Source organism: Psychrobacter fjordensis, from assembly GCF_904845995.1.
GTDB lineage: Bacteria > Pseudomonadota > Gammaproteobacteria > Pseudomonadales > Moraxellaceae > Psychrobacter > Psychrobacter fjordensis.
In genome coordinates, this window is sequence record NZ_CAJGYP010000001.1 from 115,343 (window position 1) to 230,685 (window position 115,343).

Sequence of the window (115,343 nt, forward strand, 5' to 3'; positions counted from 1 at the left end):
ATCTGGTGGGTCAGTTTGGTCATACGTACTTCGGTATAACGCATGGCTGCCGGAGGATCATCATCGATCGAGCCAAAGTTACCTTGACCATCAACCATCGGATAACGCAAGCTGAAATCCTGCGCCATACGGACGATCGCATCATATACAGCGCTGTCACCATGCGGATGGTACTTACCGATGACATCACCGACCACACGTGCTGACTTCTTGTATGGCTTATTGTAGTCATTAGATAGCACATGCATGGCATACATTACGCGGCGATGGACAGGTTTGAACCCATCACGTACATCAGGTAGCGCACGCGAGACAATCACGCTCATCGCATAATCCAGATAGGACTGCTTCAGTTCATCTACGATGCCAATAGGACTGACCGACTCGCTCATATACACTCCTTCACTCATATCCACGCTATTAATTTTGCAGGCTTTATAGATAGATTATTAGCGCCCATAAATATTGATAAAAACCAATAAATACAACGGGCACAGCAACACTATAAAGCGTGAAAAATACTGGGAAAATGATGATATTTTTGATAGTAAAATAAAGAAACTATTTTAGCACAAATTTGCCGATTTAGGGGGTTCCGAGTACTATTAAAATCAAGCAAAACAGCCTATTAACTGCAATATTTGAAGCAATTAACACCCTCTGAAAATATATTACTAACAGGCACGTTTTGATTGGCTGATTTTGCCATTTCTAGCCCATGTAAAGGCTATCCAGTAAATTGAAAACATGCCCTAGACAAAAAAAAATTAAACGCTACACTAACTTATCTTTTACAACACTTAAATAACGACTTAACAGGCTACTCTTATTATGGATATCATTCTTGCGATTGTTTGGATTTTAGCAATGGTGCTATATAGCTTTTCGAGCGATTATGTTTCTAAATTTCCTAACCATAACAATCGTGCTGTACCTTATGTCCGTTGGGGCGCACTTTTAGTCGCAATGGCTTTATCAGCATACTTGGCAAAAGCTTATCAAGAAAACCTACAAGGTAATGGTATGTGGGTGTTTGTTATCGTCGTATTTGTCATTATTATTTTATCGAAAATTATCTTCAAATGGGTCATTAACAGACGTTTGAAACGCTAGGGCGTGTCCTCATTTTAAAAATGGTGATAAAAATGAGATAAATTGCAGTCAAACAAGGAAAATAGCGCAGATAATATCGAGATATTAGTCAGCTATTTGACGCTGTTTGGCAAGATTTAGCCATTTTTAACCCATTTAGATAACTATCGATTGAATTGAGGACATGCCCTAAGTTGAACTGAATACTTTTCTTATAGTCAAAGAAATCTAAAACAGCTACAAGGCAGCCGACCGCAGATTGTACATATAGTACCTCTAGGGAGGGTAACACCGTAGCGGTTTGGTAGTTCGCTGACTACACTCTAAACCTCTTAATTATTGATCTGAATGCCTTATGCCAACTAAACCTCAAGACAACCAACCTGAATCAAACCGTTCCATATCACCAGAAGTTGAACAAGCAGAGGTCGATCAAGCAGACACACGTACTGACCGCAGCTTTGATGCCATTGCTGATCATTTTGAAAAGAAGGTCTACGGCGGTTTAAAAGGTGACATTCGATTGGCAGTGCTACGCCGTGACATCTTTGAATATTGCACACAAATGAGCAAAGATCTGAATCGACCGCTACGTATCTTAGATGTGGGTGCAGGATTGGCTCAGATTTCGATAGAACTTGCTGCTCAAGGTCACACGCTGATTATCAATGATATCTCTGAGAATATGCTAGAAAAAGCAAAAGCAAGCGCGGAAAAGAGTGATCAAGTGTTAGATATCACATGGCATGTTTGCCCGTATCAAGATCTTGCAGGAAAGTTGGCTCAGGCAGGAACAGAAAAATTTGATTTGATACTCTGTCATGCGCTACTTGAATGGTTGGCAGAGCCATCTGCTGTCATGAGCTTTTTTGATCAGCATCTAACAGATAATGGTGCGCTATCACTGTGCTTTTATAACCCAGCAAGCTTCGATTATCGCAACCTGATAATGGGCAATTTTAACTTACTGGATAATACTGGCTACAAAGCTGATAACCAAAAAAGCCTGACACCTAATTATCCTGTCGCTAAAGAAGAAGTCGAGTCTTGGCTCATTGCCCATCAGTACCGAACCTTACGCACTAGCGGTCTGCGCGTCTTTCATGATTATACACCACTCAAGCGCGGTGGTAATAACGACCCAGAAGCAGTCATTCGGATGGAACTGCGCTACTCACAACTAGAGCCGTACAAGTGGTTGGGACGCTATTTACACATACTGGCCACTCGTTAAATTGATACGCAACTGCTAGCTACTAGTTAGCGTCTGCTGACCTATCATACTCTGACCACGTGGTCGCATTGATATTCTTCTCATCAAACACGACCACATGCTCAAGCATGGGTAAAATACCGATACGCGTGCCTATGCCATGGTTGTGATGGCTGGCAACTAGAGACAGTACGGTCTGCCCATCGTCGAGCTGTAAGCGATACAAATAGTTCGCACCGCGAAACACACGTCCAACAACCAATGCCGTCTGCTTACTATCATCATCATGAATGATATCGTCAGGGCGCACTAGCACCTTAATCAAAGTGCCATTTGGATAGTCATACTCGCAGTATTGTGGCTCACCTAAACTATCATAGACTTCCATACGACGATAAATATCACCCAGTGCCGTCTCAACATGGCCTTCTTTGATGATACCATCTATCATCGCGCCCTCGCCGACGAACTCGGCAACGAAAGGACTGATTGGCTCATGATAAAGCTCGCTCGGCGTCGCCCACTGCACCAACTTACCTGCTTGCATGACCCCAACTTTATCCGCTAATGCAAATGCTTCGTTTTGATCATGCGTTACCAAAATAGCCGTGGTATTGGTGCGTTTTAGGATATCACGGACATTCATTGCCAATGATTCTCGTAACACCACATCTAAATTCGAAAACGGCTCATCAAGTAGCAATAGTTTAGGCTTCGGCGCTAATGCACGGGCTAAGGCCACTCGTTGCTGCTGGCCACCTGAAAGCTCATTCGGACGTTTGTCCGCGTGCTCGGTCAACTCAACAAGGCTTAACATTTCAGCGACACGTGCTTTTTTATCAGCGGCAGACCATTTATTGAGACCAAAAGCGATGTTCTTTGCCACGCTGAGATGACCAAATAATGCATAGTCCTGAAACACCATCCCCATGCCACGCTTGGCTGGGGCTACTGCATAGGACTTACGATTGGTGATATCTGTTAAGCACTGATTATTCAGATGAATATTGCCGCCACGACTTTGCTCTAGCCCTGCAATGGCGCGTAATGCGGTGGTCTTTCCGCAACCGCTGTAACCCAAAAAGCAGCCAATCTCGCCTTGCTGTAGCACTAGCGACAGACCATTAACGATGATCGTATCATCATAACCCACTATTAAATCTTGCACACTAAAATAAGGATTGATACTAGTACTTGCTTCAGTATCTATTGATTGAGAGCCTGATGAGCCTTTGATTGAATCAGTGTGCATAGACGGTACCAGTTAGCGATTAGTAAATAAAATCCATAGATAAAGCAGTAGAACGATAGAGAAATTGCGCCGAAAGACTATAATATTTGAGGTGAATTTCAACACCACTTTTAGCTTTGTTTGTCGCTTTGACGCAATAGTATCCAGACAGGCAATAGACCAACCAGCACAATCAATAAGCTTGGCAACGCGGCGCGTCCCCACATGCCTTCACTTGTCATCTCAAACACCCGTACTGCCAATGTATCCCAGCCTTGGCGTCTGGTCATTAACGTAATCGGCATCTCTTTCATCACTTCGACAAAACCCATCAATAATGCGGTCAGTACACCAGGACTGAGCACTGGCAACATCACATGTCGCCATCGTTGATAAGCGCTATCACTCAGTAATTTAGCAGCTGCCTCTTGATTAACGGTTAGCCGTTGCAATTGACGGTCGACGGGTTGGAAACTAACGGTCATAAAGCGTGTTGATAGTGCCAATAGCATAACAATAACACTGCCTGATAGCACTTGCTGTGACGTAATACCAAAGGCAATCATTTGATTGTCTAACCATGCGATTGGAATGAAGATTCCGACAGCCAATACCGTACCTGGCACTACATAACCCAAGTTGGCTAAAGTGGTCATTAGCTTAGTTGACCTGTCAGGATATTGACGTTTTATCCACGCAATAACAATGGCCAAAAAGCCAATGAAAATCGTGGTCATACTCGCAATCATAAGGCTATTGGTCACAAAACCAATATAACGCGCATCGAAATCTTGCCTGAAGTTTAATGCAGTCCAATAGATAAGCTGGAGAAACGGTATGAAAAAAGCCACTGAAAACACTAGCGTACAGAGTAATGTCATGGCCCATTTAGCTGATTTACTAACTTCAAAACGCTGGCTACTGCCTTGAGTGATAGACTGACCGCGCTTTGCCTGCCAATACTGCTCAAACAATACGACGATAAATATCATGCCGATTAATAACGCTGCCAGTTGTGCCGCAGTCGTTAGACTGAAGAAGCCAAACCATGCTTTGTAAATAGCCGTCGTAAACGTATCGACATTGAAAACAGATACTGCGCCAAAGTCTGCAAGTGTCTCCATGCTGGCTAATAATAGACCACCAATAATCCACGGAAGTGCTTGCGGTAATGCCAAACGAAAGAACACGCGACTACGGCTTAAGCCTAGCATCTGCCCCGCCTCTATCGCCCGCCTGCCCTGCGATAAAAACGCTTGGCGTGCCAATAGATAAACGTAGGGGTAAAATGCTAGGGATAATACCAAACCTGCACCCCAGACATTACGTACCGAAGGAATTGCAGTGCCGATACCCATATCACGTAGACCTGTCTGCAATGGTCCGCTGAAATCTACAATACCGAGAGTAACAAACGCCAATACATAAGCAGGTATTGCGAGTGGCAACATCAGCGCCCACGAAAAAAACCGCTGCCCAGGGAAGCGGTACATGCTGGTCACCCAAGCAAGCGCGGTACCAACTGTTCCAGAAATAGCCACTACCATTAACAACAAAATCGCGGTGTTTTTTAGGACTTGCGGTAGTACATACTCCGCCATGTGACCCCAAATATCCGCGACAGGCTGGGTCCACGATAGCAGTACGATTACAATTGGCACCAGCATAAACAACGAAATCAGTCCTAAGACTGATTTTGAGATAATACGTTTACGGAGAGTATGGTCTTGGCTGACAATCTGATGCTTATCAATAATAGTATTATTAATTACCGTGTCATTGACTGTATCATTCTGACGTACAGACGCGTCTGGCATTGTGCTCATAAATTATTACCGTGTCATACGCATAAAGACCTTACATCATACCAACCTCAAAAATGCTATGAGCCGTATCAAACTTAGCTAGCTAGCTTATTCTCGTTTTTAAAATTGGTATTATTGGTAGTGACGCCTATTTATAACCTGCTTTGTCCATCAACTGAATGGCTTGAGTTTGCAATTCGCCAAACTTCTGCACGTTGATGTCATCTTTGTTGAATGGGCCCCATGATCTGAGTAGGTCTGACTCATCAATCCCTTCTTTAACTGGGAACTCTTTATCTGAGCTGGCATACAGGCCTTGCGCCTCATCAGATGACAACCACTCTATGAGTTTAAGCGTACCGTCTGGATTATCAGATCCAGCTACCACACCAGCGCCTGAGACGTTCACATGCGTACCAGTCGTGTCTTGGTTTGCCCAAAATATACTGACAGGGAAGTCTGGTTTTTCATCTAGCAGACGACCGTAATAGTAACTATTGGCAACACCCACTTCACACTGACCAGCGGCGATGGCTTCTAGCATAGCAACGTCATCACTGAATACATCAGTGGCTAAGTTATCAACCCAACCACGAACGATTTCTTCTGTTTTTTCTTCGCCCAAATGTTCCATCATACTAGCCACAAGCGATTGGTTGTATACCTTTTTAGAGGTACGCAAGCATAATTTGCCTTTCCATTTTGGATCGGCTAAATCTGCATAAGTAGATAACTGGTCGGCACTGACTTTGCTTGGGTCATAAAAGATAGTACGGGCGCGTAATGACAGACCCGTCCACTGACCTTTTGGATCGCGATATTTTGCAGGAACGTTGGCTTCTAATACAGTAGACGATACTGGCTGTAACAGGCCTTGCTCTGCCGCTTGCCATAAGTTACCAGCATCCACTGTCAACAGCATATCGGCTGGCGTGTTCTGACCTTCCGCTTTTAAACGTGCCATCAGCGGGCCTGTACTGTCCGTCACCAACTCAACCTTCACACCTGTTTGTTCGGTATAACGATCTAGCAATGGCTTAATTAACTGCTCATTACGTGAAGAATAAATAGTAATCGTTTGCTCATCTGTACCGGTAGCACCATCGTTAGCAGTTTGTTCTTCAGTACCCGCTTCTCCAGTTTCTTCTGTCGTAGATGAATTACTACAGCCTGCCAATCCCAACATCATGCCAAATACGGCAACAGGCAAGATAAGCTTAGTAGAAGTTAGGTTAGCGCTAATGGCACTTAATGACATGGTTTTCCCCATAATAATGCTAAAAAAGATAAGACAGCAATGGTACAGAATGGCAATAAAACCCTGACTATCAAAAGGGGCAATACTGCGACAGATGAACACGATATACTAATCGAAATGAGAGTAATTATCAATCCATTTGTTTGATTCAGAAAGATGCTAACTTTATGAATCAGCAATTATTATTGAGATAACTATTCATCAAATTTAATGCCCAAATAACTCACAGAGCTTTTGCGTATTTTCAGGTATTTTTGATATAGCGAAAAAGGTCTAAAATAGGTACAAGGCAGCCGACTGAATATTGTACAAGCGGTACATCTAAACAAGGTAACTTGTATATCTAAGTAAGGTAACACCGTAGCCATTTAGTAGTTCTCTGACTATTAGCAATTCTCTGACCATACTTTACTGTAGCAACCACTGTCCTAAGATAGCATTCACGGCAGCTTCGGTACGTAAGATGCGTGGGCCTATATTTACGGCTGTGCAATCTTGTGCGGCAAGTAGCTCTATCTCGTAATCTATCCAGCCACCTTCAGCACCGATACAGACCAAGCTTGGAAGCCTTAGTGTTTGCTGTGGTGATTGCTGTAGTAAATACTGTGCAAATGACAGCTCACTATATGGATGCGCGACGATAGCACGATTGGTAATTAGACTTGCCAGCTCATCCTCGACAAATGGCTTAAAGCGCTTTTCTAACCTGATACGAGGTGCAATCGTATCAACACCTTGTTGCAATCCTTCTAATACAAACTCATCGAGCCGCTCAAGCATTGGACTTTGCCAATAGCTTTTTTGGGTGCGATAGCTGTTGATAAGGACAATATCGCGTACACCCAATGCGGTCATGTCCATGATCAAGCGTCGTAATACTTTGGGGCGTGGGAGCGCTAATACGACTGTAAGGTCTAACTTAAGCGGCGGAGTAACATTAAGTTGAATATCGCACAACTGGATACTATCAGCGCTGATACTTTTTATGATAGCAGTACCTAAATGACCCTCTAACTGGCCAATTTTGAGCGTGTCACCGACTGTTGCACCCAGTACTTTATTGACATGGCTGATTTGCGATAGCTCATTGATTACTGCTGAGTCGTTCGAGAAGTTCGTAGCGGGCAATAATATACAGTTCATAGCAGCTCTTGATTTGAGTATTGCTCAATCACGTCTTCAATCATGGTGAATTGACGCACCAATACGGCCTGCTTTTGCACAGTCAATTGCGCGCCTGCTTGTCCCGCCTGCTTTGCAACATCCAGATGACTCAACCAAGATAATAACTGCTGATAAATAAGTGGCACATCGTCATTTTTACCTGCCTTAGGTAAAGTGGTTGTACTCGCCATATCTAGGGAAACTGGACGATAAAACGTATTACTTGGTTGATATAACGCGCCAACTTCTGACAATCTATCAACCACCGTTTGGCAAGACTGAGTATTGCGCCCCATCAGCACAGGCGTTGCGATACTCGCTGGCTCAACGGGGTTATGCCCGCCTACATCAACCAAAGAACCACCAACTAATGCCACATCTGCCAACTGATACCACGTCATTAGCTCACCCATACTATCAGCCAGATAAACGCGTGTATCTGCGCTAATAGATTCCTCTGCACTACGCCGTGCCATCGTTAATTCTGTACTTTGAATGAGTGCTGCGACTTCGTCAAAACGCTCAGGATGCCTAGGTACTATAATAAGTAGCGCATCAGCAAGTGCAGGATTGGATAGTAGCTGCTTGTGCAATGATAATGCGATTTCTTCTTCACCACCATGCGTGCTTGCCGCCACCCAAATCGGTCGACCTACGACACCAAACTCTGTTGCCAGCTCAATTTTTTGGTGTTGTATATGCTGATATTCGTCCTTTATACCGACTGTCTTCGCATCAATAACAGCCCCATTACTATGAGCAGTATTGTTTTTTGGTGTATTAATCACCCATTTCAACGAGCCTGCCACACGAATTTTTGCACTATCAGCACCCAATTGTCGAAATCGTTTGGCTGACTCATTGTCTTGAGCAATAATTAACGCAAGGTTTTTCATCATGCTACGGCTGACAGCACCAATCTTTTGATAACGTGTAAAAGATGACGCAGATAGCCGACCATTGACTAAGATGCTAGGAATACGATGCTCGGACAGCTTGGTTAAGATATTTGCCCACAGCTCTGTTTCTACAAACAACGCGACATCAGGCTTTACATGAGCTAAAAATCGTTCGATTACGGCAGGACTATCGACAGGTACGTAACTGTGGCTCACTCGACCTTGAGCAATCTCATCGGCGAAACGACTTGCACCACGAGCAAAGCCAGTTTGAGTAGTGTTGGTTAACCATATCTGATACCCACTAGCCAATAACATATCGAGTAACGGTGCGACCGTATTAGTCTCACCCAATGAGACCGCATGGCACCAAACGATACCTTTATCAGTGCTAAGCATATCTACTGGTGCGAGGCTCGCATCCTCTGCATTTGCTACTGGAACTGATGGATAGTTTTTACCAAAACGCTGCTCAACCTCTTGCCGATAGTTGTCACGCTTATGTGAGCGTCGCCATACTTGCAGTCGATACGCGGGCTTAAGTAAGCTGATGGCAAACTGGTAATAAGATGGTGGCTGACAGACAGTTTGGCTAGTCAACGATTCAGAATCAATCGCGGATGAAGGACAATCGGATGAGGTATGAGACGATGGCATGAAGTAGCCCAGATTAGTAATGGATCGAATAGTAGAAAGTAGCGGTAAAAATTGCGCCAATTCTACCTGAATTTAGCGCGTAACAATAAACTTTTATCGCATACATAAGTCAGGAATTAAACACCTAACCTAGTAAAAAGCCTTTAAACAATGATTAATATCAATAACGCGACCACTATAACGGCTGCAAATAATAACTGATAACGCTTGATACTATGCTGCTCTTGCTTTTGGGTCGTTATCAGTGTTTGTGCTTGCTGCCATTGCTCCACGATTTTTGCGGCTTCCAAATGGCCATTCTCTGCTGCTTGCTCTAGCCAATATTTGCCATTATCAATATCTTGCGCCACACCTAGCCCTTGATAAAACATCTTACTTAATAGGCGCTGAGCACGACTGTCATTTTTGCTAGCTGCTTGCTTGACCCAAGCGGTACCCGATTCTGTAGCAGCATTTTTATCAGCCGCTATACCTTCATCGAGCAACTCATACATCGCCAATCGTAACATCGCGGCAGTATTTCCAGCTCTTGCCACCTCTTGTAGCTTTAACAACGCTTGTTTTTTGGCAGCCAAATGATTCTCTGAAAATACAATCTGCGCGCGCGGTTTGTTTTGCTTGGCAATGTGTTGCTCAAACTGCTCTAACACATTACTGGCTTGCTGATATTCAGTCTGACCAGATGTCTGAACCACCTCAATGGTATCTAACTCTATGCGCAGTTGCATAAACATTTCTGGCATCGACAAGTCTTTTGAAGAAGGCACTGGTGATGCTGAAGATGTCAGTGGCTGATTTGATAGCTGTTTTGACAATTGGCTTGGAATAGCATGCTCTGAATCAGTATTTTCTACTAGTTTAACCTCTTCTATTAGCTTCTCTTCTTTGGCTAAGGCAAGCTGACTTTGACTGTTTGGCTGAGCGAGTATATTAGGTTGTGGTATAGCAGCTGGCGTATCATTTACCCATTGTTTTTCCAATGGCGTATGCATATCAACTGCTTTGACCTTCTCTTTGTCAGAGCCTGCATTTATGTCTGTATCTATATCTGCATACTTTAAGTTGCTTTCAGTAATTTGAGCAACTGGAGCTGGCATGCCGGACTTAACCACTTGGCTATCATTTAGTTTTGGCAGTCTTGCACTAACCGCTTGATATAGGCCGCTAGCGACTTGACCACCTTGTACCGCTTCAAACTGTCTATCAATGTGACCAAATAATCGTAACCCAATTGGCTCTAAAGCAAAAAACAATGATGTATCAGCACTAACGCCAGCGTCATCACGATAAATGACCGCCATGTGCTGATAAAAATCATCCGCTGTGAGTGACAGTTCTGGATAACGCTTATGTAGCTCAAATTGTCCGTACCAATGCGAGGTGCTTTGCCATTGCTGTGCTAACACCTGTCCTGCATAAAATGCCACAAACATCATGAAATTACGATAGCGCTCATCGACCAATAGTGATGCTTCATTCCATTGACCGACTTTAATCATTTCACGGCGTATTTGCGACAATAACGTATCTATGCGCTGTAAGCTTGCCAGCGACTCATCTAGCACGCAATCACGAAGCTCCGTTTCGTAGGCTATGCCGCCAGCGATGGCTCGTCCCGCTAAGAAATCTTGCCAATAGCCTGCTGCAATATAGTCAAAAGGCGTTAGGGGTGATGCAGATGATGCATACATAGACAAGCGCGTCCTTTATATGGATAAATTAATAATAGAAAACATGAAATCATCATGGCACCAAAACAAGATCAGCGGTTTACCTTACCCTAAAATTGAAAACGCTACAATAAAGGACTAAATAAACGGACGACGTTGTCAAACAACCGCTCTGATCCGCGACGCTGCTGCCAATCTTCTAAACTCAAAAACCGGCAGCTTTCTAAGTAAGCCGCTTGGCAATCTGCCACTTGGGCGACCATTTCTGGCGTATAAATAGCCAAGCTGACCTCCATGTTTAAGTAAAAGCTGCGCATATCGATATTCACAGTGCCAAACAGACAGTAATCATCATCAATCACCACCGTTTTGGTATGCAACAGCCCGCCTTTAAACAAAGCAATGGTCACACCCGCTTCAAGCAACTCTTGATAATAGGCTTGAGATGCGTGCTGCACAAGAAATGAGTCGACTTTTTCAGGCACAATCAGCGTGACATCCACCCCACGCTTAGCGGCTGTCGTCAATGCACCCGACAGTGCTTCATCAGGCACAAAGTACGGAGTGGTGATACGAATACGTTTATTAGCGCGATGAATCACCGTGACCAACGTGTTATAAATCACGTGTTCCGTCACTTGCGGTGCTGAAGGTATTAGCTGAGCAATCACGTCCTCTACGATAGGCATTTTCGGTATCACAATGGATGTCGAGCCAATATCTGGCTGTTTATGATAGTCGATACTACTTCCTAGCACTTTTACCCGACTGTTTAGATCATTAATAGTTGGGTTCATCACATATAGCTTACGTGTATAGCCATTTACTCGCTTATTAAGTGCGTGTAGATTGTCATTATTTTCGGCACCAATATCCGTAGCCACCACGATTGCCATGGCTGTCGTAATACTAATAGAGTGTTGACTGGTCGTGCGTATTGCCACATCAATCCACTGGCCAACATTTTTATTTTGTTTAAAAAACCTCGGATCGACCAAGTTAAAGCTACCGATATAGCCAATATATTCATCAATAGCAACGAGCTTACGATGATTACGCAAGTCAGAACGCTTAAACAATGTCTTAAACAGCCCCACTGGCAGCGACTGATGGACAAAAACGCCTGCTTTTTCTAATGTCTGGTGTGCATCACTATTAAAGAAGCTAAAACTGCCCACGCTATCCGCCAATATATGACACTCTACCCCGCGCTGCGCTGCCGCTGACAACGCTTCTATTACCTCTATCACCTGACCCTTAGGATAAACAATATAAAACTCCATCAGGATAATGCTCTGTGCGGCATTGATATCTTCGATTAGACTCTGAAAAATAGTATTGGGATCAGTCAATAACTGCATTTTATGATTAGGAAATACTCCAAGCCCTGTCCAGCGCGTGCCTATTTGACTGACACCGCGATAGTTGGCTGGCAATAAGTCTTTTCCTTGATCAAAAACCAAATGCTCACGCTGTGCCATATCATTCATCAATACGCCCGCTTGGTCTACCCGCTCGCGATAGCGCCGCCCAATCATTGGCTCACCTAGCAGTATATAAGCGATAAATCCAAAAACAGGCACTGTATAGAGCACAGCGACCCAAGCAATCGACACACCTATATTTCGCTGCACTGACACAACACGTAGCGTCATGACTATCATGAGAACAATGTGCAATACCAAACCCAATCCTGCAAAATCACCCCAAGACCAGGTCGTAGCAGTTTGTTCAACAATGGAATTATCTATGCCAGCCTCCAACGATTAAAATAAATAAAGCATGAGTCGTAAAACATTATCAATAGTATAGTAGTTTTTAGCCATCAAACAATAGCTAGTCATAATAAGTGCTTTTATGGCCACCTCAGTAAACACGTGGCTTGCGCGCCTATCGATAACGCTATACAGAAATTATTTTAAATTATTTACGTAAATTTTAAAAAACTGTTTGACAGGCAACTATAAATCTATATAATACACATCCACAGCAGCAGAGCTTAGTGACAAACTTAAGAGCTCAGTTGATGTTGAATAAATTGCATAGCAATTGTTCGCGGGTGATTAGCTCAGTTGGTAGAGCGTCTGCCTTACACGCAGAATGTCGGCGGTTCGAATCCGTCATCACCCACCACTACTTTAGCGAGGTGGACCTCTTCATAAAGGTAAAATGCTAAAGAGACCTAAGCAGCGGTAGTTCAGTTGGTTAGAATACCGGCCTGTCACGCCGGGGGTCGCGGGTTCGAGTCCCGTCCGCTGCGCCATATTTAAAACGAATTTAGACTTTCGAGTTTAAGCAAGTTTCGCCTCAAACATTAGATTGTTTGAGGTTTTTTTGTGTCTGTAAATTCTGAAATACTACTTAATTTAAAAATCAGAATCTATTACATTCCACATAAGTCTATGTATTAGATATCATCTACTAAGCCCTTTAAACTTAGCCCTCTATTCTCTTTCCCACCTCTATTTATCACTATCCTTCCTATCAATTACACTTAATCTTATCTCACACGACACCGTTTTTCGCTATTCATAAGAGAGCACAGCTATCTCTGTACTCATTTTTTCTTACAAAATTAATTTTCTTGACCATTTGGTCAGTTATATTAATTAAATCAAAAACTTAGCCAATATCAAAAACTTAGAGTACCCTGCCATGCCTTATTCTTAATGAATCTTAGGTTGTCAGTGCTTATAAAAAATGCTTAACTGTTTCAGAGTGTTAAAAAATGTTGCAATAAAATCACAGTGATTACAGGAATTTTTGCAACATAGAAGACGCTTATATTTGGCGTATTCATCTTCGTTATGGTTCATTTCTACTAAAATTTGACTGAGTTTTCTCCTTAGCAATCCGGATACCTGTTGATAGAAAATCAAAGCTATTTCCTACCTTGATATCTAGCCTGCTAAGACCAACGATTGTATATAAAGGAGTATTATTACTGTGCATCATAAGTTATCTGCAAACCTACCCCTGACGCTTCAAACATCTAAACGTAACTTTAAGAAAAATCTATTCTCTATTAAACCACTGGCCACAGCTTTAGTAACTATTATCGCTTTGGGTGCGATGAGCAACAGCCATGCAGAGATGCTCTTTACCGCTACCAGTCTTTCTGTACTCTATGGTGACGACTATGAGTTGGTAGAAAATGGTGAATTAACTACCATCACACTGGAGCATGCTTCTACCCACACTTGGGGTGGCGTGTTTTTCTTTGTCGATCGCCATCAAGGGGCTAGCGATAGTGAAAATAATAAATATAAAGAAACTTATGGTGAGTTCGCGCCTAAATTTAAGCTGCAAACCTTTGATGACAGTTTTGTCAAGCAAGTGAACCTAGCAGGTCAGTATGAGTTTGGCTCAAACAGTACAGGCTTTAGCCAAGACAACTATCTAGTCGGTATTGGTGCGGATCTAAATGTGCCTATTCCAGGTATGAAATACGCCTCAGCGTCTTTGTATCACGCCTTCAATGACAATACCGATGACGACCAGCAAATCACATTGACGTATGGCTGGGAGAAAAATAACATCGTCGTAGATGGTTATGTCGATTACTCCTTTAATAACGATGATCTAAAAGACCAACTACATATCAATCCGCAAATAAAATATAACTTACAGGATGTATTAGGCATTGATAATCGCTTAGAAGTAGGTATGGAGTACAGCTATTGGAAAAATAAATATGGTAGTGATAAGACCCAAAATGCACCTAGCGCATTGGTTAAACTGCACTTCTAAATAACTGTATGTCTAAAAATTCTCATGCTAACGTTAAATGTTGCATGGGGATTTTTGGTTTATGGTCAGCTTTTTAAACTCATATATTTTAATACAGCCAGCCATGAATATGATTTACACTTATCACTCATCTATTTCATTATAAAATGGACAAAATATGGAATATAGTCACATCGCTAGAGAGTCTTTGGGGTTCTTCCCAACACCTTTAGTAGCGCTTAGCAAGTTGAGCAAAAAGCTTGATGGGCCTACCATTTTTATGAAAAGAGACGACAATACTGGGCTCGCATTGGGTGGTAATAAAACGCGTAAGCTTGAGTTTATTATCGGTGATGCACTGGCTAAAGGTGCTGATACGATTATTACTGCGGGTGCTGCGCAATCGAACCATTGCCGCCAGACTGCCGCGGCCGCTGCAAGTTTGGGATTAGAGTGTCATTTAGTATTAGGTGGCAAAGAGCCTGAACAAGCCAGTGGCAATCTATTGCTAGATAAGATATTTGGTTGTCATATCCACTGGGCAGGCGCCAATCGTAAAGGAGAGGATATTCCTGACATTGTCGAACAGTTAATGACTCAAGGCAAAAAACCTTACGTAGTGCCTTATGGCGGCTCAAACGAGCTAGGTGCTTTAGCATTTGTAGAAGCCTATAAGGAGCTAGAATCGCAACGTAAAAATATGAACCTATCCTTTACTCATATCATTTTTGCTTCGAGCTCTGGAGGAACACAAGCAGGCTTAATGCTTGGTAAAAAAGCGTTCAACTCACCTTGCCAAATAGTAGGCATCAATATTGATAAAGGTGAAACGGACAAAGTACCGTTTGATCAATATACTCTCTCTCTTGCTAACCGTACGGCAAAGTTAATCGGTGCAGATTATGAGTTTTCAGAGTCGGATTTAATACTAAACGCTGACTATGTCGGAGAAGGTTATGGTGTGGTTGGTGCATTAGAAAATGAAGCCATTGCCCTGACGGCCCAAACCGAGGGCATACTGTTAGATCCTGTCTATACAGGCAGAGCGATGGGCGGGCTAATAGATATGATTCGTACAGGTGTAATCAAAAAAACGGACAGCGTTTTGTTTTGGCATACAGGCGGCGCACCCGCTTTATTTGCATATTCAAATGATTTGGACTTTGCTCAGAAATTCTAATGGCAATTGCTAGTATCTTTACTCTGATAAGTGGCCTCAAACTGACCGATGCCTCTACTAGTGAGAAAATAAGGGCTCGCTAGTTCGTTTAAGTTTTATAAACGCTGGCTCATTCGGCTCAGACTAGCAATCAAAACCACCATGACCACACCGATGATGATAAGAAAGCCTGACATCATGTGCGCTGCCTCATAGTTAAGCGCTTCGACTTGTTCATATATCGCAATCGATATCACCTTAGTCTCACCAGAGATGCTACCACCTATCATCAGCACAACACCAAACTCACCAATAGTATGGGCAAAGCTGATCAAGCTACCTAGCACAATACCAATGCGTGCCTGTGGTAACGCAACAGTTATAAAACGCCTGAGACGGCTCGACTCTAATAAGCTTGCGACTTCCGTTACGCTTTGCGGGATACGCAAAAACTGCGCATAAACAGGTTGGATATAAAAAGGTAATGAGTAAATAATAGAACCAATTACCAAGCCTTCGAAGGTAAATATCAATGGGCTGATATTATGCTCACTAAGCCACCGCCCAATACTCATACTGGGACTAAGCAGCAATAATAAATAAAAACCAATCACGGTAGGCGGCAAAACAAGGGGCATAGCGATAATGCCTATAAGCAAGACTTTAAATCGTGCTATATATTTGTTATTGCTAGGCTTTGAAAGCCAATAGGCTACAGGCGTAGCAAACAATAATAAGCATAAGGTTGTGACACCAGCAAGCTTAATACTCACCCACAATGGACTTAGCATATCTGACATAAGCGACTGATCTATCATAATGTCACTGCTCGTCCCTACTGGTAATAAAGATAAAAGTGGTGTTGTATTTGATTACTGTACGGACAAATAGCCAGCTTGTAAGAAATGCTGTTGCCCTGCTGTTGAGCGTAAATAGTCAGTAAAATCTACTGCCATATCTGAGTCACTGATTACGATGCCATCTTGCAATATAGCAGGATAGGTGTCTGGGTTTAGCGTCATAAACTGCTCAGGCTTGGCTTTAATCGCGATAAGCTGTGACTGCGCCACAAAGCCATAATCAACACTAGCGGTATGTGCATACTGAAATGTTTGGCTGATATTTTCTGCCTGTATCAAGCGCTTTTCGGCATTTAATTTATCATATATTTTTTGTGACTGCAGATAGGATTTTGCAGACGCGCCATAAGGAGCCAGCTCAGGATTGGCAATGGTTATTTTAGCAGTTGCGTCATTCGTAAAGGCATCAGCCAGTGACTCTACATTGAGCTCATTGAATGATTTAGTCACACTATATAGTGCCAATTGACCTTGTGCATAAGTAAACGGAGGGTATGCTATCTCGTTTGAATGACTACCCTCTTTCTCTTTTGCAAGCTTTGCAGGAAATGCTTGATTCGCAGATAAGAAGACATCATAAGGCGCACCAGCAATTATTTGGGCATATAGCTTACCTGATGAGCTATATGTCACCTCGATATCAGATTCAGCTAAATTATTATCTTCTTGATACGCATCAATAATACTAGGCAATACATCAGACAAGTTGGCAGCAGCAGCGATACGTAGCGTCTGGGCAGCCTCAGATGAGTTGGCATTAGACTCTATATCATTACTACTCTCTTGCGTACAAGCGTTCAATAATACTAGCAACCCAGTAGATGCTGATAACGCTAACTTACCCATTATTGCTCAGCCATTTAGAAGAGCTATCCTCGTAATACTCTTGTTTCCATACAGGAATATCCGCCTTTACCGTGTCTAGTATCCAGCGGCATGCATCAAAAGCGGGGTAACGATGGGCAGAAACAACGCCCACCCATATGGCCACATCGCCCACTTCTAAAGCACCAATACGATGTATCGCAACGGCATGAGTAATCTCAAAACGCTTTTTGGCTTCTTCTATAATGGTACGGCCTTGATTGATCGCCAAATCCTCATAACCATAATAGGTCAAACGATCAACACTAGTGGCATTATTATGATTGCGTACTCGACCTTCAAAGCATACAAATGCGCCGCAGCTATCATCATCAAGCGTTTTTTTGAGTCTGTCCTCATCAATCGCTACATCTAATAAAGCAAAACCATCACGTTCAGCGACTGCATATACTTCATCCACACTACGCTTGATAGTCATCGAATGGCTATGAACATTATCTGTCATGTATTGTCTCTGTTTATTCTACGGTCTGTTGAATAGTTATGAACGCCTATACACCTATCTATCCATTTATTTAACCACCAGCGACTGGCGTGATAAACACCACACTATCACCATCATAAATGGGATCTGTCCACTTAGCGAAATAATCATTCACCGCCACTCGTAGCTCTGATTGTGGACGACTGAAGCGATGTGTTTGACTCAACTGTGTATATAAATCACTAAGCGACATTGATGAGTCAACACTTACCTTTTCCTCATGACAGCCCGCTTCATCGGCTAGACTGGCGAAGTATAGAATGTTAATAGTCATCAACGATTCACTATTTTTTTCTATATCAGTATTATCTATAACATCAGTAGTATTCATAAAACCTTCCATTTATTACAGGCTGTCGAGCTTCATATTTATGATATTGCTAAGCGTTCAAACGAGATTGGACCATGTTATTTGTGCTGATATTCGGATTTACCGCCTGTCTTTTTGACCAAATGAATGCCATCAATAATAATGTCATGTGACAATGCTTTGGTCATGTCATAAATAGTCAAACAAGCTACACTGACTGCGGTTAGCGCTTCCATCTCAACCCCTGTTTTGTGGGTGACTTTGACAGTCGCGCTCACACTAATACTATGGCTGGCATCATCATACTCAAAGCTCAAGCCGATTTTATCTAACGGTAATGGATGACACAGTGGAATAAGGTCATGCGTACGCTTAGCCGCCATGATACCTGCGATATGTGCCGTCTGGGTGATACTACCCTTTTTGGTCATGCCATCAGCGGCTTTAATTTGGGTATAAATCTCGCTTGGAAAACGCACTTGCCCAACAGCATGAGCCTCACGTGTCGTGGCGGTCTTGCCACTGACATCAACCATAGTGATATCACCGTCACTGTCTAGATGAGATAAGGTAGATTGGTTGTTTTCTTGGCTACTGATATTCATTTACGATTTCTCTCGATAGACTTTTTATAAATTATTTAAAGCCGTACATGCCTGTTCAAAATCTTCAGGCGTATTAAAATTGGTCAAGTGCTGCCAGCTCTTTGCAAAGGGTACAGACTGCACCATAGGCTTAATAAATGGCATCACTCGGCGCTGACCACTATCAATATAGGCTTTTAAATCAGGCTCAATGCCCAATTGATAGAGTCCTAATAGTGGGTACAAGTGACTGTGATCTGTTAAGCAAATTATTCTTTTATCAGCGGCTTGAGCACTCGCCCGTTGCAATTCGTGCCACAAATCAGTCGCCGGTATCAAACTATCGCAACTAATGACCATTAGCCATGATGGCTTGTTCTTATCTATGGTCGCTGAACCAGCCGCTGAATCATTTATATTCGTCAATGTTTGCATAGCAGACTCAATAGCGGCCAATGCACCAGCCGTATCCATCGGCTCATCACTCTCATTAGCAATATAATCAGAAATACGAAAAACTGCTGAGCACGGTCGGCTTCGCGTTAAATCTGCATCAATATCAAACCCGCGACCATTGTCTGCAATCATAATAGGCAGATTGGTATCAGCCACAGTTAGCTCAAGCGCATGACGGACATGATAATCGAGCAGACGTTCCCCTGTCGGCAGAATGAGCTCAGCTTTAGGCGTACCCATACGCTTAGAGGCACCACCCGCTAAAATAACGATGCCTGCCAAGCTGTCTATATGATTTAAGGTAGTAGTCATTGATAATATCAGTCGTGACTTGGGTTTTGTGCCAAGAAGTGTGGCACAAAGTTACAAGGACGTGTACGGCTATCAAACTGGTCTTTTAAGATATTTTCCCAACCAGTACGACACGCACCTGATGAGCCAGGTAAGCAAAATATACCCGTGCCATTGGCCATGCCAGCCACTGCTCGCGACTGTACCGTTGACATGCCAATCTCATCTTTCGAGATCAGACGGAACATTTCACCAAAGCCATCGATAGACTTATCGAACAGTACATTTACCGCTTCTGGCATACTGTCTCTAATAAAAAACCCTGTGCCACCAGTCGTGATAACGGCATGGACTTTTGGATCCGCAATCCAACCACTAATCACGGCTCTAATCTGATAGATATCGTCAGTGATAAGTTGACGGTCTGCCAGATGGTGGCCTGCTTCTTCTAGACTGTCGGCTAAATACTGCCCCGACGTGTCTTGTGCTAGCGTACGACTGTCCGAGACGGTCAATACAGCTATATTAAGTGGGGTAAATTGTGCAGCAGGTTTACTCATAAAAAGTCCTTTATACATATGATTTTATAGTATGTTTAAAAATGTCGTTGGCGCTCTAGCTATTCAATGTCGTGTGTCATGCTTAATGGTTATACACCTTAACCACCGATGATTGATAGATTGTGCATGATGCCACTGTTAGAGTCGTGCAGATGATGGTGCTCAGGCTTGATCGGCATAAAGTCATGTAAGGTATTCACCAGTCCTTGTACATTGTTTTGCTGCAGATGCGGGCGAATATCATAATTGCCTTGATCGAACAAACATAAATGCACTTTACCTTGGCTACTGACTCGCAAGCGGTTACAGGTATCGCAAAAATGCGCGGCATAAGGCGCGATCATACCGATACGGCCTACATATTCAGGATGACTGTACTCTACCGCTGGGCCATCGCTACTCCCACGCTCATGTGGTTGCCAGCCATGATCCAATAGATAGTCAGTGATGATATCAGACTGCGCATGCTGGGCAAAAAACAGATCGCTATTATCACTGGTCTGCATAAACTCGATAAAACGATAGGTGACTTTTCTGTGTTTTACATAGTCGATGGCATCCATGAGGTTTTCAAAGGCCGTCTCTGCCATCAAAACACCGTTTATTTTGAGTTTAATATCTGTCGTTTCTAGTAGCGTATCCATATCGATGAGCAGCTGCGGCAAACTATTAAAGCCCGTCAACTTATGAAAAGTCGCGGCATCAAAGCTATCCATACTGATATTGAGCTGATCCAGTCCTGCGGCTTGCCAACTGGCTAAATGCTTGCCGAGCTTATAACCATTACTGGTCATCGCCACCGTTTCAATACCTTTGGTTTGTTTAATGGTTTTTATAATCTCAACAACATCGCGGCGGATAGAAGGTTCACCACCAGTAATCCTGACTTTTTTAGTCCCTACTTGGGCAAAGCCACGTATTAATGTGGCAATCTCAGGCACACTCAATTCGTCATCAGGGCGCTTGCCTTGATAGCCATTTGGTAAACAGTATTCACAGCTAAAATTACAAAAATCAGTGATAGATAGACGCAGATAAGTCAGACGACGTGAAAATCCATCCGTTAGAGGTTCGTAGTCTTCCAGTGGCGAGTACTGTTGAGCACTGCCTATTTTGACGTTATTATCACTCATATTTTACTACCGTCAGTCTTGCTTACTATCTATAAGCATTACTTTATTATTTGCGTTTAGCATACCATCGTAAAAGTCATTATTGGCTGTTTAATAATTATCTTATAGTAAGTTAACACATGGAGAATTAATTATATAACCAAGGAAAAGGTTGCACCGTGACCGTACTATTTGCAGAGACATTACCGCTGTCTTTATCCAATACAATAAAACAATTGGCACGGCTAAGCTGCTTGATTCTATGAGACTGCTGACTGGTGAAGCTCTCGACTTCATAACTGCCTACTGCATTCTGTGACAACACACCGCGCTGGAAGTCTTTACGACCTGCTGATTTTCTGATGTCATTGGTGAGTGTAGCTTGAATGCTCAGCTGCATAGGTTGCTCTAACGGGTCCGCGCCTGACATCTGCCACAGTGCTGGTATCACAAACTGTAGCGCGCCAACGACTGTGGATAATGGATTACCCGGTAGACCAAAGTACAGCACTGGCTTATCAATGTCTTTGTTTAATTCACCAAACACAAAAGGCTTGCCTGGCTTCATCGCGACTTTATAGTGATTAATTTGACCTAACTGCTCAATCACAGTGGTCAAAAAATCATAATCACCAACAGACACGCCCGCTGTCGAGATAATGACATCACAGTCTTGCATGGCATCATGAACAGCAGCGGTCGTCTGCTCTAAGTTATCAGGAACAATGCCGTAGTCACGAATGGTAACAGGTAAATCGGATAGGAGGCTTTTAAGCGTTGGGGTATTGGAGTTATATATTTGCGCGAGGCTGGTAAGCTCACTGCCAATCGCCACAAGTTCATCACCAGTTGCTAGAACACCTACCGTCAGCGGCTCAAATATACGAACTTGGCTGATACCTAAATTTGCCAGTAAGCTGATATCGGCAGGGTTAATACGCTTGCCTATCTTGAGGACAACTTCACCAGACTCAATCTCTTCGCCTTGCGAGCGGATATTGCTATCAGCTTTGGCCATTTGCGTCAGCGTTATGGGATAAGACCGCGACTTGTCTACAGTAGCCTTGATATCTACAAAATTGGTGTTTTCTTGCATGATAACCGTATTACAACCGTCTGGCACTACCGCACCGGTAAAAATACGGACACCTTGCCCTGCTACCAGTTCACCTGTATAAGCGCAGCCAGCTTGAGACTCTCCAATAATGTCGATAGCGCTGTCTATTGATAGCTCGCTACCTTTAGCAATCGCATAGCCATCCATCGCAGATAGATTCTGCCTGGGCACATCAAATGTCGAGGTGATGTTTTGCGCCAAGATATGGTTGCGACTGCCTAATAAATCACAAGTAAGTAGCGCTCTGTTTTGTAGTGGAAAGTCGGTATCGTTATAGTTATTTATACGCTGCTTTATCGCCGCTTGTAGTTCTTCCATGGTAATCATATCGCACACTCTTTGGGTCATTCTATTTATTTATTATTTAAAAACTGTTATTCGAAAACTATCATCTAAAAACTGCTGTTAAAAAACGTGGTTTAAAAAATCCATTTTCTAGGGCGTGTCCTCATTTTAAAAATGATGATAAAAATGAGATAAATTGCAGTCAAACAAGAAAAATAGCGCAGATAATATCGAGATATTAGTCAGCTATTCGACGCCGTTTGGCAAGATTTAGCCATTTTTAACCCATTTAGATAACTATCGATTGAATTGAGGACACGCCCTAGAGTCTAGCACTCACAGTCGTAATTTTCTTGTACGAACCTTGTCCTGATAAGTTCTGACAAAAGTGCAGTAGATTCAGCTTGAGTGCTCCCTACTCATCGTCTCGATAGATAACAGCAAAACCACCCATAGACTGAGGCAAAAAAAGCACCTTGGCAAGGTGCTTTTTGTAGAACAAAGTAACGTAATCATTGAAACATTAGCGGTCAAAAACAGTGGCACTTATATCACGTATCAACAGCAATAGCTTCTCTCACCATGATGCCAATGAAGACGCGCTACGCTGGGTAATAAAGCCATCTGGAGTCTGACCATTATCTCCCTGCCAGCGTTGGAATGCCATACGAGTATTAGTACCAACAATGCCATCCGCGCCTTTTGTGTCGTAACCTGCACTGGTCAAGCGCTGTTGTAAATTGCGTACCTGAGTAGTCGATAACGGACGCTCATAGCGCGGCCATGACTTTTGCAAGCCGCCTTGTCCCGTAATTGCTTTACCCAATAAGCTCACCCCTAGGGCATAGCTTGATGAATTGTTATAGACCTTGATTACATCAAAGTTTGGGCTTAACAATAGTACTGGGCCATCCTTACCAGCTGGCAGCCATAGCTCCATTTCTGTATTAGCATCTAACGACACATCCGCTATTGTGTCAACGCCCATTGCAGCCCATCTAGCCGCAGACTGCTTACTACCAACGGTTGAATAATCGAACGAGGTAGGAACCGTTGCTTCATAAAACGGCGCCAACCCACGAACCCAACCTGAGTTGCTTAGGTAATTAGCCGTAGAAGCCAAGGCATCACCAGTGGCCCATGGGTTACGATGACCATCACCATCACCATCGACGCCATGTTTAAGCCATGTGGCAGGGATGAATTGAGTTTGACCCATACCACCAGCCCAAGAGCCCTCAAGCTGAGACCATGACACATCACCACGCTGTAATAGCGTCGCTAATGACAGTAATTGAGTTTCTGCAAACTCTTGGCGGCGACCGTCATAAGCCAAACTACCCAATGAGCTTGGCAAACTACTATTACCAGTCACAACACCATATGAAGACTCCATACCCCAGATAGCAGCGACAATTGCTGCACTCACACCATACTGTGATTCTAACTGCGACAGATATGCACGTTGTTCGGCAAACTTACGCTTACCAGTACTTACGCGCCCATCGGATACAGCAGAGTCTACATATTCCCAAGGCATCTTAGAGAACTCTGGCTGTCCTGAGTCTAATGAAATCACTTGTTGATTTAAGTAAGCTGAGTCAAGCAAACGACGAACGGTTGCCGCATCATTACCTGATGCAATCGCACGCATGGAAAAATCCGACTTCCAGTCATAAAAGCTGTTATAGCTTGGCTTTGCCACTGGTGGCGGCGTGACTACTGGCTTTGGTGTTGGTTTCACTTGTATTGTTTGAGTCTGGGTAATCTCAACATTGCCTTGACGCACGGGCTTGTTAGACTCTTGCATGGCCTGTTGGCTCGTACACCCAACCATGACTAGAGCTGGGAAAAAAGCAATGTACTGTTTTTTTAACATCATAAAAATTCTCAGGTATGAATAAGTAAAGTGACTCAAACAACACAACTTTATGCAAATCGCGTTCATAAAGCAATGTCAGTAACGCCACTAAATTCGCCAAGCAATTAAAAACACGGTGTCAAACTTAACGTCCCAATACCGCACGTGGGTCGATAGGATTACCATTTAAACGTACTTGGAACTCCAATCCCACTTGGTTGGTTGTACCACTGTTGCCCATATTTGCAATACGTTGACCCAGCTGTACCGTATCGCCTTCTTTGACAAGTAGCTCACTATTGTGTGCATAGGCAGTGATGTAGTTATCACTATGACGAATCATAATAAGGTTGCCATATTCTGTCAGACCATTACCTGAGTAGAGCACTGTTCCTGCTTGGCTGGCAAGCACTGGATCACCAACATTACCAGCAAACCACATACCCATCGTGCCAGCTGCCACATCGAAATTACGAGTGACTTGATTGCGACTCGGATATTCATAACCTGACGTTGCGTTTGCCGTCACTGCATAGACAGGATTTTGCGAGTTATTCTGAGGCGCACTGGTTACAGGAGGTGTATAGGTTTGCTTAGGCTGTGTATACGTGTTATTCGCTGTCGTCTCTTGGCTGCCTTGCCATAGCTTGAGCCACTGACCACTATAAATCGTATACTTGCTGTCTAAGTTATTAAGTGCGCCGATTTGACGGTAACTGACACGATAGCGCTCGGCGATTTGACTGACTGTATCGCCGCGTTGCACACGATGATAGTTAGGAATGCCTTGTGCATTGGTGACAATCGTAGGACCAGCTTGATTAGCTGATTGGTAAGTAGGTTTGGTGGCACAACCGACTATCGTTAAGGTTGCGACTGTTAGAGTGCCAATCAATGCCGCTGTTGTAAAGCGTGATCCAGCAATAAGCTTCTTCATACAAGGTTTCCTATTTTTTACGTTATTCACAAACGTCTTGTGTGACTCACAAGCATGTTGCTAACTTTTATACTACTTAAATATTTGATAATGACCATTATCCATCATTTGATAATCAACGCATTATTTTGCCTTTCACCACTTACCTAGCACCACTCATCGTTTTATACAGCGCATTTATAAAGCTAACGCAGATAAACTGTCTAGCGCAGCGGCTGGCGTATGATGGAGTCGCACTGGTGATAGGCTAATATAACCTGCTGCCACTGCTTGGTCATCTGTTAATTGTATGGCAGATGACGGCATATCTTCCGTTTTTTCTGGCAACTCATGTTTACATTTACGTAGCGACAGCCAATAGGCATCTCGCCCGCGTGGATCAACTACATGATGCACAGGACGGGCAACCTGACGATGCCCCAACGAGGTTATCTTACGACCTTTGATCTCATCGGCATGATTAACATCCGGAATATTAACGTTTAATACGTGATAGGGCAAATTTTTGCAGGCATCTAATAGTGATGTTTCGGCTAATAGCTTAACTATCTCATTTGCCGCCAGCTGATAATCACTAACTTGCTCTTGCCCACCCCTTTTGGCACCGCCGCCTACTAAAGAGGTTGCGATGGCTGGCACACCAAAAAGCTGCGCGGTTAAGGCTGCTCCAAAGGTGCCAGAGAACATAACATCCTGCCCTAAATTAGCACCTGAATTAATACCTGTAATCACATAGTCAAAGCGCGTATGACGATACAACTCATGTAATGCTAAATAAATACAGTCCGCAGGCGAGCCATTCACAGCGATAAAGCCAGATGGCAGTTCATGAGTATGCAATGGCGTGGTCACACTCAATGCACTCGCGTAACCACTCTGCTCACTATTTGGCGCAACCACCACCACGTCACCAATGGTAGACAATGCCTGATACAGTGCCAACAACCCTGGCGCATAAACCCCATCATCATTACTAATCAAAAATTTCATTGCTACTCAATATATTTATAAATGACCGCCTGTCCACTTATGAACTTTATCGGCATAAAATTGCTATAATTAGAACCGAAAACATCACAGCCATGAAAAAATTTCACGATATTAGTTCAGTATATCAAGGCTATGGTGCAATCATAATGATGAAAGATTATACCCTACATAGTATCCTGACACGAACCCTGTCTTTGCTTAGAATCTAGCTGATTTGTTATCTTACCAACGACTTTATCCGTATAGTCGCTGAATCGGCAGAGGCAAAAACATTGCTCTCCACGTTACAATAGGCAACAACGGACAACAATATAAACTTATATTTTTATGCTGACGTAACTTACAAGTATATGCTGCTGATATGTTGCTAGGAAATGCCTTTGGCTCACAAGACATCTACACATAAGTCAATATTTTATGTGACTTTTGTTTTTTTAGCCATTAACATATGACCATCAAATAAAGATAAGCGAGTGTAATGCTAAATGAAAAATCAATCGATATTATCTATAGCTTCTGTCATAGCGAAAACTGCACCAAAATTTGGTCTTGCAGGACTAATAACGTCTGCTGCTATGCTATCTCAAGCATCTTTTGCGGCGAATAACCCTGATACAACCATACCTTTAGATATGGCTGGCGTAAACATAACCAAGCATGAAATTGCGGTAATGCAAGTGTTGTCAGAGATATGTCCACCGATGCTGAATGGCAACCAAAAACAGCGTTTTTATAAATCCTATGGTGTGCAGCTGCACGAACTGATGCCATCTCTAGAAGATCCAAAAGCGGCTATTCAATATCTATCAACTCAACAAGACTACCGTCAAATCCTACAAGGTATTCGTAGTTGGACAATGGGCTTCTCAAAGCAAGAAAATAAAGCACTATGTGAAGACCTAGCAAATGCTGAATATTAGTCGCTAGACATTAATAACTGGCTTACTAAATAGTCGCTTGATAAAACCCGCTACCATTAACGATAATAAAACAGCGGTATCAACTATATAGAATAGATTATTTCATCTCTATATAGAAATTGACTTAAAAACTGTGTGATTTACTTTGTAAAATAAAAAGCTTGCTGTAGCCCCGCTCAAAATAATAGACGGTGCAGCAGGCTTTTTTGTGGCTATAACCAAACCTTCCCTAAATATTCTTCTTTGTTTTTAGTCGTGCCTTATTTTTTGTATTTATCGATTCCCCATCGGTTGTCATTTTGCTAAGATAAGGCGTTAATTTTATGTCTATTGCGCAGTCATTCATATTTTCGTCGATACATTATTTTAAACACTGCATTTAAGACATGCTGCTTAAAATAATGTATGAAAATTAGTACAGGATACAAGCAATAGATACATTTGGTTCCATGATGCGGTGTAACGATATATGACAGTAAAGCGTGTAAAAAATCAGCTTGTACAGCTGGTAGTTGGTGTAAGTATCTCAATGAGTGCAGTGATGGCCAGTGCTGCCATACAGCCGCCTGAGATGGACAATACCGCCTATGTATTAATGGATTACAATACTGGTGAAATCTTGGCTCAAAAAAATGCCAACGAGTCTTTACCACCAGCATCTCTGACAAAAATGATGACCAGCTATATCATTGAGCAGCGCTTAGCATCAGGTGACCTCAAAGAAGATGATCAAGTGTTGATGAGCCCAAACGCTTGGTGCCGTGGCAGTAGCAGCCAGTCTTGTATGTATGTGCCAGTGAATAAGACAGCTAGTGTCATTGACATGCTACGCGGTATTATCATTCAATCAGGTAACGATGCGTCAAAAGCAATGGCTGAGCACATTGCCGGTAGCGAAGCATCATTTGCTATCTTGATGAATGAGCAAGCAGAAAAAATTGGCATGGAGAACTCTAATTTTGTCAATGCGACTGGTATGCCTGATGAAGGCCACTTAGCATCTGCTTTAGATTTATCTAAACTTGCGCGTGCTATCATTAAAAACAGCGGCGATTACTACGGTATTTATTCAGAAAAAGAGTTTACCTATAACGGCATTACTCAAGGTAACCGTAATGCTTTGCTCATTACTGACCCAACCGTTGACGGCCTAAAAACTGGCCACACTGATGCTGCAGGCTATTGCTTGGTTGCTTCAAGTAATCGCGATGGTATGCGTCTGATTTCTGTCATCATGGGTACCAAGAGCCAACAAGCCCGTGCTGATCAATCACGTGAATTGTTGAACTGGGGCTTTGGCCACTTCACTACTGTTACCAAAGCGCCTGCTGGACAATTCGTCAGCAAAGTCCCTGTCTGGTTTGGTGAAGCGGATGAGGTTGAGCTAGCGACTGCTGACAACTTACAAATTCTAACCAGCAAAACGCAAAAGAATAAAATCACTACTGTGGTTGATATCCCTGAAAGCATAGAAGCACCTATCAAAAAAGGTCAAGAAATTGGCAAAATGATGGCTGTTATTGATGGCAAGGCCGTAGCATCAGTGCCTATCATTGCGACTAGCGATATTGAAGAGTCAGGCTTTATGAGCCGTACTTGGCAACGTCTCGCACGTTGGGTACAGAACCTCTTTTAAGCATAATATTAGATATGAACAACATGCCTGATAAGCATGTTGTCCAATAAAAAAGACGCCTTGATATAGGGCGTCTTTTTTATTGATTGTGATAAGAGATAAAGGATAAGAGATAAGGGACAGCTTAGCTTATTTCCATATCAACCAGCGCTGCAGCAGATCACTCAAAGCCTTACCTTTATAAGTAGCACTACGACAGTAATCGATACCTGCAACCTTCAAACCATGCTCAAAACTGTCTAAGTACTGGGCTCGATGCGGTGAGTACCAATACACTAATAACGCACGGTGCTCGCTTTCAGATCGACGGATGAGATCGGCCAAGGATTCGGCTTTATTTACCAAGATATCCTCTGCAAACATGACCATATTTATTTTTTTGACGCTCATCTCATCCATAACCAATTGTTCATGCTGATGGTAGATGACTGTCGCACCCAAACGCTCCAATTCATTCCCTAAAAAACCCACTTCATGATAGTAATAATAAATGACCGTCAACCCAGCCAATAGCTGTTGCTGCTGAGACTGATGTTGGTTAGGCATTATGACCGTCAGCGTAAACTCTGTACCTAGTCCTAGCGTACTATCCACTTCGATAGTGGCACCCATAAGCTGCGCTATCTGCTTAACGACAGGCAACCCAACACCTGACCCTTCATACTGCCGAGTTTGTGATGAATCTACCTGAAAAAATGGATTAAAGATATCCTCTATATGATTGCGGTCGATACCAATACCGGTATCTTTCACACTGATTTGCCAACGATTACTTTTATCAAAATGGGTCAATTGCGACGTAATAATCACTTGTCCAGCAGGCGTAAACTTGATTGCATTACTGAGTAACATCGATAGAATTTGTTGTATTTTTTCAGCATCGCCCGTAAGACTATAGTCGATATGATGAATACGGCTGGTTAATACTAAGCCTTTTTTCTGAGCAACAGGATCAAACTCTGCTAAAAGATCTGCAATCAATTGTAATGGATTGAATTCGATAGAATTGATAGTTACCTGACCTTTTTGTATTTGATTCAACTGGATGATATGGTCAAGCGACGATACCAATTTATCACTACCACTACTAATGATTTCAATAGCATCTTTTTGCTCTCTATTGAGTAGGTCGTGATCCAATAACTGCAAACCGCCCACGATAGCATTTAGCGAGGTTTTCAACTCATGGGTTATCATACTTTGAAAGTTATGCAGCTGCACATCGAGAGACAAATCTTTGCTATGCAACTGCTTTTCAAAAGTCGCAAGCGATTCATAATCTAGGCTAACTTTTTGTAAACGATTAAACAAGGCTATAAAGGCTTCTTTAATTAGCATCAGCTCTTGAAAATTAAAATGTTGCGGAATAACTGGTAACTGCTCAAGCTCTGTGTTTTTTAACACGATGTCACAGGCTTCGGTCAGAGATTCAATATCTCTGACTGGCCATTTGAGTTTACGTAAAAAATATAAAGCCCAAAGCACTGCCAGTATGGTAGTAAAGAGCCATAGCAGCAAGTTGCTACGATACCAATGCGACCGAAGTTGTTGCACATCTAAAGTGATATTAATATAGCCAACTAGTGCACTGTCTTTATCGACTTTATCAGCTGCTGACGGCTCATTTTTATTGCCTAATAAAGTGGTAGCCGATTGCTGTTTAGGCTTTAATGCATTGACGTCACTATCGATATTAATATAGTTGCTGGTTACCGGATAGTTAAAGCTGACGGTATCTGCAAATAATGCCGTTCTCCAATCGTCCTTTGATTGGCTGACATCATCAACAGGCTGAGGTGTTGAATAGAACAAGATACTTTTGATACTTGGTTCATTCTCTAATAAAAACCTCACTTGCTCAGACACAACATCGGCACTATCAGCCGTCGATGCACTGGTCGTTAGTAAAGTGGCTAGCTGTTGCACATGCCTATATTTTTCTGTGTAGTGATAGACTAAACCATAAATAAAAGACAATAAAAAGCCTACTAACACAGCTAGTATGAGGGCCTGTGCGACAGAACGCCGGATTAGCACAGAGATGGTTTGCGGTGAACGGCTGTTCATATCACTCAACTAAGTCAAGATAACATTGATTTATACTACAGCTACTAGGAAGGTGTGATAGGTGAAACTGATAGATACTCACTCTTCATGACAGCTAAAGCAACCACAGATACAGTAGCGTACAGCTTACTTTATCGTGCTCTATGGCACGATAAAGTAGTAGTGAATGAGTCAACTGTCTTATCTATTTACGAGGTTTTTTATCTTTGGTGGTGAATTTTTGTGCTCGGTTGCGCTCACGTTGACGCAACTGCTGTTCTTTCGCTTTGGTAGGAGTATCGCTCTTGTTCGCATATGGATTGTCATTTTGTTTAAGAATAACATTAAGCGGCGTACCTTCGAGCTTGAATACCTGACGGAACTGGTTTTCAAGATAGCGCTGATAGCTCTTAGGTAATGAGCTGGTCTGGTTACCATGAATAACAATCACTGGTGGGTTGTGACCACCAATATGTGCATAGCGTAATTTAATGCGACGACCAGACACGGTTGGTGGTGGGTTTGCAGTTACGGCATCCTGCAAAATCTGAGTCAAACGGTTGGTTGATACTTCAAACATAGATGATTTATAAGCGCGTAAGATAGACGGATATAAATTACCCACACCAGTACCATGCAGCGCCGATATCAAATGAATTTTCACATAAGGGATAAAGTTGAAACGACGATCCATCTCAATTTTAATATAGTCTCTTTGATCTTGAGTCAGACCATCCCATTTATTAATCGCCACTACCAATGCACGACCCGCATCAAGTGCATAGCCAATCATATGTAAATCTTGGTCGACGATACCTTCATGAGCATCAATTACAATGACGGTGACGTTAGAATCTTCGATTGCTTGCAAGGTTTTGATGACAGAGAATTTTTCTACTTTTTCATCGATTTTACCGCGGCGGCGTACACCAGCGGTATCAATCAATACGTAGTCTTTACCTTCACGCTTATAAGGAATATAAATACTGTCGCGTGTGGTACCAGGCATATCGAAAACCACGACTCGATCTTCACCTAATAGACGGTTCACTAGCGTTGATTTACCAACATTTGGACGACCAATAATAGCAAGCTTCAAGCCTCTTGGCTCTACAATGTTATCTTGCTCAGGCATATCCGCTGTTAATACTTCAAGCAAATTACCAACACCGCGACCATGACTGGCAGCCATTGGGTACGGCTCGCCCAATCCTAATGCATAGAATTCTGCAGGCGCAGCATCATGGACGCCATCGACTTTGTCGGCGACAACATATACTGGCTTGCCAAGTGTGTGCAAAAACTTACCAACCTCAGCGTCGGCACCAATCATACCAGCACGAGCATCAACGACGAATACAATGATATCAGCTTCGTGAATCGCAGTATGCGACTGTTCAGACATATAATCATCGATGTTACCGCTACCATCATCCGCCTCACCGATACCACCAGTGTCTACAACAATGAAAGACTTATCTTCATAAGTAGCATCACCGTATTGACGGTCACGAGTCAGTCCTGATAAATCAGCAACCAATGCCTGCCGACTTTTTGTGAACTGATTAAATAAGGTGGATTTACCGACGTTTGGACGACCAATTAAGGCGACCACAGGCTTGATACTCATGGATTACTCTCAGTGAAAGGCAAAATGACGGACAGTACAGTTATTCTGATAACCAAAACATAACAGCGAACTTACCGCACTTGACCGTAAATTAAAATAAATAATAAAACGATAGCAAAAACAAGAATCAACTATTTTGCAATTAATGCATGCTATATAAGGGGAACTACATGTTGTATAAACAATATATATAGATAACGCCTATGGCGTATCGGTCGCATAGAGTACGCGAAAGCCTGTGTTTAAACAAGTCATTTACACAAGGCACTAAACGCTGACTAAGCAGCGTTTGTATTTTATAATATCAAGATCAATCAAATCGCATAATAGCACTATAATCAATCCTCTATAAAAGAGTGATAGCGTTAACCTCGCTTGAAGTATCAGAGATACATCTGCACTCGGTTGCCTTGACTCTCTTTTAAACTGAACCAACTATATTAAAACATATTATTTAATTTAATGCTTATCAATCAATATCTTAGCGTGCCAACTGCCAGATTGCGACCTGTCCTGAAGTACTTTGAGTCATCAAACGACTGCCTTGTACCTGCAAGCTGCTTAACGCACCTTTGGTTTCTACGCGGCTGACGATTTTACCACTAGCAGGGTTAAATAAATGCACCACACCGTCTAAGTCACCAACTGCAATATAGTTTCCAATCATCACAGGATTGGTCAAATGACGATAAGCCAACTCTTCACTTTCCCACAATACTGCACCAGTGTTGCGATCGTAAGCCACAACCTTACCATCTAAACCAGTCGCAATGACTTGCTGAGTGTTGACGGCAAGCGCTTTTAAGCTGGCTTGTTCATTGACGAACATCACTTGACGCGATGCCAAATCAATACCTAATAATTGACCACTATAACTAATGGCAAACATTTGATTTTTATCAACGATAGGCGCGCCATCAACATCACTCATGCGCTCAACTTCACTGCTGCCAGCACCAACGCCAACGCGTCTTGACCACTGTGGCAAGCCATTATCTGCTGTTACTGCATGCAAACGTCCATCAGCTGTGGCCAATAGTGCCGTCTTGCTATCTAATAATGTCGGTGCCGCACTGCCACGCACGCTGATAGCGGGTACTTGTGTAGCAAACTGCCATACAGACTGTCCAGTTTGTAGTGATAAGCCGTGCAAAAAGCCGTTGTTTGCTGATAAAACGACACGATTATTGGTAATGAGCGCTGGTGTCAAAACTGACCCTGATAGCTGTTGCTGCCAGCGTTTTTCACCAGTGGCACTATCAAACGCCATTATCTTACCACTGCGCGTGCTAATAATTGCGGTTTGGCTCAATGCATCTAAAGCGACACCACCAGTGATTTGTTCGTCAACATTCACTGACCATAGACGCTCACCAGTATTATTAAAACCAGTCAATTCACCACCGCGTGATGCAGTAACGATTTGTTCATTGGTATAACCAACCTGCAAATCTAGTGGATCTTTTTTACTGGCTTTTTTATTACCGACATCCGTACTAAAAACAGGTTGTAGTACACTAATAGGCTGAGCAATCTGTACTAGCTTTACCGGATCATTGACAACGGGTTTGATACCGCGATTACACCCAATCACCGCAGTGCTCATTACTGCCAGTACGGCCACATGCATAACCGTCGTTTTGATGGTTTTAGCTTTTGAGGTTTTGCTAGAGCGAATAGATTGAGTCATTATAAGTTCTCACTACAAATAAATTATTATTAATAAGCAAATTAGCTATCGATAAATAACTAGTCAACGAATAGTATTAGCAAAGCACGTCAAATCAGCGCCCTGTGTCGTAATGTGCTGCTGATTTACTGCGCCATTTAGTATATGGAACTGGTATATGGAACAATGTTAGTTAGTTGGTTAGGTACTAACCATCAGTTAGCTATTATCAAGTGCTAAGTAGAATACAAGTGCCATTATTAGTCAATAATATTTACGACGATACGACTATTGCGTAACCTCAGCAGTAGGAGCTTCTGCAGAGTCAGCCGCCACTGGTAATTGAACAGCAGCATTTGACTCTTGAATAAGACTGGCTTGGTCTTCAATAGGCTCAGGTACCGTACCCAAACTTTCCATCTTTAACGCCAATACTGCACGCGTTTCCTGACGGCTACGTAACAGCTCCCAAGCATTGTTATACGATTTAACTGCTGATTCTTTATTGTCTTGTGCTAAGTAGATATCACCTAGTAGTTCTTGCTGACTGGCTTCAAAAGAGCTTGGCATGTCCTTTTTAGCTTCTGCCAATGCAGCATCTGTATCACCTGTCGCCAACAACGTCTTCGCATAACGCAAACGAGTAATAGCCTCTAAGCCTGCATCACCCAAGTCGATTGCCAATGCTTTTTTAAAAGTCTCTGTAGCAGCAGCGAAATCGTCGTTATCAACTTCATGACGAGCTTTAATCATCAATGCTTGCCATGCGTAGACTGACTCACCATGCGTACTCACCAACGTATCAATATCGCTACTTAGTTGTGTACGGCTCTGTTCGAGCGCTGCTTGTGCCTCTGCTTCTAAATCAGGGTTTTGTGAGGACAGACTGACTTCTTCATTCAACCGCTGAATATCGGCATAACTATCAGCAGCTACAGTATCTACCCGTGCATGATTATCCTGCCAGTACGTCCAACCAAAATAGGCTGCCAATGCCAATAAAATCGCAGTGACAATGTAGCTGCCATATTGCTTTAACGCTTGCATTGAGTTGTCTGCATTCGGCGAATTGGGTGTCAGAGCCATATCTATTTACCTGATAAATTTATATTAAGTTGCTGATGCTAAAACTAAGGAAACCGAAACCGATCAGTTACGAGAAAAATTGTCTTTATTCGACAACCAATCTGTCGCAACCGTCTGTTGTTCACCCGTCTGCATATCTTTCACACTAATGGTATTATCGTCCAATTCTTGCTGAGCAATAATAACCGTCAATGCAGCACCTGACTTATCCGCTTTTTTCATTTGCGCTTTTAGACTGGTTGCACTTGCCATTTTGACCCGTACATCTGGACGACTGTAACGCAAGTTTTGTGCATAGCCAATACCAGCACTATAGACCTCTGGATGAGCAACTACGAATACATCACAAGCAGGTATATCAGCAATCGGTGCTACTGCTTCCATCAATAACAATAAACGCTCAAGACCCATCGCAAAGCCTACACCAGGCTCAGATTTTACTGGCTTATTGGCATCGGTACCGATGGATTTTAGTTGTCCAATCAAACCATCATAACGGCCGCCAGCACACACAGTAGCCTGACTACCAAGCTTGTCTGTCACCCATTCAAAAACAGTTTTGTTGTAATAGTCCAGTCCACGTACCAGATGCGGATTAATCTCGAATTTGATACCGAGTGTCGTCAGATACGCCTGTACTTGCTCGAAATGCGCCATGCTTTCTGCACCCAAAAACTCAGCCAGCTTTGGCGCGTCTGCCAATACGGCTTGGGTGCTCGCTTCTTTGCTATCTAGAATGCGTAGCGGATTGGTCGTCAAGCGGCGCTTGCTGTCTTCATCAAGCTGATCTTTTTTATCCGTCAAATAAGCCACGAGTGCTTCGCGATAAGCGTAACGCTCATCTAGCTCTCCTAGACTATTCAGCTGCAAATGCATCTCGTTTTTTAGACCCAACTCTTGCCACATTAAATGGGTCATCGCAATCAGTTCCGCATCAGCATCTGGCAATGCGCTACCGAAGCTTTCGACACCCAACTGATGGAATTGACGATAACGACCTTTTTGTGGACGCTCATAGCGGAACATCGGACCGATATACCATAATTTGGGTGTATCACCGCGCAGTAGGTTGTGCTCAATCACTGCACGTACTGCACCAGCGGTACCTTCAGGACGTAATGCCAATGGCGTTGGTGGATCAGATTTATCAGTAAAGCTATACATCTCTTTTTCGACGATGTCTGTTGCGCCACCGATAGCACGTGCAAATAAATCGGTTTGCTCAACGATTGGCAAACGAATATGCTCATAGCCGTATCTGCCCAAAACGTCAGCCAGTATTGCCTCTAAATGTAACCATTTTGCGGACTGGTCAGGCAAAATATCATTGAACCCTTTGATAGCTTTAATCATGGTACGGTCGTATCCTTAAAATTTTTAACAAGTATATCTATAATTTTTTTACTAACAGTGGCGTGTTATTTTACTCGAATGATCTCATTCTCACGTTTTTTGGCCAAATCTTCGGCGTGAGCGCGTACCATACTTTCTATTTCATCAACCAAGTTATTGGTATCAATAAGATGGCTTTTTTCACCCATACGATAGACTAGTGACTTACGTGCAGCGCCAACGATACCTATATCAGATTCCTTCGCCTCACCTGGGCCATTCACTTTACAGCCAATCACTGACAAATTCATCGGTTCGCGGACATCTTCTAAGCGTGACTCTAATGCAGTCATCACTCTAATCACGTCAAACTCTTGGCGTGAGCAACTTGGACAAGCGATAAAGTTGACACCATTAGAACGAATACTTAACGATTTTAAAATATCAAAACCGATTTTAATTTCTTCTTCAGGCTCTGCTGCTAGAGAGATACGAATGGTGTCACCGATACCATCTAACAGTAAACCACCTAACGCAATTGCAGACTTCACGGCACCAGTACGATAGACGCCAGCTTCGGTCACGCCCAAATGTAATGGATTGTCGATCTGAGCCGATATAAGACGATAAGCATCCAATGTCAAAAACACATTACTGGCTTTGACCGATACTTTATATTGATCAAAATTGAGACGCTCTAATATATCAATATGACGCATCGCAGATTCGAGCATCGCAGCGCCAGTGGGCTCAGTATATTTACGCTGAATATCTTTTTCTAAAGAGCCAGCATTCACACCAATGCGAATAGGAATATTATAATGTTTGGCACAAGCGACGACTTCACGTACTTTGGCATCGCTGCCGATATTACCTGGGTTGATACGTAGACAGTCCGCGCCTGCTTCGGCCACTGCCAATGCAATCTTATGATCAAAATGCACGTCGGCAATCAATGGGACACTGACCAATTTACGAATTTCACCAAACGCTTTGACGGTATCCATCGTGGGCGTTGAGACACGCATCAAGTCAGCGCCTGCTTCAACACAGCGTTCGATCTGCGCGACCGTCGCTGCCACATCACAAGTATCAGTGTTTGTCATACTTTGCACACTGATCGGCGCATCACCACCAATCGCGACATCACCGACATATATTTTTTTGGTAAGGCGACGGTTAATAGGCGCTGACGTTGACATAGACAAACCCTTTCATTAGAGCAAAAAAATATAGAAGACACATGTTTATAATAACTATGAACAGCTATTGGCTTTAAACAGCTGTTAGTTTTGACAATTAAGGTGCTAGCTCAAAACTGGCTTGCTTATCAGTTGCTGCATAAGTATCCAATGCAACTGCTTCTTGGTTTAGCATTAAGCTAACATTATCGACGTCATCGATTTTCACACTAAATGGCGGCGTGCCTGACAATTGATAATCACCTGATGTTTGCGAACCATCTATTAAAGTGCTACCAGAGGCATCAATGATACTTATGACCGCTGTGTCAGTCAGTTTGACTGCTAACGCAGCCGGACCTACTTCAGCGCCACCTAAGTTTAATGCAGAGCCAGACGCACCAACGCCAGTCGAGCTATCAATCGCAGCACCTTGGGCTTGTTCTATCTCAGATACGTCGTCTACTGTAGGTACTGGTTCTGCATTGTTTTCTTTGCTGGCGTTGCTTACCATACGGAATAAGAAAATTGCCAAAACAATAACACCAATGACCGCCAAAATCAGTAATGGGTTAAAGCGAATACGGTTGCGAGTATCGCGCTGCAGCGTACCCATTGGACGCAATGGTGTATTGGTATTATTAACTGATTTAGCTTTAAGCTCACTGGGATAAGCCGCATCAAAACTGCTAGCGACTTTGGTTGCATCCAATCCCAAAAATTTGGCATAGTTTATTGCAAAACCACGAGCAAACGTTGCTTGTGGTAAATCAGCAAAATTCTCATTTTCTAGCGCTTGTAAATGACGCTTTAAAATAAATAACTCGGCGGCCGCCTCTTCTAAACTGACTTGCTTAGATTTTCGGGCTTGCTGCAACATGGCACCAAATGATCCCTGAGCGTTAGATTGAGTGTTTAATGATGGGGTGGTCATTTCCATGGTGCCTCTGGATTGTTAAGCCAAGTCTTAAGTTTTTTTGCTTCATCACTTAATGGATAAGCGGATAAAAGTTGCTGTGCTAATCTTTGACGTGTCGGTATATTGTTTTGCGCAGCAGCAAGTTTGATACCTTGTAATAGTACGCGCGGGCTAACACCCTGTCTTTGTACTATCACCAATGTTTCATCATAAAGCCTTTGAGCCTGTGGAACACGCTGTTGCTCAAGCAGCAAATCTACCAATTCGATATGGGCAATAATACTATTACGATTGCCATCAAGCGCACGTAAAAATGCTTTGGAAGCCGCACTGCGATCGCCGAGCTGTAAATAAGTACGTCCTAAGTTCTCTAACGCACCAATACGCCCTTCGTAACCCAATGCTGAACCTGCAATCTGAAACTGCTCAGCCGCTTCACTATAACGCTTCATCTGTGACAGATATACGCCGTAGTTATTATTTGCTTGCTCAAAATCTTTATCGAGTGAGATCGCTTTTTTGAAATACTCATCAGCTTTTTCGAGATTGCGCGGACTGCCCTCTTGCTGCAGCAAAACGCCCATCATATCATAGGCTGGCGCGTAACGGCTATCAGCAATAAAGGCTTTTTCGAGTTGGCGTTGGGCAGTATCGAGGTCTTTTTCGCGAATGTATTGTGCAGCAAGTGAGGTGCGCACACGAGCGACTTCTTGTTGATCCGATTTGCGGTTATCACTGGACCGTGTGGATGTCTGATAAGCCGTATTGTTAATCAACTCATTGGTCGATGTGCTTTGGCAACCAGTCAGCATAACCCCCGCAAACGCCGTTGCCAGCATCATATGCTTCGACATCGTCATCTGGGAAGTTGCTGTCATCAACTGCTTACCATCTTTAGAAAATAATGTTTGATATTTGAACTGACAAGAATTTTTAGAAGTCATCATAGCCGCCATCATAAAACTGTGATTCAATGCGTTCGATCAAAGAAACATCAGTTTAATAGATTTAACCCCCATAAGTACAATTTAGTTGTGATTAATTGCTGTACTCATCGATACTGATTGTTATTGCTACATTTTTATTACCATTGCGACAGATAAAAGACAGCTTATCTTCTAGGGTGTGACATCAATTAGATTGTGAGGCTTAAAATGAGAAAAATGGTAGATAAACAAGGAAGAAATTGCCGTTAATATGAACAGATTGACAAAGTTTCTAACGATATTTAGCAAAATTTAGCCATTTTAAGGCCACTAAATGTATTAATTGATGACACGCCCTAAGACCGTTAAATACTAAACTTATGCGTTTAAGACCCTACTAAACGTTTTCACGGTCTTTGATACTTTGCTGCCATGCGGCTGAGCGTCTAGTACGATCCGCCACTTGCCCAACCAATTGGCCACAAGCAGCATCAATGTCATCACCACGGGTTTGACGAATGGTACAAACAAAACCTGCCTCGCTCAGTATATTGCTAAAGGCGTGAATGCGATTGTTGCTTGATTTATCATAATTTGCATGCGGGAACGGATTGAACGGAATCAAGTTAATTTTACTTGGTAACCCTTCTAGTAATGTCACCAACTGGTGAGCATGCTCGTTGCTGTCATTGACGCCATCAAGCATCACATACTCAATTGTGACGTGTTTTTTGTGACGTGGATTGACATCAAAAACATAGTTTTTTGCCGCAGCGATCAGCTCTTCTAGCGGATATTTCTTGTTAATTGGCACTAGCTCATTACGTAGCTCATCATTGGGTGCATGTAATGAAATAGCCAACGCCACATCGATATCTTGCGCGAGCTGATACATTTTTGGCACGACGCCCGAAGTCGATAATGTGACGCGACGCTTTGACAACCCATAAGCATGATCGCTGAGCATCAGCTCCATTGAGCCAACCACTGGTTTATAATTCAATAGCGGTTCGCCCATGCCCATCATCACGACGTTGGTGACATTATTTTCCCATAGGCTATGATCGACGTTTTCTAAGCTGTCATTTTCGTCAGTCATATATGAGGCATTGGCCACCCACAACTGACCGATAATCTCAGCCGCAGTTAAGTCACGCTCAAACCCTTGCTTGCCAGTACTACAAAAACTACAGTCCAGCGCACAGCCCACTTGCGAAGACACACATAATGTCTTACGGCCATTCAATTTGCTGTCATCTGCAGGAATAAGAACGGTCTCAACCAATGAGCCGCCCGTGACTTCAAATACCCATTTACGCGTGCCATCATCACTATATTGACGATGAATCACTTTTGGCGGAATAACACAAGCGTTGAGTGACAATTTATCACGCAATGATTTACTCAGATTGGTCATTTGCTCAAAATCTGTCACACCCTGCTGATATATCCATCTAACCACCTGCGTTGAGCGAAAAGGCTTTTCACCAATGCTCTTAAAATACTCCGCAAGTTGGGCTTGGGTCATTCCTAGCAAATTGGTTTTTGCCTGAGCTTCATCTACTATTTTGATGCTGTCAGTGCGCTTGGCAGGAATGTGCTGAGTGGGTGCTTGAATGGTGGACATAATAGATAACCTTTTTGCATAAACTTAAATAAGCGGTGCAATTGTTTATATGGATGTTGTCATACATACATAATATATGAGTGCATGAGCAATCCGTTATGAGCGCGGTTTTTCAAAGTGACAAAAATATGCTGATAAGGGATTGATAACGCTACGTAAAATTAATAATGAGGCAAGCCATTAAAAATTTCAATGAATAATATGGTCACAGAGCTCTAAAGCGGATACAAGGCAGCCGACTGCAGATTGTACAAGTCGTACATCTAAGGAGGGTAACGCCGTAGCAGTTTAATAATTCTTTGACTATAGAATTATTATAATAGCTAAAACGGCTTATACCCATAAGATATAAGCCGTCTCGCGACACGACTGATTGACAGCTAATTTACTACGTCAGTCGTATACAGTGAATCAAATATAAAACCAATACGAATAAGACGAGTGTAAATCGTAACTAGCTAATTATAGCAGTTACAGCAAACAAGTCTAATGCCGTCATCGTTTATAGTTGGTTTACTATATTAGCGCGTACGTGCACAAACGTCTTCTTCATTGAAGAAATAGCTGATTTCACGTGCTGCTGATTCAGCTGAATCTGAACCATGTACTGCGTTTTCGTCGATGCTGCTAGCGAAGTCTGCACGGATAGTGCCTTCAGCAGCGTCTTTTGGGTTGGTTGCACCCATGATTTCACGATGCTGAGCGATAGCGTTTTCGCCTTCTAATACTGATACCAATACTGGACCTGACATCATGAAAGATTTTAGGTCGTTGTAAAATGGACGTTCAGCGTGCTCAGCGTAGAAACCGCCTGCTTTTTCATCATCAAGTTGCATCATTTTAGCAGCAACAATTTTTAGACCAGCTTGCTCGAAGCGGCTGTAGATAGCACCGATGTGGTTGCCAGCAACTGCGTCAGGTTTGATGATAGATAAAGTACGTTCGTTAGCCATGAAAAGCTCCTAATAAATGATAAATTGGATAAAAGTAAAATGGTAAAGGCTTTGTTTTATCTTTGGCCACAATGTTGACTTGGGCAAACTTAACTAACTTATTGTTGGTCAAATCTAAAACCTGAGCGCCAACATAGGATTGCTGCCTATTATAATGATTAAGACCATAAATGATAGGGCTAATTTATGACCATACCTTGCATAAAAGTAAATTTATTATGTATTAATGGTTGATAATGCTATGAATTCTCACAAAAGCAAAAACCCCAGTGCTGAGCACTGGGGTTTTATCAATCAATCTAGCTATTATATAGTGAAACAAATATAAAGATGTTACTGCAATTATGCGTCGTATGGGTCACGCAATACGATAGTCTCTTCACGATCAGGACCAGTTGAGATGATATCAACTGGGCAACCAATCAATGCTTCGATACGTTTGATATATTTTTTGGCGTTCTCTGGTAGGTCATCATAGTTGGTTACACCAACGGTTGACTCATTCCAGCCTTGCATGGTTTCGTACTTAGGCGTGACTGACTCATAGAATTCAGCATCATGTGCGCCTGCACACTCAGTCTCAGGTAGGTTATAACCCACACCGATTAGCAACTCTTCAAGACCATCTAATACGTCAAGCTTAGTCAAGCAGATACCTGACATAGAGTTCAATACCACGGCACGGCGTAATGCTTCAGCATCGAACCAACCACAGCGACGCGCACGACCAGTGGTGGCACCAAACTCATGACCGACTTTGGCTAAATGCGCACCAACATCATCGAATAATTCAGTTGGGAACGGGCCACTACCAACACGCGTGGTGTAAGCTTTGGTGATACCAAGTACGTAGTCTAAATATAATGGACCGATACCCGTACCAGTAGACACGCCACCAGCGGTTACACTTGAGCTGGTCACAAACGGATAAGTACCATGATCGATATCAAGTAGCGTACCTTGAGCACCTTCGAACATTAGGTTTTCGCCCGCAAGACGCAATTGATTTAGGTCTTCAGTTACATCAGTAACCATACCCTTAATCTCTTCTTTCCACTCTTTGCAAAGCTTAAGCGTCTCATCAAAATCAATCGCTTCAACTTTATAATACTGAGTCAGTTGGAAGTTGTGATATTCGATTAGGTTACGTAGTTTTTCTTCTAAGTCTTCACGGAATAGATCAGCAAGCTTAATAGCACGGCGTGCAACTTTATCTTCATACGCAGGACCAATACCACGACCCGTTGTACCGATTTTACCGCTACCACGTTTGGCTTCACGTGCTTGGTCAAGTGCCACGTGATATGGCATGATTAGTGGGCAATTCGGTGAAATGCGTAGACGCTCACGTACAGGTACGTTGTTGTCTTCTAGCTCTTTCATTTCTTTTAGCAATGCGTCAGGGGCTAATACGACGCCGTTACCGATGAAGCAAGTAACGCCTTCACGCAAGATACCTGATGGGATTAAATGCAGGACGGTGGTTTTGCCATCGACAACTAACGTGTGACCAGCGTTATGGCCGCCTTGAAAGCGAGCGACTGCTGAGGCTTTTTCGGTTAGTAAATCAACGATTTTACCTTTACCTTCATCGCCCCATTGGCTACCCAAAACTACGACATTCTTACCCATGATCAATCCTTACCTTTATGTATTGAGGTGTGTGCAATAACGGTTTAAAACGGTGATATAGTCAATCCTATATAAAAGAGCGACAGCGTTAACCTCGCTTGAAGTATGACATATACCTCTGCACTCGGTTTCCTTGTCTCTCTTTCAAACTGAATCAACTATAACTTTCGTTATCTTGATTTTAAAAACGTTAAAAAATGGTCATACTATTAAAATTAATGCTTAAATACTTAAACGTTTAAATATTCTGTAACTGCCAATGATTATCGACAAAGCTCAAACGATGCGTCATGCCAACTGGGCAATCGGCTATATCTAATGGCATGGTGACGCGATAGCCTTGCTGGCGTAAACTCTCAACTTGCTGCAACAGCGTCTGCATTTGCTCTTGGCTTGCACTGCTCAATGCTTCATAGTCGACCAATACGATAATTGGCGCCTCAAGCTGAGTGTGCGCTAGCAAACGACTGACATCCATACTAAAGCCGGTGGCTTCACGTGGCTGATTGATTGCTAATTGATTGCCGCTTTGCATACCGTCGAAACGACCGCCACGTACCAGTGGCTGAGTCTCACTATTGATATAACCGTTGAATACGATACCAGTGTGATAATGATAGCCTGATAATTCCGTCACATCGATACTCACAGGGCACTGCCACTGCTCTTGCAGATGTGTTTTTAAACGTTGTAATTCATTGATAGCAGTTGCAACTTGCGTGTCTTGCTGCGCAGTCTCTGACAACCTCGCCAATAGATTGGTAATATCGTGGCCAAAGCGTGCCAATGCATAGAAATCATCACCCAATGGCAATGACTGACAGACACGCTTGAGCTCTGGCAAGTTTTTATTGGCATATAAATGCATCAGTTGCTCAGTGTCATGATCAGACAATTGAGCCAACTCTGCTAAGCGCTTGAATATGGCGACGTGACCCAAGTCTATATGTAGCGCAGCACTCATATTCAGTGTATTCACCATCGTGAATAACACATCTATCAGCTCAATATCCGCAGCAAGTGAGGCACAACCAAATATCTCAGCACCAAGCTGCAAAGGCGTACGTGAGCCAAACAGCCCTGATGGCAAAGTATGAATCACATCGCCTGCATAACAATAACGCGCAATACCCGTACCACCATGATGCGCATCAATACGCAAAATCTGTGGTGTGATATCCGCACGCAAGCCCATCAATCGGCCGGTCAACTGATCGATAATTTTAAAGGTTTGACGCTTTAAATCTTCTGAGGCACCACTTAGCAACGATTCAGTAAACTCAATCATTGGTGGGCTGACCAGCTGATAGCCATGAGAGATGAGCTGCTTGATCAATTGATGTCTAAGCACTTCTTGCTTATGCGCATCTTCAAACAGTACATCGACCACACCATCAGGCAGTAGCCAACTGTTGGCAACATCGCTAGAAAAATGACTTAGATACGGCGTAGATGCAGCAGCATCGTTGGCATGCTGAGTCGCTGCTTGATTGATAGTATTTGACGGGGCAGGTTTTGCAAAATCAGGACTGACAGACACAATAAATCCTTGTTTGGCGTATCGCTTACCAAAAACGCGGTACTGATGCGGTACTTAAAGGTTATATTTACAATTGCATTGACGTCACGCATTTTTATTTTTAACGCACAACATCATTGACCCAATTATTTATAAACAAACTAGGTAACCGCAAAAGGGTGAGTAATAAGTATTATTTAGAATGATAAGACGAGTATCTTTATGCGCTAATAAACGGCGATAAATAATCAAGGCGCTTTACGGTTTTAGTTTAGCATAGCAGTTAAGGTTCGCCTAGTGACAATTGGCCACAATCACCATCTAATTACGCCTTATCAACACTAAAGCCATGAAGATTATCTATACCTTACATAAGTAATAGTTCGATTCAGAAACGTCACAATCATTCTATACAATAAAGAGCATCTTGCGCAGAGTTTCAACAACGATCTCAGTATAGACTCATGGTACACTAACGCATACTTTTATCTCGGAAGCCTTATGTCATCTGATTATCACCCAAACCCAGCCATCAACCAAGCCAACGTTTTAGGTACAGCACTTGCCAGCTGCTGCTTCGACCCTATCACCGGCTACTATCGCAATGGCTTTTGTCATACTGGCAATCACGACGTCGGCCAGCATACTGTTTGCGTCAAGATGACCAGCGAGTTTTTAAACTTTTCTGCCAGTCGCGGCAATGACCTTATTACGCCGCTCCCTGAATATAATTTTGCGGGCCTCAAACCTGGTGACTACTGGTGTATCTGTGCCCTACGCTGGGTTGAAGCGCTAGACTTCGATATTGCACCGCAAATCAAACTCGAAGCGTGTCATGAGAGTTTATTGAGCTTAGTGGATATTGAGACGTTAAAGCGCTATGCCCTTTAGAGCGTGGCATAAGTTGTGACATGAGTTGCGGTATCGATATATTTTTTTATACCATTCACAAAAATTAGAGTCGCAAGGAAAACGAGTGCAAGTACTACGCATTGTAGACTAAACAAGTTTGACACAGCTAATCGTATTTTTTGGGATTGGTACTACTTATTAAAGGAGGGTGTATGGAAAAAAATAATGATCCGTTGATTCAAAAAACAGCACGTATTGCACCCGACTCCAATATCAGCCGTCTTTATGCCGATATGAATGACTCACATTTATATTTAGACAATAACGGCAGTTATATCTACGGCGATACTGACGCAACGAATGAAGACACTATCGAGACCATGACGGTCTACGATCCTGATTCTGAGCGCTATGAAGATATTGATTTGTCGAGTGAGGATGAGGTTGTCAATTGCTATGCTTACTCGCGTAAGACGGGCGAAAAACTTAATAAAGTTGCCCTGAACGATGTGAGTCGTGCTTTGAGTAACAACGGTCAGTTTGTCTGGCTGGGTTTATACGATCCTAGCCTAGAGACCATGGTCAAAGTCAAAGAAGCATTTGGTCTGCATGAACTGGCGATTGAAGATGCTTTCGCTGATCATCAGCGCGCCAAGGTCGAGAATTATGACAACGACATGGTTTTCGTCGTATTGCGTACGGCCAAGCTGGAAGACAAAGTTATTCGTTATGGTACGACAGCGATATTTATGGGCAAAAACTACCTAATCACTATTCGCAATGGCCCATCAAACTCCTACGCACCTGTCCGTGAGCATTGTAATCGTCGACCTGAAAAGCTGCGTATGGGACCAATATTTGTGCTGCATGCCATCCTCGATTTTATCGTTGATAACTATATGCCAGTCACCGATCGCTTGGGCCGATATCTACGCGAGCAAGAGCGCTACGTTTTCACCTCTGAGTTTGACAAGAGCACGCTAAAAAACCTTTATGAGCTGAAATCACAACTGGTACATATGCGTGCCATTATTTTGCCGGTACAAGACATCTGTAGCTTTTTTATCAATCATAAAAAAAGCGAGCTGGTCTCTGGCTTTTCTCAAGCGGCCAAGCCCTACTTTCGTGACGTTAATGATCATCTATTACACTCGTTAGATGCGATCAACGGGCTTAATGAAATGCTCAGCGTGGTCATGAACACTTATATGGCAATGGTCAATATGGGACAGAATGAGGTGGTGCGTAAGCTTGCAGCTTGGGCAGGTATCTTAGCTGTACCGACGGCCATCGCTGGTATCTATGGGATGAATTTTGACTTTATGCCTGAGCTACACTGGCAATATTCTTACCTTGTGATCATGCTCATTATTGGTTCGTTATGTGGCTATTTATTTTATAACTTCAAGAGACTCAAATGGTTATAGCACGCATTTACCAATAAAGTTATTAATGGTTTTTCAATAGTTAAATGAAAGGCAGTATCACTAATGATGCTGCTTTTTATTTAATTATTGATAATATTTCCTATTTGCAATATTATTATTAAGCTTGTCTCATGATTGATATAACCTCAATTTCAAAAATATGATGAGCCGCGTCAAACGTGCTATGCCTATTCAATGTAGTGATTGCGCCTCTACTCTTCGCTATGCTGATGTTTTGACATGATACTACTGTGAACTTATTAAGGTTTTTTATGCGCTTATCTCACCTTATTCGAACCATGACTTTCGTTGCCACTGCTTTGGTAGTTGCAGCTTGTAGCGATGATGGTTCTGACATGGCCATCGCTATCATTGATGGGACTCCACCTTTATTAACTACCGATAGTAACTTTACGGATGGCTATAGTACGACTGCAGACTTATTTGTCTCAGGACAAGTACAAGACAGTAATGGGGTTAAATCGCTAACTTATACACTCAACGAAGAGTCAGCACACACTGTAGAAGTGGATACTGAAGGTTATTTTAAGGATCGTATCTTGCTAGCCTCGGGTAGCAATACTATCCTTTTAGAAGCCATAGACAATGCCGGTAATATCATGCGCTCAACCAAAACGATTTATGTAGAAGATAATTATTTAGAAAGTGCTATCGCCGAAAATGGCTTGCAAGGTACTGCCTTATATAATGGTTAGTTGTATAATATCGCTTAGGAAGAGGATAGCGGTTAGGAGCATGATTAGAAGATTGATAACCATGCCTAAGTTATCACTCTCAAAAGATATCTAAATTGTTAAAATTGGAATATAAAATTTGAGCAACCAATAAAAAAGGGCTACCCGTTGGTAGCCCTTTTTTGTGTCACATCAGCTAGTCAAAATGTCACTCGCGGCGATGTTTCGTATGACTATCCGGTACTTTCGCGTCATCAGGTAGCAGTGCTTTGACCGTTAGGTTTGCATGCTGCTGATCGAGATTGTCTTCGGGACGACCAAATGTCCTCGCCGTCCATGTCAGCACGACGATAGAAGCACTTAATACCATAATAGCCACAGAAATCGTCGCCAACAGCCATAAATGGAAGTAATCTGAGACGGCCTGCACATCAACCACCAAGTGACGTGATAAGGCAGTTATCGCAATAAATATCAAAAACTGTACAGGCAGACGATGGGTTTTAAAATAAATACCTATCATGGCCAGTAGCTCAAGATAAATAAATAGCATCAAGATGTCTTTTAGATCTGCTGAGCCTTTTTGGACAATGCCAACGAACTCTTTGCCTGCGGTCCAAACGACCACCACACTGATTAGAAATAAGATAACGTAATGACAGATATCGACAAACTCTCTACCGATACTCTGTAGTCGCTCATGAATACCTACGTTTTTTTTAGCCATGTTTAGGTCCTATCAACTGAAATGTGGTTGATTTAGCCTGAGTTATTATTGCCTCAGGCCCCTTATATGTCGGCAATCAGTATTCCCATCACACTCTTTTTAATCGAACTATAAACCTGCCGACTTTTCAGCGGCATCAACGGTCTGACGAATCAAGGTATTGATGGTCATTGGACCCACACCACCAGGTACTGGCGTATAAGCACTGGCGATGTTCTCTACACCTGCTAGCTCGATATCACCCACGCCGCCATTATCAGTAGGATGGAACCCTGCATCGATGACGACCGCGCCCGCTTTGATCCACTCTGCTTTGATCAATTCTGGCACACCTACAGCGCCAACCACGATATCAGCACGCTTAATATGCGACGCTAAATCCTGAGTTCTAGAATGGCAAATGGTCACGGTACAGTTAGCGTTCAATAGCATCATCGCCATTGGTTTACCCAAGATAGCACTACGACCGACGACCACTGCTTCTTTGCCTGAAAGCTCAATATTGTGATGCTCTAACAAATGCATGATGCCCTGCGGCGTACATGAACCGTATGCTGATTGCTGCATAGCCATGCGACCAAAGCCTAGACAGGTCACGCCATCGACATCTTTTGCCAAATCGATCTGCTCAAAACACGCACGTTCATCGATATGTGCAGGGACAGGATGCTGTAGCAAAATACCATGTACGTCTGGATTGCTATTCAGCTCGTCTATCTTTGCCATGAGCTGCTCAGTAGTGGTGACACTTGGCATCTCAACCCGTATAGAGTCCATACCCACACGCTTACAGGCATTGCCTTTCATGCGTACATAAGTCGCAGACGCTGGGTCATCGCCAACTAATATGGTCGCTAAGCTTGGGGTACGTCCCGTCTTATTCTTGATAGCATCTACGCGCGCGCGTAGTTGTTGTTCTATTTGTTTGGCAAGTGCTTTGCCGTCCAAAATGGTGGCAGACTCTTGGGTAGTAGACGCAATAGACATAAGAACTCCAATAGAAGGTACGATAAAAAAATAAAGACAGCGCCGCAATTGCTTGCATGCCTGTCTTATCCTTAATCAAGGTGTGGTTGATAGTGATATTGTACCTGCCTGCGTCCAAAAATCCTAGCATGGCATAAGGTTAGATACTCATAAACTGCTATAAAGACTCTATTAAGCGGTATCACATTATTACTAATAAACCTCTAATGACTTTCAATTAACATCTAAATGGACATTTCAATAAACCATAAAGCTGATATCAGACTGGCATTTCCGTACGGAATATCAATGCGTATCAGCAACGCTTCATTTAGCTATTGAACCGAACACTCTATCGATAGCTTGAACGGTTCGCTCTATCTCTGCGGTGGTCAGTGTAGGATGAACCAAAAACATTAGGCTGGTCTCACCCAACTGTTTTGCGACTGGCAATCTAGTCTCTGGGCGTAACCCTGTATCATCAAACGCTTTTTCCAAATACACCTCTGAAGCAGATCCAGAAAAACAAGGTACGCCTTGCTCATTTATCATTTGAATAATACGATCTCTGGACCAATCATTAGGTAGATTGTCCGGTTGCACATATACATACAGTTTATAGTACGCATGTGTAGAACCTGAAAACTGAGCAGACGCCTCTAGCCTTGGCACCGACAGATAGCCTTGTGCTTCCCAATCAGCACACGCATCTAGTATCGCTTGTGCATTGGCAGTACGCTTGGCAGTCCAGTCACTCATCCTCTCCAATTGAATCCGCCCTATGACGCCTTGCATCTCCGTCATGCGCCAATTGGTGCCAAAGCTCTCATGCAGCCAATTATAACCAGCTGCATGCTCAGTCTCATAGACCGCCGCATAACTCTTACCATGGTCTTTATACGCCCACATTTTGCGCCACAGATGCTCATCATTGGTAGTAACCATGCCGCCTTCACCGCCCGTGGTCATGATCTTATCTTGACAGAAGCTCCACGCACCAATATGACCGATACTCCCAACACTACGGCCTTTATACTGTGCGCCATGAGCTTGTGCACAATCCTCAATGACATACAAACCATACTCATCTGCGAGTGCCATGATGTTGTCCATATCACATGGCCAGCCAGCCAAGTGTACACAGACGACACCTTTGGTTTTATCAGTCAACACAGCAGCGATGGTGTCGGCTGTGATATTACCTGTCGCATCATCAACCTCTGCAAAAATAGGCGTCGCACCGACATTGACTATCGATGAAATACTGGCAATAAAGGTACGCGGCGTAACGACCACTTCATCACCTGCTCCTATTCCAAGCGCTTGCAAGGCCACATCTAAGGCCAAAGTACCATTACCCATCGCAATCGCGTACTTGCTACCTGACCAATCAGCGAACTCCTGCTCAAACTGACGACATTCTTGCCCTGTCCAATAATTAACTTTATTGGATAGCAATACTTGACTCACGGCATCGGCTTCTTGTTGCGTAAAACTTGGCCAAGGTGAAAAAGGGGTATTTAGCATATGTTCCTCTATGGTACTTATGTCTAATGGTTTATTACTTCTTACATAATACTTTTAATACTCAAAGACTTGATTGAATAGCTAGAGCGTGTTCTCAATCTATCAAAGCATATTTTTACTAGGACACGCCCTAGTCTCATTACCCGTAAACTTGCTCATGGTCGCCTCACCTTCTGCGCTAATACCATCCTTTACGATGACTTTTTTTACTGTTTTAAGTAAGATTTTTATATCTAGCCATAGCGATTGATTGTCTACATACCAGTTATCAAGCTCAAATCGCTCTTGCCAACCAATAGCATTACGACCATTAATTTGTGCGTACCCCGTAATACCTGGGCGTACCTTATGACGGCAAGCTTGCTCCTCGCTATATAATGGCAGATACTCCATCAATAACGGGCGCGGACCAACCAAGCTCATGTCACCCTTAATCACATTCCATAACTCAGGCAGCTCATCCAGACTAGTATTACGCAGTGCTTTCCCAAACGATGTCAATCGCTCACCGTCCTCCAAAAGATTGCCATCTGTATCTACACTGTCTTTCATTGAGCGAAATTTTATCATCTCGAACGGCTGACCATTCAGTCCTGGGCGAGTCTGACGGAACAAGACGGGTGAACCCAAATTCTTGCTAACTTTGTAGGCAGTTGCAACATAGACAGGAGATAGTACTACTAGAGCAGTTGTTGCACCTACAATATCAAATAGTCGTTTTATCATTGTTCAGCCCGCCTTTTTCCATCTACGCTGTTATCTATACCGTCATTTAAACTGCGCAAATAAAAGCTTAAAAAACTTTGCCATAACTTTTTTTGTTCGAAATGTACAGTGGCCCAGCCTCTTGCATCAGGGTATTTATTTTTAAAACCCTTATCAGTAGTGGCGGCACTAATCGCGGTTGCCACCGCTGCCGCATCCTTAAATTTAAATTTTTGACCGCTAACGCCTTCTTTCACACTGTCCTTTACACCAACGACATCGTAGGCAAACGTAGGAACACCGCAACTTGCCGCTTCAATCGCAACACTGCCAAATCCTTCTCGATAGCTCAAAAATAAATGCAAATCAGCACACTGGAAAACCTCGTGTACATTTGGGTTGGCTGGTATATATACAGCTCTATTGTCTTTAACCATTTTTTCTACGACGGCTTGCCCTACATCATCTTCAAAACCTCCAATAAAGATAAAGTGGACGTTTTCTTCTTTAAGGGTTTCAGATATATAACCAATGTCTGTCAGACCTTTATCTTCACACACTCGTCCTACCACACAAATTAAAAAACAATCCAAAGACACTTTATATTTTTCTCTTAATGCATCTTTTTTCTGCTGTTCTATAGGACTAAGCAAATCAATATCTATGCCATTAAATGAGCCATTATCGATGACGGTTGCTTTACTATTTTTTAAAATCCTTTCTTCTAAACACACAGCCAATAGCGACTCAGACACGAATAGAACGTCATGAGACAAGGCAAAACTTAATGTATCAAAACCCTGAAATACTCGCTTTTTAAAACCTGAAAAATTCTCATAAGCTCTACCCACACTGAAAGCAATCCGTCTCTTTTGCAAAGTAAAGGCACTTGCTATACTTCCTAATAGTAGAGCTTTGGGAGTTAGATAAACCACCACATCAAAGCGGTTCAATAGAAAATAACGAGTTAACAGCGCCAGTGATTTAGTGTCTTTAAATAAAGAAGGTTTGCGTTGAAAATTTAAATTGACCACTTTACCTATATTACGCGCACGTAAAATATCTAGCTGCGCCTCATTACCACCACAGATTAGCGTAATATCAAAATCTGAGTTGTCCCTCATATACTCAAGCTGATTGCGGTATAGAGCATTAAATGAAACGGCATCTGTCACAAGAAAGCATATTTTAAAACTCATTTAAGTACCTCATTGTTTCTCATTAATGAACTCACTCAGCACAGATGCTATCAACGACAGCTTGATGCTGCGTTTTAAGTTCATTAGACATCATTAATTTATTTCTTTTATTGGCTATTCGTTGCAACAAACCCATCGAGTCCAATAACCTAACCGTTGCTATTTTTGCGTTGAGTTTTAAAGGCCCTAACCCACCACGTCCCTTATATTCACGGTAGGTCTTGAAGCTATCTTTGTATGATCGAATGATTTTTGCTAATGATAAATTACCCTCTTCTCGATAGTAATATAATAAGTCTGGCAATACCGCCAATCTTAAATCTCGACTGGCTATGGCTCTACACCATAGGTCATAATCTTCAGACCTTGGATAATTATCATCATATCTGTTGCGTTCATACCAAGTCTTTCTTGCCAAAATAGAGGCATGTACAATAGGATATGCTGGCGCGATTTCGTCGAACTTCGTATAAATACGGTCTACATGACGACAGCCATATACCTTATTATGATTATCAATAGACACCACACCCGTGGACACTAGGTCACAATCTGTATTGTTTGCTAAAAATGCCATTTGAGTAGCCAGTCTATCTGGGTGAATGAGGTCATCTGCATCCATACGTGCAATATAGTCATATTGTGATTCATCAATGAGCTGATTTAAGCGTGTTGGCAGTTTTTTGTTTTTGCCATCAGAGATCACTTTTATTCTATTATCCACTTTCTCAAAACGTCGAGCGATGGCCAATGAACCATCCGTAGAGCCATCATCAATTAATATCAGCTCCCATAGCTCATACGTTTGAGCCAGTACTGACTTTATGGCATCTTCCAAGTATGCTTCAGCGTTATAAATAGGAATGCCAATGGATATGTACTGCTGATTTTTCATTAGAAAACCTCAAATATCGGATTAAGAATATATGGACTCAAGTTACTAAATCTCGATGTCGTCAACATGAAGTAAGTGAGAAACAGCAGCACACTAGCGATATAAAGATAAACGTTATTTATTTTTTTCAACATCACAGGAAGTATTAGAACTAACGTCCACGTAAAATAAGCCAGTAACCTTTGCGGACCTGAAGGACTCGTACCCAACATCGCCAAAGGTATGATAAAAACCACGCCTGATGCATAAAACGTTATTAATTTTTGGAAATTTTTATCTTTAATTTTATATACGTAACTCACAAGCATAATTAAAAGCATGAGGACAGTATAAAATCCTAGCGTTAAAAACCCACCTGCTTCTTCAGAAGCTTTTGCATAATTTTCATACCTATCATTGGTAGAAGAAATATAAGAGACCAGTACGCCACTCACCAATAATGATCCTAGAAATGTTGCCAAAATTTTATATACAGGTCTTACCCTTAAGTTGATAATAAAATAAAATGGAATGATAAATAATGCGGTAACGTGGAATAATGAGGCGACCGCACATACCAACAGATATGGGATAAGTCTTTTTTCTAATAAATATGGGATGGCCAATGTAAATATTGCCATCGCCAACCCTTGACGTAATCCATTGAAAAAAAACGTATAAACACCCAATGTGATAAACAAAAATACTGAAAACCAATAGTTAACGCTGTATTTTTTAATAATCTTAAGATAGCAGTACACAATGATTAAGCTGGTAATCGTTAAAAGCCAAAAGTAGCTGCTTGTCACGCTCAACAATGCATACTCTAAAACTTGATAACCAAACTCAATGTCTTCGTTAAATCTAAAATACTCGACATTCAATTGACTGTTAAAATTTCTTGTATAGTTCCCTGTATCTGTACCGACACGATAACTCCGAGCGCCTGCAAATAAAGTCAGAATAATTAACGGCAACCAAAAAGACGTACGGTTGAGAGATTTTTTCTCCAGTACGATCCAAAAGATAACAAGGCTAAGAACCAACAGGTATGGAAGCATTTAACCCTCGATAAGGTGGATATGGTCAATTCTATATCAATCAGATACGGTATCAGGCTCGCTCAGCCTATTATGTGTAGTACTTTTACTCTCTTTCCTTGTACTCAAATCACGTTGGATCAAACTCAAATGAACAGTAAAAGCTGTCATTTTATATTCAAATACATTTGCGTTAACTTTTCCGCGTTTATCGCAGCACTGAATCCATATAGAGTTAGTGCTTCTGTTATTTCTTTTTCATTAGGCCGTATGTCTTTAGGTTTCAATAAACAATCGACCCACTCCTTGGCCGAATGGATAGGTAAAAACTGCACCAATCCAAGTCCTAAATCCACTTCAGGTGATACTTGATCAGAAACCAACGCTGTTAACCCAACGGTTTGACTCTCTACCAATACAACCGGAAACCCTTCATGCAAAGAAGGCATGATCATATAATCTGCGCTGGCTATCAGCTCTGTGATATCCGTACGCAACCCCAAAAACTTGACATTGCTGCACAGTGATTTGTCTTTCACTTGCTGCTTTAGCCTCGCAGCCAATTGACCTTGTCCAACGATATACAAGGTAAAGTCAATCTGACGTTTTTTTAGCTGCTCAGCGATTTCTAAAGAAAATTGATGGTTTTTAACCTCATTGAGACGACCGACTTGAATAATTTTTAACCCTTTATCTCCAAATCCTTTAGCACCAAACTCCTGATCGATATAATGTCGTGATTGGTTAGCGACTGTCATCATCTTTTGTATATCAACGGCATTGGGAAGTAGCCACACATCTTTTGTAGTACCGAATAGGTAATTTGCAGCATGGTCACCGCAGCTAATTCTCTTAGTGGCTAATGTACGATTGGTAATTAATGCCCATTGCTCATATATTTTTTTAACAATATTGGTTTTACCATTACTGGTGCTATGAGAGTGTGAAATGCGATGCTGCACGCCAGCACTTTTAGCAGCCAATAGATGAAAAGCATTGTTTAATAGCATATGAGCATGAACGATGTGATAGTCAGGGTTCTGTTTAAAAAATCGTTTAAGCTTTAGCATACGCGTCAATGAATGACTGGCTAAAATGGGTATAATTCTACCCCCCAACGCTTTTATCTCAGCATCATAGTCACCGACCTCATCGGTAAAGGTAATAAAATCAAACTGAATCTGGCTGTGATCTATATGGCGATATAGATTCATGAGCATGGTCTCTGCCCCAGCACGATCCATTTTCCCCACTATGTGCAGTACTCTCTGAATAGCCATCTCTTTACCTATTAAGAAACATAAAGCCAAACGTATTTTCAACCTGTCTTCTCTTAACCTTTCATTCTTGCTCTTTTATCTAGCGCTTGACGAAGCACCTGCAACATAGACAAAGCGACTTGGCTTGGCATACGTACTATATTGCTGATCATTAGATGTCTTAATGTCAAATCGCTCTCATAACCCTTTAATCGTAGCGTCTTATCTGCTTTCTTGGCTTGTGCTAATGCCATTGCTAAATATTCATTATCTATACGGGTAAGAATACTCCAATGACTTTGTCTAACTTTATTGGCGAGTATTTTTTTAACTTTATCCGCTTGATAGCTCTCTACTAGATTTATGACTTCTGAGTGAATAACGAAGAGGTCTAATAGCTTTTTATCCGTTGAACCTGTAATCGACGTGCCTCGCTGTCTATACAGATAAAAATCAATAGGCAGTTGATATCTCACCTTAGCAGATAAGCCAAGATGCCAATGAAACGGCCAATCCTCGTAATATAGACCCACTGGAAAATGTAGAAAAGCAGACCGCACGACACTAGACCGAATAAATTTGAGCCACGCAAAATGCGGTAGGCTAAAATATGAGTCATCTATTCTGGCAGCATCGAATGCTAAGCTGGCATCTGGATACGGTAGTTCTGTCTCTGCCACTCCCTCTTTGAACGGTACAAAACCATACGTCACTACTTCTGCATTCGTGGTGAGGGCGCAATTTACACAAGCTGCCACCAAGCGAATATCTACGATATCATCGGAATCAACGAACATCATATACTCGCCTATCGCAGATTTAATGCCGGTATTACGAGCAGCAGAAAGACCACTGTTTTCATTATGTTGAATGACTTTTATGCGCTTATCTGTGAGATATGGGGTTAGTGCTTGTTTTGAGTCATCAGTGGAGCAATCTTCAACGATGATAATTTCAATATTCTTATAAGTCTGCTGCTTGATAGATGCTAAGCAGGCGTCAATATATGACGCGACGTTATATACTGGCACGATAATGCTCACTAATGGCTCGGCTGCGATGGTCATATCCTGGCCACCGATTTTTTTAAATCATTGTACTCATTGATGTGAACGGGTGACTCAATCATCGTACCGTGAGGTAGTGATAGAAGCCTATCGATGAATTTCGGAATCTCAGAAATCTCATCTAGTTCTAAAAATACGAGTCTTGGATGATTGCGTAACCAGTCCAACTGCGTCTGTCTTATCTTATGATTAGAATTCGGCAATACCAAACAGGGCGTACCCGACAGCAAACATAAAATCATGCCATGCAAACGGTCAGTTACAACCAACTTTGCAGCACGAAACTGGCTAAGCTTGTCAGTTAGCAACTTTGAGCAATGTGCCTCGTCCAATTGAGAACCGCCAGCATGGGTGTCTGTCTTTTCAATCTGATAGCCAGTATCTGCTAAGGCTTTGTCTATCATTGCATATTGCTCACCTGATAGCGCAGCTTCTTTGTCATCTCGTAAGCATCGCAAAATACCTGAAGGTGCTAACTTATCTGTCGTTCCAAGTACTGCTGCGTTTGCACTCATGACGATATCTGGCACAAGACCAATATGGACATTGCTATACTCAGCAAAAAGCTTGCTAAGCTTGGCCGCTGTCATCGACTCTCTGGCAAAGATATGTATATCTGGATGTTTGGCGTAGACGTTTACGATACGATGCAATACACGCTTAGACTTAGCAGAATCACTCCAATCCAATGTCTGAGGAAAACAAACAATGCGATTGGCAGGAAACGCCTTGATGACTACTTGGCGCAGCTCCTCAATGTCAGGATATGTGCCACCCATATTACCGCCACCGATAATAGTAACAATATCCTTCTCTTTTATTTGCTGTTTAATCGAGTTGAGCACCAGTCTGGTTTGACTAATAGGAACACTAACCACCTCATAATCGGTCATCACATGTTGCAAGTATTGCTTTTGAGCATGAGAGATAGCGATATCACCAATATTGCCATAGTCAGCAGCCAGAAAAATGAAGCATCGATTACTGCTCGGAAGTGGTAAATCGCGTGCGCCCATATAGGTGGCTAAATGTTTTTTTAGTTTGAGTGGTATGAGCTTTTTTATAGCGGTAGTATTCATTTTCGACACTCCCTTACTTGTTTCTCATTAACATTTTTTTCACCCACATACGACGTCTTGAACCAAAAGGAAACAATCTATTCAAGTTAGGAGGCGGTTTACGTTTGAGTGCTTTTTCAATGTATGGTAGCCATTCAAGACCTCTACCCGTTTTAATCATCTCATGACGAATTAGATTCCAATCTATACTGACAGCCTTGCTCTTTAGAGCCATTGATTTAAAAAGCGATGAATCAATGGGCTCACTAAAACATTGAGGGTTATCTATACCTGCGACCAAAAAGTTGAGACGCGTTCTAAGACATTTCTCACAGCGGCCACAGTTGCTATCATTCTGGTCACCCGCCCAGCAGAAACGTAGGCTTTCAATACCCAAAGGCCATGCTGAAAGAGTTTGAAGCTTCTCTGAACGACTAAAACCAGCACCATCATGAATGAGTCTAAAGTCGCCAGAACTCAGCAGCGGATCAGTAATTGGATGTGAGCCCCAAGGACTGATTAATACATCATAAGAATCACCACTACCGATGAGTCCAATACCAGCATATTTTTTTAAGCCGCATAATACTGAGGCAATAGCAGCAGCATGATAGTCTTCCCAGTTGATAGACCAAAGCGTGCGAATATTTGTCTCAACTGGCAATAGTTCAATATTGATATCTGCAAGTGTTTTTGCCGCTATTTTTGCTGCACTGGCAAAGCCTTCTGTATTCTCTAAAGGTATATCAAAGCCATGCACAAAAACCCCAGCTTTAATAGCTCGTGTGGCGTATCCTGCTCTGCCTGTCGCATGACGATAAGCGGTAAACTGAGCATCCACACCACCAGAAAATGCAGCAATCGCACCATCTACTTGTACGTCGCTCTCTCTAATACGATCAACTTGTATATCAATCAGAAAATAACGCTCTGGTAACCATTTATTCCAGACATACTGTAGTTCTGTCAGATTGGCTAAGAGCCCGTGGGACACGCTACCATGGACATGAATAGCCGCACGCAGCTGCATCGCAGGCAACAATGTGGCTAACAAATAAGAGTCGCAATCATCGTCTTCTGGCATGGGTAAATTAATAGGATACGCAAACCACAATTCTTGTTCGGTAGAATTTTCGCTCGCAGCCGTTTGTTTCAGCAAACAAGAACGAGTCTGTCCGCTTTCATCACTCTTTAATGCCTGAGGAAACAAATCAATATTAAACATGTCTTTTTACCTTTGCTTTAGTCCAAGACAGTTGAAGAAAAACCAATGTCATAACATACCAATGTCGTGAAAAACATGAAATCAAGATACGAATGCCTCGCGCTGGGTGTTGTTGATGATAGTGCAGTAAACAGTTCTGATAAACGAAAGACTGGCGTATTTTTATCAACTCTGCATGGCGTTTTCTCATCTGAATATGAGCCAAATTATTGAGTAAATATGGCAGCATATGCTCGATATAACTACGGGAAAAATCTGATAGCAGCACTTGCCTCTCAGTAGCACTGATAGACCAGTCATGTATCCTAATCCTGGCTTTGTAATCCGCTTCAATAGATGCCAACAGCCCTGACTTATATTGCAAACTCGTCATCGAAGTAGCATTTTCATAATAGTTATATGGACAGTCGGGTACGACAGATAAATGGTTCGCTTTCCCCAAGCACTCAATATTAAAAATACCATCTTCACCAAGCTTTACGTCACAATTAAACCGTAAATCCGCTATCAGGCTTTTGCTATAAACCTTGGTAGTTACATACCAATATATATTTCTATTCTCTGTCACTCTCAGCTGTAGCATTTCAATATCTTGCCGTGAATATTCTGCTGAAATATTATGGCGCTCGATTACATCACCATTTAGCATGATGCGCTTATGACCAAACGCCAACATCTCGATATCCCGATCAACCGCTTGTGCAATGACAAAGTCAAAATACCAATCGTCGATAGTGTCGTCCGCATCTATAAAAACGACGTAGTTGCCGGTTGCGATATCAAGCCCTGTATTACGAGCATCTGCCACACCCCCATTTTTTTGATATTTCACCGTAATCCATACCCTATCACTTTCCCATCTATGCAATAACCTAGCAGTCTCATCATCAGAACCATCGTCAATAACTATCAACTCAATCTCATGGCTTTTTTTCGCAACGTCAATACTACTAATACAACGATCAATAGTGGCAGCGGCATTAAATGCGGCGATAATAACTGAAATCATAGTGAGCCTCTTGAGTTGAGACTTCTAATGCATATCCTTTGTGCCATCCAACGCAGTCAAGATATTTACCTACTGCTGCACTTCATGGATATGAACAAGACGCCGAAAAGCGACATAAACGATAGATAAACTAAGCAATACCCCAACAAATGAGAACAGGGCAATAGCGACCATATCTGACTCAAAAACGTAAAAACCTATATACAGCGCTGCAGCACGAAATATCACTGCAAACACTTCTCTAATCAAAAGAAAACGCTGCAAACGTAATGCTGGCAATGCCGCAGTGCTCGCACCCGATACCAAGCTGGTCAAAAGCCAAATAGAAAGCCACTGCGAATAACTACCTGCTAACGCCCACTCTGCGCCAAACACTAAAGAAAAAAGATAATCGCCAAAAACGAACACTGTACCGAATGGAACAATACCAACCACCAATAGAATTACCGTCACTTTTAATAAAAACTGATAAGCTTCTGGTGACTTTGCTGTGATCGCACGCGTAATCTTAGGATAGAAAACCTCTCCAACAGCTTGGCCTAACAGCATCGCTGGTGCGCCAAGCACAAGAACAGCCAACGAATACTGCCCAGCAGAAGAAGCACTAAATAGTGATGCTAACAAGATAGTTGGCAACCCTACTGAAGCAGCATTAAGCATGCTCTGTGGCATACGATATATGGCAAAGTCACGCTGCGATATAGCAGCGTTACGAATACCAACCGTGCCAAACCAGTTTCGGACATTTAATACACCAATCCTAGGCACACGAAGCATCTGCATCATAAAATTCGTGAGCTGCCCTGCTATCGTTAATAAAATAAGCAACATACCAGAAGGTGCCAATACACCCCCTATCAACTTACTGGTATCTGTCACAAGCTTGCTCTCTACATAAGCACGAGCTTTGGCTTTAAACAAACCTACTCTGATAGCAGACTGATCAGCAACAGATAGAAACGCGCCTGCCAATAGCGTCAAAGGTATGAGATACAACATGTATGGTGTACTTTCCATACCTGTCCATCGTGCCAAATAAACATTACCAAAATAGACAACGATGAACGATATAGCAGCGACAAACAAACTGAGTAACACAGACAACCTGATAATGGCTGCAGCATCCTCGTCACTATCAGGCATCACAATGGCATTGGCATAACCCATGGTCGCAATCGGAGTAATAATACTGATGATTGCGGCAAATGTGGCAGCAATACCAAAATCTTCAGGGCTATATAATCTGGTGAGAAACGGCATAAAGACCATAGCGATTGCCTGACCAGCCGCAATACCGCCGCCAACCATGGCCACATCTCGTACAAAGTGACTGGTTTTCAATCGACTGATTACGCTCTGTATCGATAAAAACACTTCAGAGGCCATTACTCATCATCCAATTTTATGTTTCATATAACTTATAAAAAACTAACAATCTTGTGGTTACCTGTCTACTGTATTAACCAATCTCATCTACCAGCGATGATGTCAGTTTTTCGACCTCAACCCTGACATCATCCCCTTCTCGATATCCTTCTACAAACACTCTAAATTGTGTTTTTAGCCATGCCACATCCTGTTGTTTGGCTTTTTCTATAAACTCAAACAAAACATTTTCGATATCTTCTAAAGGAAAGCTGTGCTCCATTGCTTGCATAATTAACGGATGAAACGTGGTCTCTATATTATCTTCACCTATGATTAACTCCTCATAGAGCTTTTCACCCGGCCTCAATCCAGTAAAAACAATTTCAATATCTCCATTAGGGTTGCTCGCATCTTTTAACTCGCAGCCAGTAAGACGAATCATACGCTTAGCAAGGTCTACAATTTTGACGGGTGCACCCATATCAAGTACAAACACTTCCCCACCAAATGCCATAGCCCCTGCCTGAATCACCAAACTGGCCGCTTCTGGAATGGTCATAAAGTAGCGTGTTATATCTGGATGGGTGATGGTAATCGGACCACCCTGCTCAATCTGTTTGGTAAATAACGGTACGACAGAGCCTGAAGACCCTAATACATTGCCAAAACGCACCATGCTAAAACAAGTGTGACTACTATGCTGGCTCAAGCCTTGGCAAACCAACTCAGCCAAGCGTTTGGATGCGCCCATGATGTTAGTAGGTCGCACGGCTTTGTCCGTAGAAATCAATACAAAGGTATCCGCTTTGGCCTGTATCGCAGCACGAGCACAATGATAGGTGCCTTTGGTATTGTTAATCGTGCCCTCAAAGGGATTCGACTCAACAATCGGGACATGCTTGTAGGCAGCTGCATGATAAATCGTATTTATATGGTTAATTTTGAATATATTGATTAATTTTTTTTCATTACCCACGTTTCCAATGATACTAATAATCTCAATATCTTGATAATCGATATTTTCTATCTTTTTATTTCTGAGCTCTTGATCTATCGTATATAGAGCATATTCAGACTGCTCATATAACACCAAGCATTTAGGCTTATTCTTAATAATTTGCCGACACAATTCACTACCAATAGAGCCACCAGCACCTGTCACGAGGACGTTTTTGCCCGTAATATTTTTTTGCAGCAACTCAGCGACTGGCTCGACTGTATCGCGTTCAAGGACATCCAAAATATCAACGGGTCGTATATGACTGACTGTCACTCGTTCGTCTGCCAACTCTCGTAAGCTCGGTAAATCTTTTATCTTGACAGAAATACCTGATAGGCTATCCATAATCTGCTTTTTGCGGGCACGGCTCATAGAAGGCATCGCCAAAATCACCTGTGCCACATCAAACTTCTCTATTAACGAGGGCAGCGCATGACCGGCATATATTTTTCTACCATGCAAGTAAGCACCTCTCAACTGTTGATCATCATCGATATATGCCACCACGTTATATTTATGGGAATGTCTCAAGCTTTCTAGCAGCTCTCTACCCGCTTCTCCTGCGCCATAAATAATCACGTTATCACAGCAATCATTTGAACGACGTTTTTCGTCTGTTTTCTGCAGCCGTTTCAAAAAGGTACGTATTATCAGCCTACTGTTCCATAACCAGATAAAAAAAGAAAATAGAAATATGATGGGTACTGAGCGCGGTATCATTGATAGGGGATTTACATAGATAAGCACTTGGTAGACGATAATAAGCAACAAAAACAACTGCAATACACGACCCATTACCGCATCAAAAAAACCTCTAGAAGCACCTCTATAAAACCCGATAAGATACAGGCTCGCCACAGGGATAAATGCATATGAAACCAATATTATAAGACTGACATGATGCGCCACATACCCTTGTCGTAATGCCAAGGCTAAAAATAAGCAAGAAATTGATACAGCATAATCTATGCTAAATAAAATAGAGCATTTGACAAACCGTGGTAATGATAATAAAAGCAGAGCCGCACGCTTCGACCATTGATGTAACTCACCAGTCGACCGATAAGCATTGTTAGACTCTGTTTTTATAAACATAAGATCCACTCACTTAAATTGTATTGATGATAATGAACAACCACAAAATACGAATTAGCGGTTATTTCCATAGGCATAATGGTAATGATAGCTGTATTTGTTCATACGGCTCTGCTGTACATCATTGAGAATAATGCCATCTACTTGCACATTGGCTTTACTCATCTGCTTGACCGCATACATCAGCTGACCTTCTACTGAGCGATTAAATTTAGTAACGATAAGCACCTTGTCCGCATGTTGCGCTAACACCATTGCGTCTGAAGCTGCTAATATCGGTGGCGAATCAATGACAATATAGTCATATTGCGTCTTCAGCACTGTCATAAGCTGATTAAACTTTTGACCTATTAATAGTGAAGTAGGATTGTTTGACGACTGTCCTCGCGATATAAAATCAATGTTTTCCATACCAGTAGGATGAATAAAAGTCTCAATCTCTGGATTAGATACCTCGCTGGCGGCTTGAATACCGTTAATGGGAGACGCACTCTTTTTATTCTGCAACAAATAATCGGCGAGACCGTCTTGCGGGCTCAGCTTAAACATCTTATGCAGCGCGCCTAAGCGCATGTCACCATCAATGATCAAAACCTTTTTATCAAGCTGTGCAAACACCTCAGATAAATTGGCCGCGATAAAGGACTTGCCGACACTTGGGCTTTCTCCAGTAATCAATATGACTTGTGCGGACTCGCCAGCCACTGCGCCTGTTGGCATACCAAACATCAGGTTTGTTCTTAAGCTTTTGATGGCTTCATAACTCAAGCTACTGTGGTCAACATGAGCAAGCATTCGATCGGTGGTCTTTTTATTTTTACTCAATCTGGATAGTAAAGGTGAGCGCGGGATAGTGGCAATGACTGGAATACCTGTCTTAGACTCTAAGCGCTCTGGATCTTTTACAACCGTCCTCATTAAGTTTCTGAGTAAAACCAATATCACCCCAAGCATCGTGCCGACCAATATGGCTAGCATCATGATTTGTAGCTTATTAGGGGCAATGGCATTAAAGGTACTGGTGGGTGTATCGATGACACGAGCATAGCCGATCTGGCCCGCTTTCACGATTTTTAGTTGTTCATAATTCTTGAGTAGCGTCAGATAGATTTCTCTATTGATGGCGGTATCTTCTGATAGTTTTAAAAATTCTCGCTGGATTTCAGGTAGACCTGATACCGTACTTTCTATTTGTTTTGTTCTATTACTCAGTACTTTGAGCTGCTCATTAATTTGAACGACCAAGGGATGTTCTTCAGTATAATAAGTGGTCAAGTCTGCTTTTTTGAGCTTAAGATCGTTGAGCTGCCCGTCAATCCGAGAATTTTCGCTTAATAATAAGCCAGCCTCTTGAGCCACATCGATAGTGCCGTGTTTTTTACGAAAATCATTAAATAGTGCTTCAGACGCTTCTAGCTTCCCTTTTAATAGCGGTATCTGCGTTTCCATAAAGGTGAGCGTTTTGGTCGTTTCTTCAGAGCCGCGCGACTGGTTTTGATCCACATAAGATCGGACTATTTGATTGAGTATGGTCGTGATTTGCTCTTGGTTTGCACCCGTCATCGATAGCTGGATAATGCCCGTGCTTTGACCTTTTTCTTCAACCGTTAGGGCGCTATTGATACCATCTGTCGTGGCTTTTAATGTCTGCTTACTAATACTAATTGGGTAATTACCCGTCGGTAATCCGGTCACGGTGATATTAATCTGACCTTTTGACCCTTTAAACTGATACGGCTGACCTAGCTGACCTTTAAAGTTATCCAGGCCATTGCTCAAAACAAATCCAGTGGCAGATTTATTCAAGGTAAAAGATTGGTTCAAATAAGCTTTCGATACATCAAACTGACTGATTTCTACTACGCCGTTTTCGGTATTCAGTGACACTTCATCGGTTGTATTAACTTGAGTCTCTATATAGTTTCTTTTGATCGTATCAATATATCCAATATTAGGATCCGTGAGTCTAATACGCAGATGCAGTAGATCTACCACAGGCTCTAGTATCATGCGTGATCTTATAAGCTCTGCCTCTGTTTCTGCTTTGCTTGTTTCTGCACCGACTAACTCTGAGATACTCGCGCCAAGTGCTTCTACCCCTTGGGCATTCTCTTCAATTTGTATCAGCGCATCTGATTTAAACGTTGGATTGACATGACGGGTATACAAAAAGCCTATCAATAAACCCAATACCACCATGAGCGCTATTATTTTCCAACCGCGCAGCAATACTAAAACCAGCGCCATTAAGTCGATGTCGTCAGTGTCTTTTTTGCCCGTAGGCATTGATAGGTTTTTTGAATCTGTTTTATTCATAACCATATACTCACTACCCAATGTTTATCGCTTAATAGCACTCACTAACCTTCAGTTCTTTTATTTCAGTCGCTTGACTCATCTTAATAGCCCACTGTTCAAGACTGTCGTCAATATCTTGTCTACTCGTCTCAAATACCGATTTATCCTGCTGATAAGGATCTACAATATCTTTATCAATCCAATGACCAATTCGAAAAATTCTGCCACGGCAATGTGGCCACCGATTCTCAATCCACTTGGTTTGACTCACTGACATAGTCAAAATTAAATCTGCATGACTGACTAACGCTTCGCTGATAGGTTTGGCGATATGTGAGCTGATATCTATTTCGTGAATGGCCATCAATTCTATGGCTTTGGTATCCGCAGAATGACCTACTAACGCTGACAGACCTGCAGAGTCTACGTGCTTGTCTGGATAGCGCTCTCTCAAAATAGCAGCGGCCATCGGGCTACGGCATATATTGCCAACGCAGACGACTAAGATACTGTCAAACGCAGTCATAATGGACTCCTATATCCCTGAAATCAGATTGATTGCTGATGTTGAAGGAAGAATGGCGCTGATGATACGATTCCAGCGTGCTAAACCTGTTGGATCTACATAAAGTATGTCGTTGGCCTGCATGTCAAAACGGCTCGCCAATGCCAAACTGGTGATGCTCTGCATATCGACATAATAAATATGCGTATATTGTGATTGCGGGTTATCACGAACGATATATACTTTGGCAGCATTGGCGGTATTAGAATTTAGCCCGTTCGACTCGCCTAACACATGTGCCAAGCTCAGCCCTTGCTCAGGAATAGAAACTGGTTCAATTTTGCCAAACTCACCCAATACATAGACTCTATTACGACTTTGGCTGTTGACATGAATGGCATCACCATCTTGTAAATATATTTGATTGGCAGACAGTCCCATTTGCTGTAATGATTGGATACCTAGCTTGTAACTCTTGCCTTGGCGATTTAATACAATATGATTTGAATCACCAGCATCAGTCGTACCACCTGCCATAGAGATTGCTCCATATACGGAGACTGGCACATCAGCAATCGTAAACTCACCAGACTCCTTGACTTCACCATCTACAAAAAACTTGCTACCACGATAGTTGATGATTTTGACCTGAGGATCTGAGTATTTTAGATAACGTTGTAGTTTACTTTGTAAGGTTGCGGTGAATTGCGGCACACTCATTCCGCTGGCTTGAATGCGTCCTATCAACGGGAACTGTATAAAGCCTTGCTGATCAACAGTTAGGCTAGATGTCGATGCATTAATGTCTGGATAACTGGTGAGTATGATATTGAGAATGTCACCTTTAGCAATTCCATAACTGACTCGACCAGACGTTTTAATTAAATGATATAAATCCTGATCTGGGGTAATGGCTTCTGTACGTGGCAAGGTCGCCAAATTCAAAGGTTGAATATAAAACTGTAGGCCATTTTCTGCAGTAAACGCACCTGATTCCGGTACATCTCCAGACTGAAGTCCTGAATTGACTGTGCAACTCGCAAGTGAGAGTGTTAATAACAAGCCAACAATGCTCGTCATTAAAAAGCGCTTGCGTACAGAAATGAAGTATTTATAAACCATAACAGTTACTCATATTTATAATATTGCATAAAATCGAAGCCGCTCACTATGATAAATATATTCACTAAAAAGAATGTATATATCAAATATACACTCAAACTATACACAACGCAATATTTATAAATTCTCATATAACAATTTCTGATTATTTCCCATTTTCAATACAGCCCTTTTATAACAATGCCTAACCAATTTATTTAGAAGTAGACACAACTGGAAGGATTAAATAATGGGCAGATAGCAAAGAATACAAGTAATAATTCTGTAACTTTTAAAAATTAATGTCGCACTTTATATTTCAACCGATAATTTAGTATTAATTAAACAAGGGTATCTTTTGTCAAAAGATAACTTTCGATATAATCGAGCCGATATCTGGTTGAAATAGCTGTATATAATCAATAAACTTTTATTCAATTTTATTTCCATAACAACAACTTATATAATTAGTAACAACAGGTTTGCGTGCTAAAGTCATCAAAATAGCGTAGAATAGTCAATCCAAATTTTTTTACATTGAGAAATGTAAACCCACCGACTCAAGGTTATAATTATGAAAGACGAAAAATTACAGAAAGCCCTCGCCCGCATGGGACTTGGTTCACGCCGTCAGATGGAAGAAGTCATTAAAGCTGGTCGCGTCACTGTCAATAATGGCCCAGCAACCATCGGTGATCGTGTTGAACAAGGCGATGAGATTCGCGTTGATGGCCGTCAGATTAAATACACCTCTGAAAATGAGAAGCGTCGCCGTGTTATCGCTTACTACAAGCCTGAAGGCGAAGTCTGCTCTGCTAAAGACCCAGAAGGTCGTCCAACCGTTTTTGAGCGTTTGCCAAAACTTACTCATGACCGTTGGGTAATGGTCGGACGCTTGGATATCAACTCAACGGGTCTGTTACTGTTTACCAATGATGGTGAAATGGCGCATCGCTTGATGCATCCATCTGGTGAAGTCACTCGTGAATATGCGGTACGTGTATTGGGTGAAGTGACGCCTGAGATTGCCCGTGCACTAACGGCTGGCGTCATGCTAGAAGACGGCCTTGCAAAGTTTGAAGATATCAAAGACGGTGGCGGTGAAGGCGTCAATAAATGGTATCACGTCCAGCTGAAAGAAGGCCGTAACCGTGAAGTACGTCGCTTGTTTGAGTCGCAAGGCCTAAAAGTTAGCCGTCTACTACGCACACGCTATGGCACGATTGCTCTACCAAAAGAGTTACGTACTGGTCGCTTCTTAGAACTCGATAGAAAAGACATCAATACGTTGACCGATTTAGTAAGCTTGCGTCCTCGTTATGGTACGGGTCTGCATGGCGCAGCGAAAGAGAAGCAAGAGCGTATCAGAAGCAAGCCGCTTAAAGCGCGTCGCGCTACTGACAGTCGTAGCGATAGCCGCAGTGGTAGCGACAATCGCAACAGCAGCGTAAAACCTAAGAGCAGTGCTAGCCCTGCCAGCCGTGGTACGCGTAACACTCGTGACCGCAACGATAAGCGCTAAGTGATACCAAACCCAAAAAATACGATTAGCTGTGTCAAACTCGTTTAGTCTACCCTTCGTAGTACTTGCACTTGTTTTCCTTGCTACTCTAATTTTTGTGAATGGTATCGTTTTAAAGTGACGCATAAAAAAGCTGCCAGTGATGAATAATCATTGGCAGCTTTTTTGTGGGTCGTTTATAGCAAGTCGTGATAAATATGACAATCTAGGCTCAGCTACCATGGCTATTAATATAATGCTTCATGACTCGCAGCTCTTGTAGTTGCTCCTCGTCCATTTGTGCCAGTAGTCTATCCAAACGCTGTTCGATGTTATCTAAAACACTCTGCAATAACTCACTAGCCTCTAATCTTTTTTCGCTTTTCCCATTATTGGTATTTATGTTTGTAAATTGGTAATGACTGGCTAACATTTCTGGAAGCCGAGTATGCAGCATCTTATTCAATACAAACTGCTGCTCTGTTACCGCAGGCGTCTTATGCTGAGCTTGTAGCGCTGTTTGATATGCTTGATAGTGACTCACTTTTTCATCAATACGTTTTAATTGACGCAGCTGCTGCTCTGGCAGATTTTTTAGATGTTTCTTATTTAAACTTAATTGTTGCCAACTGAGCTTGGATAATGACAATGGTGCATTATCATTCTGATAGACGAGCACACCTGGCGTAATACCAACAGCTTTGTGGAAAGCTTGCCAGCCTTTTTTACCCAGATAAAAGGTAGTAACTGTCGTTACAATGCCAATGCCTATTAAGATGCTCATATATACTTACTCTTCATTCTATCCTTTAATCATAAAATTCTGCATTTATAGTTTAATGTCTTCGGCACTTACATTGGCACCCGTTGGAATTTCAATCGCTTGAATATTTACATCACTGCTCACATCACTACTGGCATTGCTAACGTTACTGTCGCGCTTTTGAATCTCCGTATTACCAGCAGGATTATCAAAGCGTTTTTGTAGATAGCGATTGGTCGCGAGCAGCTTTTGTCCATCTTGATGATAGGAAGCATTGAGCAGGTCATCGAACTGAGTGTTAATCGTACTTAGCACTTCTAGCAGCGCCTCTTTACCAGTGACGTTAGAGTGCTTGATTTTGGTCGTGTCAGCGAGTGCACCATCCCTACCATCTAAGTCATGCAAACGGCGATAGTCCGCCACGGCAAGTGGCACATGCCTGTCCATTAAGTTTTGAATCATGATATACGTTTCGGTAACAGTATCTTTATCATCAATCTTTCCATCATTATTGGTATCGCCATAAATGACACGCAGCTTCTCACCTTTTTCGTTGATTTGGTCGAGGGCTGTTTTGACCTCAATGGGTAAGCTCTTTTCAGGGATATAACCCAACTGCGGCATCGCTTTATATTCAAGCATTTTGGGTGCAGTAAACTTTTTGATACCACGATACCCTAGGTATAACCCAGCGACTGGCAACAGCCCATACAAAAAAAACATGACGAACATCGCAGTAACTTGGGTCATTAGACTGTCCTTATTATTTAGTAGAATTTTGTGGCAAGCTTATTATTATTTTTGATAAGTCTTGATGCTTAGGCCTTTCATATTTTTATGAGTTGCTATTATTAAACAAAAAAATAAGGCTTTATTAAAGCCCTATATTGTTGTTTATCATACTGTTGTGCGTCATATCGTATTGCATCGATTATAGTTAATGACACCTAACCGTCACAAGTGAACAGCGATCGTTTGAAGTCATTACTAACTAACTTTTTGTGCGGCTTTTGACATAACGATGTGTGGAGGCCAAACGGTTCATCACCGTTTGATGCAACTCATCTAGCAACTCATCCAGCTCATAATCAATCTCAAGAAACAAATCTGTCAACATATCGCCTGCGGTCATCTTGCCTTGTACCGTGTTGTTTTTGGTACGATGCGGGCTGAACCGTTGTAGTTGCTCATAATGATGTAGCGCTTCTGGAATGCTCTCCGACACCAACTTATCTATAACAAACTGACGCTCATTATGTTGCTGCTGTTGCTGCTCGTTGAGCTCGCTGCTCCATTCACGGTAGCGCTTTAATTTACCATTAATTCGGTCTAGTATCGCGACAGCCTCAATAGGCATGGCATTTAGGGTGGCTTCATCGACCACATCAACAAGCTCAGTCATAATCGGACAGCGTCCATGTTTGAGATACCATAAAGTATCTGGGTCAAAAGGAGGTCTATTAGTCGGGCGCATTTGGGCACGATTGGACAAATAGCGGTCGGTCAAGGGTGTCGGCGTTCGAATATCACTCACTTGTGCTAATGCATCACGAATACGACCTGCACGCTCAGGTGGCGTAAGCACAGAGCGCTGACTGATAGCTTGATCGTTTTCATCATTGCTATCCTCCACCTCTATATCTTGGCTGACATTCATCTGTTGAGCATTTTTAGCCGCTTGTGTTGGCAGGTCTTCTTGAGCTTGCCCAAATGACTTTAGCATTCTTGTCAAACTTACCACCATGACCTACTTTGCCTCTCGTTCCGTGCACTCGTATTGTGCAAGTATTGCATATATTGATTCAATGACGTATCTTAACAGCTTTTTTTGGCACTGCCAGTAAGCAAAGTGTCAATATTCCTATACCCTAAAAACATCTACTCTCTAAATGATAAGCACTTTACTATGAACGCGACCGATTATACCTCTGGCTTTTTGCTTGGGCTATCGCTTATCTTAGCAATTGGATCACAAAATGCTTTTGTACTTAAACAAGGCATCAAACGTGAACACATCTTTTTTATCTGCTTATTCTGTGCCGTTAGTGATGCGTTGTTAATCTCAGCGGGCGTTGCTGGCTTTGGCGCGGTGACATCTCGTTATCCACATGCAGTAGATATTGCCAGATTCGCAGGCGCGTTGTTTTTGCTGGTTTACGGTTTGCAAAGTTTATACGCCAGTATCAAACGCTCACATGCATTAACCGTCGATGGTCAAGCCGTTACCAGTTTGAAAAAAGCACTGTTACTATGCTTTGGCTTTACCTGGCTCAACCCACACGTCTATCTAGATACATTGGTACTCGTCGGTATGGTTTCAACGGGTGCTAGTAGTAAACTGGCCTTTGGTGTAGGTGCTATCAGTGCTTCGTTCTTTTTCTTTTTTGCTTTAGGTTATGCCGCACGACTGCTTAGGCCATTATTTTCTAAACCAAAGGCATGGAATATACTCGATGGATTGGTGGGCATACTAATGATGTATTTGGCTTGGCATTTATATAATAGTTAATATAGTCAACGAACTACTAAACCGCTACGGTGTTATCCTCCCTAGATGTACGACTTGTACAATCTGCGGTCGGCTGCCTTGTATCCACATTATATTGAACTGACTATAGTAGCTGAATGTACCGCGCACAAAAAAGCCAAATACATCTAAACGTATTTGGCTTTTTACTTTTTATATCAGATGCTTGTAATAGCAAATAATTTTTTATGGCAACTAACTTTTGTAGTAACTACTAGTCTACGATGCTTTCTTGCGCTTTTTAGGCTTAACAAGCGACATATTCAAAAAGTGCTCAAGCGAATCATCAAGGACATCTAGCCAAGGCTCTGGCAATTCGGGTGATAGCGTACCTGTCAATGTTGAACGATAGCCTTTTTCTCTAAAAGTCATGATATTGTCGGTCTTATCTTTTTGCCATTCTTTTAGGATTTCACCCTGCTTCTCTACTGCAAACTCTGGATAATCTGTCGCATTGGTTAAATCACGAATATAAGCGGCTTGGAAGTCAATTGAGTCGCTAACCGTGACGCACTTAGCATACGTTGCCAACCATTCTTTTTCGTCGGCCTCACGAGTCGCCAAATCAGGCAGCTCGATATCACCCATGATGACATCACGTGCATACCACGCTTGAGCATCAAACATGTTAAAGGTGAAATACTGATCATGCATGCCTAAGTAAATGAGCTTTGGATTGGGCTGCCAAAAAGTCCCTTTGTATAGATTGGCTGGATATAAGCAATTATGTGTCTGCAAGCGTAGCTCATCCGGCATAAACGGGAAATGGAACAGGTAACCTGTGCACATAATGATTGCGTCAAATTTTTGGCTAGTACCATCAGCAAAATGCGCCACGTCATCTTCGAAATGAGTGACGAGCGGCACTTCTTTAATACCCTCTGGCCAGTCATAACCCAAGGCTTGCGTACGATAACTAATGGTCACTGATTTGGTGCCATATTTATAACACTGTGTACCAATATCTTCAGCTGAATAACTACTACCAATGAGCAAAATATCTTCGTCTTTAAATTCTAGCGCATCACGGAAATCATGAGCATGCAGGATACGACCTGGAAAAGTTTCTAAACCTTCGAAATATGGCATATTTGGCGTTGAGAAGTGACCAGTCGCTACCACGACATAATCAAACTCTTCGACTTCTTGCTCATTGGTTTTATGATTCATCACCGTCACGGTGAATTTTTGTGTGTCATCGTCAAATGATACCCAACGTACAGGGCATTCAAAACGGATATATTTTTGGATATCTTGTTTATCGATACGCCCCATGATGTAGTCTTTTAAGACTTCACGTGGCGGGTATGAAGGGATGGCTTCCCCAAAGTGTTCATCAAACGAATAGTCGGCAAACTCTAAGCACTCTTTTGGTCCGTTGGACCACAAATAGCGATACATACTGCCGTGAACGGGTTCACCGTTTCTATCTAAACCAGTACGCCAACTATAGTTCCACATACCGCCAATAGCATTTTGCTTTTCATAACAAACTATCTCAGGTAAGTCAGTTGCACCAGCCAATCGTGCTGCCTCAAAAGCGCGTAATTGTGCTAAACCACTTGGACCTGCCCCTAAAATAGCAATTCTTTTGTTACTCAAAATTAACTCCTATGATATTAGTTGTTCCTCCACTGTAACATATTTTTATGGGTAGCATTTTTTCGGATACTTTTGGTGATTGATAACATTATTTTAGACATAGCTATTCTATAAAAATCGCTTTTAGCCATTTTTATAGAATATTTAGAAGTTTTGAAGAGTTTTAGAGGTTTTTTAGCTAATAGTAGAAGTAAGATATAAGCTTTCTTTACAACCTAAAAATTGAGGGGTAACTCTAAATAAAATAAACAAAGGTACAGGCAATCAATTTTTTCGTTAAACTAAAGCAGGAAACAGCGTGCGTAGACCATTAACGATGATTTCAATAGAAACTGCCGCCAACAACATGCCCATGATTCTGCTCATAATGTTCAGACCCGTATCACCCAATAAACGGCTAATACGACCTGCTGCCATCAATGCCAAATAACAAAACAAACTGATCAACAACCCAGCTATTAATATGGCCGATACTTGTAGTACACCAGAAACTTGTGAAGAATAAATAATCACCGTTGAGATACCGCCCGGCCCAATCATCATTGGGATAGCGAGTGGAACGACAGCAGCTGCCATTGAGACTGGCGAATCTTGTACATGATCGACATCGAAGTTTTCTTGATCAGGCTTAACAGGATTACCATCGCCATTCATCATATTAAGGGCAATCAAGAATACCAAAATACCACCCGCCAACTGAAACGAGCCGATTGAAATACCAAGCGCTTTTAGTAGCGTCTCACCTGCGACCGTAAAAAAGCTGATGGTGATAAAAATCGTCAAACAAGCCACACGCGCGACTTTACGTCGATTATTCATTGAATAACCGCGGGTCAAATCCAAAAATAACGTCAAAGCGCTAAAGGGATTAATCAACACCATAAAGGCTAAGATTATCTTAATGATTTCAGTATTCACTGAGCGCTCGCTTGTCTATTGATACAACTGCTGAAAAAAGTAAGGCCATCGTGCGAGTGCAACGATGACCCCATATCTGACTAAAACAATATCTGACTAAAAATAGCATTGTAGCTTGTATTGTAACATAGGCAGATAAGCTAATAAAATCATTAACTTTGCTTAAGGCGTGTCCTCAATTCGAATCATAACTGTTAAATGGGTTAAAAATGAAGACTCGCCCTAATTCCTCTGTATCATCTCATTAAAAAAGTTAAATGCAGAGCAACGCTTCTAATCAGCTTTATACATAAGATAAATAGACTTTTTACCATGAAAATTCAGTCGCCAACCTATGCGCTAAAATCCAAGCCAATATCCAATGCAGTGGTACTGTGCGTTAGATACCCCATCGCGATAAAGTCAACCCCTGTCTTGGCGGCGGCTTCCACGGTCGCAGGAGTAATACCTCCTGAAGCTTCTGTTCTGGCGCGACCCTTACACATGGCTACTGCCCTTGATAACACGTCAGGGGACATATTGTCCAAAAGCACCAAACTCACACCAGCATCCAACGCTTGCTCTAGCTGCTCCAAAGTATCCACTTCCACTTCTACTGGAATCAGGTGACCAGCAAAATCTTGGGCTTGTTGAATGGCCGTTTTTATATCGCCAGCGATGGCAATATGATTGTCTTTGATTAAAATAGCATCATCCAACCCTAGACGATGATTACGTCCACCACCGCAGCGTACCGCGTATTTTTGTACAATGCGCAAGCCTGGTATGGTTTTACGTGTACAAGTAATTTGCGCAGGATATTGCGCCACACTGTCTACAATTTTTCTGGTATCTGTAGCAATGCCACTGAGGTGCGTCATAAAATTAAGCGCAGTGCGTTCGGCTGTCAATAGATGACGGGCGTTCCCACTGACACTAGCCAATACTGTGCCCGCTTCAACCAATTCACCATCATCTACTTGAGCGATAAACTCAATTTGAGCATCAACCAAAGCAAATGATAAACGCGCCAAGTCCATACCGCATATCACGCCTGCTTGCCGCGCCTTAATTTCTAGTTTTGCTTGCAAATCAGCAGGGATAGTCGCTTGAGACGTCACATCACCACGTCTGCCCAAGTCTTCAGTTAGGGCAGCTTCAATCAGTGGTTTAAGTAATACTTCATCCAATGCAGGTTCTTTTTTAACAGTCATTTGTCACCCCTATATACGCATTATATTGTTATCGGTTCAATTTAATTAAACTCAAAATGAGCATAAATATAGCGTAAAGTTGACAGTATCGCAAGGAAATGAAGTATTTCATGCAGCTACTAAAAGCGAATAGCCATAAAAACGTGAGAGCACTTACCGCTTATTTAAGCCTATTTACGTTTAGGCAATTTGCTATCCATCAATAAACTTTGCAATTCGATATCGTGGCAAAAGCGATAAAGCTTAGCAGGACGACCACGCTGTGCACTACTACTCTGCCCTGTTTCTGTCACTAAGTTTTGTGAATCTAGCAGACGGCGGAAATTTTGCTTGTGCAAGCGTACGCCTGAGAGCGCTTCGACACTCTGCTGTAGCTGCGACAACGTAAAGACATCTGGCATCAGACCAAAGATAAGCGGTCGGTATTCAATCTTGGCCCGCAGCCTTGAGATAGCTGTCGCAATGACGCGTCGATGATCATAGTACATCGGTGTACCTATGATTTGTGCCCAATGCTTTGGCAATTTCTGCGGCTGATAGTTAGATGATTCTGGAATCAGCCCTGCTTCGTAAAGCATCTCATAGCGCAGCAATACATGCTCTGAGACCCAGTCATAACCGTTAGTGGTGCTTGATTGATGATAGGTATCTTTATCTTGAGCAGAATCTAAAGTCTCAGTATCCACACCCCAACATAAATGAATACGCTGACGACGGCGCTGCTGAGTGATTGAGTCTGGCGCACTATTTGCCCAGTCCAATAATGCCGGCACAATAAAATCCATAATGATATTTGGCATACCATCTAGGTGATTTTCCCATGGGAAATAATCATACCAATCTCGCCATAATGCTTGGCTTTGGAGTGCCTGAATTTGCGTCTCTTGCACCAATCCCAAATAACTCACATAGACCAATGCATGGCCGTCAATATTACGCCTATTGGTATCGACAAAGGTATATAACTGTTCCAAATAGCCAAGTGGTTGCTGCGTCTGTTCCTCAACCCATTGGCGCACACCAGCTTGCAGTGAGCGATGTAATGGCATGAGTGGTCCGTTGGGCAATAGCTTGCCTTGAGCAACTGTTAAAACTCGGGCGGTATGATCCGTAATCGCAACCAAAACCGCAACAACCTCAGTAGTACCGCTACCCTGCTGATGTGCATGTGAATAAGACAACGTCATGATGTTAGTAATTACCTTTTACCTTTGAGCGTGCAATAAGAAAGCCATCACACTTGTTATTTATCGTACGAATCAGTATAGCTTGAATCTAAAAATATCATAGTCTACCGATGTAAATATAAGCGGCTGAATGCAAAAGTGACAGAGCATATTTTGCATAAATACCTACTGTACGGAAAGTAGAATATAAAAAACCACTTGTATTTATGCTCAAAATGAGCATAATAAAAGCTCGTTTACTTTAAAGCTGTATTTAGGCGACTTTTATTATTTCTCAAAATAAGAATAGCAAGCAAAACGATCGTCAGTACTACGCTTAGTAGACTGAACGAGTTTAATACGGCTAATCATATTTTTGAGGTTGGTATCATTTTTAGCGGCATATAACGTGTCGTTATCGCACACAAGGTTTGCACTTATGAAAACTTATCCCTATGACGCACCCATCATGAGCAATGACAACCACATTGCGACTAAAATGAATATCGAATATGCCAAAGCTAAGATGCCAGCGGATCTGCCGCGTTCAGAACGTATCGTGGTTGAAGAAAATATTAAGCAATTATTGAAAGATAATAATGCCGTACTGGTCGCGCATTATTATGTCGATCCTTTTATTCAGGATTTGGCATTGGCGACTGGTGGCTGTGTTGGCGATTCTCTTGAGATGGCACGCTTTGGTCAAGCCCATGATGCCCAAACATTGGTTGTCGCTGGTGTGCGCTTTATGGGTGAATCGGCAAAAATATTGAGCATGGAAAAGACCGTACTGATGCCAGATTTGGAAGCCGAGTGTTCACTTGATTTGGGCTGCCCTGCTGATGAGTTTTCAGCGTTCTGCGATGCCCATCCTGAACGTACTGTTGTAGTCTATGCCAATACCAGCGCCGCGGTAAAAGCACGTGCAGATTGGGTAGTGACCTCATCGGTTGGTATCGACATCGTCCATCACTTACATGCTCAAGGCGAGCCTATCATTTGGGGGCCTGATCGCCATTTGGGTAAATATATTGCGCGTGAGACTGGTGCAGACATGCTGCTTTGGCAAGGATCTTGCCTTGTACATAATGAGTTTAAGGCAACTGAACTTCTGCAACTAAAAGATGAATACCCAAACGCCAAAGTCTTGGTGCATCCTGAATCACCTGATAGCGTCGTTGAGCTGGCAGATGTGGTCGGTTCAACCAGCAAGCTATTGCAGTCAACCTATGAGATGGATGCTGATACCTTCATCGTCGCTACCGATTTGGGCATATTGCACGAGATGCAAAAACGCTCGCCAAACAAACGCTTTTTGGCAGCGCCAACCGCTGGTGAAAGTGCCAGTTGTAAGAGCTGTGCGTTTTGTCCATGGATGGCAATGAACGGCTTAAAAGGTATCGAGCAATGCTTGACCAATCAAAGCGGTGAGGTTCTGATGACACCTGAGCTGGCAGTAGCAGCCAAAAAGCCTTTACAGCGCATGCTCGATTTTGCCGAATCACAAAAGCAACGCGTGGCCGCCAGTGGCGATATTGTCAAAGACCGTGTGCTGTTTGCTAACGTTGGGGCTGCCTAGTATGAGCGCGGATAATGTCAGGCAAACAGACGTACTTATTATCGGTGCAGGATTGGCGGGTTTAAGCACTGCGCTATCATTACCAAAATCGCTAAGTATCATGGTACTGAGCAAAGCCGCTTTGGAGGTTTGCTCAAGCCATTACGCACAAGGTGGTATCGCTGCAAGTTTGGACCAAAACGACTCCGTGACCGACCATGTCGCTGATACCTTAATCGCAGGCGCAGGGTTATGCGACGCTAATAATACGACTGAGATACTAAGTGAAGGACAACAAGCCATACAGTGGCTATGCGAACAAGGTGTTCCTTTTACTCAGAACCCACAACAAGATACGAAGCAAAGAACTTTTACTGATTTGAATAATACTGATTTGAATAATACTGATTTAAATAGTACTGATTTGAATAATACTGATTTGAATAATACTGATTTGAATAATACTGATTTAAATAGTACTGACTTAGAAATTAACAGCTTACACCTTACCAAAGAAGGTGGACATGGCTGCAGGCGGGTGGCCCATGCTGATGACGCAACAGGTCGACACGTTATGGAAGCCCTAACCATAAAGGCACATGCTGCAAGTAATATTACGATACTACCGTATCATGAAGCATTAAACCTTTTGAAGGATCCTATTACTAACAACCACTGCCAAGGTGCACGCGTTTTTGACCACAATAGTCATCGTCAGCTAACTGTTTATAGTCGCGCAGTCGTACTGGCCAGTGGCGGTTTAGGGCAGCTGTTTCAACGTGCCAGCGCGCCCAATGTCTGTGTCGGTGACGGCGTAATGATGGCTTGGCAAGCGGGTTGCCGTTTGGCAAATTTAGAATTCATTCAATTTCATCCGACTGGTCTCGCACTCGCTGACAGCAGTTTCTTAATCTCTGAAGCGTTACGCGGTGAAGGTGGACGGCTGTATTGCCCTCAGACAGGTCGACGATTTATGCTAGACGTTGATGATCGTGCTGAGTTAGCACCCAGAGACATCGTTGCACGAGCGATCGCTGAGCAGATTAATGTAAATGGTCTTGGCTACGTACATCTTGATGTCAGCCATCTACCAGCGCCATTTTTACAAGAGCATTTTCCGCAAATTTACCAGACGTTGCTAACGCTTGGTATTGATATCACGACGGATCCGATACCAGTCGCCCCTACCGCCCATTATAGTTGCGGTGGCGTTGTCACATCGGTGAACGGTATGACCGATGTGGCAGGTCTCTATGCAGCAGGCGAAGTTGCGCATACAGGCTTGCATGGTGCCAACCGTTTGGCGAGCAACTCGCTATTAGAGTGCGTGGTTGTAGGACGTAATATCGCTACCGACTTGCCTCGTTACTTGGCAGAAATGGAAGCACTAGATGCAAAGCTATATATCAATCTACATACAACGGCATATCATCTTAATTTAAATGCAAGCGCTGATGATATTTGGACAGCACCCGTACTGAAGAACACCCAATCGATTACTCTTCCCTATTTTACATCGTCGACATCAACGTTGTATGAGCATAACGAGGATATTAAGCACTGCCATAATGATGCCGATATGACAGAAGTCATTGCGAAACTAAAATCCCTGATGACCGCCAACATGGGTATCACACGTAGTGCTAGAGAGTTAGAGGGAGCGCTTGAACAGATACAACAATGGCAGCAATGGTTAAAAAAACCTGAGTTAAGTTCGCTTAGTAGCAGTGATAGTAATAGCAATATCAATCGCAAAGATAGCGCTGTCAGCATTGATGAACTCACACATTTACAGTTAGCAAGACAATTACAATTAGCGACCCTTATTGTGCAGTCTGCTTCTCAACGTCTTGAAAGTCGCGGTGGGCATTATAGAACAGACTATCCAAATCTAGCCGTCACACCTCGAACAAGTGTGATTAATTCATTATTAGACCCGAGAGAAGGTAGTATTGACTGGCTTATTAAGCCTATAATTGTTCACTCAGGAGCTAGAATAATAAAAGCAACTACTGCCACATAAAAGCAGTAGTCAATTGACATTCTAGTCATTACTAAAGTGGTTAATGACTGCTTTTTATATCTCTCAAAGTGTTAAAAACATGTCTACTGATACGCTGTTTGTTATCGGACTTATGACGGTAGTAAGTTTGGTTTGGGGCATACTGGCTATCCCTCGTCTACGTACTCGCTTGCCTAAGATTTATCTGATTGCACGCTCTTGGTGGCTCATGCTAGTGGCACTGTGCGTATGCTATGTTATCGCTAAAATAGATAATAGTCAGCATGGCCATCCTTATCAATGGGTACTCATTGCGTTTTTTATTTTAATCGGGCTACGCGGCGGCTATGAGATTAAACGCGTATGGAGCATATATGACAAAGCGGGGCTGATTAGCAAGCTCCAAGCACGCGGGCTACAACCAAAAATCATATCTGATAAACCAAAATCAGTACTGATACAATCCTATACGCGTCTTAATCTATTGGACATCATGTTTAGTAGCGCCTTTATCTCTCTGATTCTGAGCCTTATCATATTGCAGCAATTGACATGGCAGCGTGAGCAATATGGCATCTTACTTTTTGTATTTTTTGCCAGCCAGTTCAACGATATTGCCCAATATTTATGTGGGCGATTACTGGGACGCAAACTGTTTAGGCGAGGTCTCGCTCCTACTGTTAGCCCAAATAAAAGTATTGAAGGCGCGGTCTTTGGTAGTTTACTTGCGGCTATATTGGCTTCATCGTTAGGATTATCGCTCACGCCTTTTAGCGGATGGCTTTGTTTATTAGCAGCCTACGGTTTGGCAGTTAGTGGTATCACGGGAGATTTATTAGAGTCAGCATTTAAGCGCCAACACGGGGTAAAAGATACTGGAACGATGCTCGCTGGACATGGTGGGGTATTAGATAGGATAGACAGCTTACTGATTGGAGTACCAGTATTTACCCTACTCTATTGGCTGTTTGGATAAGCTGCTCATTTTTGATTAAGACAGTGCTCGGTTAAGAAGGCTTATCTAGCTTACTGCGCAATATTAGGTTGAGTAAGGGTTTAGGTAAATGGTTTAAGATCCTTGTGATATAGCGCATTGAGCGTGGAAACACGGCTAACTCAACATCATTATCAATCGCCTGCATAACCTCATCAACCGCTGTTGGCGTGCTCATGATAAAGGGTTTATGACTGGCATCACCGTCATTTAAATCACGCAATGCTTGGGTATCGATATAGCCTGAGGCAATACAATTCACTTGGATATTATAAGGTGCAAGTGCTGCTCGATAAGCGCTAGCAGCCATAATCATCGCGCGTTTGCTTTTAGCATAGAGACTTGCATAAGGATAATCCATCGTGCCAGCGATAGAGGCGATACAAATTAGGCTAGATCTAACATTATTAGTGACATCGAGCGACTGATGTTGCTGCTTTAACTGACTGCTTGCCCATCTAAAAACCTGCTCAAACGCCTGCAAGTTAATCGCTAGCATTTGGTCGCTGTCTGCTTGATTCAACTGATGCGTACGCTCATTGGTATAACTACCCGCACTATATATGAGCCTTTGAAAGCTTGTAGCTGACAATTCATCTAATAGACTCTGTGTTTGGATAACATCCGTTAAGTCGCACACATAAGTCACGACGGTAGGATGCTGGTTATTAATGTCGGCTATCTTTGCCTCGTTACTTCCAATAATGCTCACCTGCCAGCCAAGCTGCAAATGATGCAAAGCCAATGCCAAGCCAAGACCACTCGTACCACCAACGACAATAATATGCGGCGTATGATTTTCGGCGGTATCTTCTACGAGAATTTTCATAAATTATGCTGCTGTATATAGTCGGCCGTGCGCTGGTAGCCATATTGCCATTGCGCCTGCATTTGCTGCACAAAGCCGTCGTAATTACTGTGTATCAGCTCAACAGTCATTTGTTTTATATTAAAACGCTTTTGCACATTTTGGCCCGCTAACTGCTGCTCATTATCGGCAAATGGTAGCCAGTGTAGCCGATGTTTTTCGCTAGCAGTATTAGTGTGCGACGACACTTCCATCGGTTGATAACCGTGTACTGCTGCCAGTCGCTCATTAGGATCAAAACCAAAAACACGCTGAATCGCGGGAGCAGCCAGCCATGAGTCATACCCTGCCTTAGTCTCTGCAAATACGCTATCACCCAACTGACAGGCTAGCTCAATCGGTGTGAGATTGATGACCCCACCTAAGCACCAACCAAGTTTTGTAATATGTATAGGCGGTAGATAATACATGTCGGCCATAGAAGCACGAACCACTGACGCAAAATCCCATTGAGTCCGTATCTCTACCGCCTGATGTATACGACCATTTGCCAATGTATGTGCAGGTGATTTCATTTCCCCGTCAGTCAGATCTGATACAGAATGCTCAAAGCGTGGCGGTGCAAATAATAATTCTTGCAGCGTTAGCTTTTCATTATATAAACCATCAACAGGCGCTTGATAAAGGCGACTGGCAATGATGGCTATCTCAGGGGTGCTAGCATTAGACTGACTACTGCCATTTTCGCTAGATGCAAAGCTAAATAGCTCATCGAGCCATCGCGCCTCGTCATCGATACGAAACATCGCCAACTGCTGTAACTCGTCTAATAATTGTCCATAGCTGTCTGCTTGCTGCTGTCTTTGTCCATTACCTTGTTGCTTTGACAATCGCCAACGGTTGAGCGCACTGGTCATATAACGCATTTTTAAACGCCTATTAGCTTCATCTGGTGAAACATGCCTAATTGCAGCAATGACACGAGACAATTCGCGACTGCACATCAACGCTTGCAAATCTTTGGGGTCAGGAGCTAGGTTGACCAGATAAGCGGATAAGCTCCCACCGCAAGTACCAATGATCATATCTGGCTTTAGGTCATGCTCGACCAACGCCGCATAGCTGCCTAAGTAATAGCCAAAACGTGAGCCACCTCCGGAAAAAAGTTGGACACGCTCATAAGGCTTGGTACGGTTATTAGTCATTTATTACTTATCATCGATTGGTACAATTTTAATCGCCAATGACACGGTGAAGATACCAAAGCGGTCGATACGCATGGCAACCTTTTTAAAGCCCGCACGTTCAACCAATTGATCCATCTCGGCTTGCGAGCGACAACGCATCACCCAACTGCTGCCACGGTGGTTGTTCAACGTTTTACTGATAAACTCTTGCTCAGGGTGCCACGGTTGGTTGGTATAAATTAAATAACCATCCGCTTTTAAACTGTCATAAATTCCCGCTAAGGCTGTCGCTGGTAACGCATTATCAGAAAACAGCTCAAAAACGCCTGAGCTGATGGCCACATCAAATTTTGTGTCATCAGAATCAGGATAACTTGCCACGTCAAAAGCATCTTTTTGACAAGCAATGACTCGATCAGCAATTTCTAACTGCTCTGCTTTTGCTTGCAATGCTTGGATATTATGCATCTCATAATCGCGCAGCTCAGCATGCAAATCGGTAAACTCTGTCAATAGATCAAAGGCATAAAAGCCATGGCCACTAGCGATATCTAACAGCTTTGGTTGGTATTGTTTAGTACTACTCTGATTTTTACCTTCAATATCTGCAAGTGCTATACGTGCCAGCTCTAAGATATGGGCGCGGCGTATACGAATACCTTGCCAGCCGATATTACTTAAATAAAACTTATCAATTGCTTGACCAAATTTATTCTGACCGCTCGGCTGATTGTAATAGACGTGATCAAGCGAGTGACCAGAATCAAACCCATGCTCAAGCCCTGTCGCAATCGCATCGCTAACATGACCGAACTTTTGCATCGCAAAACGGGTAATCGCAAAGCTTGGATTGAATGGCTTAATCGCTAAGCGGTCTACCTTATCTTTACTCGCGCTATTCAAATGAGCACTACTCAAATCAGGTGCTTGGACTTGTGTGCTAAATACTTGTTCAGCGAAATCAATACAGTCGGCAAAGACATCTGCTTTATTGGTCTCATGAAAGATTGCATGATAGCTGTCGGGGTATAATTGCCAGCGTTTAGTAGATGTATTAATCGCTTCGTAAAACGTGCGTTCAGCCTGCTTATCCACCACGTAGTCTTTACCTGCACATAAGACAAACGTCGGTACGGTGATGGCACCGGCATCATCTAGCAAACGTTGACCTGTGGCATGTGTATCAATCAACAAATCAGTTGAGATACTATTCGAGATGAGCGGATCAGCATTATAAGCTTGCTGCGCGTCCTTATCATGAGTCAATACTTGCGCTTTAACATAGCTACTAACACGTGACATCAGACCTAACGTACGCGCTACTTTCAATGACAGTATCGCAAAAGGCATATACAAGCGAATGCTTAGTGCAGGTGTACCCAATATCATTCCGCGAATATTAGGCGCATAATCATGCACCCACGCTGCCGCCAGTACCGCGCCGATACTACTGGCGACAATCAGCGTATCCTCGATAGCAATGCCTGTCTGCCCAATCACCAACTGCACAAAACCGTCTAAATCGCGCTCAAGCTCAGTAACGCTCTCAGCATGGTCTTTGATACCACCTGAGCGACCATTACCTCGCGCATCCCATGCAAATACTTGATAGCCTGCCGCTGCAAACTGCTGTCCTAGCTCTGCCAATCGTCCCGAATGCTCATGACCTCGATGCAATAGAATAACTTGACGTAGAGGCTGATTGGCTTTTTTCACGTCCTCTAAAGGCATCGTGAGCCAGTAGCGATAATAAATAGCAGTGCCATCATAAGCGTTGTAGCAACTTTCACCATTAATGATTGCGGCTGAAGACTTCTCAAAACTAACGCTAGCCTGTTTTTCTGATTTTTGACTATCAACGGTGGTCGTTGGCATTTCTTTGAACTCCAATGGGCGAGTGTTATCAGTAGAATTATTTGGTAAAACAGTATTAAGAGATAGCGAGTTGTTTGTCGACTCACATAGTACGGATCGCAGAACCGGTGGCTGATGCATCAAGTATAAATTGGCCATATAACGTAAGCGGTTTAGGCAAGTTTTTAATAATAGCGTCTCTACCAACAGGGACAACTGCACGATTCTTTTAGGAGAAAGCGATAACGGTATCTTGCTACCGATAACGGTACCAAGTATACCTAGCACTAGAGCACGGTCGCTTTTCCCTAAAGGCCCTTGATTTGCCCTAACTCCTAGCATCGTATTGCTGGCGATAGCGAGTAGCTCACTACTAATACTCAACGCTACAATACTACTGATATGCTGCTGAGTGGTTGGCAACTTACTCGTGAGAGTGTGTCGTTCAGAATGAATTCGTAAATCATGTTTAGCTATATACGGAACCAAACTGGCAATGAGTGCCGTATCAGCAACAATATCGCCCGCCTCATTTAGTACTGCACCCAGTTTAGTAGCTTGACCATGCTCGCGCGCCATCATTCCGTCGATGGCGTTCAGTGCCATCCGTACAAATAATGATGAAGGCAATAGAAGCCATAACGCTTGCTGCTCAGTCGCAGGCTTAGCAATCACGTAAGCCGTACCCACACTCAATAATACTGCGGATACAGTGACTTGATTGGCAGTGATGCTCTTTGCGACCAACGCATTACTCAGCGGTCGCAGCTGATCTTGAAATTTAGGCTTGAGCTGATATAGCGACATAATGCCAACCACGTATTTTCGGTGTCTTAATCTAGCAACAAAAGTTTATTAAGTAAATACTTAACCATAGCTATAAATCTAATTATAGTCCATAAAATCAGGCTTTATAAAGAATATGGTTTGCCGATACCAGCATTTGTAACTTGATATGTTACAATCTTCAGCTTCTTAAAAATGCCTTATTAAAACCCACGAGTCTGCCGTTATGCAAAGCATAGTTACCCTTATTTTGGTCTTAATGCCAATGTTTATTGGCTTTGCCATTCCTTCTAATCCCACTATGACAAGGCTTGCGGATAAGGGCTTATCTTATTTAGTGTTTGTCATTTTAGCGCTAATTGGCATTGAGCTATCGCAAGTCGAGGGCTTAGGCGGTCAAGTAGGTGAGATTGCGCTTTATGTTGCTGTGCTTTCAATCCTCACTATCGGCTCTGGTCTACTAGCTTTGATGATATTCGATAACATGCGCCCATGGCAGGCTAAAAAACCCAGCGTCAAATCTAAAGAGCATCGCGTCAGTATTCGTGGCAGCCTCGCCCAAGTCGTTTGCGTAGTAATCGGCATGGTAATTGGCTATTTCCTACCAGCGAACTACATGCCACCAGAAAACACCATGACTGCTCTGCTAATGATACTAATCTTGCTGGTCGGTATTGGTTTAAAGGGTTCAGGCATTACGCTCAAAGAAGTCCTACTCAATAAACGTGGCGTTGAGATAAGTGTTATCTTTACGATAGCAGTATTGGCAGGTGGCTTAACTTTTGCGCTGATGTTCAGTGATGTATCATGGACAAAAGGCTTGGCTCTGTCATCAGGATTTGGTTGGTATTCACTATCTGCCATTGTGATGACCGATGCTTATGGCGCCGTCTGGGGCAGTGTCGCCTTATTCAATGACTTGGTGCGTGAGTTCTTTGCCTTGATATTTATCCCAGTATTTATGCGAAAATATCCATCAGCTGCAGTAGGGCTTGGCGGGGCGACGAGCTTAGATTTTACCTTGCCAATCATTCAGCAATCAGGCGGTCTAAAGGTTGTACCATTGGCAATTAGTTTTGGCTTTATTATTAATATTGTCTCACCCGTATTGATGGTGTTGTTTTCGGCGTTGGGGTGATGATAGCCATAACTCCAGTTCGAATCTAGTGAAAGCACATCTCAATAACAGGTGCTTTGAAAGTATTTTTATTGGTAGATATTTGCATTGTCTCGACAATGCTGCTTCACCACATCTAACCACCTTTCATACCAATACCATTGCTGCTCAATCTTTACGCCATATCCTTTTGAATTATTTTTTGCATCTAAAGATTGCCATAATTTTGTATGATGATGAATCGAGAAACCTACAAATCCAGCATTATTCATTAGCTCTTTGATCTTACTAGGTCGATATTTAACTTTCTCAGTCTCTTTTATCAACTGATACTCTGTATTTACCTTTGCAGCCAATGGATCGTCTGGTTTTAAAAACTCAATTACTTTATCTGCTTGTCCTCTTTTATTAACAGTTTTGGGCACAAACAATATTCTATAAGCATATTTTGGACTGCCAAAATCTTCATCTGAAACAGAGTCATCAAAGCGAGTTATATAACTTTTAATATTACTAGGTAAATCCTCAAACTCTGATAAAAGATCTTTTTGTTCTTCGGATATGCTTGAGAACTGCAAGCTAAATGATAAATGTTTTTCTATACCGAACTCTTTACCAAAAAACTTGCAGATGTAGTAATTATAGTTTAAACAGCATGCCTGATATCTAGCACTCAAACTATCATCAATCCTAGATGTCATCTGATGCTCAATCTCATGACGTAAGCCTATTAAAAACTTTAAATTTAAGGCAGACTCTCTATCTATTGGGCTATTCGTATTATCTAAACATCTCTCAAGCTCCCAGTGTTTATATGCACCATGTTTAGTTCTATCAAAAATTTTACGTTCATTTGGCTTTTTATAATAACGATAATCAATATTTTTATCTTCATAATAAGCATGTAAAAGATACGTCCAACTAATTATGATTAAAACTGAGAATGCTTCAGACTTAAACGTAATATTAGGGTTGTTAAATATCTGAACTGCCGCCAAAGCAGACTCTCTCGACTTTTTAACCAATTCGTATTTTTTCGTACCCTTTCTAAGAATGCTCATATTAAAATCCTTTTACTTTTTTATGAAGCCGTTAACATCTAAATATTATATTCCTTAAGCCATCTCCAGCTCTTTATCCACCTGACAAGCCCTATCATGCCACTCAATAAATCCCTGTATGTCTTTATGCTCTAATGAATAGCTAGCTTCTTTACCAGTAAAGCGCTCAACATAGCGACAGGCTCTATAGTTTTTAGCATATTTATCGTAATTGTTAATCCACTCTTTCCGCGCCTTTAACTCATTTTGACGTTGCTCAATACTACTATCTGCATCCATGCTCTCAGCGTCAAACCAAAAGTTTTTGGCAGGAATATCTTTAGCAAGTTTTTTATCCGCAACCTCAGCCATACGCCACGGTTTAGCAGTGAGCCGCGCTCGAAAACACTGCTGCGCCTGACAGAGACGCACGTAATTGGCATCGGCATGGAAATACTCAAACCAATCTACAACTAACGCATCATTTGGCGAGATAGTATCGTGGGTAGCCATAATACGAAAGCCTGCAGGCGTCTCATATAAACGAAAGGATTCTTGTGAATGGCTGGCGACGCGCTGCTGAATCAAATCTATTATATAGGTCTGCAATGAGGCCACATGACCCATATATCTTTGATGCTGTTCCTGATCATACTTACTGGCTTGCTGCCATAGTATTGCCGTCGCTACTCCTAAAAATAAAAGCAACCATAGCCATGATAATGATTTCATCGCGATAAAAGTTGCTAAAATAATTGCAGCAATCACGACAGTCCATACAAATGGTTTCATTGATACTGGTTTATCATGGTTATTTAGTGATGACTGATTCGGATCGTTTGCCTTAGATTTATTTGAAACATTATTCGACTTCCTAATTATCCCTATAAAGCCATGACTGTCATACTCATCCGGATATTTTTGATGCAATAAGTCGTTATTATCAACATCGATAATCGCAATATTATTGACGTTAGCAACCTGTGCACCGTAACTGTTACGCGTGACAACAAGCTGTGTATCAGATGCCTTACTCTCTAAATCACCTGCAGTTAGGCCACTCTCTGACAAACTCTGTTTAGAAATAATCTGCTCACGAATGGGAATGCCATTACTTTCGTTATACTCCTCCCTACGCTCGCGTCTGACAATATTCTCGCCGTCTAGCCAGCGTTGATGAGCCTCTTTCACTCGAGCCTTAGCATGAGCCAAGGCTTCTACTTGACTAACATCCGACCAACCATAACGCTTAATAGTTGCTTGCTTAGAATTAAAGTCATCGAATGCGTTATCATCTGTTTCTGACAATTCAAAGCGCTGTTTATATTGCGCCCAGTATTTAGGGATGAGCATAAGGGGTTACCTTAGGATATTTGGTTTAAGATAGACGGTGGTTGAGCTTTAAGCGCTTAGACGCCACTCGCCTGCTTAGCAAACAAACGCATGAGCGGCTTCATTTTGCCAACACGGTACATGCCTTCGCTACGTATCTGCTGTACGGGACGTAATTGCGCCAGCGACCCTGCAAACAACCAATTAAGCGCAGAAAAGCTGTGCATCATCAGGCTATTATGCGGACGACGCAAACGCTCGTAACTACGCAAGGTTTGATTACTGCCCCAAATCGTACCGCCACTACGAGTAAAGTCGTGCACTAATTGCTCGCTCAATACTTGCACATCGAGCATACCCAGATTCAGCCCTTGACCTGCCAGCGGATGCACACCATGTGCCGCATCACCGATTAATACCAAGTTATCAGCGACGTAGCTATTAGCTTGTTGCGCGGTCAGTGGAAAACTAGCAATGGATTCAATCTGACTGATAGCACCCAACTCATAATGACAGGCAGCAGCCAGCTTATCAGCGATAACACGGTCATCTTCCTCTATCAATGCCAAGGCCTGATTGCGTGGTAACGTCCATACGATCGACTGCCAATGTTGCGAATCAGCTTTGTCTTCATCAGTGATATCTGCTAATGGTAATAACGCCAGTGTACCCGTGGGCAACATCGCCTGACGTGCGGTTGCCTGATGTGGTTTTTCGGTATGAATCGCACAGCAAATCGCGGTTTGATTATAATCGAGTGTATCTAGACCAATCGCTGCCTGTTTACGTACAAATGAGCCTCGACCATCCGCGCCCACTAATAACTGAGCGTCAATCACCGTACCGTTATCAACGGTGATACGGTATCCTGACGCTGCACCCAGCCAGTCCATGTTTGTGACTTTTTGTCCCGCGATGATGGTCAGATAATCACTGACATCATCCTCACATAAGCGTTGCCACAATGCATGCTCAATGACGGCTGGCTCGACCATGCTACCGAGCATTCGCGGCATGATAGAGTTAGAAGGATCATCACTACTATTACCAAAGTTCTCGCTACTCTCACCAAATAGCAGCTCGCCCCTACCATTCAGTTGCCATACCTGCATTTGTGAGTAATCAGCCTTACGCTCAGAGCTAGCAATCTTTTGCCAAGCACCCACGTCTTTCAGCAAATTAATACTGGCCAAACTCAGCGCATACACTCGAGCATCACGTTTGCTTAGTACGCCTTGCCAAGCTAATTCATCACGAGCCGGACGAGCATCAATCAATGTCACAGGCATTTTTGCTTGTGCCAGTTTTAGCGCAAGCGTTGCACCAACGATACCGCTACCGATAATCAGCGTATGGTTATTTTTCATAAGGTGTCTCTCAATACTGGTCGATATTAGAATACTTGTTATCAATCTTAATTATAAAATTATGATTTTAAACCCATCGCATAGGTCGCAACCAGTGGTTTAATATTTGGCAGTTTATCAAAGGCGACTAGAGCCACATTTCTTGCCAGCTTTATGACTGGATTAGGATGGGTAAAGCCATGTACCACAGCATCACAAAAACGGATGACTCGTTTTTGATCGCTTAGACGTGCTTTTTCATAGCGTTTGAGTAGCGTTGGATCACCAATATCTGCACCTTTGAGCACTTGTGCGCTCATCATCTGCGCCAATACATGGGCATCTCGCATACAGAGGTTAAAGCCTTGCCCTGCTACAGGATGCAGGGTATGAGCCGCATTGCCCATGACTACGCAACGACCTTCTACTTGCTTGTCTGCTAGCACACGTGTCAGTGGATAGGCTCCACGGCGACCAGCAGCGATGAATTTGCCAGCTCGTTGACCAAAAGCTTGCTGCAGCGTCTGTAAAAAATGCGCATCGTCTTCTAGATAGCGTTTCTCTTCGCCCTTTGGACAGACCCAAACGACCGAGCGTCTATAGCCATTCTGATACTCATCATTGCCGTCGCCATCTGGATCCGTCAGTGGTAGTACGGCAAGTGGACCTGCTGGGCTAAAGCGCTCAATCGCGACATGCTCATGCGCCTTGCCAGTTTCTACCACACCCACAATAGCTGTTTGTTGATAATCATAAGTGGTTGTGCCGATATCCAATAGCTGACGCACGGTAGAGTCACGACCATCACAAGCGACCAAGACACTGCCCTGCAATTGCTGCGCTTGTTCCTCTTCACCGTAATAGCTAAAGCTCAGCGTGACACCATCCGATTTTTGTGTCACTGCGCTGACATTGGCATTATCAATCAAGGTAATCAACGGCTCCTGCTGCGCGGCTAATAAAAGCTTGCGTCCGAGCCATGCATTTTCTATTACTTGACCAAATGACTCTACTTTTTCTTCAGCTTTATTGAGCTGCGCATGGCCAAAGCTGCCTTGTTCGCTTACCTGTACTGAGTCGATACGGCAGGCATGGCTTTGCAACTCATCCCACAGGCCAATCTCTTGGTAAATCTGCACCGTGCGGCGTGATAGTGCGGTATTGCGACTGTCCAAATAATGGCTACGATTGCTATCATCGTTTGGGCTGATGGTTGGATAGCTATTTTTTTCTAATAACGTGCTGGCAATACCCTGTTTCGCTAGCAGCAGTGCAAAGGATAAACCAACATGCCCGCCACCTGCGATAAGTACTTGCTGCGCCGTGATTGCCTTACTGTTATCAGCTATATTTTCAACTACATTGTTTTCAACTGCATTCTCAACTTTGCTTTTAGCATTCGATAAGTTTAGATCAGTATTTTGTATCATTATTATTCCTACTTTATTGTATGGGAAGTGCTTTCTATAATTGATGAATAGGCTATTAATTGCCGCTAGCAACCACTTATATTTTATGACCCTACTCATTTTATTCGTGTTTTAAATTTAATTATAAGCGCTATGATATCACTCATAGATTACCACAAATTACCTATCACTCCGTGCTCTTAACAGTAGACAAAGCGTGTACTAAAAATTCGTGATATCTTGTATTACTGAAGACTAAGTTAATATCAGATTGACACGTAAAAGCCATTAGCCTCATAAAAGCATTAAATAAAGCATGACCGTTGCAATCACCATACAAAAACAGCGTCACGTATATGATGTATGGCTTGAAATTTAAAAACTATCTACCATAATAAAGGCAAGACCGTTACTTATCACCACTCCTAAAACAAACAACAAAACCAACAGCATTGCTACCGTCACTTCTATCTCTACAATTTAAAGCCAAGACAATAACGAACGACTATTTTATCTCTTAAGTCCAAAGCTTAATAAAACAACATCACTTTGGGCACACAATAAAAGGATAATCGCTTGACTGATTCCATGAGCCGCCGTATAAAGTTTGAATCATTGACGCCAGCACAGCTTAAAATCGTGCTAGGTGAATACAACAATCACATGAAATATATCCAAAAACGCCTCGATATCAAAATCATGCAGCGTCAAGGTGACTTTTGCCTGAGCGGTGATGTGACCGGTGTTGAGCGTGGTGAACGTATTATTTATAAAATGGTGGATGAAGCTCAAAATAAAAAAGACATCAGTGCAGAAGAGTTGCATCTCATCATCCAATCCAGCATCTCTCGTGACGAAGATATGGCAGCGGAGGCACAACAGGCAGAAGATGCTGCCGAAGAAGAAGATTTCGATATCGCTAGTGAATTTACGCCCGTTAGCTTGCGCACCCGTAAAGGTCGTATCATTCCTCGCGGTGGTAATCAGCAGACCTATGTCCAAAGTGTGCTGAACTCTGACGTCTCATTCGGTATTGGCCCTGCTGGTACTGGTAAAACGTATCTAGCCGTTGCTTGTGCAGTTGATATGCTTGAGCGTAACGAGATTGAGCGGATTTTACTCGTGCGTCCAGCGGTAGAAGCTGGTGAGAAACTGGGGTTTTTGCCGGGTGATTTAACACAAAAAATTGATCCTTACTTGCGCCCATTGTACGATGCGCTATATGAGATGATTGGTGTTGAAAAAGTGGGCAAACTGATTGAAAAGCAAGTCATCGAAATAGCACCCCTTGCCTATATGCGCGGTCGTACATTAAACAACTCGTTTGTCATCTTGGATGAAGCGCAAAACACCACGCCTGAGCAGATGAAAATGTTTTTGACCCGTTTGGGCTTTGGCTCGCAAGCCGTGATCACTGGTGACGTGACCCAAGTTGATTTGCCACGGGGTCATAAGTCTGGCTTGGCGCAAGCGATGGAAATCTTAAGCGGTATCGAAGAGATTCATATCACCAAGTTTGACTCAAAAGACGTGGTACGCCATCAACTGGTACAAAAAATCGTCGAAGCCTATGATGTGTTTGATGAAGAACAAATCATATTAGAAGAAAAGCGTAAGTTTGAGCGCATCAAAGAGCAAGAGCGTAGACAAGCCATCGCTAATGCCGCAGCCAAGCTATAAGATGGTAGGTTTGATATTTGCCACCTTAGAAACGCAAATATAGAAATGCAAAACCGGATTACTGATTAGTAGTCCGGTTTTTTGCTGCTAGACTGATAATTAGCGTCGTAGATTAGGGTTGGTAAGTTAACCTTGAGTAGTTTCAGCAAATTAAACAAACGACATGACAATAAAGTAAGGAGAGAACAATATGAGCCAGTATAATGACGATGATAGTTTTAGCCAAAATAAGGCAACTGATATCACTAATAATGATGAAAGCTTTGAGATATTAGATATCAGTGCAACGAATAGTATTGATGACACCCTACTCGATACTTTTTATCATCGTGACACGCTACTACCTGTGATGATGGCAACTTTAGATTACATAGATGAGCAAACTAATAGTGGTTTAGTACTGCCTTATTTTGCAGATATTGATGTTGAATTATGGGAAGCGAAATCTAAAGCACTCGATATATATATCACTGATGAGACTGAAGGTCGTGAGTTGAATTTGGAAGCACGAGGCAAGGATTATGCGACCAACATCCTGTCTTATCCTAGTGACTTGCCAGCCGCTATCATCGAGCTGATGCCGACCTTAGCGCTTGGTGAGCTGATTATTTGTCATGATGTGATCGTGCGTGAAGCCGCAGAACAAGAGAAAACAGTCGCACAGCACATTAGCCATCTATTAACACATGGTGTGCTGCACTTGCTTGGATTTGATCATGAGCTTGGACAAGCTGAACAAGATGAGATGGAGCAGTTTGAAATTGAGGTTTTGGCAGGCCTAAACCTACCAAATCCTTATTTATAGTGAATGCGATTTAAACATCTTTATCCTTAGAGATTTTGATCTTTGTCTAAAGATGGCAATGGCGATTCGTTTTTGTTGCCCATCAACATCTCTAAACCTTTAACATGTACACTGCGCTGCGGGAATGGAATGTCGATTTTGTTATCATCAAGCGCATATTTAAACTGCTCAAGCAAATCACATTGCATGCTCCACCAGTCCGCATTGGTGGTCCAAACGTTTAAGGTCAAATCAACTGAATTGTCCCCTAAATTGGTCACACGGACGATAGGTGCAGGATCAGTAAATGCCAACGGATTATCGGTGGCCAGCTTTATCATGATGTCTTTTGCTGTCTTAATATCGGCATCATAACCAATACCGATAGTGATATCCACGCGGCGATTGGGTAACGACGAATAGTTAATAGTCGCGGTTGTGGTGATGTCACCGTTAGGAATGATAATGTCGTGATTGGTAGTCGTGGTCAGATGCGTATTAATCAAACTGATCTCTGTCACCGTGCCTGTGTGACCCAGTATTTGCACGTAATCACCGCGTACAAATGGGCGAAACGTCACAATCATAATACCAGCGGCAAAGTTAGACAGTTGATCCTTTAGTGACAGACCAATCGCAACGGCAGCACCACCTAATATGGCGACAACTGAAGTCGTCTGCACACCAACTTTGCTAAGTGCTGCTAGTGCGACTACTACCAATAGCACGCCGTAGATTAAACGACCCAAAAAGCTAGCAACCGTGTCATCTAAGTGACTGCGCAGCATGATTTTTTGTGCAATAGCGACTGCTTTTTTGGCAAGCCAACGTCCTACGACGAATATCAATATCGCTAGTGCTACTTTTATAACCAAACTTACTGCATTACTGGTTAAGGCCGCAATATCTATGGTAAAACCTAAAAATTCCATACTGACTCTTTATTTTATATCTGTGTTTTATGAATTTGAGTATCTGTCATATAAAAACTAGAATAAAACATGAATTATTATGCTTTATTCTAGTTTTCATCATTTATTACATTCGAAGCATCTTAAAAAGCATCTTAATAAGTCACATTCACTTTATCGCTGTATTGATAAGTACGAATCAAACGTAACTCGACAATATCACTCATATCTTTGGTGAATGCACCAAAAGGCGCGGCTTGTCTAACCGACTGTTTGGCTGCTTCGTCTAATATCGTTGAGTTTGAGCTCTCAAGTAAGCGAATGGCTTTAATATTACCATCGCTACTAATGATGACCATCAGACGTACTTCACCAGTGATGCCTTGCGCGCGCGCTTGTACGGGATAATGTAGATTGCCAATGCGCTCGACATGCTCACGAAACGTATTGATATAGTCCGCTGCTGCACCGCGTGTCGTTGAATTACTATCGACAGTCACCACTTTCGATTTGGTGGCATACACTTGCTGGCGCTGAGACAACTGAGCTTCCAAGGTAGCGACTTGTTTTCGCAGACGCTCTTCTTGTGCAATCATGTCATCTTGTGCTTCTTTGCTGTCATTATCCGACTCTACATTGGCCTGGCGCCAACTTAACGTTGTGCGTAGATAACTTTCTTGATACTGCTGTTGTCGAACTTGCCGTTGCAAGCTAATCACATCTTGTGTTTCACTCATTTGCTCAGCAGACAATGGGCTAATCTGATCTGTCTCTTGTCTCAGTTGTTCTTGTACCGTGCCACCGCCTTCTTGGGAGGCATCAGCAATAAAGTGAGCATCCTCATTTGGCTTCATATTATCAGTCAGTGCTTTTGCGACATCTTGCATCATCGCAGCGGGGTCTTTCCCCATAGAAAAGCTAACACCAAAAATAATAAGCACATGTACACCAACTGCGATAACGATAGCAACAGGTAAGCTAATATCTCGCTTAGGTACTTGTGCGGAAAAGTGATAGCTTTGTGAATCTTTAATATAGGCCACAGTCGATCTCAGCTTATGGGTACGAGCTTATAAATACAAAACAGCAAATAATAAGCATTATAATGGTATGTATGATTTATTCTGGCGCTATCATACCATGACATAGAATTATGTCGCCACGAGAACCTGTGCGTTAGCAATCTAACCCACTCACGCAAGCTTTACAATTCTTTAGGCAAACGCTTAAAAAAATACCGTCAAACTTAATACAAAACCCATACGCCAGATGAAAGAACATTGACGATTGGGCTGCAAGCACCCTAGATATCAGCATCTATATAGTGAACATAGATAAACCAAATAGGCTTTTTTATTATCCGCGATTCATACTTTCTAAAACATAATCGCTGTCAGTGCTGTCTTCTGATATTCAATATCGACCAAATGAATGACTACAAAGTACATGTGTGCATTTTGAAGCCATCATATTTAATATATACTGTTTAATAAGCATCGTATTATCAAATAAACGTTCATCGACCATTTTTGATTAGCGATTCTGAGCGCGCGCTATACGATGATGCACCCCTATAATGATAAGGATAAGAAGTTTGAGTGATTTTGACAACATGGATACTTCAGACAATTTTGACGAATTCTTTGACAATTTAGGCTATCGATTCGACGAGTCGTTTAGCGGTGGCTGGGAGCGCCTTACCCAATCTATCAGACAGATATATGATAGAACAACGGATAAATTTGAAGATGAACTTGCGCTGCCAGTGACACAAGAGTACGTCAATGACTCGCTACAGAAGTTCGTCACTGATAATGTAAAGGCCATCTTAGAGTTACGTGTTGAGATGCATGATGACTGGTTTCGTTTGTACTGTACGATCAATGTAGCAGGCATTTATGTGGAAATCGCGAGTAACTTTGGCTTGATTCATGTTCAGCTCGATCGCAATGTCCAACGTTTTGTATTTGGTCAGCAGACATATACTGATGTACTCAACTTACGCTGCGAGTCTTTTCTCAAACGCCAAGGTGTCAAACTGTTCGTCTGGTTCTATCACAGTATTCTTAAAAAAGATCCATTAGGGTTTCTGCTCTCTTATATCAATATTGCCCGTGCAAAAGATGAAGTCATTTACATTGATATTAATCGCTGGCTAAAAAAGAACAAAAAAATCATGAGTACCTTACATAAGGTACAAGTGAATTATGGCGAGCTTGAAGAAGAGCAAATGATTTTAAAGACTCAGATTAATTATCGCGACTTACTAGCCGCAAGTAGCAACGAAGATATCATTAGTGACGATGATGAACCTGAGTTGATGCAAGGTCCTATCAATCCCGTAGATGATGCGACTGAACCAAGCCAAGTTTAACTATTTCACCTTATAAAAAACGCTGAGCTTCAAAAACAATAGTCTTTGAAGCTCAGCGTTTTTATTTTGTCAAAGCATATCTATAGAATACTCAAACCAGTTATATGGCTACCAATAGTTCTCTACAGCGATATTGCCCTCGCCTCTGCGATTCATCACCAGTCCTAGCGACTTTAATGCTTCTTTGGTGTCATCCACCATATCTGGGTTGCCACATAGCATGACATGGGTAGTATCGATATCTAAATCGATGCCTGCACGCGCTTGCAACGTACCATCCAGTAGCAGCTTTGGCAGACGTTCTGTCAATGCACCGTCGACAGGCTCACGAGTAACGATTGGGATAAAAATGAGCTTCGCTGGATTTTCAACCAACGAGCCAAAATCTTCTTGCAAACCTTCGATCTTTTCGACGTAGGCTAGTTCTTCTATCGAGCGCGCGCTATAAGCCAATACAATATGCTCATAATCTTCCCATGTCTTCAAATCTTGTAGCATGGATAAAAATGGTGCCAGACCCGTACCTGTTGCGAGCAACCATAGATCCTTGGGCAGTGGCTTCTGATAACGCGCCAATGTTAAAAACCCAAATGGCAAGGTATTAAGAAGTAACTCATCCCCTACTTGTAGATGTTGCAACTGTGAGGTAAACGCCCCATCAGGGATGACGATAGAGAAAAACTCTAATACTTCGTCGAATGGCGAAGAAATAATCGAATAAGCGCGAAAGATATCCTCATCCAAGGCCTCATCAGATATATCAGCATCAGACATACCACTCTGCTCTATATAGTACTTCAGTCGACTGGGATTGACACCCAAGCGCACGAACTGACCGGCAGTAAACTTAAAGCTGTCAGGACGGCTGACCGTAAAACTAAATAGGTTTGGCGTCCACGTGGTTTTGCTCAGCACGGTTACCGTTTGAATATTGTCACTCATAAGAAATGGCCACTCGCTTTTTATTGTTATAGTCAGAGAACCACTAAATAGCTACGGCGTTACCCTCCTTAGATGTACGACTTGTACTATCTGCAGTCGGCTGCCTTTTAGCTGTTTTAGACTTCTTTGACTATAGTTATTTTTATAAAAACTTTAAACGATACAAAATAAAAGATGCGCCAAGCTTATCATAAAGCTGGCGCATCTTGGTTTTCTAACCGTAACAGTAGATAAGCCACATGCAGCGACTTATCTCACCTCTCTCAAGACTACCAGATACGTGCCAAACTTGACCATTCAATCATATTGCTCGGCAAGATACCGAAGAAGATAATCATTGCTGTCACCGCAATAATCATGATACCGCCCGTACGCATCGCCCATTGTCCAGAAACATCAAACTCAATAAACTGTTTAGGACGTTTGAACAGCGTAAGCATCACGCGCAAATAATAGAATAGACCAATCGAGCTGCCTAAAATAATCATTGCTGCTAAGAACCAGTTGGTTCCTTGTACCGCAGCCAATATCGCAAATAGCTTAGTAATAAAGCCAGCCGTCAACGGAATACCCGCCAGTGACAACATCATGATAGTCATGACAGCAGTCAGCACTGGACGACGCCAGAACAGCCCTTGATAATGAGTTAACTCATCAGCTTCGCCAGATAGACGATAAGGACTCGACATAAGAGTCACTACGCCAAAGGCACCGATCGAGGTCAACGCATAAACAGCCATATACATACTAGAGATGCTATCCGCTGCCGTACCAATACTGACAATCACGATCATCACATAACCCATATGGGAAATAGAAGAATAACCCAGTAGGCGTTTCAGACTGGTCTGACGTACGGCCAACAAGTTACCGACCAAGATCGACAAGGTTGCCATTACCATCAATAGCATTTGCACAGATGGCAGTGCTAGCAAAGCAGTATCAATTAAGAATCGCACCGCAAGCGCCATCATCGCAACTTTTGATACAGATGCCAAGAAGGTCGCGATAGGTGCTGGTGCGCCCTCGTACACATCTGGCGTCCACATATGAAAAGGGGCAGCAGACAATTTAAACGCAATACCAAACATCATCATCGCCGCACCCAATATCAACAGTGGCGATTCAAAAAGATTACTCAACTCTATACTAATAGGCTTGAAGGCCAGTGATCCTACTTCTGCATAAATAAACGCCATACCCATCAACAAAGTGGCCGAGGCCGTTGCAGATAGCACTAGGTACTTTAGACCAGACTCTAGCGAGTCTTTGCGCATATAGGTGTATGACAGCATACCGTACAGTGGTATAGACAGCATCTCTAAGCTCATAAAGAATGACGCTAAATGCTGAGCACTGACCATCAGCAAAGCACCAATCGTCGATAACAACATGAGCAAATACAGCTCTTCTTTATTATCCTTAAGGTTTGCTAAATACGCATAAGACAACGTACAACAAGCCAATGCACAGATAAAAATGATTACCATATTAAACTGAGCAAAGTTATCAATCACAAATAACTGTTCAGCACTTGGTATCATGGTTCCACTATTTGCGATGCCAGTCATTTGACCAAGCAAAGTAAATAAACCAATATTTAAACCAACGACGGTAACTGTACCCGTCACCATATGTGAGCGTTTAACTGCGATGGCAATCATGACCACCAGTACCGTAATCACTACGGTAATGATTGGCGCATAAGGCAACAATCCCATCAAATCATTCATCGTAATATCATTCATGACTTAACGTGCCTCCATTGCATCAAGCAGGTGCGACGCATCTACTTGTGTTACTTGACTATAGGTATATGCATTGTTGATCCACTGCATCGCGTGACTCGATGTATCAAGGAAAGGCTGTGGATATAGACCCAACCAAACCAGTCCAGCAGCTAGCATAAGTAACAATGACAACTCACGCTTGCCCAAATCTTTGAGTTTGCGCGGTGGTAAACCATGTGACTTAGTTTCTTGTATTGCGACCGCTTCGATGTTGTTTTTACCAAATAACGCGCGATGAATCAGAATAAGCGAGTAAAGACCTGCTAACACCAAACTGAACGTCGCAAAGACTACAAACACAGGATACTGAGCAAATGAGCCAAATAAAATCATGAACTCGCCAATGAAGTTACCTGTACCTGGGATACCCAGTAACGCTGCGCAGAAGAACATCAATATCGGCGCGTAATAGCGGAACTGCCCCCACATGCCACCCATCAAGGTCAAATCACGTGTGTGCAAGCGCTCATATAGCTGACCAGCCATAATGAACAATGCCGCTGAACTCAAACCGTGTGCCAGCATCTGAATCATCAAACCTTGTAAGCTGAGTAATGTACCAGCATAGATTGCCAATACCACAAAACCCATATGCGAGATACTGGTATACGCCAGCAAACGCTTCATATCGGTCTGCATAAAGGCTAGCCATGCACCATAGAAGATACCAATCGTACCTAAAGTAATGGCAATCGGTGCAAACTCCTGTGACGCTACTGGGAACAATGGCAACACAAAACGAATCAAGCCATATGCCGCAGTTTTAATCAGTACACCAGCCAAATCCACTGAGCCTGCCGTTGGTGCTTGTGCATGCGCATCTGGCAACCAGCCATGGAAAGGGATAATTGGCAACTTCACTGCAAAGCCGATAAAGAAACACAGCATGATTGGGTATTCCCAACCACCCAGTGACGTACCGAGCAAGTCATTATAATTAAAGCTTACGACACCTTTTTGAGCATAGCTAATAATGACCAACATCAAGATACCAATGAGCATAATCAGCCCAGAAGCTTGGGTATAAATAAAGAACTTGGTTGCTGCATACTCTTTGGTTTTGCCAACCACATCATGACCCCAAATCGCGATCAAGAAGTAGATAGGAACCAGCATCATCTCCCAAAAGAAGAAGAATAAGAACAAATCAATGGCTAAGAAAACACCAATGACGCCGCCTAAGCTCCATAACAAGTTCAGATGGAAGAAACCAACTCGGCGTTGAATCTCATTCCACGAACAGGCAACCGCTGCAATACCGAGCAGTCCTGTCAAGGCCACCATCATCAGTGACAAACCATCTAACGCTAAATGAAAGCTAATACCAAAGCTCGGTATCCATGGCACACTGAATTCAGCGACCCAAGGCACGTTTGCACTTGGGGCAATCACTTGCTTACTCATTCCGCTAAAGTCACCGTAATGCCACAATACTAGTGACAATACAAAGGTCAGCGTCATGCCGATTAAGGCAATCCAGCGCGGTAGACGTTTATTAAACCGTTCGACCAACCAACATAGCAATCCTGCAATAAAAGGAATTGCGATTAATGCTGGTAGCATCCACGTTTGTTGTAACTCAATCATCTTATACCACCGTCATCATTACCAGCACCAGCAATACAGCCATACCCAAGCCAAAGCTTGCAGCATAACCTCGAAGTGACCCTGTTTGCGTCGCAGACAACACCTTATTACCTGCTGAAGCCAGCTTAGGTAGGATGAGCCACGTTTTATCAATAGGGTCGGCTTTAAGTAAGCGGCCGATGAACAAAAAGGGTTTTACAAAAATTACATCGTATAGCGCATCGAAGCCTAGGCCATGATAGCACCAGTGATATAGCGCCCCACCAATACGTGAGCGCTTAAAACTGGTAAGCATTCTACCTTTATCTACGACATATAATAATGCTGCCAATATCAAGCCCGCGCCCATTGCACCCATCGCGATATACTCTGCAGTATGCTTAGCATGCGCTTGACCCGCGACTTCTAGTAGATGACCGACACTCTCTGGTAAGACACCATCTAATGGCGGTGTAATCCATGCACCAACGGCTGTAGATAATACTAGCAATACCGTCAAAGGCAACCAATACGACACACCTGATAATTTGTGTGCAGGCGTTTTTTCTTCACCAAAGAAGATAATCCAAATCATACGGAATGTATAAATCGCGGTTAAGAAAGCGCCGAACACACCCATATAGAACAATACTAGATGACCTGTGGCATAAGTCTCCCAAAGAATCGCTTCTTTAGAATAAAAGCCAACGGTGACCCAAGGTATGGCTGCAAGTGCACCACCACCGACGACATAGCACCAAAATACCAATGGTATCTTTTTGCGTAGACCGCCCATCTTGAAGATGTCTTGCTCATGGTGTACGGCAAGGATGACCGCACCTGATGATAAGAACAGCAATGCCTTAAAGAACGCATGCGTCATCAGATGGAAGATAGCGCCTTGCCATGCACCCACACCGAGTGCTAGGAACATATAGCCGATCTGACTCATGGTCGAATAAGCAAGAATACGTTTAATGTCTGTCTGTGCTAGTGCACAGAAACCTGCAACGATAAGCGTCAATGCACCCACGCCACCGACCCAATACAATAAGATACCAGGCGTTAGCTCAAACAATGGATGTAGACGGGCGATTAAATAAACGCCTGCTGTTACCATCGTCGCGGCGTGAATCAATGCCGATACTGGTGTTGGACCTGCCATCGCATCAGCAAGCCACGTATGTAGTGGTAGCTGGGCTGATTTACCCATCGCGCCGCCAACCAACATCATCGTAGTAAGCATCATCGTTGGATTGTTGATATCGAATACTTCTGGCGCGCGCGTAATAATCTCTTGGATATTAAGCGTGCCGAATTCTCGAAATAATAAAAACAAACCAAACGCCAGGAATACGTCACCTACACGCGTGACGGTAAAGGCTTTCATCGCCGCAATACCATTGGCTCGGTCATGGTAATAAAAACCAATCAACAGGTAAGAACAGATACCGACGCCTTCCCAACCGAGATATAGCAAGAACAAGTTATCTGCCAATACCAGCAATAGCATACTAGCGACGAACAAATTCATATAACTAAAGAAACGGGCAAATCCAGTGTCGCCTTTCATGTACCAAGCGGCAAACAGATGGATTAAAAAGCCAATACCTGTAATGACGCCCGTCATCGTTAGAGCCAAGCCGTCAAAACTAAGACCAAAGCTTGGCGCAAAATCACCGACTTGGAACCATGTCCAAAGTGGAATCTCGACCACCGTACCCGCTGGGTTACTGGTTAAAAAAGTATAGCTAACGAATAGCGTACATAGTGCTGATAACAGCATGCTACCCACACCGACAATCGCTGCCGCCTGCTCTGTTAGCTTGTCACGCATAAAGGCTAAAATCAAAAAGCCAACGAGCGGGAATATAAAGGTTAATGGTAATAAACTCATGACATCATCCTTTCATCTCATTGGCGCTATCGACATCTAAATGCCCACGCTGATGATAAAACCGCAATAATATTGCCAAACCAATGGCGGCCTCTGCTGCTGCTAACGTCAAAATAAAGATAAACATAATTTGTCCATCTGGATCGACCCAACGGCTACCTGCCACCACAAATGCTAGTGCTGCCGCGTTCATCATGATCTCAAGGCTCATAAGCATAAAGAGAAAATTGCGACGTACCATGACACCGCATAGACCGATAGCAAATAAGATACCTGCCAAAATCAATCCATGGCTCATGGGTATCAGACCCAATACCTGTTGCACCTCAACAGCTGGCTGTACTAAGCCTGCTACTTCATGGGCAAACGGCACATTCGCGACCTCTTGTGCCACGCTCGCTGCTAGTACCATTAGTCTGACTCCTTGCGCGTGACTTTCTTCGTACTCATCTGCGTGCCTACATTCATACTTACGTAGTCATGCGGATCTACTTCTTTATATTCGTAGGGCTCAGCTGTTTTCACGGCATCGTTATCTGTGTGTGTGCTGTCTGGATGAATGTCATCGTATTGCTTAACACGACTGTTCGGGCGGGCTGTTTGGCTATCATGACTGATAACCTCATCATCTACAGACTCTTTGCCCAGATGATAAGCGGCGACCAGAGCAGCCAATAGTAGCAATGCAGCCACTTCTATAAGCATCACATATTTAGTAAATAATACCGTGCCGACTTCTTTCGCCGAAATTGACGTCACACCAATCATTGCTGCTTCGTCATGATTGAGACCAATCATCGCATATAGCACAACCGCGATAATAATCGTCAATCCTGTCGGTATCGCCCAAGTGCCCGCATCAAGCCAGCGTTCTTCACGCTCATCATTGCTCATGCCCAAGTTCAGCATCATAATGACAAAGACAAACAGCACCATGATAGCGCCAGCGTAAACAACGATTTCTAGTGCCCCTGCAAATGGCGCACCGAGCACAAAGAATATGCCAGCAATCGCTAACAATGACACAATCATCGACAAAATAGCATGCACCGGATTGGCTTGGGTCACCACGCGCAAACTGGCAAATACTGCCACTGCTGCGAGTGAATAAAACCCTGCCAACTCAGGATGGTTCAAAATATTCATCATGGCAGCAAACTCCTTAGATCAATAGGTGCAGCTTCATTTTGCGCCGCCCCTTTTGGTTTGTCCGCTACCGCCATACCCGTCACACGATAATAGTTATAATCGGGATATTTACCTGGTCCTGAAATAAGCAAATGCTCTTTTTCATAAACCAAATCTTGGCGCTTATATTCACCCAACTCAAAGTCAGGTGTCATTTGAATGGCTGTCGTTGGACATGCCTCTTCACACAATCCGCAAAAAATACATCGCGAAAAGTTAATTCTAAAAAACTCTGGATACCAGCGGCCGTCTTCACGTTCAGCTTTCTGTAATGAGATACAGCCAACGGGACATGCCACAGCACATAAGTTACAAGCAACACAGCGCTCATCACCATCAGGGTCACGCGTCAGCACAATGCGCCCACGAAAACGCGGCGGTACTGGTACGGGCTCTTCAGGATAAAGAATAGTGTCGCGTGGCCTGAGCGCATGACTATTGACCATCCACATACTGCGAACAATGGTAAATATACCAATGACGGTCTTTTTTATGGTAGTAAACATGGGATTATTATCCTTATCAGCTTTACCCTAGTTCATCAATGATGGCTAGTAATGATTATAACGTTGGGGAAAAGATCAAAATGACTGCAGCAGTAACCAACAGATTAATCAGTGTTACTGGCAGACAGACTTTCCAACCAAAATTCATTACCTGATCATAGCGCGGACGCATAAGTGAGCCACGAGCCAAAACAAACATCGTCATAAAAAACAGTGTTTTAATCATGAACCAAAAAGCTGGTGGAATAAATGGAATATCTAAATTAAAAGGTGCAAGCCAACCGCCAAAAAACAAGCAAGTCATCAAGGCAGAAATCAAGACAACGTTGACATATTCGCCAATAAAGAACATACCGAACTTCATGCCAGAATATTCAACATGATACCCTTCAGCCAATTCTTGCTCTGCTTCTGGTTGATCAAATGGATGTCTATGCGTAACAGCCACACCAGCCACTACAAAAGTCAAAAAGCCAAAAAACTGCGGAATGATATACCAACCGTCTGCTTGTGCTTCAACAATGGCACGTAAATTAAAGGAGCCTGTCAGTGCAACCACACCCATCAAAGATAAGCCCAAAAAGACTTCATAACTGATGGTTTGTGCCGCTGAACGTAGGCCGCCCAATAACGAGAACTTGTTGGCAGAAGCCCAACCACCGAACATCACTGCGTAGACAGCAATACCTGCCATAGCAAAGAAGAACAGAATACCAATATCCCAATCAGCAACGCCAAGCGTTGGCGAGATAGGAATGATGGCAAATGAGGCCAATGCGGTAAACATCGCGACCGCAGGTGCCAAGGTAAACATAAACTTATCGGTAAAGTTCGGCGTCCAATCTTCTTTAAAGAAGATTTTAAGCATATCAGCAACCAGCTGTAGTGAACCAAATGGACCCACACGGTTTGGACCATAACGATCTTGCCATAAGGCCAACATACGGCGCTCATAGATAATCATCATCGCCGCAACCAATACCACGACTAAGAAGATAACCAGTGACTGCCCAACCAGAAATAAGATAGACCAAGCATCAAAGCTCAGGCTACCAGTCAAAAAGCTTGGCACATCAGGGATAATACGGGTAACTTGCATATTACACCTCCTGTGTGGTGATCGGCGCTGCATTTACGTGCGCAGCATCATTATTTATCAAAGTACTATCGTTAGCCATACTGCCCATCATCGTCACTGGTGCATCTACTTTACGTACCGACGCTGGCATCGATGGGTGAATGATACTCACCTGCCCAACTGGGTAACCGATACAACCTTCTGCTAAATAACCGACAATCTGTACTGGCAAGGTAATTTGTTGCTTATCAATCTCAATCGCCAAGTAATCACCAGCAGCAATATTCCAGTCCTTAGCATCATCCATACCGATACGCCATGCGGCAACAGGTAGTTGCTCAGCGACGATTGGACTACGTGATGCCATCATTGAGCTGGCGTAGATATTGTAGATAGGCACTAGTTTCGCTTGGCCTTGCTGCATATCAGTCGTCGTCGCAGACATCGCTTCTGGCGCAACATATTGGCGTGTTTCTAAACGTGATAGCTGATCGAACAAACGCACACCTGGATCGCCATTTTTCAAATGACCACCGACCTTGTCTTGGTATTTGTTCCATGCTTGCGGTGAGTTCCAGCCTGCCACATTGGCAAAAGGAATCATCGAGCTTGGTGTTTCTTTACCACTATAGCCTTCCATTGAGAAGGTTAAACCGGTATCTAAATCTTTTGGCTGCATCGGCTCATGCACTGATATCGGGGCACGCATGGCGGTACGACCTGAATAACGACGCGGTTGACGAGCAATTTTCAGACCGGTCATACGGTAAGCAGCATCAGGTGCAGCGCCTTTAATTCCAGCAAGCTTAGGATGCGTGGCAATCAATGCATTGATGACGTCATCTAGCTGCGTCCAATCGACATCACGACCCTCGATGCTGCTATGCACTGCATGCAACCAGCGCCAGCCTTCTTTGATACTACTCATCGGATGGTAATATTCGTTGTCATAGACTTGGAAGAAACGCTGTGCACGGCCTTCAGCAGATATCAATGTGCCGTCTGCTTCTGCAAAACTAGCCGCTGGCAATACGATATCGACATCTTTATGCCAATCAAGTAGCTGATGATCCAATGCAATGACGGTTTTATCAGATAATAACTGCGTCAATTTATTGGCATCGATGGCATCAGTCAGCTGATTTTCAGCAACGATGACCACATCGAAATCAGTCGCTAACAGCTCTTCTACTGATTGTCCGCCGAGCATGCAAACACCCATACTGTTAGCATCGGTAACCGTTAGGTAGATACCTGCTTGTGCCTGATATTTGTTGTTCACTTCTTTCAATTCGAGCGGTTCGGCAGGAGCGCGTTCTACATTATCTTGCGCATCTGTATTCACGCCCGTTTCAGGTTTGTTCGGCTTGGCAGATAAATCTTGGTCTTCTTCAGGCTGATCATTAGCAGACTGCGATTGTGCTTTTACTTTGGCGTTATGCGCTTCAACTTGCTGTTGCTCGGTCGCTTTGATTGCCGCGCGTTTTTGCGTCAATGCTTGAGTAATCTGCGCCGCTGCTTCTATCAATGCGGTAGACGACAAACTACTACCCGAGATAACCAGTGGCTTATCGGCTTGAATCAAGTCATAAGCGATTTGCTGAGCCAGCGCTTGCATGCCATCAGTCTCAGTACTGGCATCAGCATTTTGTTCAGCCGCTTGTGGATCCGTTATGTCTGCTAAATCATCAGCGAAACTAGCAATCTCATCAGCGACTTTAAAGCCAAGCTTAGTGATATCTTCAGGCGTCGCCACCACGCTCACTTTACTGATGTCTTCTAGCTTAGTTTGCGTTACATCGATGACATAGACTGGGCTTAACGCATCTTGAGCGATACGTTTAACTGGTTCTGCAAGCCAAGGTTGCGTTTGCAACGCCGCTGCCATTTTCAGGCCTTCATTTTTTGCCGCTTGACGTACTGACAGCGCGACACGTGATGAAGTTTGCGTGATATCTTCACCCAATACTAATACCGCATCATGGCTTTCGATATCAGTCATACTAGGGTTATAAATGCCATCAGTACTTAATACTTCGATGCATTTATTGACCAGTGCTTGCTGCTGATGGTTCAAACCTGTTGAAAAGTTATCAAAGCCAACGAGGTTTTTTAGCGCAAAGTTGGTTTCTAGACTGGCGCGCGGTGAGCCAATACCGATGACTTTTTTATCTTTGATACGCTTGATGGTTTCATCGAGTGCGTAGTCAATATTGATTTTGACATGCTTGTCATTGATACGTTCAAGTGCTTGGGTTGGACGGTCATCACGATTGACATAGCCGTAACCAAAACGACCACGATCACATAAGAAATAGCGGTTTACTTCACCATTATAGCGGTTTTCGATACGTCGCAATTCACCATAACGCTCACCTGGTGAGATATTACAGCCAGCCGAGCAGCCATGACAGATGCTTGGCGCATACTGCATGTCCCATTTACGGTTATAACGTTCAGAATGTGTTTTGTCAGTAAATACACCCGTTGGGCAGACTTCCGTTAAGTTGCCTGAGAATTCACTTTCAAACTGACCATCTTTATCACGACCAAAATACACACGGTTGTTTGAGCCATACACACCCAAGTCTTCACCGCCTGCGTAGTCTTTATAAAAACGTACACAGCGATAGCAAGCGATACAGCGATTCATCTCATGTGCTATGAATGGGCCAAGCTCTTGATTGTGATGCGTGCGTTTGGTAAAGCGGTAGCGGCGACGGCTATGACCTGACATATAAGTCATATCTTGCAAATGGCAATGTCCGCCCTCTTCACAGGTTGGACAATCATGCGGATGGTTGGTCATAAGTAACTCAACCATCGACTTGCGAAATGCTTTGGCTTCGTCATCAGTGACCGAGATGTACATGTCATCGCCAGGAGCGACCATACATGACATCACGAGACGACCGCGACCTGCTTCCATATCTTCTTTGTTTTGAAATTGCTTGACCGCGCACTGACGGCACGAGCCTACTGAGCCAAGGGCTGGATGATAACAAAAATACGGCACATCAATGCCGAGGGATAGACAAGCTTGTAGCAAGTTATCCGCGCTATCTACTTCGACAGTGGTTCCATCAATATGTATGACTGCCATGCCGCTCTCCTTATTTCACTACTGGCTGTTGATTGGCTGCAGCATCAATGATATCTACACCAACCGCCTGAGTGATTTTTTGATCAAACTCTGGACGGAAATATTTAATCGCACTCATTAGTGGCTCCATCGCACCTGGGGCATGCGCACAGAATGTTTTACCAATCCATAAGTCACGCGTGAGGCCCTCTAGTTTTTCTACATCGCCCACTTGCCCTTCACCATCATTGATAGCGGTAAGCAGTTTCACGCCCCAAGGTAGACCATCACGGCATGGTGTACACCAACCGCATGATTCACGCTGGAAGAAAATTTCGAGATTGCGAACGAGTGGCACCATATCTTGTGCTTCATCCACCACCATAATTAGCCCAGTACCCATACGGCTACCTGCTTTTTGAATGGTGTCAAAATCCACCACCACATCTAAATGCTCAGTGGTTAAAAAGTCAGTAGAAGCACCGCCCGGTAGCCAAGCTTTGAGGGTTTTGCCTGCTTGCATACCGCCCGCTAAATCTTCAATGATTTCGCGTGCCGTATAACCAAACGGTAACTCCCACAGACCTGGGTCATTGACTAAACCTGAGCAGCCAAACAGTTTCGTACCTGGTGTCTGGCTCTTGCCTTTGATAGTAGATAACGACTGATACCATTCGACGCCATGATTTAAGATGGCTGGCATGTTGCATAAAGTCTCAACGTTGTTGACAACCGTTGGACGACCCCATGCACCAGAGATTTGCGGGAAAGGCGGTTTGGTACGTGGGTTAGCACGGCGGCCTTCTAGACAGTTGATCAGTGCCGTTTCTTCACCGCAGATATAACGTCCAGCACCCGTATGCACGTGCAAGTTAAAGCTAAAGTCTGAGCCTAAAATATCCTGACCCATTAGATTATTGGCCAAGCATTCTTCGATAGCAGCGACCAAACGTTCAGCGGCCAAGATGTACTCACCGCGGATAAAGATATAACCATCCGTTGCGCCAATCGCATGCGCGGTAATCAACATACCTTCAATCAGCTGAAACGGTAGACGCTCCATCAATAGACGATCTTTAAAGGTACCCGGCTCCATCTCATCGGCATTACAGATGAGATAACGCGGTAAACCATCTGGTGGTGACATGAATGTCCATTTCAAACCAGCATTAAAACCTGCACCACCGCGGCCTCTGACGTTGGCAGCTTTGATCATATTCCCGACTTCTTTAGGAGATTGACTCAAGGCTTGCTTTAAACCAGTAAAGCCTTTTAGAGATTCGTAGGTGGCCAAATCAAGCACTGCGTCATGATGTGCTAGACGCCATGTTAACGGTTTGGTTTCGCTAGTCGCTGTTGCTTTATCACCATAAATTGGAATGCGCTGCTCATTAAGCTGGCTTGGCGCTTTGCCTTGGCTACGTTGAGCAATCTGCTCTGAAAGCGTTAATCTCATGCGTATAGCTCCAATAATTGCGTGACTTCTTCAGGCTGGACTGGACCATACGTGTCTTCGTCAATCAACACAGCAGGACCCTTATCACAGTTACCTAAGCAGCAAATTGGCAATAGCGTAAAACGACCATCGGCCGTCGTCTGACCATATTCAATACCCAGCTGCGATCTGATTTCAGCTGATAACGCCTCATAACCTGTCAAGAAACAAGCCACTGAATCACAAATAAGGATGACGTGGCGACCGACAGGCTGACGATAAATACGGTTAAAGAAAGTAGCGACCCCATCCATATCTGACATTGGAATATCTAGAATATTGGCAATGGCATTCACTTGTGCATCGTCGACCCAGCCGTTGCGCTTTTGCACAATTTTTAGGGCATCTAACGAGGCAGCACGCGCCTGTGGATAATGGTGCATAAACTCATGAATAGCCGCAATTTCCTCGCTAGTGAGGATGCTTGCCACATCTACTTTTGGCATTTTGTCGGAAACAATTTTCATAGTCTTCTATCTGTCCTCACTCATCACGCTTTATCAGCTAATAGTGACAGTCTTATGAGTGTCGCTACATGGCAAGATATCAGCGTTTTGGTGTGCCATTTGGCAATGATATATTGATAAACGTATTTCTTTAATAACGATAATTTTCTGATCACAGCATCAACGATCAAAGTATTAGCGATCACAATCGGCCATTACGATATCAATCGATGCCAAATACATAATGGCATCTGAGACGAGCGAACCATTAATCACCGATGGCATCTGCTGCAAATGCGCAAATGTCGGCGTACGGATACGGGTACGATAGCTCATCGTCGCCTTATCTGAAGTGATGTAATAGCTGTTCAAACCTTTGGTCGCTTCTACAATCGTCGTACACTCACCCGCTGGCATCACAGGACCCCAAGATACTGAGATAAAGTGATTAATCAAAGTTTCAATATCGTTTAAGGTACGGTCTTTCGGCGGTGGTACTGCTAAAGGATGGTCCGCTTTGTAAGGGCCTTGTGGCATATTGTCCATGCACTGGCGGATGATACGCAATGACTGACGCATCTCTTCGACTTTTACCATACAACGATCATAAGCATCACCGTTGTAGCCAACTGGCACTTCAAAGTCGTAATTTTCATAGCCCATGTATGGACGTGCTTTACGCAAATCGAAGTCAACGCCTGTCGCGCGCAGACCTGCACCCGTCACGCCCCAAGCCAATGCTTGCTTAGCATTATACTGAGCAACCCCTTGAGTACGACCTTTAAGCACGCTGTTTTGTAATGCTGCTTTGACATATTCGTCCAAGCGTTTTGGCATCCAATCTAAGAACTCACGAACCAGACGTTGCCAACCACGTGGCAAATCAGCAGCCGTACCGCCGATACGGAACCAAGCAGGATGCATGCGATAGCCAGTCACGGCTTCGATAACGTCATAGGCTTTTTGGCGATCGGTAAACATATAGAACACAGGGGTCATACCGCCCGCATCCTGAATGAACGTACCGACGAATAGTAAGTTATTGGTAATACGAAAAAACTCGCTCATCATCACGCGGATGGTTTCAGCGCGTGGAGGAATGGTGATTCCAGCCAGCTTTTCGACCGACATGATGTACGGCAGCTCATTCATCACACCGCCGAGATAATCGATACGGTCGGTATAAGGAATGAATGAGTGCCACGTTTGACGCTCAGCCATCTTCTCTGCGCCGCGATGGTGATAGCCGATGTCAGGAATACAATCGACGACTTCTTCACCGTCAAGCTGTAGCACCAAACGGAATGCACCGTGAGCAGAGGGATGGTTAGGACCGATGTTCAAGAACATAAAGTCTTCATCACGACCTGAACGCTTCATGCCCCACTCTTCTGGGACAAAACGCAGGTTCTCTTGCTCGTATTGTTGCTTGGCGGTATTCAAGAAATACGGGGTAAACTCAGTCGCACGCGCATGATACTCTTTACGCAGTGGATGACCTTCCCAATATTTTGGCAATAAGATACGGGTTAAATGCGGATGACCTGTAAAGACAATACCGAACATGTCCCATACTTCACGCTCATACCAGTTGGCGTTTGGCCAAATATTGGTGGCGCTCGGTACATTGACGTCGTCTTCGCTCAGCGCGACCTTAATACGTACGTCACTATTACGCTCAAGCGACATTAGGTGATAAAACACCGTAAAGTCACTGTCAGGCAACCCTGCACGATGCTGGCGTAAACGCTCATCTATCGCCGACAAGTCAAATAGCATGACATATGGCTGTGGCAATTTACGCAGGAATAAGAGAACA

The 115,343-nt window shown here is 42.9% G+C and carries 95 protein-coding genes and 2 tRNA genes (2 of these 97 running past the window's edge); 20 read left to right on the forward strand and 77 right to left on the reverse strand.

Annotated features, from left to right (window positions below):
* On the reverse strand, positions 1-392 hold the start of the coding sequence (gene gyrA, locus JMW61_RS00430) for a DNA gyrase subunit A (protein ID WP_201548437.1). The gene continues 2,422 nt to the left of window position 1, outside the view; only the first 392 of its 2,814 coding nucleotides appear in the window; the start codon lies at positions 390-392; the stop codon falls past the left edge of the window.
* Positions 393-831: 439 nt separating this feature from the next.
* On the opposite strand from gyrA, the gene JMW61_RS00435 reads away from it, so the two are divergent.
* On the forward strand, positions 832-1,113 hold the full coding sequence (locus tag JMW61_RS00435; RefSeq protein WP_110922345.1) for a hypothetical protein: 282 nt from the start codon (positions 832-834) through the stop codon (positions 1,111-1,113).
* Between the two features lie 334 nt (positions 1,114-1,447).
* Positions 1,448-2,326 carry a methyltransferase gene (locus tag JMW61_RS00440; protein WP_201548439.1) on the forward strand — a complete coding sequence of 293 codons (879 nt, stop codon included), beginning with the start codon at positions 1,448-1,450 and terminating at the stop codon, positions 2,324-2,326.
* 22 nt (positions 2,327-2,348) lie between these two features.
* Here JMW61_RS00440 and JMW61_RS00445 read toward each other — a convergent pair whose 3' ends face one another.
* From JMW61_RS00445 to JMW61_RS00475, 7 genes are all read right to left on the reverse strand, one after another.
* A complete protein-coding gene (locus JMW61_RS00445) occupies positions 2,349-3,557 on the reverse strand; it encodes an ABC transporter ATP-binding protein (RefSeq protein ID WP_201548441.1) in 1,209 nt (402 codons plus the stop codon).
* A 110-nt stretch (positions 3,558-3,667) separates the two neighbouring features.
* A complete protein-coding gene (locus JMW61_RS00450; protein ID WP_201548443.1) occupies positions 3,668-5,362 on the reverse strand; it encodes an ABC transporter permease in 1,695 nt (564 codons plus the stop codon).
* 127 nt (positions 5,363-5,489) lie between these two features.
* Entirely contained in the window at positions 5,490-6,599 is a 1,110-nt protein-coding gene (locus tag JMW61_RS00455) for an extracellular solute-binding protein (RefSeq protein WP_201548445.1), read from the reverse strand.
* Between the two features lie 408 nt (positions 6,600-7,007).
* Positions 7,008-7,742 (reverse strand): 16S rRNA (uracil(1498)-N(3))-methyltransferase, encoded by a 735-nt coding sequence (locus JMW61_RS00460; RefSeq protein ID WP_201548447.1) that lies wholly within the window; start codon positions 7,740-7,742, stop codon positions 7,008-7,010.
* Entirely contained in the window at positions 7,739-9,319 is a 1,581-nt protein-coding gene (locus tag JMW61_RS00465) for a 3-deoxy-D-manno-octulosonic acid transferase (RefSeq protein WP_201548449.1), read from the reverse strand. The genes JMW61_RS00460 and JMW61_RS00465 overlap by 4 nt, the downstream gene beginning before the upstream one ends.
* A gap of 143 nt (positions 9,320-9,462) precedes the next feature.
* Positions 9,463-11,010 carry a tetratricopeptide repeat protein gene (locus JMW61_RS00470; RefSeq protein ID WP_201548451.1) on the reverse strand — a complete coding sequence of 516 codons (1,548 nt, stop codon included), beginning with the start codon at positions 11,008-11,010 and terminating at the stop codon, positions 9,463-9,465.
* Positions 11,011-11,114: 104 nt separating this feature from the next.
* Positions 11,115-12,752 carry a cardiolipin synthase gene (locus JMW61_RS00475; protein WP_265090095.1) on the reverse strand — a complete coding sequence of 546 codons (1,638 nt, stop codon included), beginning with the start codon at positions 12,750-12,752 and terminating at the stop codon, positions 11,115-11,117.
* 294 nt (positions 12,753-13,046) lie between these two features.
* Here JMW61_RS00475 and JMW61_RS00480 point away from each other — a divergent pair.
* From JMW61_RS00480 to JMW61_RS00495, 4 genes are all read left to right on the forward strand, one after another.
* Positions 13,047-13,122, forward strand: a tRNA-Val gene (locus JMW61_RS00480).
* A gap of 53 nt (positions 13,123-13,175) precedes the next feature.
* Positions 13,176-13,252 (forward strand) — tRNA-Asp (locus JMW61_RS00485).
* Positions 13,253-13,935: 683 nt separating this feature from the next.
* On the forward strand, positions 13,936-14,739 hold the full coding sequence (locus tag JMW61_RS00490) for a DUF5020 family protein (protein WP_227687325.1): 804 nt from the start codon (positions 13,936-13,938) through the stop codon (positions 14,737-14,739).
* A 157-nt stretch (positions 14,740-14,896) separates the two neighbouring features.
* Complete coding sequence (locus tag JMW61_RS00495) at positions 14,897-15,898, forward strand: D-cysteine desulfhydrase family protein (RefSeq protein WP_201548454.1); 1,002 nt, start codon at positions 14,897-14,899, stop codon at positions 15,896-15,898.
* Positions 15,899-15,993: 95 nt separating this feature from the next.
* Here JMW61_RS00495 and modB read toward each other — a convergent pair whose 3' ends face one another.
* From modB to surE, 12 genes are all read right to left on the reverse strand, one after another.
* Positions 15,994-16,695, reverse strand: coding sequence for a molybdate ABC transporter permease subunit (gene modB / locus JMW61_RS00500; RefSeq protein WP_201548463.1), 702 nt, complete (start codon positions 16,693-16,695; stop codon positions 15,994-15,996).
* A 54-nt stretch (positions 16,696-16,749) separates the two neighbouring features.
* Positions 16,750-17,583 carry a molybdate ABC transporter substrate-binding protein gene (modA, locus tag JMW61_RS00505; protein ID WP_201548465.1) on the reverse strand — a complete coding sequence of 278 codons (834 nt, stop codon included), beginning with the start codon at positions 17,581-17,583 and terminating at the stop codon, positions 16,750-16,752.
* On the reverse strand, positions 17,576-18,067 hold the full coding sequence (locus JMW61_RS00510) for a molybdenum cofactor biosynthesis protein MoaE (protein WP_201548468.1): 492 nt from the start codon (positions 18,065-18,067) through the stop codon (positions 17,576-17,578). The genes modA and JMW61_RS00510 overlap by 8 nt, the downstream gene beginning before the upstream one ends.
* Before the next feature lie 70 nt (positions 18,068-18,137).
* Positions 18,138-18,437, reverse strand: coding sequence for a MoaD/ThiS family protein (locus tag JMW61_RS00515; protein WP_227687326.1), 300 nt, complete (start codon positions 18,435-18,437; stop codon positions 18,138-18,140).
* 77 nt (positions 18,438-18,514) lie between these two features.
* Positions 18,515-19,021 carry a cyclic pyranopterin monophosphate synthase MoaC gene (moaC, locus tag JMW61_RS00520; protein WP_201548470.1) on the reverse strand — a complete coding sequence of 169 codons (507 nt, stop codon included), beginning with the start codon at positions 19,019-19,021 and terminating at the stop codon, positions 18,515-18,517.
* 24 nt (positions 19,022-19,045) lie between these two features.
* Complete coding sequence (mobA, locus tag JMW61_RS00525; protein WP_201548472.1) at positions 19,046-19,768, reverse strand: molybdenum cofactor guanylyltransferase; 723 nt, start codon at positions 19,766-19,768, stop codon at positions 19,046-19,048.
* Positions 19,769-19,776: 8 nt separating this feature from the next.
* Positions 19,777-20,307: a molybdenum cofactor biosynthesis protein B gene (gene moaB, locus JMW61_RS00530; protein WP_201548474.1), complete on the reverse strand. Its 531-nt coding sequence runs from the start codon at positions 20,305-20,307 to the stop codon at positions 19,777-19,779.
* Between the two features lie 98 nt (positions 20,308-20,405).
* Entirely contained in the window at positions 20,406-21,440 is a 1,035-nt protein-coding gene (gene moaA, locus JMW61_RS00535) for a GTP 3',8-cyclase MoaA (protein ID WP_201548476.1), read from the reverse strand.
* A 127-nt stretch (positions 21,441-21,567) separates the two neighbouring features.
* A complete protein-coding gene (locus tag JMW61_RS00540; protein WP_201548478.1) occupies positions 21,568-22,863 on the reverse strand; it encodes a molybdopterin molybdotransferase MoeA in 1,296 nt (431 codons plus the stop codon).
* 535 nt (positions 22,864-23,398) lie between these two features.
* Entirely contained in the window at positions 23,399-24,703 is a 1,305-nt protein-coding gene (locus JMW61_RS00545; protein WP_201548480.1) for a lytic murein transglycosylase, read from the reverse strand.
* A gap of 124 nt (positions 24,704-24,827) precedes the next feature.
* Positions 24,828-25,619, reverse strand: coding sequence for a LysM peptidoglycan-binding domain-containing M23 family metallopeptidase (locus JMW61_RS00550; RefSeq protein WP_197218361.1), 792 nt, complete (start codon positions 25,617-25,619; stop codon positions 24,828-24,830).
* A gap of 177 nt (positions 25,620-25,796) precedes the next feature.
* Complete coding sequence (gene surE / locus JMW61_RS00555) at positions 25,797-26,609, reverse strand: 5'/3'-nucleotidase SurE (protein WP_201548489.1); 813 nt, start codon at positions 26,607-26,609, stop codon at positions 25,797-25,799.
* A gap of 485 nt (positions 26,610-27,094) precedes the next feature.
* Between surE and JMW61_RS00560 the strand changes: the two genes are divergently transcribed.
* Positions 27,095-27,529, forward strand: a complete 435-nt coding sequence (locus JMW61_RS00560; RefSeq protein ID WP_110922327.1) for an MCR_0457 family protein — start codon at positions 27,095-27,097, stop codon at positions 27,527-27,529.
* A gap of 469 nt (positions 27,530-27,998) precedes the next feature.
* Positions 27,999-29,165 (forward strand): D-alanyl-D-alanine carboxypeptidase family protein, encoded by a 1,167-nt coding sequence (locus JMW61_RS00565; RefSeq protein WP_201548491.1) that lies wholly within the window; start codon positions 27,999-28,001, stop codon positions 29,163-29,165.
* A 129-nt stretch (positions 29,166-29,294) separates the two neighbouring features.
* Here JMW61_RS00565 and JMW61_RS00570 read toward each other — a convergent pair whose 3' ends face one another.
* The 12 genes from JMW61_RS00570 to JMW61_RS00625 all read right to left on the reverse strand — a co-directional run bounded on the left by JMW61_RS00570 (position 29,295) and on the right by JMW61_RS00625 (position 45,706).
* Positions 29,295-31,232 (reverse strand): sensor histidine kinase, encoded by a 1,938-nt coding sequence (locus JMW61_RS00570; RefSeq protein ID WP_201548493.1) that lies wholly within the window; start codon positions 31,230-31,232, stop codon positions 29,295-29,297.
* Positions 31,233-31,416: 184 nt separating this feature from the next.
* Positions 31,417-32,841 (reverse strand): ribosome biogenesis GTPase Der, encoded by a 1,425-nt coding sequence (gene der / locus JMW61_RS00575; protein ID WP_201548495.1) that lies wholly within the window; start codon positions 32,839-32,841, stop codon positions 31,417-31,419.
* 481 nt (positions 32,842-33,322) lie between these two features.
* A complete protein-coding gene (gene bamB / locus JMW61_RS00580; protein WP_201548498.1) occupies positions 33,323-34,531 on the reverse strand; it encodes an outer membrane protein assembly factor BamB in 1,209 nt (402 codons plus the stop codon).
* 267 nt (positions 34,532-34,798) lie between these two features.
* Positions 34,799-35,596, reverse strand: a complete 798-nt coding sequence (locus tag JMW61_RS00585) for a YfgM family protein (RefSeq protein WP_201548500.1) — start codon at positions 35,594-35,596, stop codon at positions 34,799-34,801.
* A 63-nt stretch (positions 35,597-35,659) separates the two neighbouring features.
* On the reverse strand, positions 35,660-36,949 hold the full coding sequence (hisS, locus tag JMW61_RS00590; protein ID WP_201548502.1) for a histidine--tRNA ligase: 1,290 nt from the start codon (positions 36,947-36,949) through the stop codon (positions 35,660-35,662).
* Positions 36,950-37,014: 65 nt separating this feature from the next.
* A complete protein-coding gene (ispG, locus tag JMW61_RS00595; protein WP_201548504.1) occupies positions 37,015-38,130 on the reverse strand; it encodes a flavodoxin-dependent (E)-4-hydroxy-3-methylbut-2-enyl-diphosphate synthase in 1,116 nt (371 codons plus the stop codon).
* Between the two features lie 97 nt (positions 38,131-38,227).
* Positions 38,228-39,043 carry a helix-turn-helix domain-containing protein gene (locus tag JMW61_RS00600; protein ID WP_201548506.1) on the reverse strand — a complete coding sequence of 272 codons (816 nt, stop codon included), beginning with the start codon at positions 39,041-39,043 and terminating at the stop codon, positions 38,228-38,230.
* Positions 39,040-39,975, reverse strand: a complete 936-nt coding sequence (gene pilW / locus JMW61_RS00605) for a type IV pilus biogenesis/stability protein PilW (protein ID WP_227687327.1) — start codon at positions 39,973-39,975, stop codon at positions 39,040-39,042. The genes JMW61_RS00600 and pilW overlap by 4 nt, the downstream gene beginning before the upstream one ends.
* A gap of 376 nt (positions 39,976-40,351) precedes the next feature.
* Positions 40,352-41,584 (reverse strand): 23S rRNA (adenine(2503)-C(2))-methyltransferase RlmN, encoded by a 1,233-nt coding sequence (gene rlmN / locus JMW61_RS00610; RefSeq protein WP_406947817.1) that lies wholly within the window; start codon positions 41,582-41,584, stop codon positions 40,352-40,354.
* A 518-nt stretch (positions 41,585-42,102) separates the two neighbouring features.
* Complete coding sequence (ndk, locus tag JMW61_RS00615; RefSeq protein ID WP_201548513.1) at positions 42,103-42,534, reverse strand: nucleoside-diphosphate kinase; 432 nt, start codon at positions 42,532-42,534, stop codon at positions 42,103-42,105.
* A gap of 342 nt (positions 42,535-42,876) precedes the next feature.
* On the reverse strand, positions 42,877-44,166 hold the full coding sequence (locus tag JMW61_RS00620; protein ID WP_201548515.1) for an adenylosuccinate synthase: 1,290 nt from the start codon (positions 44,164-44,166) through the stop codon (positions 42,877-42,879).
* A 238-nt stretch (positions 44,167-44,404) separates the two neighbouring features.
* Entirely contained in the window at positions 44,405-45,706 is a 1,302-nt protein-coding gene (locus JMW61_RS00625) for an ATP phosphoribosyltransferase regulatory subunit (protein ID WP_201548517.1), read from the reverse strand.
* A 480-nt stretch (positions 45,707-46,186) separates the two neighbouring features.
* Between JMW61_RS00625 and JMW61_RS00630 the strand changes: the two genes are divergently transcribed.
* The 3 genes from JMW61_RS00630 (at position 46,187) to JMW61_RS00640 (ending at position 48,680) form a co-directional block, all read left to right on the forward strand.
* The gene (locus tag JMW61_RS00630) at positions 46,187-46,576 is read left to right on the forward strand and encodes a DUF2237 family protein (RefSeq protein WP_197100680.1); all 390 of its coding nucleotides are present in this window, start codon (positions 46,187-46,189) and stop codon (positions 46,574-46,576) included.
* A gap of 173 nt (positions 46,577-46,749) precedes the next feature.
* On the forward strand, positions 46,750-47,964 hold the full coding sequence (corA, locus tag JMW61_RS00635; RefSeq protein ID WP_201548519.1) for a magnesium/cobalt transporter CorA: 1,215 nt from the start codon (positions 46,750-46,752) through the stop codon (positions 47,962-47,964).
* 272 nt (positions 47,965-48,236) lie between these two features.
* Complete coding sequence (locus JMW61_RS00640) at positions 48,237-48,680, forward strand: hypothetical protein (RefSeq protein WP_201548521.1); 444 nt, start codon at positions 48,237-48,239, stop codon at positions 48,678-48,680.
* A gap of 187 nt (positions 48,681-48,867) precedes the next feature.
* On the opposite strand, the gene JMW61_RS00645 is transcribed toward JMW61_RS00640, so the two are convergent.
* The 17 genes from JMW61_RS00645 to JMW61_RS00725 form a co-directional block, all read right to left on the reverse strand.
* On the reverse strand, positions 48,868-49,386 hold the full coding sequence (locus JMW61_RS00645; RefSeq protein WP_110922311.1) for a phosphate-starvation-inducible protein PsiE: 519 nt from the start codon (positions 49,384-49,386) through the stop codon (positions 48,868-48,870).
* A 108-nt stretch (positions 49,387-49,494) separates the two neighbouring features.
* Positions 49,495-50,373 carry a bifunctional methylenetetrahydrofolate dehydrogenase/methenyltetrahydrofolate cyclohydrolase FolD gene (folD, locus tag JMW61_RS00650; RefSeq protein WP_201548523.1) on the reverse strand — a complete coding sequence of 293 codons (879 nt, stop codon included), beginning with the start codon at positions 50,371-50,373 and terminating at the stop codon, positions 49,495-49,497.
* Between the two features lie 306 nt (positions 50,374-50,679).
* Positions 50,680-51,879 (reverse strand): DegT/DnrJ/EryC1/StrS family aminotransferase, encoded by a 1,200-nt coding sequence (locus tag JMW61_RS00655; protein ID WP_201548525.1) that lies wholly within the window; start codon positions 51,877-51,879, stop codon positions 50,680-50,682.
* A 102-nt stretch (positions 51,880-51,981) separates the two neighbouring features.
* Positions 51,982-52,605 carry a sugar transferase gene (locus tag JMW61_RS00660; protein ID WP_201548527.1) on the reverse strand — a complete coding sequence of 208 codons (624 nt, stop codon included), beginning with the start codon at positions 52,603-52,605 and terminating at the stop codon, positions 51,982-51,984.
* Positions 52,602-53,783, reverse strand: coding sequence for a glycosyltransferase (locus JMW61_RS00665; RefSeq protein WP_201548529.1), 1,182 nt, complete (start codon positions 53,781-53,783; stop codon positions 52,602-52,604). Before JMW61_RS00665 ends, JMW61_RS00660 begins: the two co-directional genes overlap by 4 nt.
* Before the next feature lie 31 nt (positions 53,784-53,814).
* The gene (locus tag JMW61_RS00670) at positions 53,815-54,678 is read right to left on the reverse strand and encodes a glycosyltransferase family 2 protein (protein ID WP_201548531.1); all 864 of its coding nucleotides are present in this window, start codon (positions 54,676-54,678) and stop codon (positions 53,815-53,817) included.
* Entirely contained in the window at positions 54,678-55,718 is a 1,041-nt protein-coding gene (locus tag JMW61_RS00675) for an EpsG family protein (protein WP_201548533.1), read from the reverse strand. The genes JMW61_RS00670 and JMW61_RS00675 overlap by 1 nt, the downstream gene beginning before the upstream one ends.
* A gap of 146 nt (positions 55,719-55,864) precedes the next feature.
* Positions 55,865-56,977, reverse strand: a complete 1,113-nt coding sequence (locus JMW61_RS00680; protein WP_227687328.1) for a glycosyltransferase — start codon at positions 56,975-56,977, stop codon at positions 55,865-55,867.
* Positions 56,978-57,030: 53 nt separating this feature from the next.
* Positions 57,031-58,023, reverse strand: coding sequence for a glycosyltransferase family 2 protein (locus JMW61_RS00685; RefSeq protein ID WP_201548535.1), 993 nt, complete (start codon positions 58,021-58,023; stop codon positions 57,031-57,033).
* Entirely contained in the window at positions 58,020-59,102 is a 1,083-nt protein-coding gene (locus tag JMW61_RS00690) for a polysaccharide pyruvyl transferase family protein (RefSeq protein WP_201548537.1), read from the reverse strand. The genes JMW61_RS00685 and JMW61_RS00690 overlap by 4 nt, the downstream gene beginning before the upstream one ends.
* 13 nt (positions 59,103-59,115) lie before the next feature.
* Positions 59,116-60,306, reverse strand: coding sequence for a hypothetical protein (locus JMW61_RS00695; RefSeq protein ID WP_201548539.1), 1,191 nt, complete (start codon positions 60,304-60,306; stop codon positions 59,116-59,118).
* Complete coding sequence (locus JMW61_RS00700; RefSeq protein ID WP_201548541.1) at positions 60,299-61,315, reverse strand: glycosyltransferase family 2 protein; 1,017 nt, start codon at positions 61,313-61,315, stop codon at positions 60,299-60,301. Before JMW61_RS00700 ends, JMW61_RS00695 begins: the two co-directional genes overlap by 8 nt.
* A gap of 69 nt (positions 61,316-61,384) precedes the next feature.
* Positions 61,385-62,701, reverse strand: coding sequence for a lipopolysaccharide biosynthesis protein (locus JMW61_RS00705; protein ID WP_201548543.1), 1,317 nt, complete (start codon positions 62,699-62,701; stop codon positions 61,385-61,387).
* 73 nt (positions 62,702-62,774) lie between these two features.
* Complete coding sequence (locus JMW61_RS00710) at positions 62,775-64,778, reverse strand: polysaccharide biosynthesis protein (protein WP_201548545.1); 2,004 nt, start codon at positions 64,776-64,778, stop codon at positions 62,775-62,777.
* A gap of 54 nt (positions 64,779-64,832) precedes the next feature.
* Positions 64,833-67,094 (reverse strand): polysaccharide biosynthesis tyrosine autokinase, encoded by a 2,262-nt coding sequence (locus tag JMW61_RS00715; RefSeq protein ID WP_201548547.1) that lies wholly within the window; start codon positions 67,092-67,094, stop codon positions 64,833-64,835.
* A 31-nt stretch (positions 67,095-67,125) separates the two neighbouring features.
* Complete coding sequence (locus tag JMW61_RS00720) at positions 67,126-67,602, reverse strand: low molecular weight protein-tyrosine-phosphatase (RefSeq protein WP_201548549.1); 477 nt, start codon at positions 67,600-67,602, stop codon at positions 67,126-67,128.
* Positions 67,603-67,611: 9 nt separating this feature from the next.
* Positions 67,612-68,703, reverse strand: coding sequence for a polysaccharide biosynthesis/export family protein (locus JMW61_RS00725; RefSeq protein ID WP_201548551.1), 1,092 nt, complete (start codon positions 68,701-68,703; stop codon positions 67,612-67,614).
* Positions 68,704-69,256: 553 nt separating this feature from the next.
* Here JMW61_RS00725 and rluB point away from each other — a divergent pair.
* Positions 69,257-70,204, forward strand: coding sequence for a 23S rRNA pseudouridine(2605) synthase RluB (gene rluB, locus JMW61_RS00730; protein ID WP_201548553.1), 948 nt, complete (start codon positions 69,257-69,259; stop codon positions 70,202-70,204).
* Between the two features lie 211 nt (positions 70,205-70,415).
* On the opposite strand, the gene JMW61_RS00735 is transcribed toward rluB, so the two are convergent.
* The 3 genes from JMW61_RS00735 to JMW61_RS00745 form a co-directional block, all read right to left on the reverse strand.
* On the reverse strand, positions 70,416-70,967 hold the full coding sequence (locus JMW61_RS00735; protein ID WP_201548555.1) for a hypothetical protein: 552 nt from the start codon (positions 70,965-70,967) through the stop codon (positions 70,416-70,418).
* A gap of 45 nt (positions 70,968-71,012) precedes the next feature.
* On the reverse strand, positions 71,013-71,696 hold the full coding sequence (locus JMW61_RS00740) for a hypothetical protein (RefSeq protein ID WP_227687329.1): 684 nt from the start codon (positions 71,694-71,696) through the stop codon (positions 71,013-71,015).
* Between the two features lie 241 nt (positions 71,697-71,937).
* Positions 71,938-72,669: a hypothetical protein gene (locus tag JMW61_RS00745; protein ID WP_201548557.1), complete on the reverse strand. Its 732-nt coding sequence runs from the start codon at positions 72,667-72,669 to the stop codon at positions 71,938-71,940.
* A 183-nt stretch (positions 72,670-72,852) separates the two neighbouring features.
* On the opposite strand from JMW61_RS00745, the gene JMW61_RS00750 reads away from it, so the two are divergent.
* Entirely contained in the window at positions 72,853-73,455 is a 603-nt protein-coding gene (locus tag JMW61_RS00750) for a LysE/ArgO family amino acid transporter (protein WP_201548559.1), read from the forward strand.
* Positions 73,456-73,692: 237 nt separating this feature from the next.
* Here JMW61_RS00750 and JMW61_RS00755 read toward each other — a convergent pair whose 3' ends face one another.
* From JMW61_RS00755 to JMW61_RS00770, 4 genes are all read right to left on the reverse strand, one after another.
* Positions 73,693-75,075 carry an NAD(P)-binding domain-containing protein gene (locus tag JMW61_RS00755; protein WP_201548561.1) on the reverse strand — a complete coding sequence of 461 codons (1,383 nt, stop codon included), beginning with the start codon at positions 75,073-75,075 and terminating at the stop codon, positions 73,693-73,695.
* A 276-nt stretch (positions 75,076-75,351) separates the two neighbouring features.
* A complete protein-coding gene (locus JMW61_RS00760; protein ID WP_110922289.1) occupies positions 75,352-75,993 on the reverse strand; it encodes a MarC family protein in 642 nt (213 codons plus the stop codon).
* Between the two features lie 332 nt (positions 75,994-76,325).
* Complete coding sequence (gene nadC, locus JMW61_RS00765) at positions 76,326-77,186, reverse strand: carboxylating nicotinate-nucleotide diphosphorylase (protein ID WP_201548563.1); 861 nt, start codon at positions 77,184-77,186, stop codon at positions 76,326-76,328.
* Positions 77,187-77,356: 170 nt separating this feature from the next.
* Complete coding sequence (locus tag JMW61_RS00770) at positions 77,357-78,373, reverse strand: NUDIX hydrolase (protein ID WP_201548565.1); 1,017 nt, start codon at positions 78,371-78,373, stop codon at positions 77,357-77,359.
* 418 nt (positions 78,374-78,791) lie between these two features.
* Between JMW61_RS00770 and nadA the strand changes: the two genes are divergently transcribed.
* From nadA to JMW61_RS00785, 3 genes are all read left to right on the forward strand, one after another.
* The gene (gene nadA / locus JMW61_RS00775) at positions 78,792-79,931 is read left to right on the forward strand and encodes a quinolinate synthase NadA (protein WP_201548567.1); all 1,140 of its coding nucleotides are present in this window, start codon (positions 78,792-78,794) and stop codon (positions 79,929-79,931) included.
* A gap of 1 nt (position 79,932) precedes the next feature.
* Entirely contained in the window at positions 79,933-81,933 is a 2,001-nt protein-coding gene (locus tag JMW61_RS00780) for an FAD-dependent oxidoreductase (RefSeq protein ID WP_201548569.1), read from the forward strand.
* 79 nt (positions 81,934-82,012) lie between these two features.
* Entirely contained in the window at positions 82,013-82,888 is an 876-nt protein-coding gene (locus JMW61_RS00785; RefSeq protein WP_201548571.1) for a phosphatidate cytidylyltransferase, read from the forward strand.
* A gap of 31 nt (positions 82,889-82,919) precedes the next feature.
* On the opposite strand, the gene JMW61_RS00790 is transcribed toward JMW61_RS00785, so the two are convergent.
* The 3 genes from JMW61_RS00790 to JMW61_RS00800 are packed head-to-tail and all read right to left on the reverse strand — an operon-like array spanning position 82,920 to position 87,562.
* On the reverse strand, positions 82,920-83,735 hold the full coding sequence (locus JMW61_RS00790) for an SDR family NAD(P)-dependent oxidoreductase (RefSeq protein WP_201548573.1): 816 nt from the start codon (positions 83,733-83,735) through the stop codon (positions 82,920-82,922).
* Complete coding sequence (locus JMW61_RS00795; protein WP_201548575.1) at positions 83,732-84,919, reverse strand: patatin-like phospholipase family protein; 1,188 nt, start codon at positions 84,917-84,919, stop codon at positions 83,732-83,734. Before JMW61_RS00795 ends, JMW61_RS00790 begins: the two co-directional genes overlap by 4 nt.
* A 3-nt stretch (positions 84,920-84,922) precedes the next feature.
* Positions 84,923-87,562, reverse strand: coding sequence for an alpha/beta fold hydrolase (locus JMW61_RS00800; RefSeq protein WP_201548577.1), 2,640 nt, complete (start codon positions 87,560-87,562; stop codon positions 84,923-84,925).
* Positions 87,563-87,767: 205 nt separating this feature from the next.
* Between JMW61_RS00800 and JMW61_RS00805 the strand changes: the two genes are divergently transcribed.
* Positions 87,768-88,679, forward strand: a complete 912-nt coding sequence (locus JMW61_RS00805) for a lysine exporter LysO family protein (RefSeq protein WP_201548579.1) — start codon at positions 87,768-87,770, stop codon at positions 88,677-88,679.
* Positions 88,680-88,747: 68 nt separating this feature from the next.
* On the opposite strand, the gene JMW61_RS00810 is transcribed toward JMW61_RS00805, so the two are convergent.
* The 4 genes from JMW61_RS00810 to JMW61_RS00825 are packed head-to-tail and all read right to left on the reverse strand — an operon-like array spanning position 88,748 to position 93,803.
* Positions 88,748-89,719 (reverse strand): DUF3644 domain-containing protein, encoded by a 972-nt coding sequence (locus JMW61_RS00810; protein WP_201548581.1) that lies wholly within the window; start codon positions 89,717-89,719, stop codon positions 88,748-88,750.
* Positions 89,720-89,773: 54 nt separating this feature from the next.
* Positions 89,774-91,051 (reverse strand): hypothetical protein, encoded by a 1,278-nt coding sequence (locus JMW61_RS00815; RefSeq protein WP_201548584.1) that lies wholly within the window; start codon positions 91,049-91,051, stop codon positions 89,774-89,776.
* 56 nt (positions 91,052-91,107) lie between these two features.
* A complete protein-coding gene (locus JMW61_RS00820) occupies positions 91,108-92,397 on the reverse strand; it encodes an FAD-dependent monooxygenase (protein ID WP_201548586.1) in 1,290 nt (429 codons plus the stop codon).
* A gap of 59 nt (positions 92,398-92,456) precedes the next feature.
* Positions 92,457-93,803, reverse strand: coding sequence for a UbiH/UbiF/VisC/COQ6 family ubiquinone biosynthesis hydroxylase (locus tag JMW61_RS00825; protein WP_227687397.1), 1,347 nt, complete (start codon positions 93,801-93,803; stop codon positions 92,457-92,459).
* 570 nt (positions 93,804-94,373) lie between these two features.
* Here JMW61_RS00825 and JMW61_RS00830 point away from each other — a divergent pair.
* Together JMW61_RS00830 and ybeY are read left to right on the forward strand one after the other, a co-directional pair.
* Positions 94,374-95,465, forward strand: a complete 1,092-nt coding sequence (locus tag JMW61_RS00830) for a PhoH family protein (protein WP_201550300.1) — start codon at positions 94,374-94,376, stop codon at positions 95,463-95,465.
* A 190-nt stretch (positions 95,466-95,655) separates the two neighbouring features.
* Positions 95,656-96,270, forward strand: a complete 615-nt coding sequence (gene ybeY / locus JMW61_RS00835; protein ID WP_201548599.1) for an rRNA maturation RNase YbeY — start codon at positions 95,656-95,658, stop codon at positions 96,268-96,270.
* A gap of 26 nt (positions 96,271-96,296) precedes the next feature.
* Here the strand turns inward: ybeY and JMW61_RS00840 are convergent, their stop codons facing one another.
* Entirely contained in the window at positions 96,297-97,181 is an 885-nt protein-coding gene (locus JMW61_RS00840) for a mechanosensitive ion channel family protein (RefSeq protein ID WP_110922273.1), read from the reverse strand.
* A 134-nt stretch (positions 97,182-97,315) separates the two neighbouring features.
* Entirely contained in the window at positions 97,316-98,203 is an 888-nt protein-coding gene (locus JMW61_RS00845) for an energy transducer TonB (protein WP_110922272.1), read from the reverse strand.
* Between the two features lie 533 nt (positions 98,204-98,736).
* On the opposite strand from JMW61_RS00845, the gene JMW61_RS00850 reads away from it, so the two are divergent.
* The gene (locus JMW61_RS00850; protein WP_201548601.1) at positions 98,737-99,534 is read left to right on the forward strand and encodes a hypothetical protein; all 798 of its coding nucleotides are present in this window, start codon (positions 98,737-98,739) and stop codon (positions 99,532-99,534) included.
* 108 nt (positions 99,535-99,642) lie between these two features.
* On the opposite strand, the gene JMW61_RS00855 is transcribed toward JMW61_RS00850, so the two are convergent.
* The 12 genes from JMW61_RS00855 to nuoC all read right to left on the reverse strand — a co-directional run.
* Positions 99,643-100,476 carry a ferredoxin--NADP reductase gene (locus JMW61_RS00855; protein ID WP_201548603.1) on the reverse strand — a complete coding sequence of 278 codons (834 nt, stop codon included), beginning with the start codon at positions 100,474-100,476 and terminating at the stop codon, positions 99,643-99,645.
* Positions 100,477-100,745: 269 nt separating this feature from the next.
* Entirely contained in the window at positions 100,746-102,224 is a 1,479-nt protein-coding gene (locus tag JMW61_RS00860; RefSeq protein ID WP_201548605.1) for an NADH-quinone oxidoreductase subunit N, read from the reverse strand.
* 3 nt (positions 102,225-102,227) lie between these two features.
* A complete protein-coding gene (gene nuoM / locus JMW61_RS00865; RefSeq protein WP_110922268.1) occupies positions 102,228-103,853 on the reverse strand; it encodes an NADH-quinone oxidoreductase subunit M in 1,626 nt (541 codons plus the stop codon).
* 1 nt (position 103,854) lies between these two features.
* Positions 103,855-105,729, reverse strand: coding sequence for an NADH-quinone oxidoreductase subunit L (gene nuoL, locus JMW61_RS00870; RefSeq protein ID WP_201548607.1), 1,875 nt, complete (start codon positions 105,727-105,729; stop codon positions 103,855-103,857).
* A gap of 4 nt (positions 105,730-105,733) precedes the next feature.
* Complete coding sequence (nuoK, locus tag JMW61_RS00875) at positions 105,734-106,042, reverse strand: NADH-quinone oxidoreductase subunit NuoK (protein WP_041753378.1); 309 nt, start codon at positions 106,040-106,042, stop codon at positions 105,734-105,736.
* A gap of 98 nt (positions 106,043-106,140) precedes the next feature.
* Entirely contained in the window at positions 106,141-106,878 is a 738-nt protein-coding gene (gene nuoJ / locus JMW61_RS00880; protein ID WP_201548616.1) for an NADH-quinone oxidoreductase subunit J, read from the reverse strand.
* Positions 106,875-107,423: an NADH-quinone oxidoreductase subunit NuoI gene (gene nuoI / locus JMW61_RS00885; RefSeq protein WP_110922265.1), complete on the reverse strand. Its 549-nt coding sequence runs from the start codon at positions 107,421-107,423 to the stop codon at positions 106,875-106,877. Before nuoI ends, nuoJ begins: the two co-directional genes overlap by 4 nt.
* Before the next feature lie 55 nt (positions 107,424-107,478).
* Positions 107,479-108,522 (reverse strand): NADH-quinone oxidoreductase subunit NuoH, encoded by a 1,044-nt coding sequence (nuoH, locus tag JMW61_RS00890; RefSeq protein ID WP_197133077.1) that lies wholly within the window; start codon positions 108,520-108,522, stop codon positions 107,479-107,481.
* 1 nt (position 108,523) lies between these two features.
* Positions 108,524-111,604 (reverse strand): NADH-quinone oxidoreductase subunit NuoG, encoded by a 3,081-nt coding sequence (gene nuoG / locus JMW61_RS00895; protein WP_201548624.1) that lies wholly within the window; start codon positions 111,602-111,604, stop codon positions 108,524-108,526.
* A 10-nt stretch (positions 111,605-111,614) separates the two neighbouring features.
* Positions 111,615-113,039, reverse strand: coding sequence for an NADH-quinone oxidoreductase subunit NuoF (gene nuoF / locus JMW61_RS00900; protein ID WP_227687330.1), 1,425 nt, complete (start codon positions 113,037-113,039; stop codon positions 111,615-111,617).
* Positions 113,036-113,545, reverse strand: a complete 510-nt coding sequence (nuoE, locus tag JMW61_RS00905) for an NADH-quinone oxidoreductase subunit NuoE (RefSeq protein WP_045444735.1) — start codon at positions 113,543-113,545, stop codon at positions 113,036-113,038. The genes nuoF and nuoE overlap by 4 nt, the downstream gene beginning before the upstream one ends.
* A gap of 174 nt (positions 113,546-113,719) precedes the next feature.
* A protein-coding gene (nuoC, locus tag JMW61_RS00910) for an NADH-quinone oxidoreductase subunit C/D (protein WP_194196868.1) crosses the window boundary here: on the reverse strand, positions 113,720-115,343 show its 3' portion. 152 nt of this gene lie beyond the right edge of the window; the window shows 1,624 of its 1,776 coding nt (coding positions 153-1,776); the start codon falls outside the window, past its right edge; it ends in the stop codon at positions 113,720-113,722.

What these genes read in the sequence shown, in the direction of transcription:
- JMW61_RS00450 (WP_201548443.1), bottom strand. Translation starts at nt 5,362, where the DNA reads ATGAGCACAATGCCAGACGCGTCTGTACGTCAGAATGATACAGTCAAT.
- JMW61_RS00585 (WP_201548500.1), bottom strand. Translation starts at nt 35,596, where the DNA reads ATGGCTCTGACACCCAATTCGCCGAATGCAGACAACTCAATGCAAGCG.
- nuoM (WP_110922268.1), bottom strand. Translation starts at nt 103,853, where the DNA reads ATGATTGAGTTACAACAAACGTGGATGCTACCAGCATTAATCGCAATT.
- nuoH (WP_197133077.1), bottom strand. Translation starts at nt 108,522, where the DNA reads ATGCAAGTTACCCGTATTATCCCTGATGTGCCAAGCTTTTTGACTGGT.
- JMW61_RS00745 (WP_201548557.1), bottom strand. Translation starts at nt 72,669, where the DNA reads ATGCTAAAGTCATTTGGGCAAGCTCAAGAAGACCTGCCAACACAAGCG.
- JMW61_RS00440 (WP_201548439.1), top strand. Translation starts at nt 1,448, where the DNA reads ATGCCAACTAAACCTCAAGACAACCAACCTGAATCAAACCGTTCCATA.
- JMW61_RS00725 (WP_201548551.1), bottom strand. Translation starts at nt 68,703, where the DNA reads ATGGTTTATAAATACTTCATTTCTGTACGCAAGCGCTTTTTAATGACG.
- nuoJ (WP_201548616.1), bottom strand. Translation starts at nt 106,878, where the DNA reads ATGATGAATATTTTGAACCATCCTGAGTTGGCAGGGTTTTATTCACTC.
- nuoL (WP_201548607.1), bottom strand. Translation starts at nt 105,729, where the DNA reads ATGAGTTTATTACCATTAACCTTTATATTCCCGCTCGTTGGCTTTTTG.
- JMW61_RS00790 (WP_201548573.1), bottom strand. Translation starts at nt 83,735, where the DNA reads ATGAAAATTCTCGTAGAAGATACCGCCGAAAATCATACGCCGCATATT.
- JMW61_RS00510 (WP_201548468.1), bottom strand. Translation starts at nt 18,067, where the DNA reads ATGACAGATAATGTTCATAGCCATTCGATGACTATCAAGCGTAGTGTG.
- JMW61_RS00860 (WP_201548605.1), bottom strand. Translation starts at nt 102,224, where the DNA reads ATGAATGATATTACGATGAATGATTTGATGGGATTGTTGCCTTATGCG.
- ispG (WP_201548504.1), bottom strand. Translation starts at nt 38,130, where the DNA reads ATGTCAACGTCAGCGCCTATTAACCGTCGCCTTACCAAAAAAATATAT.
- JMW61_RS00735 (WP_201548555.1), bottom strand. Translation starts at nt 70,967, where the DNA reads ATGAGCATCTTAATAGGCATTGGCATTGTAACGACAGTTACTACCTTT.
- JMW61_RS00445 (WP_201548441.1), bottom strand. Translation starts at nt 3,557, where the DNA reads ATGCACACTGATTCAATCAAAGGCTCATCAGGCTCTCAATCAATAGAT.
- corA (WP_201548519.1), top strand. Translation starts at nt 46,750, where the DNA reads ATGGAAAAAAATAATGATCCGTTGATTCAAAAAACAGCACGTATTGCA.
- JMW61_RS00675 (WP_201548533.1), bottom strand. Translation starts at nt 55,718, where the DNA reads ATGCTTCCATACCTGTTGGTTCTTAGCCTTGTTATCTTTTGGATCGTA.
- nuoI (WP_110922265.1), bottom strand. Translation starts at nt 107,423, where the DNA reads ATGTTTACTACCATAAAAAAGACCGTCATTGGTATATTTACCATTGTT.
- JMW61_RS00495 (WP_201548454.1), top strand. Translation starts at nt 14,897, where the DNA reads ATGGAATATAGTCACATCGCTAGAGAGTCTTTGGGGTTCTTCCCAACA.
- bamB (WP_201548498.1), bottom strand. Translation starts at nt 34,531, where the DNA reads ATGACTCAATCTATTCGCTCTAGCAAAACCTCAAAAGCTAAAACCATC.
- JMW61_RS00715 (WP_201548547.1), bottom strand. Translation starts at nt 67,094, where the DNA reads ATGAATAAAACAGATTCAAAAAACCTATCAATGCCTACGGGCAAAAAA.
- nuoE (WP_045444735.1), bottom strand. Translation starts at nt 113,545, where the DNA reads ATGAAAATTGTTTCCGACAAAATGCCAAAAGTAGATGTGGCAAGCATC.
- hisS (WP_201548502.1), bottom strand. Translation starts at nt 36,949, where the DNA reads ATGATTAAAGCTATCAAAGGGTTCAATGATATTTTGCCTGACCAGTCC.
- JMW61_RS00600 (WP_201548506.1), bottom strand. Translation starts at nt 39,043, where the DNA reads ATGACCACCCCATCATTAAACACTCAATCTAACGCTCAGGGATCATTT.
- JMW61_RS00515 (WP_227687326.1), bottom strand. Translation starts at nt 18,437, where the DNA reads ATGAATACTACTGATGTTATAGATAATACTGATATAGAAAAAAATAGT.
- JMW61_RS00655 (WP_201548525.1), bottom strand. Translation starts at nt 51,879, where the DNA reads ATGCTAAATACCCCTTTTTCACCTTGGCCAAGTTTTACGCAACAAGAA.
- JMW61_RS00795 (WP_201548575.1), bottom strand. Translation starts at nt 84,919, where the DNA reads ATGACTAATAACCGTACCAAGCCTTATGAGCGTGTCCAACTTTTTTCC.
- JMW61_RS00630 (WP_197100680.1), top strand. Translation starts at nt 46,187, where the DNA reads ATGTCATCTGATTATCACCCAAACCCAGCCATCAACCAAGCCAACGTT.
- ndk (WP_201548513.1), bottom strand. Translation starts at nt 42,534, where the DNA reads ATGGCTAACGAACGTACTTTATCTATCATCAAACCTGACGCAGTTGCT.
- nadC (WP_201548563.1), bottom strand. Translation starts at nt 77,186, where the DNA reads ATGACTGTTAAAAAAGAACCTGCATTGGATGAAGTATTACTTAAACCA.
- JMW61_RS00740 (WP_227687329.1), bottom strand. Translation starts at nt 71,696, where the DNA reads ATGACCCAAGTTACTGCGATGTTCGTCATGTTTTTTTTGTATGGGCTG.
- JMW61_RS00620 (WP_201548515.1), bottom strand. Translation starts at nt 44,166, where the DNA reads ATGGGTAAGAATGTCGTAGTTTTGGGTAGCCAATGGGGCGATGAAGGT.
- JMW61_RS00855 (WP_201548603.1), bottom strand. Translation starts at nt 100,476, where the DNA reads ATGAGTGACAATATTCAAACGGTAACCGTGCTGAGCAAAACCACGTGG.
- JMW61_RS00455 (WP_201548445.1), bottom strand. Translation starts at nt 6,599, where the DNA reads ATGTCATTAAGTGCCATTAGCGCTAACCTAACTTCTACTAAGCTTATC.
- JMW61_RS00850 (WP_201548601.1), top strand. Translation starts at nt 98,737, where the DNA reads ATGATAAGGATAAGAAGTTTGAGTGATTTTGACAACATGGATACTTCA.
- modA (WP_201548465.1), bottom strand. Translation starts at nt 17,583, where the DNA reads ATGGGTAAGTTAGCGTTATCAGCATCTACTGGGTTGCTAGTATTATTG.
- rluB (WP_201548553.1), top strand. Translation starts at nt 69,257, where the DNA reads ATGAAAGACGAAAAATTACAGAAAGCCCTCGCCCGCATGGGACTTGGT.
- JMW61_RS00800 (WP_201548577.1), bottom strand. Translation starts at nt 87,562, where the DNA reads ATGTCGCTATATCAGCTCAAGCCTAAATTTCAAGATCAGCTGCGACCG.
- nadA (WP_201548567.1), top strand. Translation starts at nt 78,792, where the DNA reads ATGAAAACTTATCCCTATGACGCACCCATCATGAGCAATGACAACCAC.
- moaB (WP_201548474.1), bottom strand. Translation starts at nt 20,307, where the DNA reads ATGAGTAAACCTGCTGCACAATTTACCCCACTTAATATAGCTGTATTG.
- JMW61_RS00540 (WP_201548478.1), bottom strand. Translation starts at nt 22,863, where the DNA reads ATGATTACCATGGAAGAACTACAAGCGGCGATAAAGCAGCGTATAAAT.
- JMW61_RS00670 (WP_201548531.1), bottom strand. Translation starts at nt 54,678, where the DNA reads ATGAAAAATCAGCAGTACATATCCATTGGCATTCCTATTTATAACGCT.
- der (WP_201548495.1), bottom strand. Translation starts at nt 32,841, where the DNA reads ATGAGTATCAAGCCTGTGGTCGCCTTAATTGGTCGTCCAAACGTCGGT.
- JMW61_RS00770 (WP_201548565.1), bottom strand. Translation starts at nt 78,373, where the DNA reads ATGACGTTGTCTTATTCACATGCACATCAGCAGGGTAGCGGTACTACT.
- surE (WP_201548489.1), bottom strand. Translation starts at nt 26,609, where the DNA reads ATGAAATTTTTGATTAGTAATGATGATGGGGTTTATGCGCCAGGGTTG.
- JMW61_RS00710 (WP_201548545.1), bottom strand. Translation starts at nt 64,778, where the DNA reads ATGTTTATAAAAACAGAGTCTAACAATGCTTATCGGTCGACTGGTGAG.
- JMW61_RS00570 (WP_201548493.1), bottom strand. Translation starts at nt 31,232, where the DNA reads ATGAACAGCCGTTCACCGCAAACCATCTCTGTGCTAATCCGGCGTTCT.
- JMW61_RS00665 (WP_201548529.1), bottom strand. Translation starts at nt 53,783, where the DNA reads ATGAGTTTTAAAATATGCTTTCTTGTGACAGATGCCGTTTCATTTAAT.
- folD (WP_201548523.1), bottom strand. Translation starts at nt 50,373, where the DNA reads ATGTCTATTGCGTCTACTACCCAAGAGTCTGCCACCATTTTGGACGGC.
- JMW61_RS00810 (WP_201548581.1), bottom strand. Translation starts at nt 89,719, where the DNA reads ATGAGCATTCTTAGAAAGGGTACGAAAAAATACGAATTGGTTAAAAAG.
- moaA (WP_201548476.1), bottom strand. Translation starts at nt 21,440, where the DNA reads ATGAGTGATAATAACGTCAAAATAGGCAGTGCTCAACAGTACTCGCCA.
- JMW61_RS00780 (WP_201548569.1), top strand. Translation starts at nt 79,933, where the DNA reads ATGAGCGCGGATAATGTCAGGCAAACAGACGTACTTATTATCGGTGCA.
- JMW61_RS00550 (WP_197218361.1), bottom strand. Translation starts at nt 25,619, where the DNA reads ATGAAGAAGCTTATTGCTGGATCACGCTTTACAACAGCGGCATTGATT.
- JMW61_RS00545 (WP_201548480.1), bottom strand. Translation starts at nt 24,703, where the DNA reads ATGATGTTAAAAAAACAGTACATTGCTTTTTTCCCAGCTCTAGTCATG.
- JMW61_RS00565 (WP_201548491.1), top strand. Translation starts at nt 27,999, where the DNA reads ATGACAGTAAAGCGTGTAAAAAATCAGCTTGTACAGCTGGTAGTTGGT.
- JMW61_RS00820 (WP_201548586.1), bottom strand. Translation starts at nt 92,397, where the DNA reads ATGAAAAATAACCATACGCTGATTATCGGTAGCGGTATCGTTGGTGCA.
- pilW (WP_227687327.1), bottom strand. Translation starts at nt 39,975, where the DNA reads ATGATGACTTCTAAAAATTCTTGTCAGTTCAAATATCAAACATTATTT.
- JMW61_RS00685 (WP_201548535.1), bottom strand. Translation starts at nt 58,023, where the DNA reads ATGACCATCGCAGCCGAGCCATTAGTGAGCATTATCGTGCCAGTATAT.
- nuoF (WP_227687330.1), bottom strand. Translation starts at nt 113,039, where the DNA reads ATGAGATTAACGCTTTCAGAGCAGATTGCTCAACGTAGCCAAGGCAAA.
- JMW61_RS00460 (WP_201548447.1), bottom strand. Translation starts at nt 7,742, where the DNA reads ATGAACTGTATATTATTGCCCGCTACGAACTTCTCGAACGACTCAGCA.
- JMW61_RS00470 (WP_201548451.1), bottom strand. Translation starts at nt 11,010, where the DNA reads ATGTATGCATCATCTGCATCACCCCTAACGCCTTTTGACTATATTGCA.
- ybeY (WP_201548599.1), top strand. Translation starts at nt 95,656, where the DNA reads ATGAGCCAGTATAATGACGATGATAGTTTTAGCCAAAATAAGGCAACT.
- moaC (WP_201548470.1), bottom strand. Translation starts at nt 19,021, where the DNA reads ATGAATATCAGTAGCCAAGAAAACAACCAATCTACCTTATCTCATCTA.
- modB (WP_201548463.1), bottom strand. Translation starts at nt 16,695, where the DNA reads ATGATAGATCAGTCGCTTATGTCAGATATGCTAAGTCCATTGTGGGTG.
- JMW61_RS00560 (WP_110922327.1), top strand. Translation starts at nt 27,095, where the DNA reads ATGAAAAATCAATCGATATTATCTATAGCTTCTGTCATAGCGAAAACT.
- JMW61_RS00645 (WP_110922311.1), bottom strand. Translation starts at nt 49,386, where the DNA reads ATGGCTAAAAAAAACGTAGGTATTCATGAGCGACTACAGAGTATCGGT.
- JMW61_RS00785 (WP_201548571.1), top strand. Translation starts at nt 82,013, where the DNA reads ATGTCTACTGATACGCTGTTTGTTATCGGACTTATGACGGTAGTAAGT.
- JMW61_RS00660 (WP_201548527.1), bottom strand. Translation starts at nt 52,605, where the DNA reads ATGATAAAACGACTATTTGATATTGTAGGTGCAACAACTGCTCTAGTA.
- JMW61_RS00700 (WP_201548541.1), bottom strand. Translation starts at nt 61,315, where the DNA reads ATGATTTCAGTTATTATCGCCGCATTTAATGCCGCTGCCACTATTGAT.
- JMW61_RS00680 (WP_227687328.1), bottom strand. Translation starts at nt 56,977, where the DNA reads ATGGCTATTCAGAGAGTACTGCACATAGTGGGGAAAATGGATCGTGCT.
- JMW61_RS00690 (WP_201548537.1), bottom strand. Translation starts at nt 59,102, where the DNA reads ATGAATACTACCGCTATAAAAAAGCTCATACCACTCAAACTAAAAAAA.
- JMW61_RS00720 (WP_201548549.1), bottom strand. Translation starts at nt 67,602, where the DNA reads ATGACTGCGTTTGACAGTATCTTAGTCGTCTGCGTTGGCAATATATGC.
- JMW61_RS00465 (WP_201548449.1), bottom strand. Translation starts at nt 9,319, where the DNA reads ATGCCATCGTCTCATACCTCATCCGATTGTCCTTCATCCGCGATTGAT.
- nuoG (WP_201548624.1), bottom strand. Translation starts at nt 111,604, where the DNA reads ATGGCAGTCATACATATTGATGGAACCACTGTCGAAGTAGATAGCGCG.
- JMW61_RS00695 (WP_201548539.1), bottom strand. Translation starts at nt 60,306, where the DNA reads ATGTTTAATATTGATTTGTTTCCTCAGGCATTAAAGAGTGATGAAAGC.
- JMW61_RS00705 (WP_201548543.1), bottom strand. Translation starts at nt 62,701, where the DNA reads ATGGCCTCTGAAGTGTTTTTATCGATACAGAGCGTAATCAGTCGATTG.
- JMW61_RS00640 (WP_201548521.1), top strand. Translation starts at nt 48,237, where the DNA reads ATGCGCTTATCTCACCTTATTCGAACCATGACTTTCGTTGCCACTGCT.
- JMW61_RS00750 (WP_201548559.1), top strand. Translation starts at nt 72,853, where the DNA reads ATGAACGCGACCGATTATACCTCTGGCTTTTTGCTTGGGCTATCGCTT.
- JMW61_RS00830 (WP_201550300.1), top strand. Translation starts at nt 94,374, where the DNA reads ATGAGCCGCCGTATAAAGTTTGAATCATTGACGCCAGCACAGCTTAAA.
- mobA (WP_201548472.1), bottom strand. Translation starts at nt 19,768, where the DNA reads ATGACTACTACCTTAAATCATATAGACAGCTTGGCAGGCATCGTTATT.
- JMW61_RS00805 (WP_201548579.1), top strand. Translation starts at nt 87,768, where the DNA reads ATGCAAAGCATAGTTACCCTTATTTTGGTCTTAATGCCAATGTTTATT.
- JMW61_RS00840 (WP_110922273.1), bottom strand. Translation starts at nt 97,181, where the DNA reads ATGGAATTTTTAGGTTTTACCATAGATATTGCGGCCTTAACCAGTAAT.
- JMW61_RS00435 (WP_110922345.1), top strand. Translation starts at nt 832, where the DNA reads ATGGATATCATTCTTGCGATTGTTTGGATTTTAGCAATGGTGCTATAT.
- JMW61_RS00815 (WP_201548584.1), bottom strand. Translation starts at nt 91,051, where the DNA reads ATGCTCATCCCTAAATACTGGGCGCAATATAAACAGCGCTTTGAATTG.